Origin of the sequence: Streptomyces sp. NPDC037389 (assembly GCF_040636475.1) — a bacterium.
Classification (GTDB): domain Bacteria; phylum Actinomycetota; class Actinomycetes; order Streptomycetales; family Streptomycetaceae; genus Streptomyces; species Streptomyces hesseae.
This window is the reverse complement of record NZ_JBEZUS010000003.1, coordinates 615,669-722,374: the sequence shown is the minus strand read 5'-3', so window position 1 is coordinate 722,374 and position 106,706 is coordinate 615,669. Positions and strand designations below refer to the sequence as shown.

16 protein-coding genes and 1 pseudogene are annotated in these 106,706 nt (G+C 74.2%); 8 read left to right on the top strand and 9 right to left on the bottom strand.

The features are described 5' to 3' along the window. Positions 1-100: 100 nt before the first annotated feature. The 5 genes and pseudogenes from AB0E98_RS09605 to AB0E98_RS09585 form a co-directional block, all read left to right on the top strand. Positions 101-11,998 (top strand): annotated as a pseudogene (locus tag AB0E98_RS09605) (type I polyketide synthase); the annotation flags it as partial. 11 nt (positions 11,999-12,009) lie between these two features. Further along, positions 12,010-22,497 carry an SDR family NAD(P)-dependent oxidoreductase gene (locus tag AB0E98_RS09600; protein ID WP_361700486.1) on the top strand — a complete coding sequence of 3,496 codons (10,488 nt, stop codon included), beginning with the start codon at positions 12,010-12,012 and terminating at the stop codon, positions 22,495-22,497. 35 nt (positions 22,498-22,532) lie between these two features. Continuing rightward, complete coding sequence (locus AB0E98_RS09595; RefSeq protein WP_361700484.1) at positions 22,533-39,395, top strand: type I polyketide synthase; 16,863 nt, start codon at positions 22,533-22,535, stop codon at positions 39,393-39,395. Between the two features lie 199 nt (positions 39,396-39,594). Further along, a complete protein-coding gene (locus AB0E98_RS09590; RefSeq protein ID WP_361700481.1) occupies positions 39,595-56,070 on the top strand; it encodes a type I polyketide synthase in 16,476 nt (5,491 codons plus the stop codon). Between the two features lie 54 nt (positions 56,071-56,124). Continuing rightward, positions 56,125-87,429, top strand: a complete 31,305-nt coding sequence (locus AB0E98_RS09585) for an SDR family NAD(P)-dependent oxidoreductase (protein WP_361700479.1) — start codon at positions 56,125-56,127, stop codon at positions 87,427-87,429. 122 nt (positions 87,430-87,551) lie between these two features. Here AB0E98_RS09585 and AB0E98_RS09580 read toward each other — a convergent pair whose 3' ends face one another. Then, on the bottom strand, positions 87,552-88,415 hold the full coding sequence (locus AB0E98_RS09580; protein ID WP_361700477.1) for an ABC transporter permease: 864 nt from the start codon (positions 88,413-88,415) through the stop codon (positions 87,552-87,554). A gap of 59 nt (positions 88,416-88,474) precedes the next feature. Further along, positions 88,475-89,479, bottom strand: coding sequence for an ATP-binding cassette domain-containing protein (locus tag AB0E98_RS09575; RefSeq protein WP_361700475.1), 1,005 nt, complete (start codon positions 89,477-89,479; stop codon positions 88,475-88,477). Positions 89,480-89,665: 186 nt separating this feature from the next. Here AB0E98_RS09575 and AB0E98_RS09570 point away from each other — a divergent pair, with 186 nt between their 5' ends. Next, on the top strand, positions 89,666-90,535 hold the full coding sequence (locus tag AB0E98_RS09570) for a HemK/PrmC family methyltransferase (RefSeq protein WP_361700472.1): 870 nt from the start codon (positions 89,666-89,668) through the stop codon (positions 90,533-90,535). Positions 90,536-90,644: 109 nt separating this feature from the next. On the opposite strand, the gene AB0E98_RS09565 is transcribed toward AB0E98_RS09570, so the two are convergent. From AB0E98_RS09565 to AB0E98_RS09535, 7 genes are read right to left on the bottom strand one after another with little or no spacing between them, the layout of a single operon-like run. Continuing rightward, on the bottom strand, positions 90,645-95,846 hold the full coding sequence (locus AB0E98_RS09565; protein ID WP_361700568.1) for a beta-ketoacyl synthase N-terminal-like domain-containing protein: 5,202 nt from the start codon (positions 95,844-95,846) through the stop codon (positions 90,645-90,647). A gap of 16 nt (positions 95,847-95,862) precedes the next feature. Beyond that, entirely contained in the window at positions 95,863-98,004 is a 2,142-nt protein-coding gene (pabB, locus tag AB0E98_RS09560; RefSeq protein WP_361700469.1) for an aminodeoxychorismate synthase component I, read from the bottom strand. After that, positions 98,004-98,762: an alpha/beta fold hydrolase gene (locus AB0E98_RS09555; RefSeq protein ID WP_361700467.1), complete on the bottom strand. Its 759-nt coding sequence runs from the start codon at positions 98,760-98,762 to the stop codon at positions 98,004-98,006. Before AB0E98_RS09555 ends, pabB begins: the two co-directional genes overlap by 1 nt. 58 nt (positions 98,763-98,820) lie before the next feature. After that, positions 98,821-99,015 (bottom strand): ferredoxin, encoded by a 195-nt coding sequence (locus tag AB0E98_RS09550; RefSeq protein WP_361700464.1) that lies wholly within the window; start codon positions 99,013-99,015, stop codon positions 98,821-98,823. Next, positions 99,015-100,202, bottom strand: a complete 1,188-nt coding sequence (locus AB0E98_RS09545; RefSeq protein ID WP_361700462.1) for a cytochrome P450 — start codon at positions 100,200-100,202, stop codon at positions 99,015-99,017. The genes AB0E98_RS09550 and AB0E98_RS09545 overlap by 1 nt, the downstream gene beginning before the upstream one ends. Positions 100,203-100,242: 40 nt before the next feature. Next, positions 100,243-101,301: a DegT/DnrJ/EryC1/StrS family aminotransferase gene (locus AB0E98_RS09540; protein WP_361700459.1), complete on the bottom strand. Its 1,059-nt coding sequence runs from the start codon at positions 101,299-101,301 to the stop codon at positions 100,243-100,245. A gap of 14 nt (positions 101,302-101,315) precedes the next feature. After that, positions 101,316-102,692, bottom strand: coding sequence for a glycosyltransferase (locus tag AB0E98_RS09535; protein WP_361700456.1), 1,377 nt, complete (start codon positions 102,690-102,692; stop codon positions 101,316-101,318). A 328-nt stretch (positions 102,693-103,020) separates the two neighbouring features. On the opposite strand from AB0E98_RS09535, the gene AB0E98_RS09530 reads away from it, so the two are divergent. Together AB0E98_RS09530 and AB0E98_RS09525 are read left to right on the top strand one after the other, a co-directional pair. Beyond that, complete coding sequence (locus tag AB0E98_RS09530) at positions 103,021-105,975, top strand: AAA family ATPase (RefSeq protein ID WP_361700454.1); 2,955 nt, start codon at positions 103,021-103,023, stop codon at positions 105,973-105,975. Continuing rightward, positions 105,962-106,706, top strand: a 745-nt coding sequence (locus AB0E98_RS09525; protein ID WP_361700451.1) for an ATP-binding protein, incomplete at its 3' end; no start/stop codon positions are given. The genes AB0E98_RS09530 and AB0E98_RS09525, both read left to right, overlap by 14 nt.

Sequence of the window (106,706 nt, the reverse complement as noted above, 5' to 3'; positions counted from 1 at the left end):
TCGTCCCGCAGGCCGCAGCCGACCGCGTAGAGAACGTCCCGTTCCTGGCGTCCGAGCGTGGTGACGGCCGGTCGGCCGGTGGTCGTGGTGATCGGAGCGCCTGCGCGTCAGCCACGCCTTCCACTCGCCCCGCATGGACGCGATGCTGGACGAGTTCACGCGCGTCGCGGCCGGACTCGACTTCCAGCCGCCCGCCATCCCCCTCGTCTCCACCGTCACCGGCGAACTCCTCACCGCCGACGAGGCCGCCTCGCCCGCCTACTGGGCCGGGCAGGTCCGCCGCACCGTCCGCTTCGCCGACGCCGTACGCCGCCTCGACGCCGCGGGCGTGACCGCCTACCTCGAACTCGGCCCCGACGGCGTCCTCTCCGGCGCCGTCCGCGAGACCCTCGACGCCGCCTCACCCGCCCTCGCCGTGCCCGCGCTGCGCCGCGACCACGCCGAGACCCACGCCCTGACCACGGCCCTCGCCCGGCTCCACGTCCACGGCGTACGCCCCGACTGGGCGGCCTTCCTCGACGCCCCCGCCCGGCGCGTCGACCTGCCCACCTACGCCTTCCAGCGGCAGCGCTACTGGCCCGACACCACCGCCCTGCCGGCCGTTCCCGCCCCGGCGGGCACGCCCGACGCGGTGGACGCCGAGTTCTGGTCGGCCGTCGAGCGCGCCGACCTGAGCGCCCTGGGCTCCTCCCTGGAACTCGACGACGCCACCCTCACCGCCGTCGTGCCCGCCCTGTCCACCTGGCGCCGCAAGCGCCGCGAGCACTCCACGGTCGACGGCTGGCGCTACCGCGCCACCTGGAAGCCCCTCACCAAGGCCCCCACGACACACCCGACGGGCACCTGGCTGCTGCTCACCCCCGGCGACACGCCCGGGGCCGGCATGTCCGACGCCGACCGGGCCTGGGCCGACGCGCTCGCGAACGGCCTCGGCGCCGAGACCGTACGCCTCGACGTCACCACCCCCGACCGCGCCGAGCTCGCCGAACACCTGCGGGAACTCGCCGCCGACGGCGACGGGTTCACGGGCGTCCTGTCCCTGCTCGCCCTCGCCCCCGACGGACTCGCCGGGCTGCCGCTCACCGCGACGGCCGTCCAGGCACTCGGCGACGCCCGGATCGACGCCCCCCTGTGGTGCCTCACCCGCACCGCCGTCGCCGTCGCCCGCACCGAACCCGCGGGCGACCCCGCGCAGGCCGCCCTCTGGGGCCTCGGCCGCATCGTCGCCCTCGAACACCCGGAGCGCTGGGGCGGCCTCGTCGACCTGCCCGAAACCCTCGACGAGGCCACGCTGCGCCGCCTGGCGGGCGCCCTCTCCGGCGCCGGGCACGAGGACCAGCTCGCCGTACGCCCCACCGCCACCTACGCCCGCCGCCTGGCACACCACCCCGTCGGCGACACCCCCGCCCCCCGCCCGTACACCCCCACCGGCACCGTCCTGGTCACCGGCGGCACCGGAGCGCTGGGCGGCCACGTCGCCCGCATGCTCGCCGAAGCGGGCGCGCCCCACCTGCTGCTCGTCAGCCGCCGGGGCGCCGACGCGCCCGGCTCCGAGGACCTGCGGGCCGAACTCGCCGCGCTGGGCGCCGAGGTCACCCTCGCCGCCTGCGACACGGCCGACCGCGACGCGCTCGCCGCGCTGCTCGCGGACGTCCCGGCCGAGCACCCGCTCACGGCGGTGTTCCACACCGCCGGAGTGGTCGACGACGGCGTCGTCGACACGCTCACCCCCGAGAAGTTCACGGCCGTCCTGAACGCCAAGGCCACCGCCACGAACCACCTCCACGAGCTCACCCGCGACCTGGACCTGGCCGCCTTCGTCCTGTTCTCCTCCACCGCCGGCACCCTCGGCGCGGCCGGACAGGGCAACTACGCCGCCGCCAACGCCTACCTCGACGCCTTCGCCGCCCTCCGCCGCGCCCAGGGCCTGCCCGCGACCTCCATCGCCTGGGGCCCCTGGGCCGGAGCCGGCATGGCCGGCGACGGAACGCTCGTCGACGGCCGCGTCCGCCGCGGCGGCTTCACGCCCATGGCCCCCGCCTCCGCCCTCACCGCCCTCCGGCACGCCGTCGAACACGACGACACCGCCGTGACCGTCGCGGACATCGACTGGGACCGCTACACCACCGCGTTCCGCCACAGCGCCCTCATCGGCGACCTCCCCGAGCTCCGCGCCGCCACCGTCGTGACCGCCGCGCCCCAGGGCACCGCGCTCCTCGCGGGCGGCACGGGCGAGGAGGACCTCCGGCAACGACTCGCCGCACTCGCCGAGTCCGCGCGCCCCCGCTTCGTCCTGGACCTGCTGCGCGGCCACGTCGCCGCCGTCCTCGGCCACGCCGGAGCCGACAGCATCGCCGCCGACCAGGCCTTCGCCGACCTCGGCTTCGACTCCCTGACCATCGTCGAACTGCGCAACGCCCTGTCGGCCACCACCGGGCTGCGCCTGCCCGCCACCCTCGTCTACGACTACCCCACCCCGCAGGAACTGGCCGGGTTCCTGCTCACCGAGCTCCTCGGCACCCTGCCCGAGGGATCCGAGGGCGGCGCGCTCCCGGCGACCCGGGCGGCCGTCGACGACGACCCGATCGTCATCGTCGGCATGAACTGCCGCTTCCCCGGCGGGATCGCCTCCCCCGAGGACCTGTGGCGGCTCCTGTCCGACGGGTCGGACGCCATCTCCGGCTTCCCGGCCGACCGCGGCTGGGACCTGGAGCACCTGTCCCGGGGCGGCTCCGCCACCCTCGAAGGCGGCTTCCTCGACGGCGTCGGCCTCTTCGACGCCGCGTTCTTCGGCATCTCGCCGCGCGAGGCCCTGGCGATGGACCCGCAGCAGCGCCTGCTGCTGGAGACCACCTGGGAGGCCTTCGAACGGGCCGGCATCGACCCGACGTCCCTGCGCGGCAGTCAGACCGGCGTCTTCGTCGGCACCAACGGCCAGGACTACGTCAACGTGCTGCGCGCCGGCACCGCCGACGTCCGGGGCCACGTCGCCACCGGCAACACCGCCAGCGTCATGTCCGGCCGCCTCTCCTACGCCCTCGGCCTGGAGGGCCCGGCCGTCACCGTCGACACCGCCTGCTCCTCCTCGCTCGTCGCCCTCCACATGGCCGCGCGCTCGCTGCGGCAGGGGGAGAGCACGCTGGCGCTGGCCGGCGGCGTGTCGGTCATGTCCAGCCCGGACGCCTTCGCCGAGTTCACCGCGCAGGGCGGGCTCGCCCCCGACGGCCGCTGCAAGGCCTTCTCCGACGGGGCCGACGGCACCAGCTGGTCCGAGGGCGTGGGCGTCCTCGTCCTGGAGCGGCTCTCCGACGCCCGCCGCAACGGGCACGACGTCCTCGCGGTCGTCAGCGGCTCCGCCGTCAACCAGGACGGCGCCTCCAACGGCCTGACCGCCCCCAACGGCCGCGCCCAGCAGCGCGTCATCCGCCAGGCCCTCACCGACGGCGGCCTCGCCCCGGCCGACGTCGACGCCGTGGAGGCCCACGGCACCGGCACCACCCTCGGCGACCCCATCGAGGCGCACGCCCTCATCGCCGCCTACGGCCGCGACCGCGCCCCGGAGCAGCCGCTGCTGCTCGGCGCCGTCAAGTCCAACCTGGGCCACACCCAGGCGGCGGCCGGCGTCGCGGGCGTCATCAAGATGGTCCTCGCGATGCGCCACGGCGAACTGCCGCGCACGCTGCACGTCGGCACCCCGTCCTCGCACGTCGACTGGTCGGACGGGACCGTGTCGCTGGTGACCGAGCACCGGCACTGGCCGGAGACCGGCCGGCCGCGCCGGGCGGGTGTCTCCGCCTTCGGCGTCAGTGGCACCAACGCGCACGTCATCGTCGAGCAGGCGCCGGAGGCGACGGCCGCCGAGGAGCCGTCGGCGGAGCGGGCTCCCGGCCTCGTGCCGTGGGTGGTCTCGGCCCGGTCCGAGACCGCGCTGGCCGCGCAGACCGAGCGGATCACCGCCCTCGCCGGCACGGGCCCGGACGTGACGGACATCGGCTTCACGCTGGCCACGGGCCGGGCGGTCTTCGCCCACCGCGCCGTGCTGCTCGCCGACGGCGAGAGCGCCCGGGAGGCCGCGCGCGGCGCCGCCGGGGACGTGACGGGCAAGCAGGCGTTCCTGTTCTCGGGCCAGGGCTCGCAGCACGCGGGCATGGGCCGGGAGCTGTACGGGCGCTTCCCCGTCTTCGCCGAGGCGCTGGACGAGGTGGCGGCGTACTTCGACCGCGAACTGGAGCGTCCGCTGCGGGACGTCATGTTCGGTGACGACGCCGAGGCGCTGAACGGGACGGGTTTCACTCAGCCTGCGCTTTTCGCGCTTGAAGTGGCTTTGTTCAGGCTGGTGGAGTCGTGGGGGGTGCGTCCGGACTTCGTCGCGGGTCACTCCATCGGTGAGATCGCTGCCGCGCATGTCGCGGGTGTGTTCTCTCTTGAGGATGCGTGTGTCCTTGTGGCGGCGCGTGCGCGGTTGATGAGTGCGCTGCCTTCCGGTGGTGCGATGGTGGCTGTGCAGGCGTCCGAGGACGAGGTCGCGTCTCGTCTCACCGCCGGTATCTCGATCGCCGCTGTCAACGGCCCGACCGCCGTCGTCATCGCCGGTGACGAGGCCGCGGTCCTGGCCATTGCCGAAGGTTTCGCCGCCGAGGGTCGTAAGACCCAGCGGCTCTCCGTCAGCCATGCGTTCCATTCGCCGTTGATGGACCCGATGCTGGAGGACTTCCGCCGGATCGCTGCGGGTCTGTCGTACCAGGCGCCCAGCGTTCCCGTCGTGTCCAACGTGACCGGTGGGATCGCGACGGCGGAGCTGCTGTGCACCGCCGACTACTGGGTGCGGCACGTCCGGGAGACCGTCCGCTTCGCCGACGGCGTCCGTACGCTCGCCGCCGAAGGCGCGACGGCCTTCCTGGAGCTCGGCCCCGACGGTGTACTCACCGCCCTCGCCCAGCAGAGCCTCGACGGCACCGGGTTCCTGGTCGCCGCGTCCGCGCTCCGCAAGGACCGCCCCGAGGAGACCGCTCTCCTCACCGCCCTGGCCCGGCTGTACGTCGCCGGGGTCCCCGTGGACTGGGCGGCCTGGTTCGCGGGCACGGACGCCCGCCGGACGCCGCTGCCGACGTACGCCTTCCAGCGCCAGTGGTACTGGCCGGAGCGCGCCCCCGCCGGATCCGCCGAAGCGGGCGACCGGGATCCCGTGGACGCCGCCTTCTGGTCGGCCGTGGAGCGCGAGGACCTGTCGTCGCTGTCGGCCGAGCTGGAGCTGGACGACGCCGCGCTGTCGGCCCTCGTACCGGCCCTGTCGTCCTGGCGCCGCAAGCGCGCCGAGCGGTCGGCCGTCGACGGCCTGCGGTACCGCGTGACCTGGCGCCCGCTGACGGTCCCGGGCGTGAGCGCCCTGACCGGCAACGGCACCTGGCTGGCGCTGGTCCCGACCGGCCACACCGACGACGCCTACACCGCCGCGCTGGTGGGCGCGCTCGGCGAGAACGCCGTGCGCGTCGAGACCGGCACGGACGAGCACGCCGCGCTGGCCGAGCGCCTCGCCGTGCTCGCCGGCGACGGCACGGTCGTCACCGGTGTGGTCTCCCTGCTCGCGACGACCGCGCCCGGCACCGAGCCCGGCACCACGCCCGAGGGCCTGGCCCGGCCCGACGAACTCCTGCGCGTCCTCGCGGACGCCGGTGTCGACGCCCCCCTGTGGTGCGTCACCCGGGGCGCCGTCGCGACCGGCCGCTCCGAGGCGGTCGCCGACGACGCCCGGGCGGCGGTGTGGGGGCTCGGCCGGGTCATGGGCCTGGAGCAGCCCGAGCGCTGGGGCGGCCTCATCGACGTCGCGGACGTCCTCGACGGGCGCGGCGCGGACCGCTTCCGCGCCGCCCTCTCCGGTGCGGACGGCGAGGACCAGCTGGCGCTGCGTTCCTCCGGCCTCCTCGGCCGGCGGCTCGTGCGCGTCGCGGCCCACACCGCCCCCGACGCGTGGCGGCCCTCGGGCACGGCGCTGGTCACCGGCGGCCCGGCCGGCTTCGGCGGCCACACCGCCCGCCGGCTCGCCGAGCGCGGGGCCCGGCACGTGCTGCTCGTCGGCGCCACCGCACCGGACGCCTCCGCCGTGACGGCCCTGGAGGCCGAACTCGCCGGGCTGGGCGCCGGGCTGACGGTCACGACCGGCTCCCTCGCCGACGACGAGACCCTGCTGGCGGCACTCGCTTCAGCGCCCGCCGACCAGCCGCTGACCGCCGTCGTCCACACGGGCCGGGACACCGGACCCGACCCGGACCCGGCCGCGTACCTCGCTGCGCTCCGCGCGGACGTCGCGGGCCTGGAGGCCGCCGTCGACGCGGCCGCCGGTGACGGCGCGGCGGACGTGGCGTTCGTCCTCTTCGCCTCCATCGCCGGCGTCTGGGGCGTCAGCGGCCAGGGTGCCGGTGCCGCCGCGAGCGCCTTCCTCGACACCGTGGCCCACCGCCGCCGGGCGAGTGGTCTCCACGGCCTGTCGGTGTCCTGGGGCGCCTGGGCCGACACCACACCGGACGGCCTGGCCGCCCACCTGCGCGCCAACGGCCTGCCCGCCATGGACCCGGGCCGCGCGCTCGCCGCGCTCGCCCTGTCCATGAACGGCGAGGACGCCGCGGTGACGGTCGCGGATGTGGCCTGGGACCGGTTCGCCCCGGCCTTCGGCCGCACCCGGCCCACCGCCCTCTTCACCGAACTGCCCGAGGCCCGCGAGGCCCTGACGGACTCCGGGGACACCGGCCGGGGCACGGCGGGCGCCGCGTCCGCCCTGCGCGCCGAACTGGCCGCCCTCGCCGAGGGCGACCGGGCCGAGGCGCTGCTCTCCCTGGTCCGCGTCGAGGTCGCCGCGGTGCTCGGCTTCGCCGACCCGGCGGACGTACCGTCCGCGCAGGCCTTCCGGGACCTGGGCTTCGACTCGCTGACCGCCGTCGACCTCCGCAACCAGCTCGCCACGGCCACCGGGCTCACCCTGCCCGCCACCCTGGTCTTCGACTACCCGACGGCCGACGCCCTCGCCACCCACCTGCTCGCCGAACTCCTCGGCGGGCACGACGAGGACGAGCGCCGCGCCGCCGTACCGGCCGTGTCCGCCGGCGCCGACGACCCCATCGTGATCGTCGGCATGAGCTGCCGCTACCCGGGCGGCGTCCGCTCGCCCGAGGACCTGTGGAAGCTCGTCTCCGGGGAGGTGGACGCCATCGGCGGCTTCCCCGACGACCGCGGCTGGGACCTGGACCGCATGGTCCACGGCGACCGGGACGGCCGGGGCCGCAGCGTCACCCGCGAGGGAGGCTTCCTCTACGACGTCGCGGACTTCGACCCCGGCTTCTTCGGCATCTCGCCGCGCGAGGCCATGGTCATGGACCCGCAGCAGCGCATCGTGCTGGAGGCCGCCTGGGAGGCCCTGGAGCGCACCGGCATCGACCCGGCCGCGCTGCGCGGCGGCGACACCGGCGTCTTCATCGGCGGCGGCACCGGCGACTACCGCCCCGAGGCGGGCCAGCTCGGCCACGCGCAGACCGCCCAGTCGGCCAGCCTGCTCTCCGGTCGGCTGTCCTACACCTTCGGCCTGGAGGGCCCGTCGGTCAGCGTCGACACGGCCTGCTCCTCGTCCCTGGTCGCGCTGCACCTGGCCGCCCAGTCGCTGCGCAACGGCGAGTGCCCGCTCGCCCTCGCGGGCGGTGTGACGGTCATGTCCACCCCGGTGAACTTCATCGAGTTCGGCGAGATGGGCGCCCTGTCGGCCGACGGCCGCTGCCGCGCCTTCGCGGCGTCCGCCGGCGGCACCGGCTGGTCGGAGGGCGTGGGCGTCCTCGTCCTGGAGCGGCTCTCCGACGCCCGCCGCAACGGCCACGAGGTGCTGGCCGTCCTGCGCGGCTCGGCCATCAACCAGGACGGCGCCTCCAACGGCCTCACCGCCCCCAACGGCCCCTCCCAGCGCCGCGTCATCCGCCGTGCCCTGGCCAACGCCGGGCTGACGGCCGCCGACGTGGACGCGGTGGAGGCCCACGGCACGGGCACCACCCTCGGCGACCCCATCGAGGCCCAGGCGCTGCTCGCGACCTACGGCACGGACCGGCCGGAGGACCAGCCGCTGCTGCTCGGCTCGGTGAAGTCCAACATCGGCCACACCCAGGCCGCCGCCGGTGTCGCGGGCGTCATCAAGATGGTCATGGCCATGCGCCACGGCGTCCTGCCCCGCACCCTCCACATCGACGAGCCCTCCACCCACGTGGACTGGTCGGCCGGCGCGGTCGAGCTGCTCACCGAGCGCGCCGACTGGCCGGAGACGGGACGCGTACGCCGGGCCGGCATCTCGGCCTTCGGCGCCAGCGGCACCAACTCGCACGTCATCATCGAACAGCCGGAGCCGGCCTCCGAGCCTGTCGTTGTCGCCGCGTCCGAGGACGGGACGGGCCCGCTGCCCGTACCCGTCTCGGCTGCGGCCCCGGAGGCCCTCAAGGCCCAGGCCGCCCGCCTGGGCGCGTATCTGACGGCCCGCCCGGAGCTGACCGTCGCCGACCTGGCACGGGCCCTGGCCACGACCCGGTCGTCCTTCGAGCACCGGGCCACGGTCCTGGCCGCGAGCCGCGACGAGCTGCTGGAGGGCCTGGCGGCCCTCGCCGACGGCCAGGCCGGCCCGCGCGTCGTCCAGGGCCGCACGGCGGGACGCGCCGGAAAGCTCGCCTTCCTCTTCTCCGGCCAGGGCTCGCAGCGCGCGGGCATGGGCCGCGAGCTGTACGGGCGGTTCCCCGTCTTCGCCGAGGCGCTGGACGCGGTGACCGCCCACTTCGACGGCGAACTGGACCGGCCGCTGCGCGACGTGATGTTCGACGAGGACGGCGACGCGCTGAACGACACGGGCTTCACCCAGCCCGCGCTCTTCGCCCTCGAAGTGGCGCTGTTCCGGCTGGTGGAGTCCTGGGGCATCCGCCCCGACCTCGTCGCCGGCCACTCGATCGGCGAGATCGCGGCGGCGCACATCGCCGGCGTGTTCTCCCTGGAGGACGCCTGCGCCCTGGTCGCGGCCCGGGCCCGGCTGATGGCCGCCCTGCCCACGGGCGGCGCCATGGTCGCCGTCCAGGCGACCGAGGACGAGGTGGCCGCACACCTGACCGGGGTCGACGGAGTGTCCGTCGCCGCCGTCAACGGGCCGGAGGCGGTCGTCCTGTCGGGCGATGAGGCCGCCGTGCTCGCCGCCGCCGGGAAGTTCACCGCCGACGGCCGCAAGACTAGGCGTTTGCTGGTCAGCCATGCGTTTCACTCCCTGCACATGGACGCCGTACTCGAGGACTTCCGACGGGCCGCCCGCCGCGTGACGTACGCGCCGCCGGCGCTCCCGCTCGTGTCCTGCCTCACCGGCGACCTGGCGACCGGCGAAGAGCTGAGCTCGCCCGAGTACTGGGTGCGGCACGTCCGCGAGGCCGTACGGTTCGGCGACGGCGTCGGCGCCCTGACCGGGCGCGGCGTCACCCGCTTCCTGGAGATCGGCCCGGACGGTGTGCTCTGCGCCATGGCCCAGGACACCCTGGACGCCGTGTCGGCCAAGGCACTGACCGTACCGGCGCTGCGCAAGGGCCGCGACGAGGAGGCGTCCCTGCTCACCGCCCTGGCCCGGCTCCACGCCGACGGCACGGTCCCGCGCTGGACGTCCGTCCTCGGCGCGGGCGACCCGGCACGACGCGTGGACCTGCCCACCTACCCCTTCCAGCACCAGCGGTTCTGGCCCGACCACCGGCCCGCCGAAGCCTCCGGCGCGACCGGCACGGCCCGGGGCGAGGACGAGGCGTTCTGGTCCGCCGTGCGCGGCGAGGACTTCGCCGCGCTGGAGTCGGAGCTGGACGTCGACGGCGACGCCCTCGCCAAGGTCCTGCCCGCGCTCGCCGACTGGCGCCGCCGCCGGGCCGAGCGGTCCACCGTGGACGGCTGGCGCCAGCGCGTCGTCTGGAAGCCCCTGACCGCTGCCGCGTCTTCGCGTCGCCCGGCCGGGACCTGGCTCGCCGTCGTGCCCGCCGGGCAGGCCGACGAGCCGTGGGCCGCCGACGTCCTCGCCCGCCTCGGCGACGGGGCCGTACGCCTGGACGTCACCGGCACCGACCGGGACGCCCTGGCCGCCCTGCTGAAGGAACAGGCCGCCACCGGGCGGGAGCTCACGGGAGTCCTCTCCCTGCTCGCCCTCGCCGCTCCGGGCGACACCGATGGTGTCCCCGAGGGCACCCTGCTCACCGCCGCCCTCGTCCAGGCCCTCGGCGACGCCGGGATCGACGCGCCCCTGTGGTGCGTCACCCGCGGCGCGGTCGCCGTCTCGCCCGCCGAGCCGGTACCGGGTCTCGCCCAGGCCGGCGTCTGGGGACTGGGACGGGTCGCCGCACTGGAGCACCCGCGCCGCTGGGGCGGCCTGATCGACCTGCCGGAGACCCTCGACGAGCGGTCGGCGGACCGGTTCGCCGGACTCCTCGCCGACTCCGGCGGCGAGGACCAGCTCGCCGTCCGGCCCTCCACCGTCTTCGGCCGCCGGCTCGTGCCCGTACCGGCCGACGGGCCCGTAAAGGAGTGGCAGCCCACCGGCACCGTCCTGATCACCGGCGGCACCGGCGCCCTCGGCGCCCACGTGGCACGCGGCCTCGCCGAGGCGGGCGCCGCCCACCTGCTGCTCGTCAGCCGCCGGGGCGCCGAGGCGCCCGGCGCCGAGGACCTGCGGGCCGAACTCGCCGCGCTGGGCGCCGAGGTCACCCTCGCCGCCTGCGACGTCGCCGACCGCGACGCGCTCACCGGCCTGCTCGCCGGCGTCCCGGACAGCGCCCCGCTGACCGGCGTCGTCCACGCGGCGGGCGTCCTCGACGACGGCGTCATCGACGGCCTGACCCCCGAGCGGTTCGCGGCCGTCCACCGCGCCAAGGCCGCCTCGGCCCTGGCCCTCCACGACCTGACCCGGGACCTCGGCCTCACGGTGTTCGCCCTGTTCTCCTCGGCGTCCGCCACCGTCGGCAACCCCGGCCAGGCCAACTACGCCGCCGCCAACGCCCTCCTCGACGCCCTCGCCGAGCGGCGCCGCGCCGAGGGCTTGGCCGCCACCTCCATCTCCTGGGGCGCCTGGGCCGGCGGCGGCATGGCCGCCGACGCCCGCGCGGCCGCCGCCGCCCAGCGCACCGGCATCCGGCCGCTGGACCCGCGCCTCGCGGTCGCCGCGCTGCGCCGGGCGGTCATGGAGAACGGGCCGACGGAGGTCGTCGCCGAGGTCGAACCCGCCCGGTTCGTACGGGCCTTCACCGCCGTACGGCCCAGCCCCCTCCTCGCGGAGCTCGCCCCCGCCGCCGACCAGGCCCCGGCCGGGACCGACGGGGACGCCGCCGCACCGGGGGCGGACGGCGCCGCACTGCGGGAGAAACTCGCGGGCCAGAGCGCGGCACAGCGCACCGAGACCGTCCTGAACGTCGTACGGACCCGGGCCGCCGCAGTCCTCGGCCACACCGACGCCGACGCCGTCGGCGCCGACCGGGCCTTCCGGGACCTCGGCTTCGACTCGCTCGCCGCCGTCGAACTGCGCAACCAGCTCACGGCCGCGACCGGACTGACCCTGGCCGCCACGCTCGTCTTCGACCACCCCACCCCCGTCGACCTGGCCGCCCACGTCCTGCGCGAGCTGCTGCCCGACGCCGGCCACGGCGACGGCACGGCGGACGGCGGGACCGACGACCTCGACCAGGCCGGCATCCGGGCCCTGCTCGCCTCCGTCTCCGTGGCCCAGCTGCGCGAGATCGGCGTGCTGGAACCCCTGCTGAGGCTCGCCGCCACCACGGCCGCGGCCGACGACGGTCCCACCGGGGCGACGGAACCGGACGGCTACGCGGAATCGATCGACGAGATGGACGTCGACGCCCTCGTCCGGGCGGCGCTGGACGGCACCACGGGATCCGACGACACAGGATCCGACGACACGGGATCCAACGACGACGACACGCCGGACTCACGGACCTCACGGACCGAAGGCTGAGAGAGCGGAACATGACCACGCCCAGCGAAAAAGTAGTCGAAGCTCTCCGGGCCTCCCTCAAGGAGACCGAGCACCTGCGCCGGCAGAACCGCGCCCTGGTGGCCGCCGCCACCGAGCCCGTCGCCATCGTCGCGATGAGCTGCCGCTACCCGGGCGGCGTGCGCTCCCCGGAGGACCTCTGGGACCTCGTCGCCGCCGGTGGGGACGCCATCTCCGGCTTCCCCACCGACCGGGGCTGGGACCTGGCGGCCCTGCGCGACGCCGGAGTCGACAAGCGCGGCAACAGCGTCAGCCAGGAAGGCGGCTTCCTCGACTGCGCGGCCGACTTCGACGCCGACTTCTTCGGCATCTCGCCGCGTGAGGCCGTCACCATGGACCCCCAGCAGCGCCTGCTGCTGGAGACGTCCTGGGAGGCGATCGAGCGCGCCGGCATCGACCCGGCCACCCTGCGCGGCAGCCGCACCGGCGTGTTCGTCGGCACCAACGGCCAGGACTACGCCTACCTCCTCGTACGGTCCCTCGCCGACGCCACCGGCGACATCGGCACCGGCATCGCCGCCAGCGCCACCTCCGGGCGGCTCTCCTACACCCTCGGCCTCGAAGGACCGGCCGTCACCGTCGACACGGCCTGCTCCTCCTCCCTCGTGGCCCTCCACTCCGCCATCCACGCCCTCCGGGCCGGTGAGTGCTCACTGGCCCTCGTCGGCGGCGTCAACGTCATGTCGTCACCGGGCTCCCTGATGGAGTTCAGCCGCCAGGGCGGCCTCGCCGGCGACGGCCGCTGCAAGGCCTACGCGGACACCGCCGACGGCACCGGCTGGTCCGAGGGCGTCGGCATGCTCCTCGTCGAACGCCTCTCCGACGCCCGCCGCAACGGTCACCCGGTGCTGGCGGTCGTCCGGGGCTCGGCCGTCAACCAGGACGGCGCTTCCAACGGCTTCACCGCCCCCAGCGGCCCCGCCCAGCAGCGCGTCATCCGCCGCGCCCTGGCCAACGCGGGCCTGACGGCCGGCGAGGTCGACGCCGTCGAGGGCCACGGCACGGGCACCCCGCTCGGCGACCCCATCGAGGCCCAGGCCCTCCTCGCCACCTACGGCCAGGGCCGGGACACCGAACGGCCGCTGCTCCTGGGCTCGGTGAAGTCGAACATCGGCCACGCGCAGGCGGCGGCGGGCGTCGCCGGCGTCATCAAGATGGTCATGGCCATGCGCCGGGGCGTGCTGCCACGCACCCTCCACGCGGAACGGCCCTCGACACACGTGGATTGGGCTGTGGGAGCGGTGGAACTCCTCAAGGACGCGAGGCCCTGGCCCGAGGTCGACAGGCCATGGCGCGCGGGCGTGTCCTCCTTCGGCATCAGCGGAACGAACGCGCACGTGATCCTGGAACAGGCCACCGAGTCCACAGGGGAGCCCGCCGGGGAGCCGGACGCGCCCACGGTCCGGCCCGGTGTGGTGCCGTGGCCGGTGTCCGCCAAGTCCGAGGAGGCGCTGGCCGCGCAGCTGGAGCGGGCGACCGCCCTCGCGGGCACCGCCGAGCCCGTGGACGTCGGCTACTCGCTGGCCACGGGCCGGTCGGCCTTCGACCACCGCGCGGTCCTCCTGGCCTGCCCGGACGGCTCGCTGTCCGAGGCCGCGCGCGGCCGCGCGGCAGCCGGCGGCCGCCCCCTGGCGGTGCTCTTCACGGGCCAGGGATCGCAACGGGTGGGCATGGGCCGCGAACTGTACGCCCGCTTCCCCGCCTTCTCCGAGGCCCTGGACGCGGTGGCCGCCCGCCTCGACGGCGAACTGGAGCGCCCGCTGCGGGAGGCCATGTTCGACGGCGACGCGGCCGTACTGGACGGCACCGGTTTCGCCCAGCCCGCGCTCTTCGCACTCGAAGTGGCCCTCTACCGGCTGGTCGAGTCCTGGGGGGTGCGCCCCGACTACGTCACGGGCCACTCGATCGGCGAGGTCGCAGCCGCGCACGTCGCGGGCGTGCTGTCCCTCGACGACGCGTGCGCGCTGGTGGCGGCCCGGGCCCGGCTGATGGCGGCCCTGCCCGCGGGCGGCGCGATGGTCGCCGTCCAGGCCTCCGAGGACGAGGTCGCGGCACGTCTGGTCGACGGGGTGTCCATCGCGGCCGTCAACGGCCCGGACGCCGTCGTCATCGCGGGCGACGAGACGGCGGTGCCCCGCATCGCCGAGAAGTTCGCCGCCGAGGGCCGCAAGACCCAGCGGCTGTCGGTGAGCCACGCCTTCCACTCGCCGCTCATGGACCCCATGCTGGAGGACTTCCGGCAGGCCCTGGCCGGACTGTCCTTCCAGGCGCCGCGGATCCCGGTCGTCTCGAACGTGACGGGCCGCATAGCGACGGCGGAACTGCTCTGCACGCCCGAGTACTGGGTCCGGCACGTCCGGGAGACCGTCCGCTTCGCCGACGGCGTCCGGACGCTGGCCGCCGAAGGCGCCACCGCCTTCCTCGAACTCGGCCCCGACGGTGTGCTGACGGCCATGGCCCAGCACAGCCTCGACGACGCCGGGAGCCTGGTCGCCCTCACCGCCCTGCGCCGGAACCGGGCCGAGGAGCGCTCCCTGCTCACCGCGCTCGCCCGGCTGCACGTGGCGGGCGTCGCGGTGGACTGGACCGCGTGGTTCGACGGCACGGGCGCCGGCCGCGTGGACGTCCCCACGTACGCCTTCCGGCACCAGCGGTTCTGGCCCAAGCCCGCCGCCGTCGCCGGCGACGTGTCCGCCGCCGGCCTCACCCCGGCCGGCCACCCGCTGCTCGGCGCGGCCGTGTCCCTGGCCGGCCTCGACGGTGTCCTGTTCACCAGCAGGCTCTCCGCCCGCACCCACCCCTGGCTCGCCGACGGCGCCACGTTCCCGGCCGCCGCGTACGTGGAGCTCGCCATCCGCGCGGGCGACCAGGTCGGCTACGGCCGCGTCGACGAACTCACCCTGACCGAACCGCTCGCCCTGGACGACGAGCACGCCGCCCTCCTCCAGGTCTGGGTCGGCGCCCCCGACCCGGCGGGCGCCCGGAAGGTGTCCGTCTACTCCCAGCTCGCCGACGCCCCCGACCAGACCTGGACGGAGCACGCGCACGGCGTCCTGAGCCCCGGCGAGCGCGTCGCGGACTTCGGCACCGACGAGTGGCCCCCGCGCGACGCCACCGCCGTCGACGCCGATGCCGTGGCGGGGTTCTACGACAAGGCCGGACACGCCCCCGCCCTCCGGGCCGTCCGCGCGATCTGGACGCGGGACGCCGACACCTTCGTGGAAGCCGCCCTCCCCGCCGACGCCGCGGACGACGCCGGAGCGTTCGGACTCCACCCCGCGCTGCTGACCGCCGTCACCCAGGCCCTCGCGATCACGGCGCCGGACGGTGGAGCGAACGAGCCCGAGCCCCTCTCGTGGTCCGGGGTGTCCCTGCACGCGGGGGGCGCGTCGGCGGTACGGATACGCGTCACGCGGACCGCCGAGGACACCGCCTCCGTGGCCGTCGTCGACACCGAGGGCGCACCGGTCCTGTCGGCGAGCACGCTGGTGCTGCACGACCGGGCCGGGACCGCGGACCGCAGGGGCAGCGCCACGGACCACGGATCCCTGCTGCGGCTGGACTGGGTCCCGGCACCGGCACCCGAGGAGGGAGCCGAGGGCCGGGAGCTCACCCATGCGACGCTGGGCGCCGGGACGGTCACGGCCCTGGCCGACGTGCCGGACGGCACGGACCTGGTGCTGGCCCCGCTGACCGCGGGCGACGGGACCGACGTCCCCGGCGCGGCCCACGAGCTGACGGCCCGGGCGCTCGGCCTGGTGGGGGAGTGGCTGGCGGAGGAGCGGTTCACCGCCGCACGGCTGGTGTTCGTGACGCGCGGCGCGACGGACGGCAACGATCTCGCCGCTGCCGCCGCCTGGGGCCTGGTGCGCTCGGCACAGACGGAACACCCCGACCGCTTCGCCCTGGTCGACCTCGACGCCGACACCGAGCTCGCTGTTGTACTGCCCCAGCTGCCGGGGCTGCTGGCGGCGGGCGACGACCAGTTCGTGGTGCGCGACGGTGCGGTGAGCGTGGGCCGGCTGGCGCGGGTCGCTGCGGAGGCTGATACTCCGGCAGCGGTACGCGCCTGGGACACGGCGGGCACGGTGCTGATCTCCGGTGGCACAGGCGGCCTGGGCGGCCTGCTGGCCCGTCACCTGGTGGCCGAGCACGGCGTGCGGCATCTGCTGCTGGTGAGCCGTCGTGGCCCGGAGGCGCCCGGTGCGGCGGAACTGGTCGACGAACTGACCGGCCTCGGCGCGGAAGTGACCGTCGAGTCGTGCGACACGACGGACCGGGACGCCGTCGAGCGCCTGCTGGCCGGTGTCCCGGCCGATCGTCCGCTGACCGCCGTGATCCACACGGCCGGTGTCCTCGACGACGGTGTGGTGACGTCCCTGACCCTGGACCGCCTGGCGGCCGTGCTGCGCCCGAAGGCCGACGCCGCCTGGCACCTCCACGAGCTCACCAAGGACCTCGACCTCGCCGCGTTCGTCCTCTTCTCGTCGGTCTCCGGCGTGATGGGCGGCGCCGGACAGGCCAACTACGCGGCAGGAAACGTCTTCCTGGACGCCCTCGCCCACCATCGCCGCCTTATCGGCCTGCCCGCCCAGTCCCTCGCGTGGGGCGCGTGGGCGCAGTCGAGCGGTATGACGGGCACGCTGTCGCAGGCCGACATGCAGCGCATCGCGGCCTCCGGAGTGCCGCCGCTGACGGCCGAGCAGGGCCTTGCCCTGTTCGACGCGGCCACCGGCCTCGACGAGCCGTACCTCGTCCCGATCGGCCCCGCCCGGCGCGGCGGACGCGCCCCGGGCGTCGTACCCCCGCTGCTGCGCGGCCTGATCCGTGGCGGCCGGCGAACGGCCGCCACGGCGGCGGGCGGCGCCGGTACGGCGGCCGCGCTCAGCCTCCGGCTGTCCGGGCTGGGGGAGGAGGACGCGCTCCGCTCGATGACCGACCTCGTACGGACCGAGGCGGCCGCCGTCCTCGGGCACGCCTCGGCGCGGCAGGTCGAGGCGGGCCGGGAGTTCCGCGAGCTCGGCTTCGACTCGCTGACGGCGGTGGAGCTCCGCAACCGGCTCACCACCGCCACCGGCCTGCGGCTCACCGCGACCCTGATCTTCGACTACCCCACCCCTGCCGCCCTCGCGAGCCAACTCATGGCCGAGCTGGCCGGCGAGGACGCGGGGGACCCGATCGTGACGGCCTCCGCCGTCTCCGACGACCCCATCGCCATCGTCGGCATGGCCTGCCGGATGCCCGGCGGCGTACGGTCGCCGGAGGACTTGTGGCGGATGCTCGCCGAAGGCCGCGACGGCATCGCCGGCTTCCCCACCGACCGTGGCTGGGACCTCAAGGCGCTCTTCGGCACGGACCCGGAGAACCGGGGCGGCAGCGCGACCCGGCGCGGCGGATTCCTCCAGGACGTCGCCGACTTCGACGCCGGGTTCTTCGGGATCTCCCCGCGTGAGGCCCTGGCGATGGACCCGCAGCAGCGGCTCCTGCTGGAGACGTCCTGGGAGGCGTTCGAGCGCGCCGGGATCGACGCGACGGCCCTGCGCGGCAGCCGGACGGGCGTCTTCGTCGGCACCACGGGCCAGGACTACGCCACACTCGTGATGAACTCCCGCGAGGACGTCGAAGGCCACGCCAGCACCGGCCTCGCCACCAGCGTCATCTCCGGCCGGATCTCTTACACCTTCGGGCTGGAGGGCCCGGCGGTGACGGTCGACACGGCGTGCTCGTCCTCGCTCGTCGCCCTCCACCTCGCCGCCCAGTCCCTCCGCAGCGGCGAGAGCTCGCTCGCGCTCGCCGGCGGTGTGACGGTCCTGTCGACGCCGATGACCTTCGCGGGCTTCAGCCGCCAGGGCGGCCTGGCGGCGGACGGCTACTGCAAGGCGTTCGCGGACTCTGCCGACGGTACTGGTTGGTCCGAGGGCGCGGGTGTGCTGGTGCTGGAGCGGCTGTCGGACGCGAAGCGTCTCGGTCACCGGGTGCTGGCCGTGGTGCGGGGTTCGGCGGTGAACCAGGACGGTGCGTCGAACGGTCTGACGGCGCCGAACGGCCCGTCGCAGCAGCGCGTCATCCGCCAGGCGTTGGCGAGCGCGGGTCTGAAGGCCGCCGATGTGGACGCGGTGGAGGCGCACGGTACGGGTACGACGCTGGGTGACCCGATCGAGGCGCAGGCGCTGCTGGCGACGTACGGTCGTGAGCGGGACGCGGACCGGCCGTTGTGGCTTGGCTCGGTGAAGTCGAACATCGGTCATACACAGGCTGCGGCTGGTGTCGCCGGGATCATCAAGATGGTCATGGCGATGCGGCACGGCGTCCTGCCGAAGAGTCTGCACATCGACGAGCCGTCGTCGCATGTGGACTGGTCGGCGGGTGCGGTGGAGTTGCTGTCGGAGGCTCGGGCGTGGCCGGAGGTGGGGCGTCCGTGGCGTGCGGGTGTGTCGTCGTTCGGTCTCAGCGGCACGAACGCGCACGTCATCGTGGAGCAGGCCCCTGAGTCCGTTGCCGAGCGTGGCGCTTCGTCGGATGGGCCGGTGCCGTGGGTGGTGTCGGCCAAGTCGGAGGAGGCGCTGGCGGAGCAGGTGGAGCGGCTGACGTCCTCGGCTGATGGCGATGCCGCTGATGTGGGCTTCTCGCTGGCGACTGGGCGGTCGGTCCTCGACCACCGTGCGGTTCTGCTGGCAGGGGACGAGATGGCTCGCGGGGTCGCTGTGGACCGGTCCCTGGCGTTCCTGTTCTCGGGTCAGGGGTCGCAGCGGCTGGGGATGGGGCGGGAGTTGTATGCCCGGTTCCCGGTGTTCGCGGGGGCGCTGGACGAGGTGACGGCTCGTTTCGACGGGTTGCGGGACGTCATGTTCGGCGACGACGCCGAGGCGCTGAACGGGACGGGCTTTACTCAGCCTGCGCTTTTCGCGCTTGAAGTGGCGTTGTTCAGGCTGGTGGAGTCGTGGGGGGTGCGTCCGGGCTTCGTTGCCGGTCACTCCATCGGTGAGATCGCCGCCGCGCATGTCGCGGGGGTCTTCTCCCTTGAGGATGCGTGTTCCCTCGTCGCGGCGCGTGCGCGGTTGATGAGTGCGCTGCCTTCTGGTGGTGCGATGGTGGCGGTGCAGGCGTCCGAGGACGAGGTGGTGCCTCAGCTGACCGCCGGTGTGTCGATCGCCGCTGTCAATGGCCCTGACGCTGTCGTCATCGCTGGTGAGGAGTCGGCTGTTCTGCGGATCGCCGAGGGTCTGGCCGCCGAGGGTCGTAAGACCCAGCGGCTGTCGGTGAGTCACGCGTTCCATTCGCCGTTGATGGACCCGATGCTGGAGGACTTCCGCCGGGCCATCGAGGGGCTGTCGTTCCAGGCCCCCACGATCCCCCTGATCTCGAACGTGACGGGTGAGGTCGCTGCGGCCGAGCTCGTCGCCACCCCCGGCTACTGGGTGCGGCACGTCCGTGAGGCCGTGCGTTTCGCCGATGGTGTCCGTGCGCTGAGCGAGGCAGGCGCCACCGCCTTCTTTGAGCTCGGTCCCGACGGTGTCCTCACCGCCCTCGCCCAGCACACCCTCGACCCCGACAAGGATCTGCTCTCCGTCCCGGCCCTCCGCAAGGACCGCCCGGAAGAGACCGCTCTCCTGACCGCCCTCGCCCGGCTCCACGTCTCCGGCGTCGACGTCGCGTGGGCCGAGCTGTTCGCGGGCACCGGCGCCCGCCACGTAGACCTGCCCACCTACGCCTTCCAGCACGAGCGCTTCTGGCCCCGGCCCGCCGCGCTTACCGGCGACGTCTCGTCCGTCGGTCTGGTGCCCGCACGGCATCCGCTCCTGGGCGCCGCCGTGCCGCTGGCCGACTCCGACGGGATGCTGTTCACGAGCCGGCTCTCCCCGGAGACCACCGACTTCCCCGTATCGGCCTTCCTGGAGCTGGCCGTTCGCGCCGGTGACGAAGTGGACTGCGACCGCGTCACCTCTCTGACCGTCCACACGCCCCTGGCCCTCACCGGCGGATCTCCTCTCGCCCTCCAGGTGTGGGCGGGCGCGGCGGACGCGACAGGCGCCCGTGCCCTACGCGTCTACTCCCGGCCCGGGGACGCCCTCGACGAGCCGTGGACCGAGCACGCCTCCGGTGTCCTCGACTCCGGCGAGCAGACCGTGCCCTTCGACGCGTCCACCTGGCCGCCCACCGAAGCCGTCGCCGTCCCCGTCGAAACGGGCGACGAATCCACCACCCTCTGGACCCGTGGCGACGAGGTCTACGTCGAGACGAAGCTGACCGGCGAGGCCGCGTCCGACGCCCCCTACTACGGCATGCACCCCACCCTGCTGGAGACCCTCGCTCAGGCAGCGGAATTCGCAGGCCTGGACGGCGAGGAAGAGCTGTCCCCGCTGTCCTGGTCGGGGGTCTCGCTGCACGCGGGCGGTGCCTCGGCCGTGCGGGCCCGCCTCGCGCGGACCGCCGGGGACTCGGTGTCGGTCGCGGCGGTGGACGCCACCGGCGCTCCCGTGCTGTCGGTGGAGACGCTGACGCTCCGCCCCCGGCCGGTCGCCGACGCCCCCACCGGGACCGGTGCGGAGCAGGGCGCCCTGCTGCGCCTGGAGTGGATCCCGGCGCCCATCCCTGCCAGGGCCACCGCCACCGCCCAGGCGCCCCGGTACGTGACGCTCGGCAGCGACGGGACCGCGTCCCTGGCCGACGTACCGGCCGGCACCGACCTTGTCGTGGTCCCGGTCGCCGTCACCGGGGACGAGGACGTACCCGCCGCCGTGCACCAGCTGACCGCCCACGCCCTCCGGCTCGTTCAGGACTGGCTCGCCGACAACCGGCACGCCGCTTCCCGCCTCCTCTTCGTCACCCGGGACGCCGTCTCCGCCGACGCGGCGGATGCCGTTCACGACCCGGCGGCCGCAGCGGTGTGGGGCCTGGTGCGCTCGGCACAGTCGGAGCACCCCGGACGGTTCGTCCTCCTCGACCTCGACGGAGCTGTCGACGCCGACCCGACCGCCCTGCTCCGGAGCCTGCCGAGCCTGCCGGACCTGCTGGCGGGCGGCGACGCGCAGTTCGTCGTACGCGACGGTGCGGTGCGCGTGGGACGGCTGGCCCGCGTCGCCCCGCCGGAGCCGGACGCTCCGGCAGCGGTATCCACCTGGAATCCGGCCGGTACGGTGCTGATCACCGGTGGCACAGGTGGCCTGGGCGGCGTACTGGCCCGGCACCTAGTGGCCGAGCACGGCGTGCGGCATCTGCTGCTGGTGAGCCGTCGTGGCCCGGAGGCGCCGGGGGCGGTGGAGCTGGTCGGCGAACTGGCCGCCCTGGGCGCCGAGACGACGGTCGTCGCCTGCGACACGGCCGACCGTGCCGAGGTGGAGGGTCTGCTGGCCGGTGTCCCGGCCGGTCGTCCGCTGACCGCCGTGATCCACACGGCCGGTGTCCTCGACGACGGTGTGATCACCTCCCTCACCCCCGACCGGCTCTCGGCCGTCCTGCGCCCGAAGGCCGACGCGGCCTGGCACCTCCACGAGCTCACCAAGGACCTCGACCTCGCCGCCTTCGTCCTCTACTCCTCCATCTCCGGCGTGATGGGCAGCGCCGGACAGGCCAACTACGCCGCCGGCAACGTCTTCCTGGACGCCCTTGCCCACCACCGCCGCCTTCTCGGTCTGCCCGCCCAGTCCCTGGCGTGGGGGGCGTGGGCGCAGGGGAGCGGTATGACGGGCGCGCTGTCGCAGGCCGACATGCAGCGGATCGCGGCCTCCGGAGTGCCGCCGCTGACGGTCGCGCAGGGCCTGGCGCTGTTCGACGCGGCCGTCGCGCTCGACGAGGCGTACGTCGTCCCGATCGGCCCGGCCTCCGGGGCCCGGCGCGCTCAGGGCGAGGTGCCGCCGCTGCTGCGCGGCCTGGTGAAGGGCGGCCGGCGGGTGGCCGCGGCCGCCGGGGACAGTGCCGCGACGGCCGCCGGACTCGCGCGACAGTTGAGGGAAATACGGGAAGAAGAGCGCGTACGTTTCGCCGTGGAGCTCGTCAGGGCTGAGGCGGCGCGAGTGCTCGGGCACGCCTCGCCCGAGGCGATCGGGGCGAAGAAGGGGTTCCAGGACCTCGGCTTCGACTCCCTGACCGCCGTCGAGCTCCGCAACCGGCTGACGGCCACGACCGGCCTGAGGCTGCCCGCCACCCTGACCTTCGACTACCCCACCCCCGTCTCCCTGGCCGAACACCTCGTCTCGCAGCTCGTGGGCGAGGACGGCCCCGACACCTCCTCCTCCCTCCTCGCGGAGCTCGACCGCCTCGACTCCGCCCTTGCTTCCACGGAACCCGACGCGCTCACCAGGGCGGCCGTCTCCAACCGGCTGCTGACGATGCTGGAGAAGTGGCGGGGGAGCGAGGCCGAGACCGCCGGCACCGAGGTGGCCGAGCGGATCGGCTCCGCCAGTGAGGACGAGATCTTCGACTTCATCGACAACGAGCTCGGCCGTCTGGGCGATCGCTGATCCGGCCTCATTCTTCACACGGAAGGTTCCACGCAATGTCGAACGACAGCAAGCTCGTTGACTACCTCAAGTGGGTCACGGCAGATCTGCACCAGACCCGCCAACGGCTGCTGGAAGTCGAGGCCGGAAAGCAGGAGCCCATCGCCATTGTGGGCATGTCCTGCCGGCTGCCGGGCGGGGTGCGGTCCCCGGAGGACCTGTGGCGGATGCTGCACGAGGGACGTGACGGCATCACGGCGTTCCCGACCGACCGTGGCTGGAACCTCGACGCCCTGACGGGCGACGGCGGCGATGGCAGTGAGGGTGCCAGCGCCACCGCCGAGGGCGGCTTCGTCGACGCGGCCGGCTTCGACGCCGACTTCTTCGGCATATCGCCGCGCGAGGCCGTGACGATGGACCCGCAGCAGCGGCTGCTGCTGGAGAGCTCCTGGGAGGCGCTCGAGCGCGCGGGCATCGCCCCGGCCTCCCTCCAGGGCAGCAAGACGGGCGTCTTCGTCGGCACCAACGGCGTGGACTACGCGGGCGTCGTGATGAACTCGCAGGAGGACGTGGAGGGTCACGGCGGCACCAGCCTCGCCGGCAGCGTCCTCTCCGGACGCGTCTCGTACACCTTCGGGCTGGAGGGCCCGGCGGTGACGGTCGACACGGCGTGCTCGTCGTCCCTCGTCGCCCTCCACCTCGCCGCCCACGCGCTGCGCAACGAAGAGTGCTCGCTGGCGCTCGCCGGCGGTGTGACGGTCCTGTCGACGCCGATGGGCTTCGCGGGCTTCAGCCGCCAGGGCGGTCTGGCGGCGGACGGCCGCTGCAAGGCGTTCGCGGACGCCGCCGACGGCACGGGCTGGTCGGAGGGCGTCGGCGTGCTCGTCCTGGAGCGGCTGTCGGACGCCAAGCGCAACGGGCACCGGATCCTGGGCGTGATACGCGGGTCCGCGGTGAACCAGGACGGTGCGTCGAGCGGTCTGACGGCGCCGAACGGCCCGTCGCAGCAGCGGGTGATCCGCCAGGCGCTGGCGAGCGCGGGCCTGTCGATGGCCGATGTGGACGCGGTGGAGGCGCACGGTACGGGTACGACGCTGGGTGACCCGATCGAGGCGCAGGCGCTGCTGGCGACGTACGGTCGTGAGCGGGACGCGGACCGGCCGTTGTGGCTTGGCTCGGTGAAGTCCAACATCGGTCATACGCAGGCTGCGGCTGGTGTCGCCGGGATCATCAAGATGGTCATGGCGATGCGGCACGGCGTCCTGCCGAAGACGCTGCACGTCGACCAGCCCTCCACCCACGTCGACTGGTCGGCGGGTGCGGTGGAGTTGCTGACGGAGCCGCGGGCGTGGCCGGAGGTGGACCGGCCGTGGCGCGCGGGTGTGTCGTCGTTCGGCATCAGCGGCACGAACGCGCACGTCATCGTCGAGCAGGCCCCGGCGGACGAGCCCACCGAAGAGCCGGCGTCGGCCCCGGCGGCCCCGTCGCCGACCGTGGTGCCCTGGCTGGTGTCCGGCAAGACCGAGGCCGCTCTGGCGGCGCAACTGGAGCGGATCACGGCCCTGGTGGGCACGGACTCGCCGGCGGATATCGGCCACTCGCTGGCCACCGGCCGTTCCCACCTCACCCACCGCGCCGTGCTGCTGGCGGGCGGCGACGAGGCCCATGAGGTCGCGCGTGGTGTCACCGGGGACGTCGAGGGCAAGCCGGCGTTCCTGTTCTCGGGTCAGGGGTCGCAGCGGCTGGGGATGGGGCGGGAGTTGTATGCCCGGTTCCCGGTGTTCGCGGGGGCGCTGGACGAGGTGACGGCTCGTTTCGACGGGTTGCGGGACGTCATGTTCGGTGTCGACGCCGACGCGCTGAACGGGACGGGTTTCACTCAGCCTGCGCTTTTCGCGCTTGAAGTGGCTTTGTTCAGGCTGGTGGAGTCGTGGGGGGTGCGTCCGGACTTCGTCGCGGGTCACTCCATCGGTGAGATCGCTGCCGCGCATGTCGCGGGGGTCTTCTCTCTTGAGGATGCGTGTGTCCTTGTGGCGGCGCGTGCGCGGTTGATGAGTGCGCTGCCTTCTGGTGGTGCGATGGTGGCTGTGCAGGCGTCCGAGGACGAGGTGGTTGGTCGTCTCACCGCCGGTGTGTCGATCGCCGCTGTCAACGGTCCGGCGGCTGTCGTCATCGCCGGTGACGAGGCCGCGGTCCTGGCCATCGCCGCAGGTTTCGCCGCCGAGGGTCGTAAGACCCAGCGGCTGTCGGTGAGTCACGCGTTCCATTCGCCGTTGATGGATCCGATGCTGGAGGACTTCCGCCGGGCCATCGAGGGGCTGTCGTTCCAGGCCCCCACGATCCCGCTGATCTCCAACGTGACGGGTGAGGTCGCCTCGGCCGAGCTCGTCGCCACCCCCGGCTACTGGGTGCGGCACGTCCGCGAGGCTGTCCGTTTCGCCGACGGCGTCCGTGCGCTGAGCGAGGCAGGCGCCACCGCCTTCTTTGAGCTCGGCCCCGACGGTGTCCTCACCGCCCTCGCCCAGCACACCCTCGACCCCGACAAGGATCTGCTCTCCGTCCCGGCCCTGCGCAAGGACCGCCCGGAAGAGACCGCTCTCCTGACCGCCCTCGCCCGGCTCCACGTGTCGGGCGTCGAGGTCGACTGGGCGGCCTGGTACGCCGGTACGTCCGCCCGCCACGTAGACCTGCCCACCTACGCCTTCCAGCACGAGCGTTTCTGGCCCCGCCCCGCCGCCCTCACCGGCGACGTCACCGGTGCCGGGCTGATGCCCGCCGGGCACCCCCTCCTCGGTGCCACGCTCGCCCTCGCGGACTCCGAGGAGGTGCTGTTCACCGGCAAGCTGTCGCTGCGCACCCACCCGTGGCTGGCCGATCACGTCCTGGGCGACTCCGCGCTGTTCCCCGGCACCGGGTTCCTGGAGCTGGCCCTGCGCGCCGGGGACCAGGTCGGTTGCGACCGGGTGGAGGAGTTCGCGCTCCTCGCCCCGCTGGTGCTGCCCGAGGAGGGCGCGGTCCTGATCCAGGTGCTGGTCGGCGCGCCCGGCGAGTCGGGCACCCGTGCCCTGACCGTCCACTCCCGTCCGGACGATGCCCCCGGCCGCCCGTGGACCGAGCACGCCACCGGCACGCTGACGGCGGGCGAGCGCGTCTCCGCCTTCGACGCGACGGTCTGGCCGCCGCAGAACGCGGTGGTCGTCGACCTTGAGGAGTTCTACGGGCGGACCGAGTACGGGCCCGTCTTCCAGGGGCTGCGGTCGGTGTGGCTGCGCGAGGGCGAGGTGTTCGTCGAGGCCGCGCTGCCCGCCGACGCCGCCGGGGACGCCGGTGCCTTCGGTCTTCACCCGGCCCTGCTGGACGCGGTGCTGCACGCCCACGGCTTCGCCGGTGTGGGTGACGAGCACCACCTGCTGATGCCCTTCGGCTGGAGCGGTGTGTCGCTGCACGCCGGCGGGGCGTCCGTGGTGCGGGCCCGGCTGGCGCGGGCCGGCGACGAGTCGGTGTCCATCGCGGTCGTCGACGTCGAGGGCGCCCCGGTGCTTTCGGTGGAGACCCTCGCCTTCCGCGCCCGGTCCGCCGCTGTGTCCCCTGCCGCCGCCGCTCGTAGCGCCGAGCACGACGCGCTCCTGTCGCTCGACTGGATCCCCGCCCCGGACGTGGCCGCGGCCGAGGCCGTGAAGGCGGTGTGGCTGGGTGCCGACGGGCCGGGTGTCGACGCGACCGTCGCCGGCCTGGCCGACCTGGAGGGCGACGAGGACCTGGTCCTTGTCCACGTCTCCGGCACCTCCGACGGCGCCGCCACGCCCGGCGACGTCCCTGCCGCCGCGCACGAGCTGACGACCCGTGTCCTCCACCTGCTCCACGACTGGCTCACCCAGCGCCACTCCGAACGCTCCCGTCTCGTCTTCGTCACCCGTAACGCCGTGTCGGCCGACGACGGCGAGGCCGTGGGGGACATCGCCGCGAGCGCCGTGTGGGGCCTGGTGCGCTCCGCGCAGTCGGAGCACCCCGGGCGGCTCGTCCTCCTCGACCTCGACGAGGCCGCCGACCTCGCCCCGCTGCTGCCCGTCCTGCCGGCTCTGCTCGCCACGGACGACGCCCAGTTCGTCGTACGCGACGGCCTCGTCCGCGTGGGCCGGCTCGACCACCTGAGCGCGGCCGCCGGTCTGCTGCCACCCGCCGGAGTGCCGTGGCGGCTGGACACGGCCGCCAAGGGCAGCCTGGACGGGCTGGTGCTCACTCCGTGCCCCGAGACGCTGGCGCCCCTCGCGCCCGGACAGGTCCGGGTCGGGGTCGAGGCCGCCGGTGTGAACTTCCGTGACGTGCTGAACGCCCTGGGCATGTACCCGGGCGAGGCGGGGCTGCTGGGCGCCGAGGCCGCCGGTGTCGTCGTCGAGACCGGGCCCGAGGTCACCGGTGTGCGGGTGGGCGACCGGGTCATGGGCATGGTGCCCGGTGGCTTCGGCACCATGGCCGTCGTCGACGAGCGGTTCCTGGCGCGGGTGCCGGAGGAGTGGACGGCGGAGGAGGCGGCGTCGGTGCCGCTGGTGTTCCTCACCGCCCTCTACGCGCTGAAGGACCTGGCCGGGCTGCGGGCCGGGCAGTCGATCCTGGTCCACGCGGGCGCCGGCGGCGTCGGCATGGCCGCGATCCAGCTGGCCCGGCACCTGGGCGCCGAGGTGTTCGCCACCGCCAGTGAGGCCAAGTGGGACACCCTCCGTGAACTGGGCGTCCCCGACGACCACATCGCCTCCTCCCGGACCACCGACTTCGAGCAGCGGTTCCTCGCGGCCACGGGCGGACGCGGCGTCGACGTCGTCCTCAACGCCCTGGCCGGCGAGTTCGTGGACGCTTCCCTCCGCCTCGTGGCTCCCGGGGGCCACTTCCTGGAGATGGGCAAGACCGATATTCGCGACCCCCGGTCCGTGACCGGGATCGACGGTGCCGAGGTGCGGTACCGGGCCTTCGACCTCGCCGAGGCCGGCCCGGACCGGATCCAGGGGATGCTGTCCGAGCTGCTCGCGCTGTTCGCCGAGGACGCGCTGCGGCCGCTGCCCGTCGCCACCTGGGACGTCCGCCGGGCGCGCGAGGCCTTCCGCCACATGAGCCAGGCCCGCCACATCGGCAAGATCGTCCTCACCATGCCCCGCGCCTGGGACCCCGAGGGCACCGTCCTCATCACCGGCGGCACCGGCGGCCTCGGTGGCGTACTGGCCCGCCACCTCGTCGCCGAACGCGGCGTCAAACACCTGCTGCTGGTCAGCCGCGGAGGCCCGGAGGCCCCGGGCGCGACGCAGCTCCGCGACGAGCTGACCGCCAAGGGAGCCGAGGTCACCGTCGCCGCCTGCGACGTGGCCGACCGCGACGCGCTCGCCGCCGTGCTGGCCGGGATCCCGGCCGCCCACCCGCTGACAGCGGTGATCCACACGGCGGGCATCCTCGACGACGGCGTCGTCGCCTGGCTGACCCCGGAACGGCTCTCCTCCGTCATGTCCCCGAAGGTGGACGCGGCCTGGCACCTCCACGACCTCACCAAGGACCTCGACCTCGCCGCCTTCGTCCTCTTCTCGTCGATCGCCGGAGTCACCGGCGCCGCCGGACAGGGCAACTACGCCGCCGGCAACGTCTTCCTCGACACGCTGGCCCGGCACCGTACGGCCCTGGGTCTCGCCGCCCAGTCCCTGTCGTGGGGCGCCTGGACGCAGTCGACCGGTATGACGGGCACGCTGTCCGAGGCCGACATGAAGCGCATCGCCTCGTCCGGGGTGCCGCCGCTGACCGTCGAGCAGGGCCTGGCGTTCTTCGACGCCGCCGGGATCTGCGACGCCGCCCACCTCGTCGCCATCGGCGCCGTCTCCGGCCCCGTCCGGGTGGCCGGACCGGTCCCGCCCGTCCTGCGCGGCCTGGTGAAGACCACCCGGCGTGCCGCCGCGACCACCGCCGCCGGCGCGGGCACGGCCGCCGTGCTCACCCGCCGGCTGGGGGAGCTGCGCGAGGACGAGCGTCTCCGCTTCGTCGTGGACCTCGTACGGGCCGAGGCGGCCGCCGTCCTCGGTCACGCCTCCGCCAAGGCCGTCGGCGACCGGCGTGAATTCCACGACCTGGGCTTCGACTCGCTGACCGCCGTCGAGCTCCGCAACCGGCTCAGCACCGCCACCGGCCTGCGCCTCTCCGCGACCCTGGTCTTCGACTACCCCACGCCCACCGCGCTCGGCGAACACCTGCTGGCCCTGCTGCTGGACGAGCACGACAACGCCGACACGCCCGCGCACTCCGGCGCCTCGGCCGTCGACGTCGCCGACGACCCGATCGTCATCGTCGGCATGGCGTGCCGGCTGCCGGGCGGCGTGAACTCGCCGGAGGACCTGTGGCGGCTCGTCGCCCAGGGCGGCGAGGGCATCTCCGACTTCCCCACCGACCGCGACTGGGACCTCGACACCCTGCTGGGCGGCGACGACCGGGACGGCGGCCGGGGCCGCAGCGCCACCTCGCGGGGCGGCTTCCTCCACGGCATCGCCGACTTCGACGCCGACTTCTTCGGGATCTCCCCGCGCGAGGCCCTCGCCATGGACCCGCAGCAGCGGCTCCTCCTCCAGACCTCGTGGGAGGCCTTCGAAAGGGCCGGGATCGCCCCCGAGAGCCTGCGCGGCAGCCGCACCGGCGTCTTCGTCGGCACCGGCGGCCAGGACTACACGATGCTGGTGATGAACTCCGACGACGACGTCGAGGGCCACACCAGCACCGGCCTCGCCGCGAGCGTCGTCTCCGGCCGCGTCTCGTACACCTTCGGCCTGGAGGGCCCGGCCGTCACCCTCGACACCGCGTGCTCGTCCTCGCTGGTGGCCCTGCACTGGGCCGCGCAGGCCCTGCGCTCGGGCGAGTGCTCGCTGGCGCTGGCCGGCGGTGTCACCATCATGTCCACCTCCGTCGGCTTCCCGGGCTTCACCCGCCAGGGTGGGCTCGCCGCGGACGGCCGCTGCAAGGCCTTCTCCGACACGGCCGACGGCACGGGCTGGTCGGAGGGCGTCGGCATGCTCGTCGTGGAGCGGCTCTCCGACGCCCGCCGTAACGGCCACGAGGTGCTGGCCGTCCTGCGCGGCTCGGCCATCAACCAGGACGGCGCCTCCAACGGCCTCACCGCCCCCAACGGCCCCTCCCAGCAGCGCGTCATCCGCCAGGCCCTCGCGAGCGCCGGACTGTCGACGGCCGACGTCGACGCCGTGGAGGCGCACGGCACGGGCACGACGCTGGGCGACCCGATCGAGGCCCAGGCCGTGCTGGCCACCTACGGCCAGGGCCGCGCCGAAGGACAGCCACTGCTGCTGGGCTCGGTGAAGTCCAACATCGGCCACACCCAGTCGGCCGCCGGTGTCGCCGGCGTCATCAAGATGGTCATGGCGATGCGCCACGGGACTCTCCCGAAGTCCCTGCACATCGACGCGCCGTCCTCGCACGTCGACTGGACGGCCGGTGACGTCCGGCTGCTCACGGAGGAGCAGGCCTGGCCCGAGACGGGCCGGCCCCGCCGGGCGGCCGTGTCGGCGTTCGGCATCAGCGGCACCAACGCGCACACGATCCTGGAGCAGGCCCCGGCGCCCGAGCCGAAGGACGGGGCGACGGAGCGGGACGGCCGGTCCGACGCCATGACGGCCGTCGCGTGGCCCGTCTCGGCCAAGTCGGCCGACGCGCTGGACGCCCAGCTGGAGCGACTGCGCTCCTGGGTGGCCGAGCGGCCGGAACTGACCCCCGCCGAGGTCGGCTTCTCGCTGGCGGCAGGCCGGTCGGCCTTCGACCACCGCGCGGTGCTGCTGACGGACGCCGACGGCCGGACGGCCGAGGCGGCACGCGGTAGCGCCGCCTCGGGCGGGTCGCTGGCCGTGGTGTTCTCGGGCCAGGGCTCGCAGCGGGTCGGGATGGGACGGGAGCTGTACGCCCGCTTCCCGGTCTTCGCGGAGGCGCTGGACGCGGTGACGGCGCTGCTGGACGCGGAGCTGGAGCGTCCGCTGCGCGAGGTGATGTTCGAGGGCGACGCGGCCCTGCTGGACGGGACCGGTTTCGCCCAGCCCGCGCTCTTCGCACTCGAAGTGGCGCTGTTCCGGCTGGTGGAGTCGTGGGGAGTACGGCCGGACCTCGTCGCCGGTCACTCCGTCGGCGAGATCACGGCGGCGCATGTCGCGGGTGTGTTCTCGCTGGAGGACGCCTGCAAGCTCGTCGCGGCCCGCGCCCGGCTGATGGGCGAACTGCCCGCCGGCGGTGCGATGGTCGCCGTCCAGGCGTCCGAGGACGAGGCCGAGGCCCTGCTGACCGCCGGTGTGTCGATCGCCGCCGTCAACGGCCCCGACGCCGTCGTCATCGCCGGTGCGGAAGCGGCCGTTCTGCGGATCGCCGAGGGCCTGGCCGCCGAGGGCCGCAAGACCCAGCGGCTCTCCGTCAGCCACGCGTTCCACTCGCCGCTGATGGACCCGATGCTGGAGGACTTCCACCAGATCGTCGAGGACCTGACGTTCGGCGAACCCCGTATCCCCCTGATCTCCAACGTCACGGGCGCCGTGGCCGCGCCGGGCCTGCCGCGCTCGGCGGACTACTGGGTGAGCCACGTCCGCGAGACCGTCCGCTTCGCCGACGGCGTACGGGCGCTGGCGGCCGACGGCGCCACCGCGTTCCTGGAGCTGGGCCCCGACGGTGTCCTCACCGCCCTCGCCCGGCACAGCCTCGACGGGACCGGGGCCGTCGTCTCCGTACCCGCCCTGCGCAAGGGCCGCCCCGAGGAGACCACGCTCGTCACCGCGGTCGCCGAACTGTACGCGGCGGGCGTCGACGTCGACTGGGCCGCGCTGTTCGACGGTACGGGCACCCGGCGCGTCGAGCTGCCCACGTACGCCTTCCAGGGCCGGCGCTTCTGGCCCCGGCCCGCGGCGGCCGGCCCGGTGGACTCCGCCGGCGACCCGGTCGACCAGCGGTTCTGGGCCGTCGTCGAGGGCGAGGACCTCGACGTCGACAGCCTCGCCGCCGACCTCGACGTCAGCGCCGAGGCCCTCGGCGCCGTCCTGCCCGCCCTGTCCACCTGGCGCCGCCACCGCCGAGGCCAGGCCATGCTGGACGCCATACGCTTCCGCGAGGCGTGGAAGCCGCTGTCCGGCGGTACGCCCGGCCGCCGCCCGGCGGGCACCTGGCTCGTCGTCGCCCCGGCCCGCACCGCCCTCACCCCCGCCGACGAGGCGTGGACGACGGCCGTGACCGAGGCCGTCGGGACCGACACGATCCGCCTCGACGTCGATCCCGCCCCCGGGGCCACCGCCCCGGACCGGGAGGCCCTGGCGGAGCGGCTGCGTGAACTCGCCACCGCCGGCACGGACTTCGCGGGCGTGGTCTCCCTGCTCGCGCCGTTCACGGACGGCGCGGTCGCCTCGACCGCCGTCCTCCTCCAGGCCCTGCGCGACGCGGACGTCACGGCACCGCTGTGGTGCGTGACGCGCGGCGCGGTCTCCATCGGCCGCTCGGACCGGCTCACCGCCCCCGAACAAGCGGGCGTCTGGGGCCTGGGCCGGGTGGCCGCCCTGGAGTACCCGGCGGAGTGGGGCGGCCTCGTCGACCTCCCCGAGGACCTCGACGACCGGACCGCCCACCGCCTGGCGGGCGTCCTGACCGGCTCCGACGGCGAGGACCAGGTCGCCGTGCGCTCCTCCGCCGTGTACGGCCGCCGGCTGGCGCAGACCCCCGCGGGCGCGCCGGACGACGGCTGGGAGCCCAAGGGCACCGTACTGATCACCGGCGGTACGGGCGGCCGCGGCGGGCGGATCGCCCGCTGGCTGGCCGAGGCGGGTGCGCACCACCTCGTGCTCGTCGGCCGCCGGGGCGAGGAGGCGCCCGGCGCCGCCGGACTCGCGGCGGAGCTGCGCGAGCTGGGGGCGAAGGTCACCGTCGCCGCCTGCGACGCGGCCGACCGCGACGCGCTCGCGGCCGTGCTCGCCGCCGTCCCCGAGGACGCGCCGCTGACCGCCGTGGTGCACGCGGCTGGCGTCGTCGACGACGGCGTACTGGCCGACCTCACCCCCGAACGGTTCGCCGCCGTCCACCGCGCGAAGGTCACCGCCGCCCTCCACCTGGACGAGCTGACGCGCGACCACGACCTCGCGGCCTTCGTCCTGTTCTCGTCCGTCGCGGGCACCGTCGGCAGCGCGGGCCGCGCGACCCTGGCCGCCGCCAACGCGGTCCTCGACGCCCTGGCCGCCCGGCGCCGCGCCGAGGGCTTCACCGCGACCTCCCTGGCCTGGGGCGCCTGGATCGGTGACGAACCGTCGGGCGACGGACAGCCGCTCGGGAACCCCCAGCAGCCGTACCCCGCCGTCCACCCGGATCTGGCGATCGCCGCCGTACGGCAGGCCGTCACCCGTCCCGAGTCCGGTCTCGTCCTCCTCGACCTCCAGCAGCCGCGCGTCCTCGACACCCTCCTCGGCGTACGGGACAGCGCCCTGCTCAAGGACCTGCCGGGCATCCGCACCACCCGTACGGAGACCACCGCTTCCCGTGAGGAGAGCGACTCGGCCGGCTCCGCCCTGCGGCAGCGGCTGCGGCGACTGCCCGCGCACGAGCGGCTCGAACCGCTGGTCGCCATGGTCCGGACGCACGTGGCGGCCGTCCTCGGCCACGCCGACGCGGCGGCCGTCGAATCCGACCGGAAGTTCCGCGACCTCGGCTTCGACTCGCTGACCGCGATCGAACTGCCCAACCGGATCAACCTGGCCACCGGCCTCCACCTGTCGGCCACCACCGTCTTCGACTACCCCACGTCCACGGCGCTCGCCGAACACCTCCTCGACCGGCTGTCCGACGGAAGCGGTGGAGAGGGCGAGCTCGGCACCGCAGATGGTGGTGGCCTGTCGGAGGAGTTCTCCCTCGCCGACGATCCCGTAGCGATCGTCGGCATGGCCTGCCGTCTGCCCGGAGGCGTGGCCTCGCCGGAGGACCTGTGGCGACTGGTCTCCGAAGGACGCGACGGCATCAGCCCCTTCCCCGCCGACCGCGGCTGGGACCTGGAGACCCTGCGCACCGGCGGCCCCGGCGGCCGGGGCCGCAGCGCCACGCTGGAAGGCGGCTTCCTCGACGGGGTCGCCGGCTTCGACGCCGGGTTCTTCGGGATCTCGCCGCGCGAGGCCCTGGCGATGGACCCGCAGCAGCGGCTCCTGCTGGAGACGTCCTGGGAGGCGTTCGAGCGCGCCGGGATCGCCCCCGAGAGCCTCCACGGCAGCCGGACCGGCGTCTACGTCGGCACCAACGGCCTGGACTACGCCCAGCTGGTGCTGAACTCCCGCGAGGACGTCGCCGGCCACACCGGCACCGGCCTCGCCAGCAGCGTGATCTCCGGCCGGATCTCCTACACCTTCGGCCTGGAGGGCCCCGCCGCCACGCTCGACACCGCGTGCTCGTCCTCCCTGGTGGCCCTGCACTGGGCCGCGCAGGCCCTGCGCGACGGCGAGTGCTCGCTGGCCCTGGCCGGCGGTGTCACCGTGATGACGACCCCGGCGAGCTTCGCCGGCTTCACCGTCCAGGGCGGCCTGGCCCCCGACGGCCGCTGCAAGGCCTACTCGGACGCCGCCGACGGCACCGCCTGGTCCGAGGGCGTCGGCATGCTCGTCCTGGAACGGCTCTCCGACGCCCGCCGCAACGGCCACCCGGTGCTGGCCGTCGTCCGGGGCTCCGCCGTCAACCAGGACGGCGCCTCCAACGGCATCACCGCCCCCAACGGCCCCTCCCAGCAGCGCGTCATCCGCCAGGCCCTGGCCGCCGCGGGCCTGAACGCCGCGGACGTCGACGCCGTCGAGGGTCACGGCACGGGCACCCCGCTCGGCGACCCCATCGAGGCCCAGGCCCTCCTCGCCACCTACGGCCAGGAGCGCCCGGCCGACCGGCCGCTGCTGCTCGGCTCGCTCAAGTCCAACATCGGCCACGCGCAGGCCGCGGCCGGCGTCGCCGGCGTCATCAAGACCGTGCTGGCACTGCGCCACGGCGTCCTGCCGAAGACACTCCACCTCGACGAGCCGTCCTCCCACGTGGACTGGTCGGCGGGTGCGGTGGAGTTGCTGTCGGAGGCTCGGGCGTGGCCGGAGGTGGGGCGTCCGTGGCGTGCGGGTGTGTCGTCGTTCGGCATCAGCGGCACGAACGCGCATGTGATCGTGGAGCAGGCTCCCGAGTCCGTTGCCGAGCGTGGTGCTTCGTCGGGTGGGCCGGTGCCGTGGGTGGTGTCGGCCAAGTCGGAGGGAGCGCTGGCGGAGCAGGTGGAGCGCCTGACGTCCTCGGCGGACGGCGATGCGGGGGACGTGGGATTCTCGCTGGCGGAGGGGCGGTCGGTCTTCGACCACCGCGCGGTGCTGCTGGCGGGCGCTGATGGCGATGTGTCCGAGGTGGCCCGCGGGGCTGCCGTGGACCGGTCGCTCGCGGTGCTCTTCTCGGGCCAGGGCTCGCAGCGCGCGGGCATGGGCCGGGAGCTGTACGAGCGGTTCCCCGCCTTCGCGGAGGCCTTCGACGCGGCGGCGGCACTGCTGGACGCGGAGCTGGAACGTCCGCTGCGCGAGGTGATGTTCGGTGTCGACGCCGAGGCGCTGAACGGGACGGGTTTCACTCAGCCTGCGCTTTTCGCGCTTGAAGTGGCTTTGTTCAGGCTGGTGGAGTCGTGGGGAGTGCGTCCGGACTTTGTCGCTGGTCATTCGATTGGTGAGATCGCTGCTGCGCATGTCGCGGGTGTCTTCTCTCTTGAGGATGCGTGTGTCCTCGTGGCGGCGCGTGCGCGGTTGATGAGTGCGCTGCCTTCCGGTGGTGCGATGGTGGCTGTGCAGGCGTCCGAGGACGAGGTCACGCCTCGTCTCACCGCTGATGTCTCGATCGCCGCTGTCAATGGCCCGGACGCCGTTGTCATCGCGGGTGAGGAGTCGGCTGTTCTGCGGATCGCGGAGGGTCTGGCCGCCGAGGGCCGCAAGACCCAGCGGCTCTCCGTCAGCCACGCCTTCCACTCGCCGCTCATGGACCCGATGCTGGAGGACTTCCGCCGGGCCATCGAGGGGCTGTCGTTCCAGGCCCCCACGATCCCCCTTATCTCGAACGTGACGGGTGAGTCGGCCACGGCCGAGCTTGTCGCCACCCCCGAGTACTGGGTCCGTCACGTCCGTGAGGCCGTCCGTTTCGCCGACGGTGTCCGTGCGTTGAGCGAGGCAGGCGCTACCGCCTTCTTTGAGCTCGGCCCCGACGGTGTTCTCACCGCCCTCGCCCAGCACACCCTCGACGCCGATCGGGATCTGCTTTCCCTCCCGGCCCTGCGCAAGGACCGCCCTGAGGAGACCGCTCTCCTCACCGCTCTCGCCCAGCTCCACGTCTCCGGTGTCGAGGTCGACTGGGCGGCCTGGTACGTCGGTACGTCCGCCCGGCGCGTCGACCTGCCCACGTACGCGTTCCAGCACGAGCGCTTCTGGCCCCGCCCCGCCGCGCTCAGCGGTGATGTGACGTCGGCGGGTCTGGTGCCCGCCGACCACCCCCTCCTCGGCGCCGCGGTGTCGCTCGCGGAAGCCGGCGGGGTGCTGTTCACCAGCCGGCTCTCGCTGCTGGTGCACGGCTGGCTCACCGACCACACGGTGGGCGAGGCGGTCGTCATGCCCACCGCCGGGTTCGTCGAACTCGCGGTGCGCGCGGGCGACCAGGTCGGCTGCGACCGGGTCGAGACGCTGACCGTGACCAAGCCGCTCGCCCTCACCGGTGCCTCCGCGCTCGCCCTCCAGGTGTGGATCGGCGCGCCGGACGAGGCGGGGGCCCGCCCGATCCGGGTCCACTCCCGGCCCGAGGACGCCCTCGACCAGCCGTGGACCGAGCACGCCACCGGCCTCCTCGCCTCCGGCGAGCGGGTCGCGGACCTGGACGTCTCCACCTGGCCGCCCACCGGCGCCACGGCCGTCGACCTGGACGGCTTCTACGACGCCACGCACTACGGCCCGGCCTTCCAGGGCCTGCGGGCGGTGTGGGTCCGCGGTGACGAGGCGTTCGTCGAGGCCGGGCTGCCCGGTGACTCCGCCGACGACGCCCGGTACTTCGGGCTCCACCCGGCGCTGCTCGACGCGGTCACCCACGCCGCCGGGTTCGCGGGCGGCGCGGACGAGGACGTGATCCCGCAGGCCGCCGAGTGGAGCGGGGTCTCCCTGCACGCCGCCGGCGCCTCCGTGCTGCGCGCTCGGATCGCCCGTACCGGCGAGGACACCGTGTCCCTCGCGGCGGTCGACGCCGATGGCGCGCCCGTTCTCTCGGCGGAATCCCTGACGCTGAGCGCTCCTTCGGCGGAGATCACCGCTGCCCGAGGACGCGATCCGCTGTTCCGGGTGGACTGGATCCCGGCACCCGAGGTACGCGCCGACCGGAGCGTACGGTCGGTGACGCTCGGCACCGGCGCCGACGGGGCCGTGTCCCTGGCGGGCGTCGAGGGCGACGAGGACCTGGTCCTCGTTCACCTCTCCGGCACCGCCGACGGCGACGACGCGCCCGGCGACGTCCCCGCCGCCGTGCACGCCCTGACCGGCCGTGTCCTCCAGCTCCTCCAGCAGTGGCTGGCCGACGACCGGTACGCCGCCTCCCGGCTCGTCTTCGTCACCCGTGGCGCCGTGGCCGCCGGAGCGGGCGACGCCGTCGCGGACCTGGCCGCCGGTACGGTCTGGGGCCTGGTGCGCTCGGCGCACGCGGAACACCCCGACCGGTTCGTGCTGGTGGACCTCGACGCCGACGCCGACCTGTCCTCGCTGCTCCCGGTCCTGCCGGGCCTGCTGGCCAGCGGCGACGCCCAGTTCGTGGTGCGCGGCGGCGAGACGCGGGTGGGCCGGCTGGCCCAGCTGCCCGCCACCGCGAACCCGGCCCCGGCCGTCGGCGAGTCGCCCTGGCCCGCCGACGGGACCGTGCTCATCACCGGTGGTACGGGCGCCCTGGGCGGGCATCTCGCCCGGCGGCTCGCCGCCTCCGGCGTACGGCACCTGCTGCTGACCAGCCGGCGCGGCCCCGCCGCGCCCGGCGCCGCCGAACTGGCCGAGGAACTGCGGGCACTGGGCGCGGAGCCCACCGTCGCCGCCTGTGACACCGCGGACCGTGCCGCGACCCGCGAGCTGATCGGATCGATCCCCGCCGCCCATCCGCTGACCGCCGTGATCCACACGGCCGGTGTCCTCGACGACGGTGTGATCACCTCCCTCACCCCCGACCGGCTCTCGGGCGTCCTGCGCCCGAAGGTCGACGCCGCGTGGAACCTCCACGAGGTCACCCGGGAGCTGGGCGTCGACCTCGCCGCCTTCATCACCTTCTCGTCCGTCGCGGGCACCATGGGCAGCCCCGGCCAGGGCAACTACGCCGCCGCCAACGTCTTCCTGGACCTCCTCGCCCGGCACCGCCGGGACCAGGGCCTCGCCGGGATGTCGCTGGCGTGGGGACCATGGGCCCAGGACGCCGGTATGACCAGCAAGCTCAGCGAGGCCGACGTCCAGCGGATGCAGAGCGGCGGCATGCCGCCCCTGACGGTCGAACAGGGCCTCCACCTGTTCTTCTCCTCCCTCGGCTCCGACGAGTCGCTGGTGGTGCCGCTGGGCCTGGCCGCCGGGACCATGCGGCCCGTGGGCGACGTGCCGCCGCTCTTCCGCGGCCTGGTCAAGGGCGGCCGGCGCGCCGCCGCGACCGCCGCGGGCGGCTCCGGCACCCCCGCCTCGTTCACCCGGCGACTGCTGGAGATGCCGGAGGCCGACCGCGTACGGCACGTCGTCGACGTCGTCCGCACCGAGGCGGCGGCCGTCCTCGGCCACGCCTCCGTCGAGGAGATCGGCGAGCGGCGCGACTTCTACGAGCTGGGCTTCGACTCCCTGACCTCGGTGGAGCTCCGCAACCGGCTCGCGGCCGCCACCGGACTGCGGCTGCCCGCGACCCTCGTCTTCGACAGCAAGACCCCCGCCGACCTGGCAGCCTGGCTGCGCAGCGAGCTCGCCTCGCAGCCCGGCCCGGACGGCACCACGGAGGGGGAGGGGCTGCGGATCCCGTCCGGCGAGCCGGAGATCGACTCGCTGGAGCGGCTGTTCCTCGACGCGATGACCAACGGCAAGATGCCGGAGGCCCAGAAGATGCTGGCGACCGTCGCGGCGCTGCGCCCGACGTTCGAGGCGACGGCCGAGCTCGAGGACCTGCCGCTGCCGGCGACCCTCGCCGAGGGCCCGGACGGGCCGAAGCTGATCTGTGTGAGCGCGCCCACCGCCAACGGCGGCGTCCACCAGTACGCCCGGCTCGCCGCGCACTTCCGGGGCCGGCGGGACGTGTCGGCGCTGCCGCTGATCGGCTTCGCCACCGGTGAGCGGCTGCCCGCGACGCCCGAGAGCGCCACGCGGGTGATCGCGGAGAGCGCGCTGCGCGCGAGCGACGGTGCTCCGTTCGTCCTGGTCGGCCACTCCTCCGGAGGCTCGTTCGCCTACGCGGCCGCCGGGCTGCTGGAGAGCACCTGGGGCATCCGGCCGGAGGCCGTGGTCCTGCTGGACACCCTCAGCATCCAGCACAACAGCGACGAGGGCGTCGACTACGCGGGCATGATGCGGCTCAACTTCGCGGGCCGCGACGCCTCCCCGGTGCGGATGACGAACTCCCGGCTCTCGGCGATGGGCCGCTGGATGGTCCTGCTGAACCGGCTGGAAGTCCGGCCGACCACCGCGCCCGTCCTGATGATCCAGTGCGACCGGCAGCTGCTGGGCACGGAGTCGGAGGCGCTCGGCACCGGCGGGGAGACCGGCGGGCAGCAGGAGCCGCTGATCCCGTCGGCGCACGTCCGCATGGTCGACGCCGACCACCTGTCCATGGTCCGGGAGGACTCCGCCACCACGGCCGCGATCATGGAGGACTGGCTGGGGACGATCACCGGCGCCTGACGCACGACCACGGCGGGCGGCCTCCGGGCCGCCCGCCGTGGCGCGTCCCCCAACACCTCTCACACCCCCTCGCGCCCGCATCTAGGGAAACCCGCAGTCGACCTCGATCAGGATGGCCTTGAAACGGGTCAGACGTGAGTGTCGGCAGTCGGCAGTCCGCTCCCCGAGACCGGCAGATCAGCGAGGGGTTGACATCCTGATGTCGAATGAGGGCAAGCTCCGCGAGTACCTCAAGCGTGCCATCGCCGACCTTCACGAGACCCGCGAGGAGCTCGGCGAGACCCGGCGGCGGCAGCGCGAACCCATCGCCATCGTCGCCATGGGCTGCCGCTACCCCGGTGGCGTCCGCACGCCCGAGGAGCTGTGGGAGCTGGTCGAGGGCGGCGTCGACGCCGTCACCGCCTTCCCCGCCAACCGCGGCTGGGACCTCGACGGCCTCTACGACCCCGACCCCTCCCACCAGGGCACCAGCTACGCCCGCGAAGGCGGTTTCCTCCACGACGCGGGCGAGTTCGACCCCTCCTTCTTCGGCATCTCGCCCCGCGAGGCGACGGCCATGGACCCCCAGCAGCGGCTCCTGCTGGAGACCGCCTGGGAGGTCGTCGAACGCGCCGGCATCGACCCGGCGTCCCTGGCCGGCACCCGCACCGGCGTCTTCGTTGGCACCGGCCCCGGCGGCTACGACCCCGGCACGGTCTCCCTCGGCCCGGTCCACCGCACCGACGAGGTCGGCGGCCACCTGCTGACCGGCAACGCCATCAGCGTCGCCTCCGGCCGCATCTCCTACGTCCTCGGCCTCGAAGGCCCCGCCCTCACCGTCGACACCGCCTGCTCCTCCTCCTTGGTCGCCCTCCACCTCGCGGTGCACTCGCTGCGCCAGGGCGAGTGCACGATGGCCCTCGTGGGCGGCGCCACCGTGATGTCCACGCCGCAGATGTTCGTCGAGTTCTCCCGGCAGCGCGGGCTCGCCCCCGACGGCCGGTGCAAGCCCTTCTCCGCCGCCGCCGACGGCACGGGCTGGAGCGAGGGCGTCGGCCTGCTGCTCGTGGAGCGGCTGTCGGACGCGCGCCGCAACGGCCACCCCGTGCTGGCGGTCATCCGTGGCAGCGCCGTCAACCAGGACGGCGCGTCCAACGGCCTGACCGCCCCCAACGGGCCCTCCCAGCAGCGCGTCATCCGCCAGGCCCTCGCCAACGCCGAGCTCACCGCCCCCGAGATCGACGCGGTCGAGGCCCACGGCACGGGCACCACCCTCGGCGACCCCATCGAGGCCCACGCCCTGCTCGCCACCTACGGCCAGCAGCGCCCCGCCGACCGGCCCGTCCTCCTCGGCTCGCTCAAGTCCAACATCGGGCACACACAGGCCGCCGCCGGTGTGGCCGGGGTGATGAAGATGGTCCTGGCCATGCGCCACGGCCTCCTCCCGCGGACCCTCCACCTAGACGAGCCCACCCCGCACGTCGACTGGACGTCCGGCCACGCCCGGTTGCTGACCGGCCAGGAGACCTGGCCGGAGACCGGCCGGCCGCGCCGGGCCGCCGTCTCGTCGTTCGGCGTCAGCGGCACCAACGCCCACGTCATCATCGAACAGGCCCCGGCGCCGGAACCGGCCGAAGCCGAAGACGACACCACCCCCGCCGAACCCGCCGTACGGCCCGCCGCGCTGCCCTGGGCCCTGTCCGCCCGCTCCGAAGAGGCCCTGCGGGCCCAGGCCGTCCGCCTCGCCCGGCAGCTGCGCGCCCACCCCGGGCTCGACCCCGCCGACGTGGCCCACTCCCTCGCGACCGGCCGGCCCCTGATGGAGCACCGGGCGTTCGTCGTGGCCGACGGCCGCGAGGAGGCCCTCGCCGGGCTCGACGCCCTCGCCGATGGCCGGACCGCGAACGGCCTCGTCACCGGCACCGCCGCCAAGACCCCCACGGCGTTCCTCTTCGCCGGGCAGGGCTCGCAGCGCGTCGGCATGGGCCGTGAACTCCACAGCACCCACCCGGTGTTCGCGGCGGCCTTCGACGCGGTGTGCGCCGAACTCGACCCGCTGCTGGACCGCCCGCTGCGCGAGATCGTCTTCGCCGGGGAGGGCACGCCCGAGGCCGCGCTGCTGGACCGCACCGGCTGGACCCAGACCGCCCTGTTCGCCGTCGAGGTCGCCCTCCACCGGCTCGTCGAATCCTGGGGCGTGACCCCGCAGTTCGTCGGCGGCCACTCCATCGGCGAGCTGTCCGCCGCCCACGTGGCGGGCGTCCTCTCCCTCGCCGACGCCGCCCGGCTCGTGGCCGCCCGCGCCGGCCTGATGGAGGCGCTTCCCGAGGGCGGGGCGATGGCGGCCGTCGAGGCCGGCGAGGACGAGATCCGCGCATCGCTCACCGGCCTCGAGGACCGGGTCTCCATAGCCGCCGTCAACGGGCCGCGCTCCGTCGTCGTCTCCGGCGACGAGGAGACCGTCACCGGCGTCGCCGCCCACTGGGAGGCCGAAGGCCGCCGCACCAAACGGCTGCGGGTCAGCCACGCCTTCCACTCGCCGCGCATGGACGCCATGCTGGAGGACTTCCGGCGCGTCGCCGAGAGCCTCACCTACCACGCCCCGCGCGTCCCCGTCGTCTCCACCGTCACGGGCGCGCTCGCCGGCGCGGACGAGCTGACCTCCCCCGAGTACTGGGTGCGCCAGGTCCGCGCGACCGTCCGCTTCGCCGATGCCGTACGCGCCCTGGAGGCCGCGGGCGTGACGGCCTTCGTCGAGATCGGCCCGGGCGGGGTGCTCACCCCCCTGATCGAGGGCTGCCTCACCGCCGACGGCACGGCCGTGGCCGTACCCCTGCTGCGCGGCGACCGCCCCGAGACCCGCGCCCTCGCCGAGGGCCTCGCGGCGGCCTCGGCGCGCGGCGTCCGCGTGGACTGGGCCGCCTCCCTCGCCGGCGTCGGCGCCACCCGCGTCGAACTGCCCACCTACGCCTTCCAGCGGCAGTGGTACTGGCTGGACAACTCCGACGCCCCCGGCGGGACCGACACGGCACCCACCCCGGCCGACGCCGTCGACGCCGACTTCTGGGCGGCGGTCGAACGCGAGGACACCCGTACCCTCTCCGACGTCCTCGCGCTCGACGCCGACGAGGCCGCCACCACCCTCGGCGGCATCCTGCCCGCCCTCGCCACCTGGCGCCGCCGCCGCACCACCCGCGCCACCGTCGACGGCTGGAGCTACCGCACCACCTGGACCCAGGTCACCACCGGCACCGACCGCACACCCGCCGGCCGCTGGCTCCTCGCCGTACCCGGCACCACCGGCGAGGAAGCAGCCGACTGGACCGACGCGCTCACCGGCCCGGGCGGCCTGCGCGCCGACAAGCTGACCCTGACCGGCGACGACGCCGCCGACCGGGACACGATCGCCGCCGCCCTGGCCGAAGGGCCCGTGGCCGGAGTGCTGTCCCTGCTCGCCCTCGACGAGCGCTCCCACCCGCGGTACCCGTCCGTACCGCTCGCCCTCACCACGACCACCACGCTCCTGAACGCCCTGGAAGCCGCCGACGCCGCCGCGCCGCTGTGGTGCGCCACCCGGGGCGCCGTGGCCGCCGACGTCACCGAGGCGCCGACGAGCCTCGCCCAGGCACAGCTGTGGGGACTCGGCCGCGTGGCCGCCCTCGAACACCCCGGCGCCTGGGGCGGACTGATCGACCTGCCGCGGGACGCCGACGCGCGGGCCGTCTCCGCCCTCCTCGGCGTGCTCGCCGACGGCCGCGAGGACCAGGTCGCCATCCGGCCCGCCGGAACCCTCGCCCGCCGCCTGGAGCGCGTCCCGGCCGGCGCCGACGACACGGACGCCGCCTGGCCCGTCCACGGCACGGTCCTGATCACCGGCGGCACGGGCGCGCTGGGCGCCCGGGTCGCCCGTACCCTCGCCGACGCCGGGGCCGAGCACCTGCTGCTCACCGGCCGGCGCGGCGCGGACGCCCCCGGCGCCCGCGAACTGGCCGCCGAACTCACCGCCCAGGGCACCCGCGTCACCCTCGCCGCCTGCGACGCCGCCGACCGCGACGCGCTCGCGGCCCTCCTCGCGGACATCCCCGACGACACCCCCCTCACGGGCGTCGTCCACGCCGCCGGCGTCCTGGACGACGGCGTCCTCGCCACCCTCACCCCCGAGCGCTTCGCGAGCGTCCTGCGCCCCAAGGCCGACGCCGCCCGCCACCTCCACGACCTGACCCAGGACCAGGACCTGGGCATGTTCGTACTGTTCTCCTCGATCACCGGCGTCATCGGCAACGCCGGCCAGGCCAACTACGCCGCAGCCAACGCGTTCCTCGACGCCCTCGCCGAACAGCGCCGCCACCAGGGCCTGGCCGCCACCTCCGTGGCCTGGGGCCCCTGGGCGGGCGACGGCATGGCCACCGACGACGCCCTCGCCGGACGCATGTCCCGCGACGGACTGCGGCCCATGGCCCCCGCCCCGGCCCTCGCCGCCCTGCGCCGGGCCGTCGCCCGGGGCACGGCCCACACCACCGTCGCCGACATCGACTGGGCCCCCTACGCCACCACCCTCACCGCCACCCGCCCCTGCCCCCTGATCGACGGCGTGCCCGAGGCCCGCCGGGCCGGCGAGGCCGGCCGCGCCCCGGGCGCGGCGCCCGGCGGGTCGCCGCTGCGCGACCGCCTCGCGGGCCGCCCGGCCGCCGAACAGGAGCGCGTGCTCGTCGACGTGGTCCGCGAGGAGATCGCCAAGGTCCTCGGCCACGCCTCCCCCGACGGCATCGACGCGGGGCGGGCCTTCCGCGACCTGGGCTTCGACTCCCTGACGGCCGTCGAGCTGCGCAACCGGCTCTCCGCCGCGACGGGGGTGCGGCTGCCCGCCACCCTGCTCTTCGACCACCCCACGGCCGCCGCCGTGGCCGCGCTCCTGCGCACCGAAGTGCTGGGCGCGACGGACTCCTCCCTCGAACAGACCGCCGTGGCCGCCGCCCCGGACGAGCCCGTGGCGATCGTCGGCATGGCCTGCCGCTTCCCCGGCGGCGCCAACTCCCCGGAGGACTTCTGGCGGCTCCTCGCCGAGGGCGCCGACGGCATCGCCCCCTTCCCCGAGGACCGCGGCTGGGACACCGAGGGCCTCCACCACCCCGACCCCGACCACCAGGGCACCAGCTACGTCCGCGAGGGCGGCTTCCTCACGGACGCGGCCGGGTTCGACGCCGGGTTCTTCGGGATCTCGCCGCGCGAGGCCCTGGCCATGGACCCCCAGCAGCGGCTCCTCCTGGAGACCACCTGGGAGGTCCTGGAACGGGCCGGGATCGACCCGGACTCCCTGCGCGGCAGCCGCACCGGCGTGTTCGCCGGCACCAACTCGCAGGACTACCAGACCATCCTCGACGGCACCCGCGACGAGGTCGCCGGCCACCTGCTGACCGGCAACGCCATGAGCGTCGTCTCCGGCCGCGTCGCCTACACCTTCGGCTTCGAGGGCCCGGCCGTCACCGTCGACACGGCGTGCTCGTCGTCGCTGGTCGCCCTGCACATGGCCGCGCAGTCGCTGCGCCAGGGCGAGTGCACGCTCGCGGTCGCGGGCGGTGTGACGGTCATGTCCACCCCGTACTCCTTCGTGGAGTTCTCCCGGCAGCGCGGGCTCGCCGCCGACGGCCGGTGCAAGCCCTTCGCGGCCGCCGCCGACGGCACGGGCTGGAGCGAGGGCGTCGGCCTGCTGCTCGTGGAGCGGCTGTCGGACGCGCGCCGCAACGGTCACCCCGTGCTGGCGGTCGTACGCGGCTCGGCCGTCAACCAGGACGGCGCGTCGAACGGTCTGAGCGCTCCGAACGGCCCGTCGCAGCAGCGCGTCATCCGTCAGGCCCTCGCCAACGCGGGTCTGAAGCCCGCCGATGTGGACGCGGTGGAGGCGCACGGTACGGGTACCACCCTGGGTGACCCGATCGAGGCGCAGGCGCTGCTGGCCACCTATGGGCAGGACAGGGCCGAGGACCGGCCGCTGTGGCTGGGCTCGGTGAAATCCAACATCGGTCACACCCAGGCCGCCGCCGGTGTCGCGGGCGTGATGAAGATGGTCCTGGCCATGCGCCATGGCGTCCTGCCGAAGAGCCTCCACATCGACGAGCCCACCCCGCACGTCGAGTGGACCGACGGCGCCGTCGCCCTGCTCGCCGAACCCACCGAGTGGACCGGCGGCGACCGGCCGCGCCGGGCCGGCGTGTCCTCCTTCGGCATCAGCGGCACCAACGCCCACATCATCCTCGAACAGGCCCCCGCCGACGAGCCCGTGACCGAGGTCCCCACCGCCACCGGGCCGTGGCTGCTCTCCGCCCGGACCGGCGACGCCCTCCGCGACCAGGCCCGCCTGCTGGCCGAGTACGTCCGTGCCGCCGGGGCACCCGACGCCGCCGGCATCGCGCACGCGCTGGCGACCGGCCGCGCCGCCCTGGAGCACCGGGCCGCCGTCGTCACCGGCGGCGCCGACGCCGGCGAACTCCTCGCCGCGCTCGACGCGCTGGCCGCCGGGCTGCCCTCGCCGCACGTCCTGGACGGCACCGCCGACGGCGACCGGGGACCGGTGTTCGTCTTCCCCGGCCAGGGCTCCCAGTGGGCCGGCATGGCCCTCGAACTCCTCGATACCTCCCCGGCCTTCGCCGAACGCCTCGCCGAATGCGGCGCCGCGCTGTCCCAGTACGTCGACTGGTCGCTGCCGGACGTCCTGCGCGGCGCCCCCGACGCGCCGTCCCTCGACCGGGTGGACGTCGTCCAGCCCGCGCTGTTCGCCGTGATGGTGTCGCTTGCCGCGCTGTGGCGCGCGCACGGCGTCGAGCCCGCCGCCGTCCTCGGCCACTCGCAGGGCGAGATCGCCGCCGCCTGCGTGGCCGGCGCCCTCACCCTGGACGACGCGGCCCGCGTCGTCGCCCTGCGCAGCCAGGCCATCGCCCGCGCCCTCTCCGGCGACGGCGGCATGGTGTCCGTCGCCCAGCCCGCCGGCGCCGTGCGGACGCGCATCCGCGCGTGGGGCGAGCGGGTTTCCGTCGCCGCCGTCAACGGCCCGGCCTCCGTGGTCGTCTCCGGTGCCCCCGACGCCCTCGACGAACTCCTCGCCGGCTGCGAGCGCGACGGCGTCCGCGCCCGGCGCGTCCCCGTCGACTACGCCTCCCACTCCGCCCAGGTCGAGCGGATCCACGACGAACTGCTAACCCTCCTGGCCCCCGTCGCGCCGCGCCCCGCCGAGATCCCCTTCTACTCGACGGTGACCGGCGAGCCCGTCGACACCACGACGCTCGACGCCGCCTACTGGTACCGCAACCTGCGGCGGACGGTGGAGTTCGAGGCGGCCACGCGGGCGCTGCTGAACGCCGGGCACAAGTCCTTCATCGAGGTCAGCCCGCACCCGGTGGTCATCGCCGGAGTGCAGGAGACCGCCGCCGACAGCGGCGTGACCGCCGCCGCGACGGGCACCCTGCGCCGCGAGGACGGCGGGCCCGCCCGCTTCCGGGCCGCGCTCGCCGACGCCTGGACGCACGGCGTGCCCGTGGACCGGTCCACGCTGTTCACCGGCGCGGGCACCCCGCGCGCCGAGCTGCCCACGTACGCGTTCCAGCGGCAGCGGTTCTGGCCGCGCGTCGTCGAGGGCGCGGGCAACGTCGCCTCCGCCGGGCTGGAGTCGCCCGAGCACCCGATGCTGGGCGCGTCCGTGGAACTCGCGGGCGGCGACGGGCTGATGGTCACCGCGCGCTGGTCCGCGCGCACCCACCCCTGGCTCGCCGACCACGCCGTGTCGGGCACCGTCGTCGTACCCGGCGCCGCCCTCGTCGAGGCCGTGATCCGCGCCGGTGACGAGCTCGGCTGCGGCCACGTCGACGAACTGACCCTCCACGCCCCCGTCGTCCTGCCCGAGCGCGGCGAGGTCCGGGTGCAGATCGCCATCGGCGCCCCCGAGGAGTCCGGGCACCGCCCCGTGACCCTCCACGCCCGCACCCTCGACCCCGGCGCCGACACCGCCGAGGGCACCTGGACCGAACACGCCACCGGCACCCTCGCCCCCGCCGCCCCGACGACGCCGCAGGAGCTCACCGCCTGGCCCCCGCAGGGCGCCGAGGCGCTCGCCGTGGACGGCTTCTACGCCACGCTCGCCGAGCAGGGCTACGGCTACGGGCCGGTCTTCCAGGGTGTACGGGCCGCCTGGCGGCACGGCACGGCCGTGTACGCCGAGGTGGAGCTGCCCGAACGCGCCCGCACCGACGCGGCCCGCTTCGGCCTCCACCCCGCCCTGCTGGACGCCGCCCTCCACCCGGCCGGACTCGGCCCGCTCACCCCCGAGGACGGCCGCCCCGGCATGCCGTTCTCCTGGTCCGGCGTCACCCTCCACGCCACCGGCGCCACCCTGCTGCGCGTACGGATCGCGCCCGCCGGACCGGACGCCGTCACCGTGACCATGGCCGACGGCACCGGCCGCCCGGTCGCCACCGTCGAGCGGCTGACCGTACGCCCCGTACCGGCCGCGCTCCTCGACCCGGCCGCCCACGCCGCCCGCGAGGCGCTGTTCCATCTGGAGTGGACGCCGCTGCCCGCCGCCGAGCCCACCGGCACCACCACCTGGGCCCTCGTCGGCCCCGACCCGGACGGCCTGTCCCGGAGCGCCTTCGCCGCCACCGGGGTCACCGTGACCGTGTGGGACGACCTCGCCGCCCTGGCCGCCTCCACCGAGCCCGTGCCCGACGTGATCGCGACCCTCACCACCGACGGCCGTCCCGGCGACGAGCCGGACGCCGCGCTCGGACGCGCCCTGGCCCTCGTCCAGACGTGGCTCGCCGACGAACGGTTCACCGGCACCCGCCTCGTCGTCGTCACCCGGAACGCCGTCGCCACCCACACCGGCGAGGACGTCCGGGACCTGCCGGCCGCCGCCGTACGCGGCCTGCTGCGCTCGGCGCAGTCGGAGCACCCCGGCCGGATCGTCCTCGCCGACGTCGACGCGCACGCCGGCTCCTGGCTGCCGCTGCCCGCCCTCGTCACCGCCGACGAACCCCAGCTGGCGCTCCGCCAGGGCACCGCGTACGCGCCCCGCCTCGTACGCACCCACACTCACGCGCCCCTGCCCGTCCCCGACGGCGAGGCACCGTGGCGGCTGGACATCCCGGAGAAGGGCACCGTCGACAACCTCGCGCTGACGCCCTGCCCGGAGGCCGCCGGCCCCCTGGAGCCCGGCCAGGTCCGCATCGCCGTCCGCGCCGCCGGCCTGAACTTCCGCGACGTCCTCAACTCCCTCGGCATGTACCCCGGCGGCGCCGAATACCTCGGCTCCGAGGCCGCCGGCGTCGTCGTCGAGACCGGACCCGGCGTGACGGGGCTCGCCGTCGGCGACCGCGTCATGGGCATGGTGCCCGGCGGCTTCGGCCCGCTGGCCGTCGCCGACCACCGCGTCCTCGCGCCCGTACCGCGCGGCATGTCCTTCGAGCAGGCCGCCGCCGTCCCCGTGGTGTTCCTCACCGCCTACTACGCCCTGCGCGACCTCGCCGGCCTCACCGCCGGGGAGACCGTCCTCATCCACGCCGCCGCCGGCGGCGTCGGCATGGCCGCAGCCCAACTGGCCCGCCACTGGGGCGCCGACGTCCTCGGCACCGCCAGTACGTACAAGCAGGAGCTGCTGCGCGCCGAGGGCTGGCCCGCCGACAAGCTGGCCTCCTCCCGTACCCTCGACTTCGAGGACCACTTCCGCGGGACCACCGGAGGCCGGGGCGTGGACGTCGTCCTCAACTCCCTCGCCCGGGACTTCGTCGACGCCTCGCTGCGCCTGCTGCCCCCCGGCGGCCGGCTGATCGAGATGGGCAAGACCGACATCCGCGACGCCGACGAGGTCGCCCGGGACCACGAGGGCGTCACCTACCGGGCGTTCGACCTGATCGAGGCCGGGCCCGAGCGCATCCACGAGATGCTCGCCGAGCTCGTCGCCCTGTTCGAGGACGGGACACTGCGGCCGCTGCCGGTCACCACCTGGGACGTCCAGCACGCCCGCGAGGCCTTCCGCTTCGTGTCCGAGGCCCGCCACGTCGGCAAGGTCGTCCTCACCGTGCCCCGCCCCTGGGACCCCGACGGCACCGTGCTGATCACCGGCGGCACCGGCGAGCTCGGCGGCCTGCTGGCCCGCTACCTCGTCACCCACCACGGCACCCGGAACCTGCTCCTCACCAGCCGGCGCGGCACGACCGCCCCCGGCGCCCCCGAACTCCGCGACGAACTGGCCGCCCTGGGCGCCCACGTCACCGTCGCCGCCTGCGACACCGCCGACCGCGACGCGCTCACCGCGCTACTGGCCGGCATCCCCGCCGAGCACCCGCTGACGGCCGTCGTACACGCCGCCGGCGTCCTCGACGACGGCGTCATCACCTCCCTGACCCCCGACCGGCTCACCGGAGTCCTGCGCGCCAAGGCCGACGCGGCCCGCCACCTCCACGAGCTCACCGCACCCCACGACCCCGCCGGGTTCGTGCTGTTCTCCTCGGCCGCCGGCGTCTTCGGCTCCGCCGGTCAGGGCAACTACGCCGCCGCCAACGCCTACCTCGACGCCCTCGCCCAGCACCGCCGCGTCCAGGGCCGGCCCGCCACCTCCCTCGCCTGGGGACTGTGGGCACAGGCCAGCGAGATGACCGCCCACCTCGACGACGGCGACCGGGCCCGGGCCCGCCAGTCCGGCGCGCTCACCCTCTCCACGACCGACGGCCTCGCCCTCTTCGACGCCGCCCTCGCCGCCCGCAGGCCCCTGCTCGTCCCCGTCCGCCTGGACGGCGCCGTCCTGCGCACCCGCCGCCCGGCCGAACTCCCCGCCCTGCTGCGTGGCCTGTACCGGGGTAGCACCGCACGGCGCGCGGCCGGCGCGGAACGCCCCGCCTCGGGTGCCGACGCGCTCCGGCAGCGGCTCGCGGGCCTGCCCGCCACCGACCGCCGCGCCCACCTGCTGGAGCTGGTCAGCGGCTGCGTCGCGGCCGTCCTGGGCCACACGGACACCAGCCTCGTCCCCGCCGAACGGGCCTTCCGCGACCTGGGCTTCAACTCGCTCACCTCCGTAGAGCTCCGCAACCGGCTCGGCACCGCCACCGGCCTGCGCCTCCCGGCCACCCTCGCCTTCGACTACCCGGCCCCCGCGGCCCTCGCCGCCTACCTCGACGGCGAGCTTTCCGACGGCCTCTCCGACAGCTCCGCCGCCGACGACACGACTGTCGCGTCCGCCGCCGACGAGCCGATCGCCATCGTGGGCATGGCCGGCCGGCTGCCCGGCGGCGTCCGCTCGCCCCAGGACCTGTGGGAGCTGCTGGCCTCCGGCACCGACGCCATCGCCGGCTTCCCCGAGGACCGCGGCTGGGACCCCGACACCGTCTACGCCTCCGTGCCCGACGGAACCGGCTCCTCCCGCACCCGCGAGGGCGGCTTCCTCTACGACGCCGCCGAGTTCGACGCGGGATTCTTCGGCATCTCGCCGCGCGAGGCCCTGGCCATGGACCCGCAGCAGCGGCTGCTGCTGGAGACCGCGTGGGAGACCTTCGAACGCGCGGGCATCGACCCCCGGTCCGTACGCGGCAGCCGCACCGGCGTCTTCGCCGGACTGTCCTCCAGCGACTACATGACCCGCGTCCCCGAGATCCCCGAGGAACTCGCCGGGTACGTGAACAACGGCAACGCCATGAGCGTCGTCTCCGGCCGAGTCGCCTACGCCCTGGGCCTGGAGGGCCCGGCGGTGACCGTGGACACGGCGTGCTCGTCGTCGCTGGTCGCCCTGCACATGGCCGCGCAGTCGCTGCGGCAGGGCGAGTGCACGCTCGCCCTGGCCGGCGGTGTGACCGTCATGTCCTCGCCGCGCCTGTTCACCGACTTCGCCCGCCAGCGCGGCCTCGCCGGTGACGGCCGTTGCAAGCCCTTCGCCGCGAGCGCCGACGGCACCGGATTCGCCGAGGGCGTCGGCCTGCTGCTGGTGGAGCGGCTGTCGGACGCGCGGCGCAACGGTCATCCGGTGCTGGCTGTCGTACGGGGCTCGGCCGTCAACCAGGACGGTGCGTCGAACGGTCTGAGCGCTCCGAACGGCCCGTCGCAGCAGCGCGTCATCCGCCAGGCGCTGGCCAACGCGGGCCTCAAGTCCGCCGATGTGGACGCGGTGGAGGCGCACGGTACGGGTACCACCCTGGGTGACCCGATCGAGGCGCAGGCGCTGCTGGCCACGTACGGTCAGGACCGGGCGGAGGACCGGCCGCTGTGGCTGGGTTCGGTGAAATCCAACATCGGTCACACGCAGGCCGCCGCCGGTGTCGCGGGCGTCATGAAGATGGTCCTCGCGATCCGCAACGCCACCCTGCCCCAGAGCCTCCACATCGACGAGCCCTCCCCGCACGTCGACTGGAGCGCGGGCGCGGTGAGCCTGCTGGACCGGGCCGTCGACTGGCCCGAGAACGACCGCCCCCGCCGGGCCGGCGTGTCCTCCTTCGGCATCAGCGGCACCAACGTCCACGTCATCCTCGAACAGGCCCCCGCCGACGCGGAAGCACCGGCGGAGAACACGCCGGAGCCCCCCGCCGCCACGGTGCCCTGGCTGCTGTCGGCCCGCAGCGAGCGCGGACTGCGCGGCCAGGCCCGCGCCCTGCTCGCCCACCTGGAGCGGCACCCCGACGCGGCCCCGCTCGACCTGGCGTACTCCCTCGCCACCCGGCGCTCCACGCTCGAACACCGGGCCGTGGTCGTCGGCGCCGGGCGCGAGGCGCTCACCGAGCGGCTGCGCGCCCTCGCCGAGGGCGAGCCCGCCACCGGCACCGTCCACGGCGGCTTCACCGGCTCCCGCGAGCGCAAGGCCGTCTTCGTCTTCCCCGGCCAGGGCTCCCAGTGGGCCGGCATGGGCACCGAACTCCTCGCCACCTCCACCGCCTTCGCGGACCGGATCGCCGCGTGCGAGCGCGCCCTCGCCCCGTACGTCGACTGGTCCCTGACCGATGTCCTGCGCGGCGACGCGGACGCGCCGGGGCTCGACCGGGTGGACGTGGCCCAGCCCGCGCTGTGGGCGGTCATGGTCTCCCTCGCGGAGGTGTGGCGCGCCCACGGCGTCCGCCCCGCCGCCGTCCTCGGCCACTCCCAGGGCGAGATCGCCGCGGCCTGCGTCGCCGGGGCGCTGTCCCTGGAGGACGGGGCCAAGGTCGTCGCCCTGCGCAGCCAGGCCATCGCCGTGGAGCTCTCCGGCCACGGCGGCATGGTGTCCGTGACCACCTCGCACGCCGACGTCACCGACCGTCTCGCGCGCTGGGGCGACAAGCTGTCCGTCGCCGCCGTCAACGGTCCCTCCACCGTCGTCGTCTCCGGCGACGACACGGCCCTCGACGAACTCCTCGCCGAATGCGCGGCCGACGGCGTCCGCGCCAAGCGGATCCCCGTCGACTACGCCTCCCACTCCGCCCAGGTCGAACGGATCCACGACACCCTCCTCGCCGACCTCGACGGCCTCGCGCCCGTCCCCGGCGACGTGCCGTTCTTCTCGACCGTCACCGGCGACTGGCTCGGCGGCGACGAGCCCCTGGACGCCGCCTACTGGTACCGGAACCTGCGCCGCACCGTACGGCTGGAGGACGCGCTGCGGGCGCTCCTCGCCCAGGGCCACGACGTGTTCGTCGAGTGCAGCCCGCACCCCGTCCTGACCGTGGGCATCGAGGACACCGTCGCCGACGCCGAGGCCGACGCCGTCTCCATCGGCTCGCTGCGCCGCGACGACGGCGGGGCCGAGCGCATGCTGACCTCCCTGGCCGAGGCGCACGTCCACGGCGTGCCCGTCGACTGGACCGGCGCCGTCGCGGGCGGCCGCCCCGCCGAACTGCCCACGTACGCCTTCCAGCGCGAGCGCTTCTGGCTGGAGGCGTCGGGCTCCGCCGACCCGGCGGGCCTGGGCACGGCCGTGGCCCTCGCCGACGACGGCGCCGTCCTCACCGGCACCATCGGCCTCGCCACCCACCCCTGGCTGGCCGGTCACACGGTCCACGGCTCCGTCGTCGTCCCCGGCACGCTCCTGCTCGAATGGGCCGTGCGCGCCGGCGACGAGGCCGGCTGCGCGACGGTCCACGAGCTCACCGAACACCTGCCGGTCGCCCTGCCGGAGCGGGGAGCCGTCGACGTCCAGGTGGCCGTCGGCGCGACGGACGGCGACGGGCTGCGCCCGGTCACCGTGCACACCCGCCCGGCCGGCACGGACGCGCCGTGGACGCGGAACGCCACCGGCACCCTGACCGCCGGACCGGCCGCCCCCGCCGCCCCGATGCCCGTCACCTGGCCGCCCACGGGCGCGCGCCCGGTCGAGCCGGACGCACTCCTCGACACGCTCACCGCCCACGGCCACGACCACGGGCCGGCGTTCCGCACGGTCCGCGCGCTCCGGCAGGGCGACGGGGAGCTGTACGCCGAGGTCGCCCTGGCCGACGAGGACCGGGCGGGCGCCGCCGGCTTCCGCCTTCACCCGGCCCTGCTCCAGGCGCTCCTGACCCTGCGCGACCCCGAGGGCACGCCCGCGCTCCCGACGGCCTGGCGGGACGCCACGCTCCTCGCCACCGGCGCCGACCGCCTCCGGGTACGGCTCGCCCCGGCGGGCGACGACACCGTCTCGCTGACCGCGTGGGACACCACGGGCACGCCCGTGGCCGTCGTCGACGCCGTGACGACGCGGGAGCTGACCGCCGACCGGCTCACCACCGTCGGCGGCGCGCGGCACGACGCGCTCCACCGGGTGAGCTGGACCCCGCTCGCCCTGGAAGGCCCGTCGGAGGCAGCGGACTTCGCCGTCCTCGGCGACGCGGCTTCGCTGAACGGAGTGCCCGTCCGCGCGTACACCGACCTCACCGCCCTCGGCACGGCCCTCGACGCGGGGGAGCGGGCCCCCCGCACCGTGCTGCTGCGGCTCGCCGCCGGAGCCCCGGGAGACGCCGGGGACGTGCCCGAGGCCGCCCACCGCGCGGTCCGGGACGGCCTCGCCCTCGTCCAGGCCTGGCTCGGCGACGAGCGGTTCGCCGGCTCCCGGCTCGCCCTCGTCACCGAAGGCGCCGTCGCCACCGGGCCCGACGACGCGGTGCCCGCCCCGGCCGGGGCCGCCCTGTGGGGCCTGGTCCGCTCCGCGCAGACCGAGCACCCCGGGCGCTTCGTCCTCGCCGACCTCGACGGCGACGACCGCTCCACCGCCGCCCTGGCCCCGGCCCTCGCCGCGGCCGAAGCGGCGGGGGAGACCCAGCTGGCCGTCCGCGGCGGCACGGTGACCGTCCCGCGCCTGGTCCGCACGGACCCGGCCGACCTCGCGGACGCCCCCGTGTGGGAGTGGAACCCCACCGGCGAGGGCACCGTGCTGATCACCGGTGGCACGGGAACGCTCGGCGGCCTCCTCGCCCGGCACCTCGCCACCCACCACGGCGTCCGCCACCTGCTCCTCACCGGCCGCCGGGGCCCCGACGCCCCGGGCGCCCGGGAGCTGTGCGAGGAACTGGCCGCCCTGGGCGCGGAGGCCACCGTCGTCGCCTGCGACGCCGCCGACCGCACCGACCTCGCCCGCGCGCTCGCCGGGATCCCGGCCGCGCACCCGCTGACCGCCGTCGTCCACGCCGCGGGCGTCCTCGACGACGGACTCCTGGAGAACCTGACCGCCGATCAGGCCGAGCACGTACTGCGGCCCAAGGCCGACGCCGCGTGGCACCTCCACGAGCTCACCCGCGAGGCCGGGCTCTCCGCCTTCGTCCTCTTCTCCTCCTTCGCCGGCGTCGCCGGCGGCATGGCCCAGGCGAACTACGCCGCCGCCAACGCCTTCCTCGACGCCCTCGCCCACCACCGCCGCGCCCAGGACCTGCCCGCCGTGTCCCTCGCGTGGGGATACTGGGAAGAATCGAGTGGAATGACGGCCACTCTGGACGACGTGGACCTCGACCGCTTCACCCGCTCCGGCATGCTGCCGATGCCGACCGGCCAGGGACTGGCCCTGCTCGACGCCGCCTCCGGCGTCGACAGTGCCCTCCTCGTGCCCGTCCGGCTCGACCCGCGCGCCCTGGCCGCCTCCGCCCCCGCCGGCGTCCCCCCGCTGCTGCGCACCCTCGTCCGTACGCCCGTACGGCGCGCCGCGACCGGCAGCGGGGACGGCGCCCGCGAGGCGGGGATCGCCGAGCGGCTGGCCGGGCTCAGCGCGCCGAAGCAGGAAGCCCTGCTGCTGCGGCTCGTCGCCGGGCACGTCGCCACCGTCCTCGGCCACGGCTCGGCCGAGGCCGTCGACGCCGAACGCGGCTTCCTCGACCTGGGGATGACCTCGCTCACCGCCGTCGAACTGCGCAACCGGCTCAACGCCGAGACCGGGCTGCGCCTGCCCACCACGGCGATCTTCGACCACCCGACCCCGCTCGGCCTGGTCCGCCACCTCCGCGAACGGCTCGACCTCACCACTGGAGCCGACGACGCGGGAGAGGCCGCGTCCGTCTTCGCGGAACTCGGCCTCCTGGAAGCCGCGGTGGCCGCGAGCGAACTGGACGGCGAGGCCCGCACCCGGCTCCTCCAGCGACTCAAGTCACTCCAGTGGAAGCTCGACGCCACCGACGACGGCACGACGGCCGAGGACGCCACGGCCGACGACCCCGCCGCCTCCGACCTCGAAGCCGCCGAGACCGACGACGAGATCTTCGACCTCATCGACAAAGAACTCGGCCTCGCCTGACAAGCCCAGTCAGTCGAAAAACATCATTTTCCGGACTGGGAGGAAGCAAGCACCATGACCAGCAGCACCGAAGACAAGCTCCGGGACTATCTCAAGCGCGTCACCGCGGACCTGCGGCGAGCGAAGCAGCGGCTGGAGACCGTCGAGGCCAAGGACAGCGAGCCCATCGCCGTCGTCGGCATGGCCTGCCGCTTCCCCGGCGGCGTCGCTTCCCCCGAGGACCTGTGGCGGCTCGTCGACGGCGGAGTCGACGCGGTCGGCGACATCCCCACCGACCGCGGCTGGGACTTCGACGCCCTCTACGACCCCGAGCCCGGCAAGCCGGGGAAGAGCTATGTGCGCCAGGGTGGCTTCCTCACCGGGGCGGCCGACTTCGACGCGGAGCTCTTCGGCATCGCCCCCCGCGAGGCGCTGGCCATGGACCCGCAGCAGCGGCTGCTGCTCGAATCGGCCTGGGAGGCCGTCGAACGCGCCCGCATCAACCCCGCCTCCCTGCGCGGCAGCGACACCGGCGTCTTCGTCGGCGGCGCCGACACCAACTACGGCTCGCTCGCCTCCCGCACCGACGAGACCGAGGGCCACCTGCTCACCGGCGGCGCCACCAGCGTCCTGTCCGGCCGCATCGCCTACACCCTCGGCCTCGAAGGCCCGGCCGTCACCGTGGACACGGCCTGCTCCTCCTCCCTCGTCGCCCTCCACCTCGCCGTCCGCGCCCTGCGCTCCGGCGAGTGCTCCCTCGCCCTGGCGGGCGGCGTTGCCGTGATGCCCACCACCAGCCTCTTCACCGAGTTCTCCCGCCAGCGCGGACTCGCCCCCGACGGCCGCTGCAAGCCCTTCGCCGACGCCGCCGACGGCACCGGCTGGAGCGAGGGCGTCGGCGTCCTCCTCGTCGAACGTCTCTCCGACGCCCGCCGCAACGGCCACCGCGTCCTCGCCGTCGTCCGCGGCACCGCCGTCAACCAGGACGGCGCCAGCAGCCGCCTCACCGCCCCCAACGGCCCCTCCCAGCAGCGCGTCATCCGCGCCGCCCTCGCCAACGCCCAGCTCACCCCCGACCAGGTCGACGCCGTCGAGGCCCACGGCACGGGTACGACGCTCGGCGACCCGATCGAGGCCCAGGCACTGCTCGCCACCTACGGCCAGGACCGGCCCGCCGGGCAGCCGCTGCGCCTCGGCGGCATCAAGTCCAACATCGGCCACGCCCAGGCGGCGGCCGGCGTCGCCGGCGTCATCAAGATGATCATGGCCATGCGGCAGGGCGTCCTGCCGCCCACCCTCCACGTCGACGAGCCCACCTCGCACGTGGACTGGTCGGCGGGCGCCGTCGAACTGCTCACCGAGCGCCTCGACTGGCCCGCCACCGGCCGCCCGCGCCGCGCCGCCGTCTCCGCCTTCGGCATCAGCGGCACCAACGCCCACGTGATCCTGGAGCAGGCCGAGGCGGAGCCCGCCGCCGAGGAGCGGGAACCCGCCGTGACCCCCGGCGTGGTGCCCTGGGTGCTCACCGGCAAGACGGAGGAGGCCCTGCGCGCCCAGGCCGCCCGCCTGCTGGACCACGACGCCGGACACCCCCTGGACGTCGGCCACTCCCTCGTGGCCACCCGGGCGGGCCTCCCGCAGCGCGCGGTCGTCCTCGGCGACGGCTCCGAAACCCTCACCCGGGCCCTGACCGCACTCGCCTCCGGCGAGCCCGACGCCGGCCTCGTCCAAGGCGCGGCCGCCCCGGGCAGGACGGCCTTCCTCTTCTCCGGCCAGGGCTCCCAGCGACTGGGCATGGGTCGCGAACTCCACGGCCGCTTCCCGGCGTTCGCCGAAGCCTTCGACGCCGCGTGCGCCGCACTGGACGAGCACCTGGGCCGCTCCCTCCGCGACATCGTCTGGGGCGAGCAGCAGGACCTGCTCGACCAGACCGTGTACGCCCAGGCCGGGCTCTTCGCCGTCGAGGTCGCCCTGTTCCGGCTCGTGGAGTCCTGGGGCGTCCGCCCCGAATACGTCGCCGGGCACTCGCTCGGCGAGATCACCGCCGCCCACGTCGCGGGCGTCCTCCCGCTGGCCGACGCGTGCGCCCTCGTCGCCGCCCGGGGCCGGCTGATGCAGGCCCTGCCGCGGGGCGGGGCCATGGCCGCCCTCCGCGCCACCGAGGACGAAGTCCTGCCGCTGCTGACGGACGACGTGTCGATCGCCGCCGTCAACGGCCCGTCCTCCGTCGTGATCTCCGGCCGCCAGGACGCCGTCGACCGCATACGCGCCCACTTCACCGCCGAAGGCCGCAAGACCAGCCGGCTGCGGGTCTCCCACGCGTTCCACTCCCCGCTGATGGAACCGATGCTGGACGACTTCCGCACCACCGTCGCCGCCCTGACCTTCGCCCGCCCGGACCTGACCGTCGTCTCCAACGTCACCGGCGGCCTCGCCGACGACGACCAACTGCGCTCCCCGGACTACTGGGTCTGCCACGTCCGCGAGGCCGTCCGCTTCGCCGACGGCATCCGCACCCTCCACGCGGAAGGCGTCACCCGCCTCCTGGAACTCGGCCCCGACGGCACCCTCTCCGCCATGGCCCGGGAATCCCTCCCCGACGAGACGCTCGCCGTCCCCGCCCTCCGCAAGGACCGCCCGGAGGAACCGGCCCTCCTCACCGCCCTCGCCCACCTCTCCACCCAGGGCACGGACGTCGACTGGACCGCCTTCTTCACCGGCACCGGAGCCCGCGACACCGACCTCCCCACCTACGCCTTCCAGCACCGGCGCTACTGGCCCGAGCCCGCCCCCGCCACCGGCGACGTCGGCACCGCCGGCCTCGAAGCGACCGACCACCCGCTGCTGAGCGCCGCCGCCTCCGTGGAACTCCCCGACGGCGGCGACGGCCTGCTGCTCACCACCCGCCTGTCGGTACGCACCCACCCCTGGCTCGCCGACCACATGGTCCTGGGCTCCGTCCTCCTGCCCGGCACCGCCTTCGTCGAACTCGCCATCCGCGCCGCCGACGAGGTCGGCTGCGATCGCATCGAGGACCTGACCCTCGCCGCGCCCCTCGTCCTCCCCGAGGACGGCGGCGGCGTCCAGCTGCAATTGCACATCGGCCCCGCCGACGACGCCGGCCGCCGCACCCTCACCGCCCGCTCACGCCCCGAAGGCGACGGCGAACGCCCCTGGACCCGCCACGCCACCGGCGTGCTCAGCGGCACCGGGGAGGAGGAGCAGCCGGCCGGGGCCGCGGCCCTCGACACCACCGTCTGGCCGCCCACCGGCGCCGAGCCCGTCGAACTGGCCGGCCTCTACGACCGGATGGCCGTCGGCGGCTTCGACTACGGCCCGCTCTTCCAGGGCCTGCGCTGCGCCTGGCGGCGCGGCGACGAGATGTACGCCGAGGTGTCCCTGCCCACGACCGGCGAGGGCGACGCCGCGGCCTACGGCATCCACCCCGCGCTGCTCGACGCCGCCCTCCACGTCACCGCGTTCAACGGCATGGAGCGGGGCGTCCTGCCCTTCTCCTGGGAGGGCGTCACCCTCCACGCGTCCGGCGCCTCCGCGATCCGCGTCCGCGTCGTCCGCACGGGCGACGACTCGGTCTCCGTGACCGTCGCCGACGCCGAGGGCGGCCCCGTCGCCTCGGTCGACACGCTCGTCCTGCGGGCGGTCTCGGCCGACCGCGCCGACCGGCTGACGGGCGCGGGCGCGGGCGCCACGGGCACGGTCGGCCGGGACTCCCTGTTCCAGCTGCGCTGGACACCCGCGCCCCAGCGCGTGACCCGGCCGGGCGCCGACCGGGACCCGATCGCGGTCGTGGGCACGGAGGCATCCACTGCTCTCCCCGCCGACCGCTACGTCCACCGAACGGACCTGGCGGCACTGGCCGAGGCCGGCGACGTACCCGGCACCGTCCTCGTCCCCGTGGCGGGCGACGGCTATCCGGACGCCGTCGTGGACTCCGTCCACACGGTGACGGCCCGGGTGCTGGAACTCGTCCAGGATTGGCTGGCGGACGAGCGGTTCGCCGGGTCGCGGCTGGTGTTCACGACCCGGGGCGCCACGGCAGGCAACGACCTCGCCGCGGCGGCGGCGTGGGGCCTGGTGCGCTCGGCACGCTCCGAGCACCCGGACCGCTTCGGCCTGCTGGACCTGGAGGGCGACCAGGCGGCCTGCCTCACCGCCCTCCCGCAGGCCCTCGCCCTGACCCCCGACGAGCCGCAACTGCTCCTCCGCGACGGCGAGATCCTCGCCGCGCGACTGACCCGTGCCACACCCCAGGAGACCGCGGGCTCCCCCTGGAACCCGGACGGCACCGTCCTCGTCACCGGCGGCACGGGCGGCCTCGGCCGCGCCGTGGCCCGCCACCTGGTGACCGCGCACGGCGTACGGAACCTCCTTCTCGTCAGCCGCAGCGGCCCCGCCGCCGACGGCGCCGGGGAACTGGCCCGCGAACTGACCGACCAGGGCGCCGACATCACCGTCGAAGCCTGCGACGTCACGGACCGGGCGGCGGTGGACGACCTGGTGGCACGGCACCGCGTCACGGCCGTCGTCCACACCGCGGGCGTCCTCGACGACGGCGTCGTGGAATCCCTGACGCCGGAGCGGCTCGCCACCGTCCTCCGCCCGAAGGCCGACGCGGCCTGGCACCTCCACGAGGCGACCAGGGACCTCGACCTCGACGCCTTCATCACCTTCTCCTCCGTCTCCGGCGTCTTCGGCGGCCCGGGCCAGGCCAACTACGCGGCAGGCAACGCCTTCCTCGACGCGCTCGCCCAGCACCGGCGGGCCACCGGCCGCACCGCCGTCTCCATGCCGTGGGGTCCGTGGACCCAGGACGGCGGCATGACCGGCACCCTGTCGGACGTCGACATCCGGCGCATCGCCCGCTCGGGCATGCCCGAACTCACCCCCGCCGAAGGCGTCGCCCTGTTCGACGCCGCGCTGACGGTCGACGACGCCGTCGTCCTGCCCGTCCGCTTCGACCTCCCCGCCCTGCGGGCCCGGGGCGACGCCCCCGCGCTCCTGCGCGGCCGGGTCCGCGGCCGCGCCCGCCGCTCGGCGGCGGCGGCCGCCGGACTCGTCGGCCGCCTGAGCGGGCTGGGCCCGGTCGAGCGCCGAGAGGTGCTCCAGGACCTGGTCCGCGGCCAGATCGCGGTGGTCCTCGGCCACGCGGACGCGGACACGGTGAAGGCGTCACGCGCCTTCCAGGACCTCGGCTTCGACTCGCTGACGGCCGTCGAACTCCGCAACCGCCTGAACGCGGCCACGGGCCTGCGTCTCCCGGCCACCGTGGTCTTCGACTACCCGACCCCGGAGGCCCTGGTCGGCTTCCTGCTGGACGAACTGTTCGGCGGCACGGAGCCGGAGGAGTCGCCCCGAGCGGCCGTCGGCACGCTGCCGGCGGTGGCCGACGACCCGGTGGTGATCGTCGGGATGAGCTGCCGTTACCCGGGTGGCGTGTCGTCCCCGGAGGACCTGTGGCGGCTGGTGTCGGAGGGCGTGGACGCGGTCTCCGACTTCCCGGCCGACCGCGGCTGGGACGTCGAGGCCCTCTACAACCCCGACCCCGAGGTGCCCGGCACCTCCTACACCCGCTCCGGCGGCTTCCTCCACGAAGCGGGCGAGTTCGACCCGGAGTTCTTCGGGATGAGCCCTCGTGAGGCCCTGGCGACGGACTCCCAGCAGCGGCTGCTGCTGGAGGCGACGTGGGAGGCGATCGAGCGCACGGGCATCGACCCGCTGACCCTGCGCGGCAGCAGGACCGGTGTCTTCGCCGGCGTGATGTACAACGACTACGCGAACATGCTGGTCGGCGACCAGTTCGAAGGCTTCCGGGGCAACGGCAGCGCCGCCAGCATCGCCTCGGGCCGGGTCTCGTACACCTTCGGCCTGGAGGGCCCGGCCGTCACGGTCGACACGGCCTGCTCGTCGTCGCTGGTCGCCCTGCACTGGGCGGCCCAGGCGCTGCGCTCGGGCGAGTGCTCGCTGGCGCTGGCCGGCGGTGTGACGGTGATGTCGACGCCGACGACGTTCGTGGAGTTCTCCCGCCAGCGCGGACTCGCGGCGGACGGCCGCAGCAAGGCCTTCGCGGACGCCGCCGACGGCGTCGGCTGGGCGGAGGGCGTCGGCATGCTGGTCCTGGAGCGCCTGTCGGACGCCCGTCGCAACGGGCACCGGGTGCTGGCCGTCCTGCGCGGTTCGGCGGTCAACCAGGACGGCGCTTCGAACGGTCTGACGGCCCCGAACGGCCCGTCGCAGCAGCGGGTGATCCGCCAGGCGCTGGCGAGCGCCGGGCTGTCGACGGCTGACGTCGACGCGGTGGAGGCGCACGGTACGGGCACCACCCTGGGTGACCCGATCGAGGCGCAGGCGCTGCTGGCCACGTACGGTCAGGACCGGGCGGAGGACCGGCCGCTGTGGCTGGGTTCCGTGAAGTCCAACATCGGGCACACGCAGGCCGCCGCCGGTGTCGCCGGAATCATCAAGATGGTCATGGCGATGCGGCACGGAGTCCTGCCGCACACCCTGCACATCGACGAGCCGTCCACGCACGTGGACTGGTCGGCGGGCGCGGTGGAGCTTCTGACGGCACCTGTCGAGTGGACGGCCGCGGAAGGCGGCCGACGACGGGCGGGCGTCTCGTCGTTCGGCGTCAGCGGGACGAACGCGCACGTGATCCTGGAGCAGGCCGAGCCGGAGCCGGAGCTTGTGGAAGCCCCGGAGCCGGGCGCGGTCGTGCCCTGGGTGCTGTCCGGCAGGACCGAGGAGGCCCTGCGGGATCAGGCGTCGCGTCTCCTGGCACATTTCGACGGGCAGCGTCCCGTGGATGTGGGTTTCTCGCTGGTGTCGAGCCGGTCGGGCTTCGCGCATCGCGCGGTGGTGCTGGGCGCGGACGCGGAGTCGCTGACGGGGGCGCTCGCGGCGCTGGCGTCGGGTGAGCCCGCTGCCGGTGTGGTCGAGGGCTCGGCGGGGGACTCGGGCAGGACGGCGGTGCTGTTCTCCGGCCAGGGCTCCCAGCGGCTGGGCATGGGCCGTGAGTTGTACGGGCGCTTCCCGGTGTTCACCGACGCGTTCGACGCGGTCTGCGCGGGCCTCGACGAGCACTTGGACCGGCCTCTGCGCGAGGTGATCTGGGGCGAGGACGAGGACCTGGCCAACCAGACCGTCTACACCCAGGCCGGGCTGTTCGCGGTCGAGGTGGCGTTGTTCCGGCTGGTGGAGTCGTGGGGTGTGCGGCCGGAGTATGTGGCCGGTCATTCGATCGGTGAGGTCGCGGCGGCGCACGTCGCCGGGGTCTTCTCCCTGGCGGACGCGTGTGCGCTGGTGGCGGCCCGTGGCCGTCTGATGCAGGAGCTGCCCGCCGGCGGTGCGATGGTGGCGGTCCAGGCCACGGAGGACGAGGTCCTGCCGCTGGTCGCGGACGATGTCACGATCGCGGCCATAAACGGCCCCTCGTCCGTGGTGGTCTCGGGCGCGGAGGAAGCGGTCGCAAGGATCGCCGGGCACTTCGAGGCCGAGGGCCGGAAGACGAGCCGTCTGCGCGTCTCGCACGCCTTCCACTCGCCGCTGATGGCACCGATGCTCGGGCGGTTCCTGGAGGTCGTGGAGGGCCTGTCCTTCGGCACGCCGGCCGTCCCGGTCGTCTCCAACCTCACCGGTGACCTCGCCGAGCCCGGGGAACTGGCCTCCGCCGCCTACTGGGTCCGCCACGTCCGCGAGGCCGTCCGCTTCGCCGACGGGATCCGCACCCTCCACGCCGCGGGCGTGACCCGCTTCCTGGAGCTGGGCCCGGACGGTGTGCTGACCGCCATGGCCCGCGAGTCGCTGACCGACGAGGCCGCCGTGCTCGTGCCCGTCCTGCGCAAGGACCGGCCCGAGGAACTGACGGCACTCACCGCCCTGGCACACCTCCACGTCTCCGGTGCCGACGTGGACTGGGCCGCCGTGTACGCCGGGACGGGCGCGCGACGCGTGGACCTGCCGACGTACGCGTTCCAGCACCAGCGGTTCTGGCCCACGGGCACGATCGCACGCGCCGGGGACGTCCGCTTCGCGGGCCTGGGTTCCGCCGACCACCCGCTGCTGGGCGCGACGGTGGAGCTCGCGGGCTCCGACGGCTTCCTCTTCACGGGACGCCTGTCGCTCCAGACCCACGCTTGGCTGGCCGATCACGCCGTCCTGGGTTCGGTGCTGGTGCCGGGTACGGCGCTGGTGGAGCTGGCGCTGCGGGCCGGTGACGAGGTCGGCTGCGCGGGACTGGAGGAGCTGACGCTCGCCGCGCCGCTCGTCCTGCCCGGGCAGGGCGGCGTCCAGGTGCAGGTCCGGGTGGGCGAGCCCGACGAGTCGGGCCGCCGCGCCGTGACCGTCCACTCGCGCGAGGGCGACGAGCCGTGGACGCTGCATGCCGACGGTTTCCTCACCGCTGAGGACGCCGAACCGCAGATTTTCGATGCCGTGGCGTGGCCGCCGGCGGGTGCCGAGCCGGTCGATGTCGCGAACAGCTATGAGGAGTTCGCGGAGGCGGGCTTCGACTACGGCCCGGTGTTCCAGGGCCTGCGGGCGGCCTGGAAGCTCGGTGACGACGTGTTCGCCGAGGTGGCGCTGCCCGAGGACGTGGACGGTGGCGCGTACGGTCTGCACCCGGCGCTCTTCGACGCCGTCCTGCACGCCTCCGCGCTCACCGGCTCCGAGGACCGCCGCGGCGTCCCGTTCTCGTGGACCGGGGTCGCGCTGCACGCCACGGGAGCGTCCGCGGTACGGGCCCGTATCCGCGCCGCCGCCGACGGCGGGCTGTCCATCGCTGTGACGGACACGGCCGGTGTCCCGGTCGCGTCCGTGGAGTCGCTGGTGGTCCGGCCGGTCTCGGCCGACCAGCTCCGCACCGCCGACCGCGACTCGCTCTTCGCCCTCGACTGGACCCCGGTCCAGGCCATGGACGCCGAAGCCGTGCCGTACGCGGACCTCGCGACGCTGACCGACGACGATGCCGTTCCGGCCGTTGTCGTGGCCTCGGTGACGGCGGTGGTCGACTCCGGTGACGTGGCGGACTCGGTCCACACCGCGACCGCACGCGCTCTTGAGCTCGTCCAGTCGTGGCTCGGTGAGGAGCGGTTCGCGTCCTCGCGTCTGGTGTTCACCACCCATGGGGCCGTCGCGGGCGACGATCTGGCGGGTGCCGCTGTTTGGGGGCTGGTCCGGTCGGCGCAGCTGGAGAGCCCGGGCCGGTTCGGCCTGGTGGATCTCGACGGCGACGACACCTCTGTCCTCTCCCGGGCGCTGGCCGTGGACGAGCCGCAGCTGCTGATCCGTGGCGGCGAGGTGCTGGCTCCCCGGCTGGCCCGCGTCACGGCGGTGCCGGCGGACGGGGTTTCCTGGCGGGCCGACGGTACGGTCCTGGTCACGGGCGGTACGGGCGGTCTCGGCCGTATCGTCGCCCGGCACCTGGCCTCCCACCACGGGGTGCGCGGTCTCCTGCTGGTCAGCCGCAGCGGACTCGCCGCCGAGGGCGCCCAGGAGCTGGTGGCGGAGCTGACCGCCGAGGGTGTCGACGTGGCCGTGGAAGCGTGCGACGTCGCGGACCGCGCGGCGGTGGCGGATCTCGTCTCACGGCACCGCATCACGGCCATCGTGCACACCGCCGGTGTACTCGACGACGGAATCATCGCTTCCCTCACCCCGGATCGTCTCTCCGCCGTCCTGCGGCCCAAGGTCGACGCTGTCTGGAACCTCCACGAAGCGACCAAGGATCTCGACCTCGACGCCTTCGTCGCCTTCTCCTCCGTCGCCGGTACCTTCGGCAGCGCGGGACAGGCGAACTACGCGGCAGGCAATGCCTTCCTCGACGCTCTCGTCATGCGTCGTCATGCCGAGGGGCTGGCCGGCGCTTCGCTCGCCTGGGGACCGTGGGCCCAGGACAGCGGCATGACCGGCACGCTGACCGACGCCGACGTCCAGCGGATCGCGCGTTCCGGTATGCCGGTGCTGTCCGTCGAGCAGGGCCTCGCGCTGTTCGACGCCGCCCTGCCGACGGCCGCGTCGCGGCCGGCGCTGCTGCCCGTACGCCTGGATCTCGCGGCCCTGCGGGCGCGGGGCGAGGTGCCCGCGCTGCTGCGTGGCCTCGTCCGCACCCGCGCCCGGCGTACGGCCGGCACGGGCACCGCTGTCGCCTCCGGGCTGGTACGGCGGCTGGCGGCGGTCCCCGAGGCCGAGCGGCGCGACGCGCTGCTGGACCTCGTCCGTACGCAGATCGCCGTCGTGCTGGGCCACGCGGACGCGGGCACGGTCGATCCGTCCCGGGCCTTCCAGGACCTCGGCTTCGACTCCCTGACCGCCATCGAGCTCCGCAACCGGCTCGGCAGGACGACGGGCCTGCGGCTCCCCGCGACGGCGGTGTTCGACTACCCCACCGCCCGGGCCCTGGTGGGTCACCTGTACGACGGGCTCTTCGGGGCGGAGCCGGAGGCTTCGCTCCAGGCCGTCGGCGCGCTGCCGTCGCTCGTCGACGATCCGGTGGTGATCGTCGGGATGAGCTGCCGCTTCCCGGGCGGGGTCTCGTCCCCGGAGGAGCTGTGGCGGCTGGTGTCGGAGGGCGTGGACGCGGTCTCCGGCTTCCCGACGGACCGCGGCTGGGACCTCGACGACCCGGACCGTGAGAGCGCCGTCGCCACCCGGTCCGGTGGATTCCTGCACGACGCGGGCGACTTCGACCCCGAGTTCTTCGGCATGAGCCCCCGCGAGGCCCTGACCACCGACGCCCAGCAGCGGCTGCTGCTGGAGACGACGTGGGAGGCCCTGGAGCGGGCCGGAATGGACCCGGCCACGCTGCGCGGCAGCAGGACCGGTGTCTTCGCCGGCGTGATGTACCACGACTACGCCCAGCTCCTGGCCGGGCGTGAGTTCGAGGGCTATCAGGGCAGCGGCAGCGCGGGCAGTGTGGCGTCGGGCCGGGTGTCGTACACCTTCGGCTTCGAGGGCCCGGCGGTGACCGTCGACACGGCCTGCTCGTCCTCGCTCGTCGCCCTGCATCTGGCGGCGCAGGCGCTGCGTTCGGGTGAGTGCTCGCTGGCGCTGGCCGGTGGCGTGACGGTGATGTCGACGCCGCTGACCTTCGTCGAGTTCTCCCGCCAGGGCGGGCTCTCCGCCGACGGCCGGTGCAAGTCCTTCGCGGACGGCGCCGACGGCGTCGGCTGGGGCGAAGGCGCCGGCATCCTCGTGCTGGAGCGGCTGTCGGACGCCCGTCGCAACGGTCACCGGATCCTGGCGACCGTGCGGGGCTCGGCGGTCAACCAGGACGGCGCGTCGAACGGTCTGACGGCCCCGAACGGCCCGTCGCAGCAGCGGGTGATCCGCCAGGCACTCGCCAGCGGCGGACTGTCCACCGGCGATGTCGATGTCGTCGAGGCCCATGGCACGGGTACGACGCTGGGTGACCCGATCGAGGCACAGGCGCTGCTGGCCACGTATGGCCAGGGGCGGCCGGAGGACCGGCCGCTGCTGCTCGGCTCGGTGAAGTCGAACCTCGGTCACACGCAGGCGGCGGCGGGTGTCGCCGGGATCATCAAGATGGTCATGGCGATGCGTCATGGCGTCCTGCCGCGCACGCTGCATGTCGACGAGCCGTCGTCGCACGTGGACTGGTCCGCGGGTGCTGTGGAGCTGCTGACGGAGCAGACGGTCTGGCCTGAGGGCGCGGGGCCGCGCAGGGCGGGTGTGTCGTCGTTCGGCATCAGCGGTACGAACGCGCACGTGATCCTGGAGCAGGCCGAGCCGGAGCCGGAGCACGATGGTGACACCCAGGAGTCGGGTGCCGTACTGCCCTGGCTGCTGTCCGGCAGGACCGAGGCGGCCCTGCGGGATCAGGCGGCGCGACTGCTGACCCACCTCCAGGACCAGCCGGAGCTGCGGCTCACCGATGCCGCGCACTCGCTGGTGACGAGCCGGGCGGTCTTCCCCCACCGGGCCGTGCTGCTGAGCGCGGACCGCGACGACGTCCTGCGTTCCCTGTCGGCGCTCGCGGACGGCCGGCCGGAGGAGCACGCGGAGGGAACGACGCGCTCCGGCAAGGTCGCCTTCCTCTTCTCCGGCCAGGGCTCCCAGCGGCTCGGCATGGGCCGGGAGCTGTACGCGCGCTTCCCCGTGTTCGCGGAGGCGCTGGACGCGGTGTGCGCCGGGCTGGACGAGCACCTGGGCCTGGACCTGCCGCTCCGCGACGTCGTCTGGGGCGACGACCCGGAGGCGCTGAACCGGACCGTGCACGCCCAGACGGGACTCTTCGCCGTCGAGGTCGCGCTCTTCCGGCTGCTGGAGTCCTGGGGCGTACGCCCGGACCAGTTGCTCGGCCACTCCATCGGCGAGATCGCGGCCGCGCACGTCGCGGGTGTCTTCTCGCTGGCCGACGCCTGTCGGCTCGTCGCGGCCCGCGGCCGGCTGATGCAGGCCCTGCCGTCGGGCGGCGCCATGGTGGCCGTACGGGCCACCGAGGACGAGGTCAGGCCGCTGCTGACGGACGAGGTCGCCGTCGCGGCGGTCAACGGACCGTCGTCGGTGGTGATCTCCGGAGCCGCGCAGGCCGTCGAGACGGTCCGCGCCCGCCTTGAGGAGCAGGGCCGCAAGACCACCCCGCTCCGCGTCTCGCACGCTTTCCACTCGCCGCTCATGGAGCCGATGCTCGCGGACTTCCGCGCCGTCGCCGAGAGCCTGACGTACGGCACCCCGGCCATCCCCGTCGTGTCGAACCTGACCGGCGAACCCGCCACCGACGAGCAGCTCCGCTCCCCGGAGTACTGGGTGCGGCACGTCCGGGAGGCGGTCCGCTTCGCCGACGGCGTGCGGACGCTGTGGGCGGCGGGCGTGCGGTCGTTCCTGGAGCTCGGACCGGACGGCTCCCTGTCCGCCCTGGCGGCGGAGTCGATCGTGGAGCCGGCCGACGACGAGGCCGCTTTCGCCCCCGCACTGCGCAAGGGCCGGGACGAGGAGCGGGCGCTCCTCGACGCCGTCGCCCGCCTCTACGTTCTCGGCGCGGACACCGACTGGTCCGCGCTCTTCGCCGGTACCGGGGCACGTCGCGTCGACCTGCCGACGTACGCGTTCCAGCGCGAGCGGTTCTGGCCCACGGGCGTGCAGGCCCGCGCCGGCGACGTGCGCTTCGCGGGCCTGGGCGCGGCGGGACACCCGATGCTGGGCGCCGCCCTCGAACTCGCCGACGCCGACGGCTACCTGCTCACCGGCCGGCTGTCCGTGCAGTCGCAGCCGTGGCTCGCGGACCACGTCGTCCAGGGCGCGGTACTCGTCCCCGGCACCGGCCTGCTCGAACTGGCCATCCGGGCCGGTGACGAGGTCGGCTGCGACCTCGTCGAGGAACTCACGCTCACCGCGCCCCTGCTGCTGCCCGATCAGGGCGGGGCGGTACAGATCCAGGTGCGCGTCGGCGCACAGGACGCGACGGGGCGCCGCAGCCTCGGCGTCCACTCCCGGCCGGAGGGCAGGGCGCTCGACCCCTGGACCCAGCACGCCACCGGCGTGCTCGCCCCGGGAGCCGTGACCCCCGAAACCGACACCGACACGTCGGCCGCCTGGCCCCCGCCGGGCGCCGAGCCGCTGCCCGTCGAGGGCGCGTACGAGACGTTCGCGGAGTACGGCTACGCGTACGGTCCGGTGTTCCAGGGGCTGCGGGCCGCGTGGCGGGTGGGCGATGAGTTGTTCGCCGAGGTGGCGTTGCCGGAAGGCGTCGATGGTGGGGCGTTCGGTCTGCACCCGGCGCTGCTGGACGCGGCCATGCACGTCGCGATCCTCGCCGCTGACGGCGAGGGCGGGACGATGATCCCCTTCGCGTGGACCGATGTGGCGCTGCACGCTGTGGGCGCCTCGGCGGTCCGGGTGCGCCTGTCCCGCGAGGGCGACGGCGCGCTGTCGCTGACGGTCTCCGACGTGACGGGCCGACCGGTGCTCACGGTGGGCTCCGTGGCGGGCCGACCGGTCTCGGCGGAGCAGTTGGACGCCGGAGGACGTACGGGCCGGCCGCTGTACGGGATCGAGTGGTCCGGTGCGGTGGTGGCGGACGGTGCCACGGTGTCGTGGGCGTCGTGGGACGAGGCCATGGACGCGGAACCTGGCGCCGTGCCCGATGTGGTGGTGCTGGACTGCGGCACGACGGTGCCGGAGGGCGATGTGCCCGACGGTGTACGGACGGTGCTGCGCCGTGTGCTGGACGCAGCGCAGGCGTGGCTGTCCGATGAGCGTTTCGTGGGTTCGCGTCTTGCTGTGGTCACGCGGAACGCGGTGGCTGTGGCTGATGGTGTGGTGTTGGATGTGGTGCAGGCTCCGGTGTGGGGTCTGGTGCGTTCGGCGCAGGCGGAGAACCCGGGGCGGTTCGTCCTGGTGGATGCCGATGGCGGGCTTGAGGAAGTGCCGATGGCGGCGCTGGCTTCGGGTGAGCCGGAGGTGGCGGTGCGTGGTGGCGAGGTGTTGGTGCCGCGCCTGGTGCGTCTGGTGCCTGCGCTTGAGGCAGCGGATGTCTCCCTCGATGTCGAGGGTGGGGTGCTGATTACCGGTGGTACGGGTGGTCTGGGTGCCGTCGTGGCCCGTTACCTGGTCGCCGAGCGCGGTGTCCGGTACCTGACGCTGACGAGCCGTCGGGGCCTGGAGGCCCCGGGTGCGTCGGAGCTCGTAGCGGAGCTGACTGCTATGGGTGCTGACGTAAGCGTCGTCGCCTGTGATGTGTCCGATCGTGCGGCGCTGGCCGCTGTGGTGGACGGAATCACCACCGACCGGCCGCTCACCGCTGTGATCCACGCTGCCGGAATCGGCGACAACGGCCTCGTCGGAGCGCTCACCCCCGAGCGCGTCGACAGCGTGCTCGCGCCAAAGGCCGATGCCGCCTGGTGGCTGCACGAGCTGACCCGTGAGATGGACCTGACGGCCTTCGTCACCTTCTCCTCGGCCGGCGGGCTCGTCCTCGCCGCAGGGCAGGGCAACTACGCGGCCGCGAACGTCTTCCTCGACGCCCTGGCGCAGCAGCGCCACGCCGAGGGGCTGCCCGCGACGTCGATGGCCTTCGGGCTGTGGGACGTGGGCGCCGGGCTCGGTCAGTTCCTGAGCGACATCGACCGCAAGCGCATGGCCACCCAGGGCGTGCCCGTGCTGTCGCACGAGGCCGGTCTGGAGCTGTTCGCGGCCGGACTGAGGTCGCCGCGGCCCACGGTCGTCCCCATCCACGTCGACGCCGCCGCCCTGCGCACCCGTACCGACGAGATCCCCGCCCTGCTGCGCGGCCTCGCCCCCGGGGTCCGGCGTGCCACGGCCGCCGACGCGACCACCGTCACGGCAACCGGCCTGCGGGCACGCCTGGCCGGACTCACCGACGGCGAGCGAAACCGTGCGGTGCTTCAGATCGTGCGCGGTCAGGTCGCGGCCGTCCTCGGACATGGGTCGGCTGAGGCGATCGGGCCGGACCGGGCGTTCCAGGAGCTCGGTTTCGACTCCCTGGCTGCGACCGAGCTGCGCAACCAGCTCAACCGCATCACCGGTCTCCGACTCCCCGCCACCCTCGTCTTCGACCACCCCAACTCCCGCGCCGTCACCGACCACATCCTCACCCTGGTCGCCGACCAGGTGGGGACGACGACCGGTGAGGTGACCTTGGCGGGCGGCGCGGCCCGGGGCGACGGCCGACGTCCCCTGGACGACGAACCGATCGCCATCGTCGGCATGGCCTGCCGTTACCCCGGTGGCGTCGCGTCCCCCGAGGACCTGTGGCGGCTGGTCGTCGACGGCGTCGACACCGTCTCCGACCTGCCCGTGGACCGCGGCTGGAACGTCGAGGACCTCTACGACCCCGAGCCGGGCAAGGAGGGCAGGAGCTACACGCGCCGCGGCAGCTTCCTCCACGACGCGGCCGACTTCGACCCCGGGTTCTTCGGCATCTCGCCCCGCGAGGCCACCTACATGGACCCGCAGCAGCGACTCCTCCTCGAGGTCTCCTGGGAGGCGATGGAACGCGCCGGCATCGACCCGGCCACGCTCAAGGGCAGCAGGACCGGTGTGTTCGCCGGTGTCATGTACCACGATTACGCCCTGAACGTGTCGCCCTCGGGCACCAGCGGAGGCAGCGTCGTATCCGGCCGCGTGTCCTACACCTACGGGTTCGAGGGCCCGGCGGTGACGGTGGACACGGCGTGCTCGTCGTCGCTGGTCGCGCTGCACCTGGCGGTGCAGGCGCTGCGCTCGGGCGAGTGCTCGCTGGCGCTGGCCGGCGGTGCGACGGTGATGTCGACGCCGGGCATGTTCATCGAGTTCAGCCGTCAGCGCGGGCTCTCCGCCGACGGCCGCTGCAAAGCGTTCGCCGGTGCGGCCGACGGCGTCGGCTGGTCCGAGGGCGCGGGCGTCCTCCTCGTCGAGCGGCTCTCCGACGCCGTGCGCAACGGCCACGAGGTGCTCGCGGTGGTACGGGGCACGGCGGTGAACCAGGACGGGGCCAGCAACGGCTTCTCCGCCCCCAACGGCCCCTCGCAGCAGCGGGTGATCCGCCAGGCCCTGGAGAACTCCGGCCTCGCGCCCACCGACGTCGACGCGGTCGAGGCACACGGCACGGGCACCACTCTGGGTGACCCGATCGAGGCGCAGGCGCTGCTGGCCACGTACGGCCAGGACCGGCCGGAGGACCGGCCGCTGTGGCTGGGCTCGGTGAAGTCCAACATCGGTCACGCGCAGGCCGCCGCCGGTGTCGCGGGCGTCATGAAGATGGTCATGGCGATGCGGAACGGCCTGCTGCCGAAGACCTTGCACGTGGACGAGCCCTCGCCGCACGTCGACTGGTCGGCCGGTGCCGTGGCACTGCTGACCGAGCCGACCGCGTGGCCCGAGACCGGACACCCGCGGCGCGCGAGCGTCTCGGCCTTCGGCATCAGCGGCACGAACGCGCATGTGGTCCTGGAACAGGGACCGCGGCCGGAGACCCCCGAACCGGACGGCGACTCCGCCGGCACCGTGCCGTGGCTGGTCCACGCCGCCACGCCGGAGGCGCTGCGGGACCAGGCCGACCGACTCCGGTCGTTCGTCGCCGCCCGCCCGGAGCTCACTCCCTTCGAGGTGGCGCACTCGCTGGCCACGACCAGGTCGGCCCTGGAGTGCCGTGCGGTCGTCGTCGGCACGGACCGCTCCGAGCTGCTCGACGGCCTGGAGGCCCTCGCACGCGGCGAGTCCGTACCCGCCGCCTTCACTGCCTCCGCGCGGAGCAACGACTCGACGGCCGTGCTGTTCTCGGGTCAGGGGTCGCAGCGGCTGGGGATGGGCCGGGAGTTGTACTCCCGATTCCCTGCGTTCGCGGATGCGTTTGACGCGGTGTGCGCGGGCCTGGACGAGCACTTGGAGCGTCCGCTTCGGGGCGTAGTCTGGGGCAGGGACGAGGAGCTGATCAACCAGACGGCGTATGCCCAGGCCGGTTTGTTCGCGGTCGAGGTGGCGTTGTTCCGGTTGGTGGAGTCGTGGGGTGTGCGGCCGGAGTATGTGGCCGGTCATTCGATCGGTGAGTTGGCGGCGGCGCATGTGGCCGGGGTCTTCTCGCTGGCGGATGCGTGTGCGCTGGTGGCGGCTCGTGGTCGCCTGATGCAGGGGTTGCCTGCGGGTGGTGCGATGGTGGCGGTCCGGGCGACGGAGGACGAGGTCCTGCCGCTGCTGACGGACGGCGTCTCGATCGCTGCCGTCAACGGCCCGTCGTCGGTCGTGGTCTCGGGCGAAGAAGAAGCCGTTCTGGAGATCGCTTCCCACTTCGAGTCCGAGGGTCGTAAGACGAGCCGTCTGCGTGTCTCGCACGCTTTCCACTCGCCGTTGATGGAGCCGATGCTGGCGGAGTTCCGGGAGGTCGTGGAGGGCCTGACCTTCGGTGTTCCCGCCATCCCGGTCGTCTCCAACCTCACCGGCGCGCTCGCGACGGCCGAGGAGATCGGGTCCGCCGAGTACTGGGTGCGGCACGTCCGCGAGGCGGTCCGCTTCTCCGACGGGATACGCACCCTTCAGACAGAGGGCGTGACCCGCTTCCTGGAGCTCGGCCCCGACGCCGTGCTCACCGGGATGGTCAAGGACACCCTCGGTGACACCACGGACGACGGCGCCCTGACGGTGTCCGCCCTCCGCAAGGGCAGGGACGACGTCGCGAACCTCGTGACCGCTCTCGGCCATCTGCACGTGCACGGCGCCGCCGTGGACTGGCACGCGTACTTCGCCGGCCGGACCACCCGCCGTCTCGACCTGCCCACCTACGCCTTCCAGCGCGAGCGGTACTGGGTGAACGCCACGACCGGCACGGGCGACCTGAGCGCCACCGGTGTGGACACGGTGACGCACCCGATGCTGGGCGCGGTCCTGCGGCTGCCCGACTCGGACGGCGTGGTCCTCACGGGCAGGCTGTCGGTGTCGTCGCACCCGTGGCTCGCCGATCACGCGGTGCGGGGCACGGTACTCGTGCCGGGCACCGGGCTGCTGGAGCTCGCCGTCCGGGCGGGTGACGAGGTCGGCTGCGACGTGCTGGAGGAGCTGACGCTCGCCGCGCCGATGGTGCTGCCCGAGCGCGGCGCGATACAGGTCCAGGTCGTCGTGGGCACGGACGAGGCCGGGCGTCGCCCGGTGGCCGTGTACTCGCGGCGGGAGGACGCGGGCGACCGCGCGTGGGTCCGCCACGCCTCCGGTTTCCTCACGGCTCATGCTCAGAATGCGGCGGCGTTCGACCTGGGCGCCTGGCCGCCGGCCGGTGCGGAACCGGTGCGGCTCGACGGCGCCTACGAGACGCTGCGCGAGCACGGCTACGGCTATGGCCCGGTGTTCCAGGGCCTGCGGGCCGCGTGGCGGGTGGGCGATGAGTTGTTCGCCGAGGTGGCGTTGCCGGAAGGCGTCGATGGTGGGTCGTTCGGTCTGCACCCGGCGTTGCTGGACGCGGCGATGCACGCCGCGATCCTCACCGGCGCGGGCGACGGCGAGACCAGGATTCCCTTCGCGTGGACCGATGTGGCGCTGCACGCTGTAGGCGCTTCGGCGGTCCGGGTGCGCCTGTCGCAGCTCGACGGCGGCGGGCTGGCGCTGGCTGTCGCCGATACGACCGGGCGACCGGTCCTGTCCGTGGGCTCGATGGTCGGCCGACCGGTGTCGGCCGAGCAGCTCGACGCGGGCGACGGCTCGGGCGAGTCGCTGTACGGGATCGAGTGGTCCGGTGCGGTGGTGGCGGGCGGTGCCATGGTGTCGTGGGCGTCGTGGGACGAGGCCGTGGACGCGGAACCCGGCGCTGTGCCCGATGTGGTGGTGCTGGACTGCGGCACGACGGTGCCGGAGGGCGACGTGCCCGACGGCGTACGGACCGTATTGCATCACGCACTGGACGCGATTCGGCGCTGGCTGTCCGACGAGCGTTTCGTAGGTTCGCGGTTGGCTGTGGTGACCCGCAACGCGGTGGCTGTGGCTGATGGTGTGGTGTTGGATGTGGTGCAGGCTCCGGTGTGGGGTCTGGTGCGTTCGGCGCAGGCGGAGAACCCGGGGCGGTTCGTCCTGGTGGATGCCGACGGTGAGCCGGGGGAGGCGCTGGTCGCGGCGCTGGCTTCGGGTGAGCCGGAGGTGGCGGTGCGTGGTGGCGAGGTGTTGGTGCCGCGCCTGGTGCGTGTGACCGCTCCGGCAGCGGATGTCTCCCTCGATGTCGAGGGTGGGGTGCTGATTACCGGTGGTACGGGTGGTCTGGGTGCCGTCGTGGCCCGGTATCTGGTCGCCGAGCGCGGTGTCCGGTACCTGACGCTGACCAGTCGTCGGGGCCTGGAGGCCCCGGGTGCGTCGGAGCTCGTAGCGGAGCTGACTGCTATGGGTGCGGACGTACGCGTCGTCGCCTGTGATGTGTCCGATCGTGCGGCGCTGGCCGCTGTGGTGGACGGAATCACCACCGACCGGCCGCTCACCGCTGTGATCCACGCTGCCGGAATCGGCGACAGCGCGCTGGTCGACGCCCTCACGGCCGAGCAGGTGCACTCCGTGCTCGCGCCGAAGGCGGACGCGGCCTGGTGGCTGCACGAGCTGACCCGTGAGATGGACCTGGCGGCGTTCGTACTGTTCTCGTCCGCAGGCGGCCTCGTGCTGACCGCCGGGCAGGGCAACTACGCGGCGGCCAACGTCTTCCTCGACGCCCTGGCGCAGCAGCGCCACGCCGAGGGGCTGCCGGCCACCGCGATGGCGTACGGCCTCTGGGAGGTCGGCGCCGGGCTCGGCCAGTACCTCAGTGACATCGACCGCAAGCGCATGGCCAACCAGGGCGTCCCGGCACTCTCGTACGAGGCCGGTCTGGAACTGTTCGCGGCCAGCCTGCGCTCCCAGCGGCCCACGGTCGTCCCCATCCACGTCGACACGGCCGCCCTGCGCACCCGCACCGACGAGATCCCCGCCCTCCTGCGTGGCTTCGCCCCCGCGGTACGCCGATCGGCTGCCGCCGGGGACGGCGTGGCAGCGGGCGAACCGGCCGGCTTCGAACAGCGGCTCGCGGGACTGTCGGCCAACGAGCGAAACCGTGCGGTGCTTCAGATCGTGCGTGGTCAGGTCGCGGCTGTTCTGGGGCATGGGTCGGCTGAGGCGATCGGGCCGGACCGGGCGTTCCAGGAGCTCGGTTTCGACTCCCTGGCTGCGACCGAGCTGCGGAACCAGCTCAATCGCATCACCGGTCTCCGCCTTCCCGCCACGCTCGTCTTCGACCACCCCAACTCTCGCGCCGTCACCGACCACATCGAGGCCCAGCTGGCCCCGATGACGGACGGACACGGCGCCGGCAGCGTCGAGGACGACATCCGTCAGGCGCTCCGGACGATCCCGACGAACCGGCTGCGCGACGCGGGCCTGATGGACAGCCTCCTCGAACTCGCGGAGGTACGAGGCCTGCCGGTCGGCCCGGATGCGGAGGAAGCCACCGGCATCAGCGTCGACGAAGCCGACGAATCCGACGGCGATGCGCTGCTGGCCGCCCGCAGGGAGACCGCCCGGCTCCGGAAGCACAACCGCGAGCTCTCCGCGGCCCGGCACGAGCCCATCGCCATCGTCGGCATGGCCTGCCGCTACCCGGGCGGTGTGACCAGCCCCGAGGACCTGTGGCGGCTGGTGACGTCCGGTGGTGACGCGATCTCCGCGTTCCCGGAGGACCGCGGCTGGGAGGGGTTCCAGGACGCGGGCCAGTACCCCCGCCTGGGCGGGTTCCTCGACGAGGTAGCAGGCTTCGACCCCGCGTTCTTCGGGATCTCCCCGCGCGAGGCCCTCGCCATGGATCCCCAGCAGCGGCTCACCCTGGAGCTGTCCTGGGAGGCCCTGGAGCGGGCGGGCATCGACCCGACCTCGCTCAAGGGCACCCGGACCGGTGTCTTCGCCGGTGTGATGTACCACGACTACCCGGGCAGCGACGGCAACGGCAGCGTGGTGTCCGGCCGGGTCTCCTACAAGCTCGGCCTGGAGGGGCCCGCCGTGTCCGTGGACACCGCGTGCTCGTCCTCCCTGGTCGCGCTGCACCTCGCCGTGCAGTCCCTGCGGCAGGGCGACTGCTCCCTCGCCGTGACCGGCGGTGTCACCGTGCTGTCGACTCCGGGCGTGTTCGCGGAGTTCGGCCGTCAGGGCGCGCTCGCGGCGGACGGCCGCTGCAAGTCCTTCGCCTCGGCCGCCGACGGCACGGGCTTCTCCGAAGGCGCCGGCTTCCTCGTCGTGGAACGGCTGTCGGACGCCCTCCGCAACGGCCACCCCGTGCTCGCCGTGGTCCGTGGCTCCGCCGTCAACCAGGACGGCGCGTCCAACGGCCTGACGGCGCCCAACGGCCCGTCCCAGCGCCGGGTCATCCGCCAGGCCCTCGCCAACGCCCGCCTCGCCGCCGACCAGATCGACGCGGTCGAGGCGCACGGCACGGGCACCACTCTGGGTGACCCGATCGAGGCGCAGGCGCTGCTGGCCACGTACGGTCAGGACCGGCCGGAGGACCAACCGCTGTGGCTGGGCTCGGTGAAGTCCAACATCGGGCACACGCAGGCCGCCGCCGGTGTCGCGGGCGTCATCAAGATGGTCATGGCGATGCGGCACGGCGTCCTGCCCTCCACCCTCCACGTGGACGAGCCGTCGTCCAACGTCGACTGGTCCGAGGGAAGCGTGCGCCTGCTGACGGATACCAGGGAATGGGGTACGACCGGCCGTCCGCGCCGGGCCGGTATCTCATCCTTCGGCATCAGCGGTACGAACGCACACGTCCTGGTCGAGCAAGCACCGCCGATGGAGGACGAGGGAGAGAGGGACGAGGCGCCGGTCGTGGTGCCGTGGCTGCTGTCCGCCCGTGACGAGAACGCGCTGCGGGCACAGGCCGAGCGCCTGCTGACCCTGCTGGATGCCGGGGCCGAGCACGGCCCGCTCGACGTGGCGTTCTCGCTCGCCACGACCAGGGCCGCCCTCGACCACCGCGCGGCGATCGTCGGCACGGAGTCGGACGAGCTCGTCGCCGGCCTGCGCGCCCTGGCGCGCGGCGAGGCGGCGAACGGCCCCCGGGCCGAGGGGCTGCTGGCCGTGCTGTTCTCGGGTCAGGGGTCGCAGCGGTTGGGCATGGGACGGGAGTTGTATGCCCGGTTCCCGGTGTTCGCCGAGGCGTTTGACGCGGTCTGCGCGGGCCTGGACGAGCACCTGGAGCGTCCGCTTCAGGATGTCGTCTGGGGCGAGGACGAGGAGCTGATCAATCAGACCGTCTACACCCAGGCCGGGCTGTTCGCGGTCGAGGTGGCGTTGTTCCGGTTGGTGGAGTCGTGGGGTGTTCGCGCGGAGTATGTGGCCGGTCATTCGATCGGTGAGTTGGCGGCGGCGCATGTGGCCGGGGTCTTCTCGCTGGCCGACGCCTGCCGGCTCGTCGCGGCTCGTGGTCGTTTGATGCAGGGGTTGCCTTCGGGTGGTGCGATGGTGGCGGTCCGGGCGACGGAGGACGAGGTCCTGCCGCTGCTGACGGACGGTGTTTCGATCGCGGCCGTCAATGGTCCGTCGTCGGTCGTGGTCTCGGGTGCGGAGGAGGCGGTCGTAAGGATCGCCGAGCACTTCGAGTCCGAGGGCCGGAAGACGAGCCGTCTGCGCGTCTCGCACGCTTTCCACTCGCCGTTGATGGAGCCGATGCTGGCGGAGTTCCGGGAGGTCGTGGAGGGCCTGACCTTCGGTGTTCCCGCCATCCCGGTCGTCTCCAACCTCACCGGCGCGCTCGCGACGGCCGAGGAGATCGGGTCCGCCGAGTACTGGGTGCGGCACGTCCGTGAGGCGGTGCGCTTCTCCGACGGGATACGCACCCTGGAGACGGAAGGTGTGACCCGTTTCCTGGAGCTCGGCCCCGACGGCGTCCTGACCGCCATGGCCGAGACCTCACTCACCGGCGAAGCCGGCTTGATTCCCGCTCTGCGCAGGAACCAGGCCGAGGAAACCGCTGTCGTGGATGCGCTGTCCCGGCTGCACACTTCCGGTGAGCAGGTGGACTGGGCGGCGTTCTTCACCGGTACCGGTGCCCGTCGCATCGACCTTCCCACCTATGCCTTCCAGCACCAGCGCTTCTGGCCGGCGGTGATGACGCCCCTCGGCATCTCGTCCGAGGCGGGACACCCGCTGCTGGGTGCGGCGGTGGAGCTGGCGGGCTCCGACGGCTTCCTCTTCACGGGACGCCTGTCGCTCCAGACCCATGCTTGGCTGGCCGATCACGCCGTCCTGGGTTCGGTGCTGGTGCCGGGTACGGCGCTGGTGGAGCTGGCGCTGCGGGCCGGCGACGAGGCGGGTTGCGGCCTGCTGGAGGAGCTGACGCTCGCCGCGCCGCTCGTCCTGCCCGGGCAGGGCGGCGTCCAGGTGCAGGTCCGGGTGGGCGAGCCCGACGAGTCGGGCCGCCGCGCCGTGACCGTCCACTCGCGACCCGACGACGGTCAGGACCAGCCGTGGACCCTCCACGCGCAGGGCACACTGGCCGACGGTGTCGGCTCCGCCGCTGCCTTCGACGCGACGGTATGGCCGCCGGAAGGCGCCCAGGCCATCGATGTGGCAGGCGGCTACGAGCGGTTCGCGGAGGCCGGTTTCGCATATGGTCCGGTGTTCCAGGGTCTGCGGGCGGCGTGGAAGCTCGGCGATGACGTGTTCGCCGAGGTGGCGCTGCCCGACGACGTCGACGGTGGGGCGTTCGGCCTCCACCCGGCGCTCTTCGACGCGAGCCTGCACGCCGCTGCCTTCAGTGGCGGCGAGGGTGAAGGCCAGGGCGGAGTTCCGTTCTCGTGGACGGGTGTCTCGCTCCACGCCATGGGCGCTTCCGCCGTCCGGGTCCGTATCCGTACGGCCGCCGACGGTGGTGGAATGTCGATCGCGATCGCTGACGCGGCGGGTGCGCCCGTCGCTTCCGTCGACTCGCTAGTGGTCCGGCCGATCGCGGCCGACCAGCTCAGCACAGTGGACCGGGACTCGCTGTTCCGGCTCGCCTGGACCCCGGTCCAGGCCACGGACGGCGAAGACGTGCCGTACGTGGATCTCGAGTCGCTGACCGAGACGGATGTCGTACCTGCGGCAGTTGTGGTCGAGGTCGGCGGAGAGGCCGACGTCGTGGGGTCGACGCACGAGCTCACCGCTCGTGTCCTGGGTCTGCTTCAGTCGTGGCTGGTGGAGGAGCGGTTCGAGGAGTCGCGTCTGACGTTCGTCACGCGCGGTGCCGCCACGGGCCGTGATCTGGCCGGTGCGGCGGTGTGGGGAATGGTTCGTTCGGCGCAGTCGGAGAACCCGGGCCGCTTCGGCCTGGTGGACCTCGACGGCGACGACACCTCCGTCCTGTCCCGGGCGCTGGCCGTGGACGAGCCGCAGCTGCTGGCCCGGGACGGTGAGTTCCTGGCTCCCCGGCTGGCACGTGTGGAGAAGCAGCCGACGGCGGAGGTCTCCTGGCGCTCCGACGGTACGGTCCTGGTCACGGGTGGTACGGGCGGTCTGGGCCGTATCGTCGCCCGGCACCTGGCCTCCCACCACGGCGTACGCGACCTCCTTCTGGTCAGCCGCAGCGGTCCCGCCGCCGAGGGCGCCCAGGAACTGGTCGCCGAGCTGATCGCCGAGGGCGTCGATGTGGCCGTGGAAGCGTGCGACGTAGCTGACCCGGCCGCCGTGGCCGGGCTCGTCTCGCGGCACCGCATCACGGCCGTGGTGCACACCGCCGGCGTACTGGACGACGGAACGATCGCCTCCCTCACCCCGGATCGCATTTCCACCGTCCTGCGGCCGAAGGTCGACGCTGTCTGGAACCTCCACGAGGCCACCGAGCACCTCGACCTCGACACCTTCGTCACCTTCTCCTCCGTCGCCGGTACCTTCGGCAGCCCCGGCCAGGCGAACTACGCGGCAGGCAACGCCTTCCTCGACGCACTCGCGCTGAAGCAGCGCGCCGAGGGCAGGGGAACGACGGCCCTGTCGCTCGCCTGGGGACCGTGGACGCAGGACAGCGGTATGACCGGCGCGCTGAGCGAGGCCGAGGCCGAGCGGATGACGCGTGCGGGCATGCCGCCGCTGTCGCCCGAGCAGGGACTGGCGCTGTTCGACGCGGCGCTGGCCGGCGCCGCCGCCGGCGGTGAGGCGGCGGTGCTGCCCGTCCGCCTCGACCTGCCGGCGCTCCGGAACCAGGGCGAAGTCCCGCCGCTGCTGCGCGGACTGATCCGTACGCGGGCCACGCGCCGCGCGGGCGCGGCCGCGGCCTCCGGGCTGGTCCAGCGCCTGGGCGGGCTGCCCGCGCCGGAGCGGCACGAGGCTCTGCTCGACGTCGTGCGCGGGCAGATCGCCACGGTCCTGGGCCACGCCGGCTCCGCCGAAGTGGACCCGACGCGGGCCTTCCAGGACCTCGGCTTCGACTCCCTGACGGCCGTCGAACTCCGCAACCGGCTGGGTTCGGTGACCGGTCTCCGGCTGCCGGCGACGGTGGTGTTCGACTACCCGACAGCAGGGGCCCTGGTGGGCTTCCTGCTGGAGGAGCTGTTCGGCGGGGACACCGAGGCCGAGGCTGTCGTTCCGGTGCGGGTGCTGCCGCCGGTCGCGGACGACCCGGTGGTGATCGTCGGGATGAGCTGCCGGTTCCCGGGCGGCGTCTCGTCGCCCGAGGACCTGTGGCGGCTGGTGTCGGACGGCGTGGACGCGGTCTCCGGCTTCCCGGCCGACCGCGGCTGGGACCTCGACGCGCTCTACAACCCCGACCCCGACCACATGGGGACCGTCTACACCCGTGAGGGCGGCTTCCTGCGGGAGGCGGCGGAGTTCGATCCCGCGTTCTTCGGCATGAGCCCCCGTGAGGCCCTGGCGACGGACTCGCAGCAGCGGCTGCTGCTGGAGGCGACGTGGGAGGCGATCGAAAGGGCCGGCGTCGACCCGGTGTCGCTCCGCGGCAGCCAGACGGGCGTCTTCGCCGGCGTGATGTACAACGACTACGCCAACCTTCTCGCCGGGCCCGAGTTCGAGGGATACCAGGGCAGCGGGAGCGCGGGCAGTGTGGCGTCGGGCCGGGTGTCGTACACCTTCGGCTTCGAGGGCCCGGCGGTGACGGTGGACACGGCGTGCTCGTCGTCGCTGGTCGCGCTGCATCTGGCGGCTCAGGCGCTGCGTTCGGGTGAGTGCTCGCTGGCGCTGGCCGGTGGTGTGACGGTGATGTCGACCCCGACCACGTACATCGAGTTCTCGCGTCAGCGCGGACTCTCCCCGGACGGCCGGAGCAAGGCGTTCGCGGACGCGGCCGACGGTGTCGGCTGGGGCGAGGGTGTGGGCATGCTGGTCCTGGAGCGCATGTCGGACGCCCGTCGCAACGGCCACCGCGTACTCGCCGTGGTCCGGGGCTCGGCGGTCAACCAGGACGGCGCGTCCAACGGTCTGACGGCCCCGAACGGCCCGTCGCAGCAGCGGGTGATCCGCCAGGCGCTCGCCAGCGGCGGGCTGTCCACCGCGGACGTCGACGCGGTCGAGGCGCACGGCACGGGCACCACTCTGGGTGACCCGATCGAGGCGCAGGCGCTGCTGGCTACATACGGCCAGGGGCGGTCGGAGGACCGGCCGTTGCTGCTCGGCTCGGTCAAGTCGAACCTCGGCCACACGCAGGCGGCGGCCGGTGTCGCGGGTGTCATCAAGATGGTCATGGCGATGCGACACGGAGTCCTTCCGCAGACGCTGCACGTCGACCGGCCGTCGTCGCACGTGGACTGGTCCGCGGGCGCCGTGGAACTGCTGACGGAGCAGACGGCCTGGCCTGAGGGTGAAGGACCGCGCAGGGCGGGTGTGTCGTCGTTCGGCATCAGCGGGACGAACGCGCACGTGATCCTGGAGCAGGCCGAGCCGGAGCCGGAGCTTGTGGAAGCCCCGGAGTCGGGCGCGGTCGTGCCCTGGGTGCTGTCCGGCAAGACCGAGGCCGCTCTGCGGGAACAGGCCGTGCGCCTGCTGACGCACGTCGGCGGCCGTCGGCCCACGGATATCGGTTTCTCGCTGGTGTCGAGCCGGTCGAGCTTCGCGCATCGTGCGGTGGTACTGGCCGCCGACGCGGAGTCGCTGACGGGGGCGCTCGCCGCGCTGGCGTCGGGCGAGCCCGCAGCCGGCGTGGTCGAGGGTTCGGTGGGCTCTGGTAGGACGGCGGTGCTGTTCTCGGGTCAGGGGTCGCAGCGGCTGGGGATGGGTGGGGAGTTGTACTCCCGGTTCCCGGTGTTCGCCGAGGCGTTCGACGTGGTGTGTGCGGGGCTGGACGAGTATCTGGAGCGTTCGCTGCGGGGTGTCGTCTGGGGTGAGGACGAGGAGCTGATCAATCAGACCGTCTACACCCAGGCCGGGCTGTTCGCGGTCGAGGTGGCGTTGTTCCGGTTGGTGGAGTCGTGGGGTGTGCGGCCGGAGTATGTGGCCGGTCATTCGATCGGCGAGGTCGCGGCGGCACACGTTGCCGGCGTCCTCTCACTGGCCGATGCCTGCCGGCTCGTCGCCGCTCGTGGCCGCCTGATGCAGGCCCTGCCCTCGGGCGGGGCGATGGTCGCCGTCCGGGCGACGGAGGACGAGGTCCTGCCGTTGCTGACGGACGGTGTCTCGATCGCGGCCGTCAATGGCCCGTCGTCGGTCGTGGTCTCGGGTGCGGAAGAAGCCGTTCTGGCTATCGCTTCCCGCTTCGAGTCCGAGGGTCGTAAGACGAGCCGTCTGCGTGTCTCGCACGCTTTCCACTCGCCGTTGATGGAGCCGATGCTGGCGGAGTTCCGGGAGGCTCTGGAGGGCATTTCCTTCGGAACCCCGGCCGTCCCGGTCGTCTCCAACCTCACCGGTGACCTCGCCAAGCCCGAGGAACTGGCCTCCGTCGACTACTGGGTGCGGCACGTCCGTGAGGCGGTCCGCTTCTCCGACGGGATGCGCACCCTTCAGACCGAGGGTGTGACCCGCTTCCTGGAGCTCGGCCCCGACGGCGTCCTGACCGCCATGGCCGAGGAGTCGCTGACCGAACCGGCCACCCTCGTCCCCGCGCTCCGCAGGAACCGGGGCGAGGAGACGGCGATCGTCGGCGCACTCGCCGAACTGCACGTCCACGGTGCGAAGGTGGACTGGACAGCGTTCTTCGCGGGTACGGGCGTGCGCCGCGTGGACCTGCCGACGTACGCGTTCCAGCACCAGCGGTTCTGGCCCACGGGCACGGCCGTACGCGCCGGGGACGTCCGGTTCGCGGGCCTCGGCTCCGCCGAGCACCCGCTGCTGGGTGCGGCGGTGGAACTGGTCAACACCGATGGCTTCCTCTTCACGGGCAGGCTGTCCGTCCAGTCCCACCCCTGGCTCGGCGACCACGTGGTGCTGGGGTCGGTGCTGGTGCCGGGTACGGCGCTGGTGGAGCTGGCGCTGCGGGCCGGTGACGAGGCGGGTTGCGGCCTGCTGGAGGAGCTGACGCTGGCCGCGCCGCTCGTCCTGCCCGGGCAGGGCAGCGTCCAGGTGCAGGTCTGGGTCGGCGAGCCCGACGAGGCGGGCCGCCGCGCCGTGACGATCCACTCCCGTACGGGAGAGGAACCGTGGACGCTGCACGCCAGCGGATACCTCGCTACGGGCGACGCGCAGGCGCAGGAATTCGCTGCCTCGGCATGGCCGCCGGCCGGAGCGGAAGCGGTGGATGTCGTGGGCGCCTACGAGCGGTTCGCGGACGCCGGCTTCGCGTACGGTCCGGTGTTCCAGGGCCTGCGGGCGGCGTGGAAGCTGGGTGACGACGTGTTCGCCGATGTGGTGCTGCCGGAGGGCACTGATGGTGGGGCGTTCGGCCTGCACCCGGCGCTGTTCGACGCGAGCCTGCACGCTGCCGCGTTCAGCGGTGGCGAGGGTGAGGGTCAGGGCGGTGTGCCGTTCTCGTGGACTGGTGTTTCGCTCCACGCCACGGGCGCTTCCGCTGTCCGGGTCCGTATCCGTACGGCCGCCGGTGGCGGCGGGATTTCGATCGCGATCGCCGATACGACGGGTGCGCCCGTCGCCTCCGTCGACTCGCTCGTGGTCCGGCCGATCTCGACCGACCAGCTCAACACCGCCGACCGCGACTCCCTCTTCGCGCTCGACTGGACTCCGGTCCAGGCCGCCACGGACGCCGAAGCCGTCTCGTACGTGGATCTCGACTCGCTGACCGAGGCGGATGCTGTTCCCGCATCAGTTGTGGTCGAGGTCGGCGGAGAGGCTGATGTGGTGGCTTCGACGCACGAGCTCACCGCTCGTGTTCTGGGTCTGCTTCAGTCGTGGCTGGTGGAGGAGCGGTTCGAGGAGTCGCGTCTGACGTTCGTCACGCGAGGTGCCGCCACGGGCCGTGATCTGGCCGGTGCGGCGGTGTGGGGAATGGTTCGTTCGGCGCAGTCGGAGAACCCGGGTCGCTTCGGCCTGGTGGACCTCGACGGCGACGGCGACACCACCGCGTCCGTCCTGCCGCAGGCACTCGCCCTGGACGAGCCGCAGTTGCTGCTCCGTGACGGCGAGTTCCTCGCCGCCCGACTCGCCCGCGTGACTGCCGAGCCGACGGCTGAGGTCTCCTGGCGCTCCGACGGTACGGTCCTGGTCACGGGTGGTACGGGCGGTCTGGGCCGTATCGTCGCCCGGCATCTGGCCACCCACCACGGGGTACGCAATCTCCTTCTGGTCAGCCGCAGCGGTCCCGCCGCCGAGGGCGCCCAGGAGCTGGTGGCGGAGCTGGCCGTCCACGGCGTCGAGGCGCTCGTGGAAGCGTGCGACGTGACCGACCACGCCGCCGTGGCCGGGCTCGTCTCCCGGCACCGCATCACGGCCGTGGTGCACACCGCCGGCGTACTGGACGACGGAATCATCGCCTCCCTCACCCCGGATCGCATTTCCACCGTCCTCCGGCCGAAGGTCGACGCTGTCTGGAACCTCCACGAGGCCACCAAGCACCTCGACCTCGACGCCTTCGCCGTCTTCTCCTCCGCCGCGGGCACCTTCGGTACCCCCGGCCAGGCGAACTACGCGGCAGGCAACGCGTTCCTCGACGCCCTGGCCCGGCACCGCCGGGCCGAGGGACTCGTCGGCGCGTCGCTCGCCTGGGGCCCGTGGGCCCAGGACAGCGGCATGACGGGCACGTTGACCGAGGCGGACGTCCAGCGGATCGCCCGTACGGGCATGCCGGAGCTCTCCGCGGAGGAGGGCGTGGCGCTGTTCGACAGGGCGTTGTCCCTGGCGGACGAGCCCGTGACGCTTCCGGTGCGGCTGGACCTCGCGGCGCTGCGTGCGCGGGGCGAGGTGCCGCCGTTGCTGCGCGGCCTGATCCGGACGCCGGGCCGCCGGACGGCCTCCGCAGGGGCCGGTGGCGGCGCTGCCGCCGCCGATCTCGCCCAGCGGCTGTCCGGGCTGTCGGCGGCGGAGGGGCGTGAGGTCCTGCTGGACGCCGTCCGGGGGCAGATCGCCGTGGTCCTCGGGCACGCCGGTGGCGGGGAAGTGGACCCGGCCAAGGCGTTCCGGGACCTCGGCTTCGACTCCCTCACCGCCGTCGAGCTGCGGAACCGGCTCAGCGCGCTCACGGGCGTCCGGCTGCCGGCGACGCTGCTCTTCGACTACCCGACGGCCGGAGAGCTCGTGGACCACCTGTACGCCAAGGTGGCCCCGGCGAGTTCGCCCTCCGGTCCGGAGGCGGTCCTGGGCGAGCTCGACAAGCTCGAGAAGGCCTTCCTCGGCCTGGAGGTCAGCGAGGAGGTGTTCGAGCGGATCGCCGGCCGTCTGGAGGTGATCAGGTCCAAGTGGGGCGCCCTGCGCGACGGCGGCAAGGTGGCCGGCGCCGGCGCCGCGACCGGCTCCGAGGAGGACGCGGAGTTCGACTTCGACTCCGCCTCCGACGAGGACGTCTTCGACCTCCTCGACAACGAGCTCGGCCTCTCCGACGAGATCTGACACCGGTTTCCCCGAGTCGGCCGGCAAGCCGGCTCGGGGGAACCGGCCCCTCACCCCAAACGGCGCTGCCCGTACCGGAATCCGGTACGGGCAGCGCCGTATACGAGGGAAGGGGCTACGCGTCAGAGCGGGCGCCGGAAGCCCAGCACCGCGGCCACGGCGCCCGCGGCGGCGACGCAGCCGCTGATGAGCACCGCGGGCAGCGCGGCATCCGCGCCCGGCACGTCGAGGGCCAGGGCGCGCGTGGCGTCGATGGCGTAGGTCAGCGGGTTGACCTCGGCGACCACCCGGAGCCAGGCGGGCAGGTCGTCGACGGGCACGTAGGCGCTGGAGGCGAACATCAGGGGGAAGATGGCGATGATCGCGAGGTTCTGCATGGGTTCGGCGCGCCGCAGCCAGGCGCCGGCCGCGATGAACGCCCAGCCCAGCGTCCAGCTGATGAAGAGCGTCAGCCCGGCGGAGGCGGCGAGTTCGCCCGCGCCGCCCTTGGGGGAGTAGCCGAGCACGGTGATGCCCAGCACCAGGATGATGACGACCTGGATCGCGCTGCGCACGAGGCTGGAGATGCTGCGGGCGATGAGCAGCGAGCTGGGGTGGATGGGGAGGGAGCGCAGCCGGGCGACGATGCCGTTCTTGAGGTCGTCGACGAGGCCCACGCCGCTCTGCATGGCGGACTGGACCGCGTTGTCCACGAGGACGGCCGGCAGGACGAAGTCGAGGTAGCTGACGCCCTTGGGGAAGTGGGGCGGGTGGCCCATCTTGCTGAAGACCTGGGTGAGGACGAAGAGGATGATCACGGGCTGGATCAGGCCGAACAGGACCGTGCCGGGGTCGGTCGCCATCGCCCGGAGGGATCTGCCGGTGAGCACCCGTACCTGGCCGAGCATGGAACTGCCGGACCAGGCGGTGGGGCCCGGCGGCCCGGGAGCGGTGGCGCTCGGCGTCGCCTCGCGGTCCTCCGGGGTCCGGGTGAGCGGTGCGGTCATGGAGTCTCCACGGTGAACATGAGCATGTACGTAAGGGATATGGGCTGTGTGAGGGGGTGTTACAGGGCGGCCGGTGCCGTCGTCCGTGGGCGTGTCTGCTGGTCGGCCAGGGCCAGGTACACGTCGTCGAGGCTGGGTTCGCCGAAGGACAGTTCCGTCGCCTCGATGCCCTCCTGGTCGAGGGCCCTGATGACGGCCGCGATGTCCTTCGACGCCTCGATGGCGACGACGACCGTGCCGTTCTCCCGGTCCGGCACCGGTTCCAGCCCGGCCCGGCGCAGGGCCGCCGCGGCGGCGTCCGGGCCGCTGACCGGGTCGGGGGTGACGGTGACGGTGCGCTGGCCGACGGTGGCCTTGAGCTCGGCGGCCGTGCCGCCGGCGATGACGGAGCCGGCGGAGAGCACCGCGATGGAGTCCGCCAGCCGGTCCGCCTCGTCGAGGTACTGGGTGGTGAGCAGGACCGTGGTGCCCCGGGCGACGAGCCCCTCCACGATCTCCCACAGCCGCAGCCGGCTGGACGGGTCGAGCCCGGTGGTGGGCTCGTCGAGGAAGATGACGTCCGGTTGGCCGACGAGGCTCGCGGCGAGGTCGAGGCGCCGGCGCAGGCCGCCGGAGTAGGTGCCCGGCCGTCGGGTGGCGAAGTCCTGGAGCCCGAAGAGCTCCAGCAGTTCGTCGGCCCTGGCCCGGGCGGACCTGCGGTCGGCGCCGAGCAGCCGGGCGATGAGAACGAGGTTCTCCCGTCCGCTGAGCTGGGCGTCGACCGACGCGAACTGGCCGGTGAGGCCGACGCGTCGGCGGACCTCCCGGGGTTCGCGCGTGACGTCGAAACCGGCCACTCTGGCCCGGCCCGAGCTGGGCGGCACGGCGGCCGCGAGGATGTTGACGAGGGTCGTCTTGCCCGCGCCGTTGTGTCCGAGCAGTGCGAGGACGGTGCCACGCCGGGCGGCGATGTTCACCGAGTCCAGCGCGCGTACGGAGCCGAAGACCTTGCCGACGTCCTCGGTCTCGATCATGATGTCGTCCCCGGCCATCGGGGCGTCGACAGGTACGGTGAGCCCACTCATGGCTGATCTCCCGCAGGTGGGTGAGGTGGCGAAAAACGCCGCTATTTCGACAGCGAGCATGCGGGACCCGGGAGTTGACCGGCCACCGGCCGTAACACGAAAAGTCTCGGGTCTCACCTAGGGCTGTCGGGTGCATGGTTGCTGCTTCGGCGTACGTCGAGTGTTGGCCGGGCAGATGGAGGAGCCATGGCACGAGAGAACCTCGAGGTGTTGTTGGACGAGGCGGTGGCGATCATGCGCCGTACGGGGCATCCGTCCCCGCGGGGCGAGGTCGAGGAGATCGCCGCCCATGTGCTCGGCGGAAAGGTGGGCGAGCTGGCCGCGGACTTCGAGCCGCACGACCGGGTCGCCGCGAAGTTCCGCAGGCTGGTGGGGCGCCGGGCCGACGGGGCGCCGATGGGCCACCTGACCGGCCTCGCCGAGCTCGGAGGCATCGAAGTGGCCGTGGGACCCGGGGTGTTCGTCCCCCGACCGCACAGCGAGCTGGTGCTCGCGAGCGGGCTGGAGGCCGTCGCGGACGTCCCCGCGCCGCTCGTGGCCGACCTGTGCACCGGCTCGGGCGCGATCGCGCTGGCCCTGGCCCACCGGCGGCCCGACGCCACCGTGCACGCCGTCGACTTCGACCCGCTGGCGCTGGACTTCGCCCGTCGCAACCGCGAGCGCCGCATCGGGCTGGGCGACACCCCGATCGTCCTGCACGAGGCGGACGTCACCCGCCCCGGGCTCCTGGAGGAGCTGACCGGACGGGTGGACCTGGTGGTGGCGAACCCGCCGTTCATGCCGGACGGGGCGGAGGTGCCCCCGGAGTTCGGTACCCACCAGCCCCGGCAGGCGATCTTCGGCGGGCCGGACGGGCTGCGGGTCATCCGGCACGTCGTGGCCGCGGCCGAGCGGCTGCTGCGGCCCGGCGGCGGGTTCGTCGTGGAGCACGGGCACGTCCACGGCGAGTCCGTGCCCGAACTGCTGCGGGCGGGCGGCCGGTTCGCGGACGTGTCCAGCAGTGCCGACCACGACGGCTGGCCCCTGTACTCCATGGCCCGGCGGGCAGGCGCATAGCCGGGTGAGGGTGCGCCGGCCCCGGGAACGGGTGCCGGCGCACGGCCTCGGAGCCGGCGGCCCTTCCGGTCGCCCACGGCACCCACCGCCCCGAACGTCGGGGCGCCCGTCACCCCCCGTCCATCAGCCGGAACAGCTCTTCGTCGCTGGCCGAGTCCAGGTCCAGCCCGCTCTCCGGCGCGTCGGCCTCGGGCACGTCCTCCGGGCCCCAGCGGGTCGCGAGGGCCCGCAGCCGGGCCGCCGTCTCGGCGTTGACCGTGACACCCGTGGAGAGCAGGTACTCCAGCTCGTCCACCAGGCCGGCCACCCCGCGCGGGGACCGGGTCGCGGCCTCCTCCAGGCGTTCCCGCAGCAGGGCGACGACGGCGTCCGGGGTGGGGTGGTCGAAGACCAGCGTCGCCGGGAGACGGACGCCGGTCGCCTCGGTGATCCGTCCGCGCAGCTCGATCGCGTTCACGGACGTGACGCCCATCTCCGTGAAGGGCTGCGCATCGGCCTCCTCGCCCCACGGCCCGCGCCCGCCGAGCACGGCGGTCACCTCGGCCAGGACCAGGTCCCGGAGCAGCTCGTCCCGCTCGGGCCCGTCGAGCCCGGCCAGCCGGTCCCGCAACGGCGAAGCACCCCCGTCGTCGACGGAAGGCACCGAGGGCGCCACGGCCGGCATCGTGGGAGCGGTGGTCGCCGTCGCCGAGGTCACCCAGTACTCGCGGCGCTGGAAGGCGTACGTCGGCAGGGCCACCGGCACGGCGGCCGGCAGCACGGCCCGCCAGTCGACGGACGCGCCGTGGGCGTGCAGCCGGGCCGCGGCGGTGAGCGCGGCCCGCGCCTCGTCCTGACCGGTCGTCAGCGTCGGGACGATCGTGACGGCCCCCGGCCGGACGGCCGTGGCCTGGACGCACTCGTCGATCATCGGCGTGAGTGCCGGGTCCGGGCCCAGCTCCAGGAAGCACGTCGTCGCGGCCGGCCCGCTCCGCAGCCGGTCCACGGCGTCCTTGAACCGTACGGGTTCCCGTACGTGCCGCACCCAGTGGCCGGGGTCGCGGGCCTCCTCGGCGGTCAGGAGGCGGCCGGTGAGGGCGGAGACGACCGGGACGGACGGCGCGGTGAAGGACAGGCCCTCGACGACCTCCCGGAACTCCGCCAGCATCGGCTCCATCAGCGGCGAGTGGAAACCGTGGCTCACCACGAGCTGCCGGGTCTTGTGCCCGGCGGCGGCGAGCCGGTCGGCGAGCCCGGTGAGCGGGCCCTCCGCTCCCGACAGCACCACCGAGCGCGGGCCGTTGACCGCGGCGACGGACACGGTGCCGGCGAGCCCGGCCAGCCACGGCGTCAGCTCGTCCTCGGCGATGCGGACCGCCACCATCGTGCCGCCCGGGGGCAGCGCCCCCATCAGCCTGCCCCGGGCCGCGACCAGAGCACAGGCGTCCCGCAGACCGAGGACCCCCGCCACATGGGCGGCGGTGATCTCGCCGACCGAGTGGCCCACCAGATGGTCCGGGACCACCCCCCACGAGGTGAACAGCCGGTGGAGCGCGACCTCGACGGCGAACAGCGCCGGCTGGGCGTACGCGGTGTCGTCGAGGAGCCCGGCCTCCTCGGAGTCGGGGGCCGCCCACATCACCGAGGTGAGCGGCTGCTCCAGCAGCGGGTCGAGGGCGGCGCAGACCTCGCGCAGCGCCGCGCCGAAGACGGGGAAGGCCGCGGCGGCCCGGCGGCCCATGCCGAGGCGCTGGCTGCCCTGACCGGTGAAGACGAACGCCAGGTCGCCGGGCGCGCTCTCGTCGCGCACGGCGCCGGGCGCGCGCTCGCCGCTCGCGAACGCGGCGACGGCGGCGAGCAGTTCCTCGCGCGAGGAGCCTGTGACGACGGCCCGCAGGCCGTGCAGGGCCCTGGTGGTGGCCAGGGAGTAGCCGATGTCCCGGGCCGGCAGGGCGGGGTTCGCCCGCGCGTACTCGGCCAGCCGCAGCGCCTGGGCGCGCAGGGCCGCGTCCGTACGGGCGGACAGGACCCAGGGGGCGGCCGGCCCGTCCGCACCGGAAGGTTCCGTGGGCATTACGGCGTCCGCCGGTGGTTCCTCCAGGATCACGTGCGCGTTGGTGCCGCTGATCCCGAACGAGGAGACTCCCGCCCGGCGTGTCCGCCCGTCCTCCCGGGGCCAGGCCCGCGCCTCCGTCAGCAGCTCCACCGCGCCCGTCGACCAGTCCACGTGGGAGGACGGCTCGTCGAGGTGGAGTGTCTTCGGCAGGACGCCGTGGCGCAGTGCCAGCACGGTCTTGATGACGCCGACGGCGCCGGCGGCCGCCTGCCCGTGCCCGAGGTTCGACTTGACGGACCCGAGCCACAGCGGCCGGTCCGCGTCCCGGTCCCTGCCGTACGTCGCCAGCAGCGCCTGCGCCTCGATGGGGTCGCCGAGGGCCGTGCCGGTGCCGTGGCCCTCCACGGTGTCGACGTCCCGGGCCGAGAGCCCGGCGTTGGCGAGCGCCTGGCGGATGACGCGCTGCTGGGCGGGTCCATTGGGGGCGGTGATGCCGTTGGAGGCGCCGTCCTGGTTGACGGCCGAGCCCCGGACGACGGCCAGGACCGGGTGGCCGTTGCGGCGCGCGTCGGTCAGCCGCTCCAGCAGGAGCAGTCCCGCGCCCTCGGACCAGGCCGTGCCGTCGGCGGCGTCCGCGAAGGACTTGCAGCGCCCGTCGGGGGACAGGCCGCGCAGCCGGGAGAACTCCACGAAGGACGCCGGCGTCGCCATGACGGCCACACCGCCCGCCAGGGCCAGGGAGGACTCGCCGGACCGCAGGGACTGGCACGCCAGGTGCAGGGCGACGAGCGAGGACGAGCAGGCCGTGTCGACCGTCAGGGCCGGGCCCTCGAAGCCGTAGGTGTACGCGACGCGCCCGGACAGCGCGCTCGCGGCCGTACCGATGCCCAGCAGCCCTTCCAGCCCGGCCGCCGCGCCCGTCCGGTCGGTGGCGTAGTCGTGGTACATGGCTCCGGTGAAGACGCCCGTGCGGGTGCCCTTGAGGGTCGTCGGGTCGATGCCCGCCCGTTCCAGGGCCTCCCAGGAGGTCTCCAGCAGCAGTCGCTGCTGGGGGTCGGTGGCCAGGGCCTCCCGGTCGGAGAGGCCGAAGAAGCCCGCGTCGAAGTGGCCCGCGTCGTGGAGGAAGCCGCCTTCGCGCGCGTAGGAGGTGCCCGGGTGCTCGGGGTCGGCGTCGAAGAGCCGGTCGAGGTCCCAGCCGCGGCCCGTGGGGAAGCCGGAGACCGCGTCGGTGCCGTCGGCGAGGAGGGCCCACAGCTCCTCGGGGGAGTGCGCCCCGCCCGGCAGCCGGCAGGCCATGCCGATGACGGCGATGGGTTCCTCCGGGTCCGCGCCCCGTGCGGGGACGGCCTGCCGTGCCGCCTCCTCGTCGGGGCGGCCGGTCAGGGCGCGTGCCACGGCGAGCGGTGTGGGGAAGTCGAAGGCGAGGGTGGTGGGCAGGGGCAGGCCCGTCGCCTCCTGGAGCAGATTGCGCAGCCGGATGGCGAGGACCGAGTCGAGGCCCAGGTCGCGGAAGGTCGCCCCGGCCGGGACGGTGTCCGCCGGTACGTGCGCGAGCACGTCGGCCACGCACGTGCGGACGAGGTCCAGGGCCTCCTCGACGGTGCACGGCCGCCGGTCCGGGCCGTCGCAGACCGGGCCGCGGGCGATCTCGCCCGAGGCGAGCGCCTTCTCCAGCGCCCGGCGGTGGAGCTTGCCGGCGGGGGTGAGCGGGAGCTCCGGCACCGTGACCAGTTCCAGCGGGATCTTGTAGTCGGCCACGCCGCGCCGCCGCAGGAAGTCCGTCACCTCCGCGAGGCCGACCGAGGGGTCGGCCTTCTCGGTGACGACCAGGCAGGGGTATTCGCCGAGGCGGGGGTCCGGTACGCCCAGGACGGCGAGGGGGCCCACGCCGGGGAGGTCCGCGAGCAGGCCCTGGACCTCCGTGGCGTTGAACTTCCGGCCGCCCACGTTGACGATCTCGGCCGACCGGCCGTGGAAGGCGACCCGCCCGTCGCCGCCGAGGACGGCCAGGTCGCCGGTGCGCAGCCAGCCGTCGTCGGTGACGGCGGCCCGGGTGAGCTCCGGATCGCGGTAGTAGCCGCGGAACATCCCGGGGCCGCGGTAGCGCAGTTCGCCGACCGTGCCCGGGGGGCGGTCGCGGCCGTCCTCGTCGACGACGCGGACCTCGGCGCCGCTCGTGGGCAGGCCCACGCTGCGGGTGGCGACGTCGGCGGGGTCGTCGGCGCCGGTGCGGGTGCCGGTGCCCAGTTCGGACATCCCCCAGACGACGACGAGCGCGCAGTCGAGCGCGGCCCGTACGCCCGTGACGAGCGCGCCCGGTACGGCCGCGCCCGCGGTCCGTACCTCGTGGGGCCGGAAGCCGGCCGGTTCGCCGGTCTCCGCGAGGCGGGTGACGACGTCGTGGAGCTGCGCGGGGACGGCGAAGACGACGCTCGGGCCGGCCTCCCGGGCCAGGGCGAGGAAGCGGTCGGGGTCCCAGGACCTCAGCAGCACCTGCCGGCAGGCGGCGAACAGCGCCGAGTGGAGGGACTGGAGGCCGAAGAGGTGGGTGAGCGGGCAGGCCGTGAGGACCGCGCGGGCGAACGCCTCCGGGGCCTCGGCGGTGACGGCCGAGGTGTTCGACAGCAGTCCGTCGTGGCTGTGGAGGCAGATCTTCGGCCGGGCGGAGGTGGTGCCGGAGGAGGGGATGAGCACGAACGGCATGTCCGGGGTGACGGCCACGGGGTGGGGGGCGCTGCCCGACCAGGTGGCCAGCAGGGTGTCCAGCCGGGCCGTGCCGGGCTCGTCCTCCGCCTCGCCGGCCGCCCCGGTGAGCAGGACGGTCCCCAGCGAGGGCACGGTCCGCAGGAGGTGACGGACGGTCAGTTCGTGCTCGCCGCCGTTCTGGGTGGCGGCGGGGAGGACGGCGAGCGCGGGCTCCACCCGGCTGAGCAGGGCGTGGACGTCCTTGGGGCCGTTGCCCTGATGGACGGGCAGCAGTACGGCGCCGACGGCGGCGACGGCCAGGTGGAGGGTGGGGAACTCCCAGCTGTTGGGCAGGTGTGCCGCCACCACGTCGCCGGGGGCGATCCCGAGCTCCTGGAGGCCTCTCGCCAGGGCGTCGACGTCGGCGTGCCACTGCCGCCAGGTCCGGGAGCGGTCCCCGTCGACGAGGGCCACCGCGTCGGGGGCGGCGTTCACGGCGGCCTGGAACACGTCCGGGAGTGTGAAGCCGCCCAGGGCGCCGGGGGAACCGGCCGGCGGGTCGATCGTGTAGTCGGTGGTGCGGACGGGCATCGTCACTCCCGGAGGTTCAGATGAGGGCGCCGGGGTCCCCGGCCGGGGCCGGCACGGCGGTCATGGGGGTCACGGGCGCGCGCCCGGGGAATTCGGCGCCGAGCAGCTTGAGCAGCGGCGTGGCCTTCACCGCGGTCTCCTCGAACTCCGCCTCCGGGTCCGACAGCGCGATGATCGCGCCGCCCACGCCGTAGCGGAGGTTGCCGCCGCTGAGCACCACGGTGCGGATGACGATGCTCAGGTCGGCCGCGCCGGTCAGCGAGAAGTAGCCGATGGCCCCGGAGTAGACGCCGCGGGGGCCGTCCTCCAGCCGGTCGATGATCTGCATGGTGCGGATCTTCGGCGCGCCCGTCATCGAGCCGCCGGGGAACGCGGACCGTACGCCCGTGACCGCGCAGCCGTCCTCCCGGAGCCTGGCCCGGACCGTGCTCACCAACTGGTGGACGGTGGCGTAGGACTCCACCTGGAAGACGGGGGACGCCGTGACGGACCCGATCTCGGCGCACCGGCCCAGGTCGTGGCGGACCAGGTCGACGATCATCAGGTTCTCGGCGCGGTCCTTCTCGCAGGACGCCAGCTCCGCGACGAGGGCCGCGTCCTCCTCGGCGCAACCGCCGCGCGGCCGGGTGCCCTTGATGGGCTTGGACTCCATCAGCCCGTTCCGGTCGATGCGCAGGAAGCGCTCCGGGGAGGTGCTGAGGACGGACAGGTCCGCGAAGTCCAGGAAGGCGGCGAAGGGGGCGGGGCTGGTGCGGCGCAGGAAGCGGTACGCCTGCCAGGGGTCGAGGTCGGCCTCCGCCTCGATCATGTTGGTGAGGCAGACCTCGTAGGTCTCGCCGGCCTTGATCTCCTCCTGGCACGCGGCGATGAGCTTGAGGTAGGTGTCGCGGTCGTGCCGCAGCCGGATCCCGGTGGTGCCGGGCTCTACGGGCGGGTCGCAGGGGCCGGGGGCGTGGCCGGCGGTCCCGGCGAGGAGGTCGGCGGTGGTCCGCAGCCAGGCGCGGGCGGGGGCCTCGTCGGTGTCCTCGGCGAGGGCCAGCAAATGGGTGGTGTCCGTGCGGTGGTCGAAGACGACGGCGCGGTCGGCGAAGACCATCACGGCGTCGGGTTCGGCGGGCCGGTGCGCCGCGTTCCCCTCGCAGTCGGCCTTGAGCTCGTAGCCGAGGTAGCCGACCCAGCCGAGGGCGAAGTCGAAGGGCAGGCCGGGGGTTTCGGCGCGGGCCGCGCGCAGGTCCTCCTCCAGCCAGGTCAGGAAGTCGCCGGGCACGGTCCGGGCGGGTTCCGTCGTGGCGGTCACGGTGACGGTGCCGCGGGCGACGTCGGCGGTGGCGACGCGGGCGAGGGGGCCGGAGGCGTCGCCCATGACGGAGAGTTCGCCGAGGGGGCCGCCGGAGCGGCTGCTGTCGAGCCAGAAGGGGTGGTTCCCGGTGCGGAAGAGCCGGTCGTAGACGACCTCGGGGTCCCAGTGGGTGGGGAGGCTCTCGGTCAGCACGCGCAGCCGCCGGGTGGGGGCGTGGCCGGCCGGGGCGGGGGCGGTTCTCGGCGTTCTCGTGGCGGCGCGGGGGGTGTTCGTGGCGCGCTGGTGGAGTTCCGTCAGCTTTCGGAAGTTCTCCAGGACGCGGTGGCCGCCCTGGGTGCTGATGGACTCGGGGTGGAACTGCACGCCCCACAGCGGGAGGGTGCGGTGGCGCAGGGCCATGACCACGCCGTCCGGCGACCAGGCGGTGGGTTCGAGGTCGGGGGAGAGGTCGGTGACGGCGAGCGAGTGGTAGCGGACGACGTCGAGGGGGGAGGGGAGCCCCTCGAAGAGGCCGGTGCCGTCGTGCCGGACGGGGGAGACCCGGCCGTGGCGGGGCTCGGGCGCCCGGCCGACACGGGCGCCGTGGGCCAGGGCCATGCCCTGGTGGCCCAGGCAGACGCCGAGGACGGGTATCCGGCCCTCGGCGGCGATCTCCGCGCAGAACCCGAAGTCGGCGGGCCGGTGGGGGGTTCCGGGGCCGGGGGAGAGGACGACGTTGTCGAAGGCGCCGAGCAGCTCCGGGCGCCACGCCGGGTCGTCGTTGTGGATGACCTCGGGCTCTTCGCCGTTGACCTCGGACAGGTAGTGGAAGAGGTTGTAGGTGAAGGAGTCGTAGTTGTCGACGAGGAGCGTGCGCATCAGAGTTTCCCGAGTTCGCGGGCTATCTCGGCGTTCACGGCCACGTGATTGCCGGTGAGGAAGAAGTGGCCGCCGGGGAACACCTCGAGCCGGAAGTCCCCTTCGGTGTGCCGCTCCCAGGCCTTGGCTTCGTCCAGGGAGGTGCGGGGATCCGCGTCGCCGGTGAGGACGGTCACGGGGCAGCCGATGACGCGGTCCTCGGGGCAGCGGTAGGTCTCGATCGCCGTGTAGTCGCCCCGGATCGCGGGCAGGGCCATCCGCAGGATCTCCTCGTCGCCGAGGACACCGGCGTCCGTGCCGTTGAGGATCTTGAGCTCGGCGATGACGCCGTCGTCGTCGCGCTGGTGCACGGTCTCGGGGCGGGAGGTGGAGGGGGCCCGGCGGCCGGAGGCGATGACGGCCCTGGGGGCGGACGCCGCGCCCTTCCGCTCCAGCCGCCAGGCCACCTCGAAGGCGAGGACCGCCCCCATGCTGTGGCCGAAGTAGACGGTGGGCTTGTCGTCCAGCTCCAGGAGCCGGTCGGTGATCCGGTCGGCGAGGGTGGCGATGTCGGTGACGCAGGGCTCGTGACGGCGGTCCTGACGGCCGGGGTACTGAAGGGCGATGACGTCGACGCCGGGGGCGAACCGGGCCGAGACGGGGTGGAAGAAGCTGGCCGAACCGCCCGCGTGGGGGAAGCAGACCAGCCGGGTGGTGGCGGTCGTGGCCGGGTGGTAGCGCCGGGCCCACAGGGCCAGGTCGTTGTCCGCGCTGTTCAAGGGCTCGGGTCCTTTCTCGGTGGGGGTGGGAGGGCACGGCGGCCGGGCGTCGAGTGCGTCAGTCCTCGTGCACGGTGATGGCCCGGGACGGGCAGAGGTCGCCCGCCCGCCGTACGGCGTCGGTCAGTTGGGCGCCGGGTTCGATGGCCAGGACGGTGACCAGGCCGTCGTCGTCCTGGTCGAAGACGGCCGGGGCCGTCAGCACGCACTGGCCGGCGCCGATGCAGCGCTCGTTGTCGGCGGTGATACGCATCAGGAGCTCTCCCACTGGACGGGCATCTCGTGCAGCCCGAAGAGTACGACGTCGTGCTTGAAGGCGAGTTCCTCCACGGGGACGGCCAGCCGCAGGGTGGGGATGCGCTCGAAGAGCCTGCGGTAGGCGATCTCCATCTCGACGCGCACCAGGTTCTGCCCGAGGCACTGGTGCATGCCGTAGCCGAAGGCCACGTGGTGGCGGTCGGTGCGGGAGGGGTCGAAGGCGTGGGGGCAGGAGAAGACCTGCTCGTCGTGGTTGGCGGCGGCCACCAGCGGGATGATGCCCTCGCCGGCCCGGACGAGCTGCCCGGCGATCTCGACGTCCTCGACGGCCACCCGCAGGGAGACGATGTCGGCGACCGAGTGGAAGCGCAGCGTCTCCTCGACCACCCGGTCGTCGCCGATCCACTGGGGGTTCTGGAGGAGGGTCATCACGCCCAGCGCGATGTTGTTGGCCGTGGTCTCGTGGCCGGCGATCAGCAGGAGCAGCAGGACGCCCGACAGCTCGTGGGGGGCGATGGTACCGGTGGCGAGCAGCCTGCTGACCAGGTCGTCCCCGGGCCACTTCGACTTGATGTCGATGAGCCGGTTGATGTAGCGCAGGAGTTCCTTGGTGGCGGTGTCGCGCTGCTGGTCGGTGGAGGAGCGGATGGCGACCAGGGTGCGGGTGCGGGACTCGAAGAAGTCGCGGTCCACCGGGGGCACGCCGAGGAGGGCGGAGATCACCAGGGAGGGTACGGGGAGCGCGAAGTCGGCGACGAGGTCCGCGGAGTTCCCGGAGGCGAGCAGCTCGTCGATGAGCTTGTCGACGGTCTCCTCGATCGCCGGGCGCATGGCCCGGACCCGTCGCACGGTGAACTCCGGGATGAGCGCCTTGCGGAAGCGGTCGTGCTCGGGGGAGTCCATCCCCACGAACCAGCCCGGGATCTGCTCCTGGCGGGGCACGCCCATGGTCTCGCTGATGTTGGGGAAGCCCTTGTGGTCCGGGTTGGAGCTGATCTTCGGGTTGGTGAAGACGCCGCGGACGTCCTCGTGCCGGGTGACCAGCCAGCACTTGTTGCCGTTGGGCAGATAGGAGAGGACCAGCCCCTCCTGCTCGCGGTAGGTCGAGTACCGGGGAGGCGGGAAGGCCTCACCGGGCTTGCGCAGCGGGAAGTCGACCACCATCGGGTCGGCGTGGGTCATGTCGGAAACTCATTCCCTCGTGGCGGGCCGGCGGGGCCGGTCACCCGGCGTCGTAGAACTCGCGGACCCGGCCCGTGATGAAGTCCTGGTCGGCGGCGGTCAGCCCGGTGTGGGTGGGCAGGTAGAAGCCGTCCTCCGCGAACCGGTTGGCATTGAGCGAGGGCCAGTCGGGGTGGAGGTAGCCGGGCTGGCGGCTCATGGGCTTGAAGAACAGCCGCGTCTCGATGCCCGCTTCGGCGAGGAAGGCGCGCAACTCCTCGCGGCGCTCGGCACGGAGGTCGTACATCCACAGCACGTCGCGCGACGGCATCAGGGTGATGCCGGGGATGCCGGCGAGGCCCTCGTCGTAGCGCCTCTCCAGCTCCCGGCGGGTCGCGAGGATCTCGTCCAGCCGCTCGACCTGGGCGAGGGCGACGGCGGCCTGCATCCCGGTCATCCGGAAGTTGTAGGCGAGCTTCTTGTGGAGGAAGCTGTGGTCCCGGGTGAAGGCCATGGCGCGCAGATGGGCCAGCTGGCCGGCGAGCCGGGGGTCGTCGGTGAGGCAGATGCCGCCCTCGCCCGCCGTGATGATCTTGTTGGCGAAGAGGGAGTAGCAGGCGATGTCGCCCACCGGGCGGACGCCGTGGGCCTCGGCGGAGTCCTCGACGACCCGGAGGTTGTACTGGAACGCGATGTCCATGATCGCGTCCATGTCGCAGCGCCGGCCGTAGATGTGCACCGGCATGATTGCCTTGGTCCGGGGGGTGATCTTCTCCTCGATGCGGGTGACGTCCATGTTGAGGTCGTCGGCGCAGTCGACGAAGACGGGGGTGGCACCGGTGTAGGTGACCGCCCACGCCGAGGCGATCATGGTGAACTCGGGGACGATCACCTCGTCACCGGGGCCTACGCCCAGGGCCCGCAGGGCGAGGGTGAGGGCGGCCGTCCCGGAGGAGCAGGCCACGCCGTGGGCGACCGAGTTCCAGTCCGCGAAGGCCTGCTCGAACCGCTGGATGACGGGGCTCTGGGACGATATCCAGCCATCGCCGATGGTGGCGGTGACGTACTCGAGCTCCTTGCCGTCGAGCGTGGGGCGGGAGACAGGGTACTTGAACGACATGGGTTCCTCTCTGATCAGGCCAGCGCGGGGAGACCGAGGACCAGTCCGGCGGCCGTCTCACGACCGCCCGCCGCGCGCTGGAGGGCGCCCAGCCGCTCCGCCTTCTCGCGGAACGAGGGGTCGCCGAGCACCCGGGTGAGCTTGTCGACGACGTCGTCGACCGCGACGGTCTGGGGCCGGTCGAGGGTCAGGCTGATGCCGAAGTCCTGGCCGCGTACGGCCTGGTCGAAGCAGTCCACCCACAGGGGGCGCACCACCAGGGGCTTGCCGAAGTAGATGCCCTCGTGGAAGCCGTTGCCGCCGCCGTGGGTGAAGAACACCTTGACGTTGGGGTGGGCGAGGACGTCGAGCTGGGAGGGGACCCAGCTCTCGATGCGGAGGTTGGCCGGAAGGGAGTCCGCCGGCGGCAGGAGGTGCTGCTGCTCCTTGGGCAGCTTCCACAGCACCTGGTGCTCGCCCTCCAGCCGGCGGGCCACCTCCACCAGCGCGCCGACCTGGTCCTTGGTCAGCCGGGTGATGGTGCCGAAGCCCATGTAGACGACCGACGACTGCTCGTCGAGCCACGTGCGGACGCCCTTGTCGTCCGGGGTCTCCGGCAGGGGCGGCATCATCGCGCCCACCAGCCGCATCTTCTCCGGCACCGGGAAGGGGTAGTCCAGCTCGGCGATGGAGTTGCACAGGACCAGCTCGGCCTTGTCGATCCTGGTCATCGGGTTGGGCGGCGGGATGCGCAGCTCCTTGCGGATCCGCGTGTCCTCCTGGAGCACCTTGCCCATGGCCGGGTTGAAGAACATCGCCAGGGTCCGGTACTTGAACAGCTCGTTGCTCAGGCGCTGCGCCGGGGTCATCTTCCGCGGCAGCCCGGAGTGGGGGACCGGGAAGTCCTTGGGGGTGTGGCCCTTGGCGAAGGGGTTGAGCGAGGTGAGGACGTTGCTCGGAAGGAACGGGACGCTCAGGACGAACGGGATGTCCCGGGCGATGGCCAGGTCGACGGCGAAGCCCGCCATGCAGTCGACGACCATCAGCGCCGGCCGGACCTTGTCGACGACGGCCTCCAGCTTGCGGAACTTCCCCGCCTGGAGGGCCGGTTTGTAGGACTGCCGGATGACGGCCCGGTGCGCCCGGAAGCGGGAGGACTGCGTCACCTCCCGGTAGACCTCGTCGTCCCAGGTCACGGCGGACAGCTCCGGGATCACCTCGCCGAGCGAGGCGAACTCCACCGGGGAGCGCTCGACGATCCGCGCCACGTCCTCGCGGCGCGGTTCGTCGGTGGCGAACCACAGGTCCTCCACGCCCTGCCGGGAGAGTTCGCCCGCCAGCACGAGCAGCGGATTGAGCAGCCCGCTCTCCGGAAGGCTGACGAACAGGATCGGCCGTCGCGCGGAGTCCATGGCATCCCTTTCAGTGGTGGCCGCAGGGGCGGGGCGCGGGGCGCCCCGGGCTGGCCGGACGGCCTCCCCGCACTGTGATCTCATGCCACGTCCCGGGAAATCCTTAGACTCCTTCCGGGCACGACGCGCCGGGCATCTTCCCTTACCACGCCAAGACGGGAAGAGGTTCTAATGTCCAGGAGTTCGAACAAGTGGAACCCCTAGTCATACAAAACACTCTAGAGTGACAAGAGACCTGACGAGGTGCCGCAAGATCCACCTTGGCGGGACTTGAGCGGAATGCGATGTCTGAGCGCCGAATCCCCCCAGGGGCGTGAGGAGAACTACCGTGCTGCACCGCCCGCGCGCCGGCGGCTTACAGGAGTCGCCGACCGGTCGCGGCGGGGAGCTGGCGGCGCTCGTCGCCCGCGCCGCCTCCGCCCACGCAGGCCACGCCCAGGCGGTCCTGCTCAGTGGCCCCTCCGGCATCGGCAAGACCCGCCTGCTGCGCGCCTTCCTCGACGACCAGGCGGCCCGCGGTACCCGGACCCTCTACGCGGCCTGCGGCCGGGAACCCGCCGCGCACCGGGCCCCGACCGCCTACGACGGCCTGCCCGAGATACCCGAGGGCGTCACCACGGCCCCCTACGGCGCCGTGCGCGCCCTGTTCGGTCCCCTGGGGCTCACCGGCGGCCCCTCCCCCCTCCTCCGGGGCGGCGCCCACCACGCCCTGCCCGCCCTGACACCCCGCGCGACGACGACCGCCCCGCCCGCGCACCAGGTCCTCCACGGCCTGTACCGCCTCACCGGCAACCTGATGACCGACCGTCCGCTCACCCTCGTCCTGGACGACGCCCACCACGCCGACGAACACTCCCTGCGCTGGCTCGACTTCCTGCTGCGCCGCGCCGAGCACCACCTGCCGCTGCTGGTCGTCCTCGCCCACCGCCCCGAAGCGGAACCCGCCGCCGGGGACGTCCTGGCCGCCGTCGGCGCACCCCACCGCACCACCGTCCTCCCGCTCGGCCCGCTGACCGAAACGGAATCGGCCGAGCTCGCCCGGCGGATCCTCGGCACCCCCGTCGGTCCCGCCTTCGCCGGACACCTCACGGCGGCCTCCGGCGGCAACCCCCGCACCCTCACCCACGCCCTGCGCACCCTGCGCGCCGAAGGCACCGCGCCCGACGAGCACGGCGCGCGCCGCGCCGCCGAACTCTGCGCCGCCATGACCGCCACGACCACCCACCGGCGGCTCGACCACCAGCCCGGCTGGGTCCGCGACGTCGCCACGGCCCTCGCCGTGCTCGGCGAGGACGAACCGCAGCGCGTCGCCGCCCTCGCCGGAGTGACCACCGCCCTCGTCGAGGACGCCCTGACCGCACTGCGCCGCGCCGGCCTCGCCGCCCCCGGCCGCGCCGGCCTCATCGACGCCGCCACCCGCGCCGCCGTCCTCGCCCCGCTCACCGACCCGGAGCTGACCGCGCTGCGCACCCGGGCCGTCCTGCTGCTGAGCGACGCCGGCCGCCCCGCCGAGGAGATCGCCGAACACGTGTTACGGCTGCCCGGCCCCGTACCGCCCTGGATGGCCTCCGCCCTGCGGGACGCCGCCGCACGCGCCGCCGCCCGGGGCGGCCACAAGACGGCGGCCCGCTACCTCCACGCCGTGCTCCGCGCGGAGCCGGACGACCTGTCCGCCCGCACCGAACTGGCCCGGGCGCTCGCCGAGATCAACCCCGAGGAGGCCCTCCCGCTTCTGGAGGAAGCGCTCGCTCTGCCCACCGACCCGCGCACGAAGGCAGCCGTCGCCGCCCAGTACGGGCTGACCTGCGTGGCCCTGCGCCGGTTCACCGCCGCCGTCCGCGTCCTCGACGAGGCCCTGGCCGCCTTCACCGCCGGGGCCGGGCCCCGCACCGGCCCCGCCGACCGCGAGCTGGCCGCGCTCCTGGAATCGGTCCTGCTGCTCGCCGGGATCGTCCGGCGGGAGACGATCGCCGCCGTCCGCGACCGCGCCGCGCGCATGACGCTGCCCCACGGCGACACCCCCGCCCAGCGGCAGAAGGCGGCCATGATGAGCATCCTGACCGCCCTCGACGGCCGCTCGGCGGAGCGGACGGTCGTCCAGGCCCGCCGGGCCCTGCGCTCCCCGGGCGTCGAGCCCGGCGGCTGGGCCGCCTTCGCCGCGGCCTTCCCGCTCGCCCTCGCCGACGAGGTCGACGACGCGCTCACCGCCCTGGACCAGGTCCTGACCCAGGGTCAGGAATACGGCGAGGCCCGCGTGTACACCCTCGCCCTGACCGCCCGCTCGCTCGTGCTGCACGGCATCGGCGCGATCCCCGACGCGCTCGCCGACGCCCGCACCGCCATGGGCCTGACGGCGGAGGATCCCCAGTGCGCCGGGCTGACGATGCCCCATATCGTGCTGGCCACCGCCCTGGTCGACCACGCCGAGCCCCGGCGGGCCGAGGAGGCCCTCGCCCGGATCGAGCCGCGGGACCTGGACGGCCATGTGCTGGAGCAGCCCGCCTACCTGATGGCCCGCGCCCGCGCCCGGCGGGGGCTCGGCGACCGGGAGGGCGCCGTCGCGCTCCTGGCCGCCTGCGGGGACGCCCTGGCGGCGACGGGCGTCGCCAACGCCGTCTTCCACCCCTGGTGGGTGCACGCCGTCCGCCAGCTGTCCGCCCTGGGCCGCACCGGCGAGGCCCGCGAGCTCGCCGAGCGCTGGACCGGCCCCGCCCGGGCCTGGGGCACCCCGCGCGCCCTCGGACTCGCCGCCCACGCCCTGGCCTTGACCACCCCCGGTCCCGAAGGCGTCGTCCTCCACACCGAGGCCGTGGAGTGGCTGGCCGGCTCCCCCGCCCGCGCCGAACACGCCCGCGCCGAGTACTACCTGGGCCGGGCCCTGCTCGCGGCCGGAGACCAGCCCGCCGCACGCGAGCACCTGCGCACCGCCGTCGGCCTGGCCCGGCAGTGCGGGGCCCTCGCGCTCGCCGAGGCCGCCCGCGGCGGCCTCGTCACCGCCGGCGGACGCATGCGCAAGGCCACCGGGTCCCGCACCGACCTCCTCACCCGCACCGAACGCAAGGTCGCCGCCCTCGCCCGCGCCGGGGCGAGCAACCGCGAGATAGCCGAAGCGCTGTTCGTCACCGTGCGGACCGTGGAGATGCACCTCACCGGCGTGTACCGCAAACTCGGGGTCGGCGACCGGGCCGCCCTCGCCTCCGCGCTGCCCCCCGACGGCCCGCCGGACCCCCCCGCCGGAATGCCCACGGTGGCGTACGGGAGGCCCGTCCGTGCCGCTCGTTGATCCCCTCCTGGCGCACTGCGGCCGGGCCCGGGGACGAGTGACCTCGGCGCTGACACGGCTGGAACGCGGCGGCTCCGCCGTCGTCGTCGTGACCGGGCCCCCGGGCCACGGCCAGCACGCCCTGCTGCACTGGGCTGCCGACGCCGCCGAGCGCCGCGGCCTCCAGGTGCTGACCGCCCGCGCCACCCCGGCCGCCGCCACCGTGCCGCACGCCCTCACCGGCGCGCTCCTGGCGAGCCGGACGACCGCGGCCGACGGCCTTGGCGCGCCGATGCCGGTTCCCGGTGGTGGCGCGGACCAGCCGATGCCGGTTCGCGGCGAGGGCTGGGACGAGCCGATGCCGCTCCCGGGCAACGGCCGGGACGAGTCGCTGTCCGCCCCCGGTGGCGGCCCGGACGAGCTGCTGGCGGCCGCTCTCCACGCGCGTCCCACCCTCGTCGTCGTCGAGGACGCACGCCACGCCGACCCGGACTCCGCGCGCCTGCTGGCCGCCCTCGCCGACCGGCCGCGAGGTCCCGTGGTGGTACTGATGAGCACCCACGGCACCCCGCCCCGGCTCCCCGGCGCGCTCGCCCGGATGGGCGGGGGCGGCGGTGCCACCGAGCTCGTCCTCCCCGCGGTGGACGAGCGCGGCGCGGGCGCCGTGGGGGCCCGCCGCTGCGGCGGCGCCCCCGCCGACCACCCGGTCGCCCAGGGCGCCGCCGAGGGCCCCCGGGGCACCCCCCCGGTGC

Excerpts from the sequence above, each read along its gene's own strand:
- AB0E98_RS09600 (WP_361700486.1), top strand. The coding sequence starts at position 12,010 with ATGACCACGCCCAGCGAAAAAGTAGTCGAAGCTCTCCGGGCCTCCCTC.
- AB0E98_RS09595 (WP_361700484.1), top strand. The coding sequence starts at position 22,533 with ATGTCGAACGACAGCAAGCTCGTTGACTACCTCAAGTGGGTCACGGCA.
- AB0E98_RS09590 (WP_361700481.1), top strand. The coding sequence starts at position 39,595 with ATGTCGAATGAGGGCAAGCTCCGCGAGTACCTCAAGCGTGCCATCGCC.
- AB0E98_RS09585 (WP_361700479.1), top strand. The coding sequence starts at position 56,125 with ATGACCAGCAGCACCGAAGACAAGCTCCGGGACTATCTCAAGCGCGTC.
- AB0E98_RS09580 (WP_361700477.1), bottom strand. The coding sequence starts at position 88,415 with ATGACCGCACCGCTCACCCGGACCCCGGAGGACCGCGAGGCGACGCCG.
- AB0E98_RS09575 (WP_361700475.1), bottom strand. The coding sequence starts at position 89,479 with ATGAGTGGGCTCACCGTACCTGTCGACGCCCCGATGGCCGGGGACGAC.
- AB0E98_RS09570 (WP_361700472.1), top strand. The coding sequence starts at position 89,666 with ATGGCACGAGAGAACCTCGAGGTGTTGTTGGACGAGGCGGTGGCGATC.
- AB0E98_RS09565 (WP_361700568.1), bottom strand. The coding sequence starts at position 95,846 with ATGCCCGTCCGCACCACCGACTACACGATCGACCCGCCGGCCGGTTCC.
- pabB (WP_361700469.1), bottom strand. The coding sequence starts at position 98,004 with ATGCGCACGCTCCTCGTCGACAACTACGACTCCTTCACCTACAACCTC.
- AB0E98_RS09550 (WP_361700464.1), bottom strand. The coding sequence starts at position 99,015 with ATGCGTATCACCGCCGACAACGAGCGCTGCATCGGCGCCGGCCAGTGC.
- AB0E98_RS09545 (WP_361700462.1), bottom strand. The coding sequence starts at position 100,202 with ATGACCCACGCCGACCCGATGGTGGTCGACTTCCCGCTGCGCAAGCCC.
- AB0E98_RS09540 (WP_361700459.1), bottom strand. The coding sequence starts at position 101,301 with ATGTCGTTCAAGTACCCTGTCTCCCGCCCCACGCTCGACGGCAAGGAG.
- AB0E98_RS09535 (WP_361700456.1), bottom strand. The coding sequence starts at position 102,692 with ATGGACTCCGCGCGACGGCCGATCCTGTTCGTCAGCCTTCCGGAGAGC.